Annotated in this window: 118 protein-coding genes, 1 tRNA gene and 2 pseudogenes (2 of these 121 running past the window's edge); 66 read left to right on the forward strand and 55 right to left on the reverse strand. The window is 63.3% G+C overall.

The features are described 5' to 3' along the window. The 4 genes from X265_RS29800 to X265_RS29810 form a co-directional block, all read left to right on the forward strand. Positions 1-3730: the 3' portion of a non-ribosomal peptide synthetase gene (locus tag X265_RS29800; RefSeq protein ID WP_128968073.1), read on the forward strand. 2696 nt of this gene lie to the left of the window's left edge; 3730 of the gene's 6426 nt are visible here — the last part of the coding sequence; its start codon lies off the left edge, out of view; the stop codon is at positions 3728-3730. 139 nt (positions 3731-3869) lie between these two features. Further along, the gene (locus X265_RS40775; RefSeq protein WP_164938853.1) at positions 3870-4037 is read left to right on the forward strand and encodes a hypothetical protein; all 168 of its coding nucleotides are present in this window, start codon (positions 3870-3872) and stop codon (positions 4035-4037) included. Between the two features lie 228 nt (positions 4038-4265). Further along, a complete protein-coding gene (locus X265_RS29805) occupies positions 4266-4997 on the forward strand; it encodes a 4'-phosphopantetheinyl transferase family protein (RefSeq protein WP_128968074.1) in 732 nt (243 codons plus the stop codon). Continuing rightward, on the forward strand, positions 4994-5974 hold the full coding sequence (locus X265_RS29810; protein WP_128968075.1) for an LLM class flavin-dependent oxidoreductase: 981 nt from the start codon (positions 4994-4996) through the stop codon (positions 5972-5974). Before X265_RS29805 ends, X265_RS29810 begins: the two co-directional genes overlap by 4 nt. A 122-nt stretch (positions 5975-6096) precedes the next feature. On the opposite strand, the gene X265_RS29815 is transcribed toward X265_RS29810, so the two are convergent. The 3 genes from X265_RS29815 to X265_RS29825 all read right to left on the reverse strand — a co-directional run bounded on the left by X265_RS29815 (position 6097) and on the right by X265_RS29825 (position 10184). Then, a complete protein-coding gene (locus tag X265_RS29815) occupies positions 6097-7122 on the reverse strand; it encodes a histone deacetylase family protein (RefSeq protein ID WP_128968076.1) in 1026 nt (341 codons plus the stop codon). A gap of 130 nt (positions 7123-7252) precedes the next feature. Then, positions 7253-8194 carry an SMP-30/gluconolactonase/LRE family protein gene (locus X265_RS29820; RefSeq protein WP_164938854.1) on the reverse strand — a complete coding sequence of 314 codons (942 nt, stop codon included), beginning with the start codon at positions 8192-8194 and terminating at the stop codon, positions 7253-7255. Next, positions 8151-10184 (reverse strand): PQQ-dependent sugar dehydrogenase, encoded by a 2034-nt coding sequence (locus X265_RS29825; RefSeq protein ID WP_244659425.1) that lies wholly within the window; start codon positions 10182-10184, stop codon positions 8151-8153. Before X265_RS29825 ends, X265_RS29820 begins: the two co-directional genes overlap by 44 nt. Before the next feature lie 249 nt (positions 10185-10433). Between X265_RS29825 and X265_RS29830 the strand changes: the two genes are divergently transcribed. Together X265_RS29830 and X265_RS40780 are read left to right on the forward strand one after the other, a co-directional pair. Next, positions 10434-10667 (forward strand): DUF6894 family protein, encoded by a 234-nt coding sequence (locus tag X265_RS29830; protein WP_128968079.1) that lies wholly within the window; start codon positions 10434-10436, stop codon positions 10665-10667. Between the two features lie 9 nt (positions 10668-10676). Next, complete coding sequence (locus X265_RS40780; RefSeq protein ID WP_164938855.1) at positions 10677-10853, forward strand: hypothetical protein; 177 nt, start codon at positions 10677-10679, stop codon at positions 10851-10853. Between the two features lie 92 nt (positions 10854-10945). Here the strand turns inward: X265_RS40780 and X265_RS29835 are convergent, their stop codons facing one another. Next, positions 10946-11719 (reverse strand): enoyl-CoA hydratase-related protein, encoded by a 774-nt coding sequence (locus tag X265_RS29835; protein WP_128968080.1) that lies wholly within the window; start codon positions 11717-11719, stop codon positions 10946-10948. A gap of 116 nt (positions 11720-11835) precedes the next feature. On the opposite strand from X265_RS29835, the gene X265_RS29840 reads away from it, so the two are divergent. After that, positions 11836-13425 carry a gamma-glutamyltransferase family protein gene (locus tag X265_RS29840; RefSeq protein WP_128968081.1) on the forward strand — a complete coding sequence of 530 codons (1590 nt, stop codon included), beginning with the start codon at positions 11836-11838 and terminating at the stop codon, positions 13423-13425. 198 nt (positions 13426-13623) lie between these two features. Further along, positions 13624-13857 carry a hypothetical protein gene (locus X265_RS40785; RefSeq protein ID WP_164938343.1) on the forward strand — a complete coding sequence of 78 codons (234 nt, stop codon included), beginning with the start codon at positions 13624-13626 and terminating at the stop codon, positions 13855-13857. Between the two features lie 55 nt (positions 13858-13912). Here X265_RS40785 and X265_RS29850 read toward each other — a convergent pair whose 3' ends face one another. The 4 genes from X265_RS29850 to X265_RS29865 are packed head-to-tail and all read right to left on the reverse strand — an operon-like array spanning position 13913 to position 17383. Then, positions 13913-15196 carry an NAD(P)/FAD-dependent oxidoreductase gene (locus X265_RS29850; protein ID WP_128968082.1) on the reverse strand — a complete coding sequence of 428 codons (1284 nt, stop codon included), beginning with the start codon at positions 15194-15196 and terminating at the stop codon, positions 13913-13915. A 12-nt stretch (positions 15197-15208) separates the two neighbouring features. Then, positions 15209-15940, reverse strand: a complete 732-nt coding sequence (locus X265_RS29855) for an amino acid ABC transporter ATP-binding protein (protein WP_128968083.1) — start codon at positions 15938-15940, stop codon at positions 15209-15211. Continuing rightward, the gene (locus X265_RS29860) at positions 15937-16590 is read right to left on the reverse strand and encodes an amino acid ABC transporter permease (RefSeq protein WP_128968084.1); all 654 of its coding nucleotides are present in this window, start codon (positions 16588-16590) and stop codon (positions 15937-15939) included. The genes X265_RS29855 and X265_RS29860 overlap by 4 nt, the downstream gene beginning before the upstream one ends. A 34-nt stretch (positions 16591-16624) precedes the next feature. Continuing rightward, positions 16625-17383: an ABC transporter substrate-binding protein gene (locus tag X265_RS29865; protein WP_128968085.1), complete on the reverse strand. Its 759-nt coding sequence runs from the start codon at positions 17381-17383 to the stop codon at positions 16625-16627. Between the two features lie 179 nt (positions 17384-17562). Between X265_RS29865 and X265_RS29870 the strand changes: the two genes are divergently transcribed. Next, on the forward strand, positions 17563-18204 hold the full coding sequence (locus tag X265_RS29870; RefSeq protein WP_164938856.1) for a helix-turn-helix domain-containing protein: 642 nt from the start codon (positions 17563-17565) through the stop codon (positions 18202-18204). A gap of 112 nt (positions 18205-18316) precedes the next feature. Here the strand turns inward: X265_RS29870 and X265_RS29875 are convergent, their stop codons facing one another. Further along, positions 18317-19582, reverse strand: a complete 1266-nt coding sequence (locus tag X265_RS29875; protein ID WP_128968087.1) for a D-amino acid dehydrogenase — start codon at positions 19580-19582, stop codon at positions 18317-18319. 71 nt (positions 19583-19653) lie between these two features. Next, positions 19654-20982 (reverse strand): omega-aminotransferase AptA, encoded by a 1329-nt coding sequence (gene aptA, locus X265_RS29880; protein ID WP_092302202.1) that lies wholly within the window; start codon positions 20980-20982, stop codon positions 19654-19656. A gap of 150 nt (positions 20983-21132) precedes the next feature. Between aptA and X265_RS29885 the strand changes: the two genes are divergently transcribed. The 3 genes from X265_RS29885 (at position 21133) to X265_RS29890 (ending at position 23636) form a co-directional block, all read left to right on the forward strand. After that, positions 21133-21681: a cupin domain-containing protein gene (locus X265_RS29885; protein WP_097665749.1), complete on the forward strand. Its 549-nt coding sequence runs from the start codon at positions 21133-21135 to the stop codon at positions 21679-21681. Between the two features lie 184 nt (positions 21682-21865). Next, positions 21866-22018 (forward strand): hypothetical protein, encoded by a 153-nt coding sequence (locus tag X265_RS40790; RefSeq protein WP_164938857.1) that lies wholly within the window; start codon positions 21866-21868, stop codon positions 22016-22018. Between the two features lie 103 nt (positions 22019-22121). Next, on the forward strand, positions 22122-23636 hold the full coding sequence (locus X265_RS29890; protein WP_128968089.1) for a lysozyme inhibitor LprI family protein: 1515 nt from the start codon (positions 22122-22124) through the stop codon (positions 23634-23636). A gap of 45 nt (positions 23637-23681) precedes the next feature. Here X265_RS29890 and X265_RS29895 read toward each other — a convergent pair whose 3' ends face one another. From X265_RS29895 to X265_RS29905, 3 genes are read right to left on the reverse strand one after another with little or no spacing between them, the layout of a single operon-like run. Next, complete coding sequence (locus X265_RS29895) at positions 23682-25943, reverse strand: xanthine dehydrogenase family protein molybdopterin-binding subunit (protein WP_128968090.1); 2262 nt, start codon at positions 25941-25943, stop codon at positions 23682-23684. Next, positions 25936-26991: an FAD binding domain-containing protein gene (locus X265_RS29900; protein ID WP_128968091.1), complete on the reverse strand. Its 1056-nt coding sequence runs from the start codon at positions 26989-26991 to the stop codon at positions 25936-25938. Before X265_RS29900 ends, X265_RS29895 begins: the two co-directional genes overlap by 8 nt. After that, positions 26988-27485: a (2Fe-2S)-binding protein gene (locus X265_RS29905; protein ID WP_128968092.1), complete on the reverse strand. Its 498-nt coding sequence runs from the start codon at positions 27483-27485 to the stop codon at positions 26988-26990. The genes X265_RS29900 and X265_RS29905 overlap by 4 nt, the downstream gene beginning before the upstream one ends. 241 nt (positions 27486-27726) lie before the next feature. Here X265_RS29905 and X265_RS29910 point away from each other — a divergent pair, with 241 nt between their 5' ends. Beyond that, positions 27727-28365 carry a TetR/AcrR family transcriptional regulator gene (locus X265_RS29910; protein WP_128968093.1) on the forward strand — a complete coding sequence of 213 codons (639 nt, stop codon included), beginning with the start codon at positions 27727-27729 and terminating at the stop codon, positions 28363-28365. Between the two features lie 53 nt (positions 28366-28418). Next, the gene (locus tag X265_RS29915; protein ID WP_128968094.1) at positions 28419-28826 is read left to right on the forward strand and encodes a DUF4864 domain-containing protein; all 408 of its coding nucleotides are present in this window, start codon (positions 28419-28421) and stop codon (positions 28824-28826) included. Here the strand turns inward: X265_RS29915 and X265_RS29920 are convergent. After that, positions 28823-30010 carry an MFS transporter gene (locus X265_RS29920; protein ID WP_244659426.1) on the reverse strand — a complete coding sequence of 396 codons (1188 nt, stop codon included), beginning with the start codon at positions 30008-30010 and terminating at the stop codon, positions 28823-28825. The two genes, X265_RS29915 and X265_RS29920, sit on opposite strands and share 4 nt — an antisense overlap. A 248-nt stretch (positions 30011-30258) precedes the next feature. Here X265_RS29920 and X265_RS29925 point away from each other — a divergent pair, with 248 nt between their 5' ends. The 10 genes from X265_RS29925 (at position 30259) to X265_RS29975 (ending at position 39029) form a co-directional block, all read left to right on the forward strand. Then, complete coding sequence (locus X265_RS29925; protein ID WP_244659427.1) at positions 30259-30675, forward strand: hypothetical protein; 417 nt, start codon at positions 30259-30261, stop codon at positions 30673-30675. Between the two features lie 76 nt (positions 30676-30751). Further along, on the forward strand, positions 30752-31033 hold the full coding sequence (locus X265_RS29930) for a hypothetical protein (RefSeq protein WP_128968097.1): 282 nt from the start codon (positions 30752-30754) through the stop codon (positions 31031-31033). A gap of 9 nt (positions 31034-31042) precedes the next feature. Beyond that, on the forward strand, positions 31043-32467 hold the full coding sequence (locus X265_RS29935) for a TolC family protein (RefSeq protein ID WP_128968098.1): 1425 nt from the start codon (positions 31043-31045) through the stop codon (positions 32465-32467). Positions 32468-32480: 13 nt separating this feature from the next. Continuing rightward, complete coding sequence (locus X265_RS29940; protein ID WP_128968099.1) at positions 32481-33812, forward strand: copper oxidase; 1332 nt, start codon at positions 32481-32483, stop codon at positions 33810-33812. Positions 33813-33824: 12 nt separating this feature from the next. Beyond that, entirely contained in the window at positions 33825-34304 is a 480-nt protein-coding gene (locus X265_RS29945) for a cupredoxin domain-containing protein (protein ID WP_373291704.1), read from the forward strand. Between the two features lie 16 nt (positions 34305-34320). Then, complete coding sequence (locus X265_RS29950) at positions 34321-34620, forward strand: copper-binding protein (protein WP_128968101.1); 300 nt, start codon at positions 34321-34323, stop codon at positions 34618-34620. A gap of 344 nt (positions 34621-34964) precedes the next feature. After that, complete coding sequence (gene flhA / locus X265_RS29960) at positions 34965-37106, forward strand: flagellar biosynthesis protein FlhA (protein ID WP_164938859.1); 2142 nt, start codon at positions 34965-34967, stop codon at positions 37104-37106. 294 nt (positions 37107-37400) lie between these two features. Then, on the forward strand, positions 37401-37601 hold the full coding sequence (locus X265_RS29965; RefSeq protein WP_092302175.1) for a hypothetical protein: 201 nt from the start codon (positions 37401-37403) through the stop codon (positions 37599-37601). A gap of 213 nt (positions 37602-37814) precedes the next feature. Then, entirely contained in the window at positions 37815-38549 is a 735-nt protein-coding gene (locus X265_RS29970; protein ID WP_128968103.1) for a helix-turn-helix transcriptional regulator, read from the forward strand. Positions 38550-38588: 39 nt separating this feature from the next. After that, the gene (locus tag X265_RS29975) at positions 38589-39029 is read left to right on the forward strand and encodes a DMT family transporter (protein ID WP_128968104.1); all 441 of its coding nucleotides are present in this window, start codon (positions 38589-38591) and stop codon (positions 39027-39029) included. Positions 39030-39098: 69 nt separating this feature from the next. Here X265_RS29975 and X265_RS29980 read toward each other — a convergent pair whose 3' ends face one another. The 5 genes from X265_RS29980 to fliI all read right to left on the reverse strand — a co-directional run bounded on the left by X265_RS29980 (position 39099) and on the right by fliI (position 44247). After that, positions 39099-40058 carry a helix-turn-helix transcriptional regulator gene (locus X265_RS29980; RefSeq protein ID WP_128968105.1) on the reverse strand — a complete coding sequence of 320 codons (960 nt, stop codon included), beginning with the start codon at positions 40056-40058 and terminating at the stop codon, positions 39099-39101. Between the two features lie 298 nt (positions 40059-40356). Continuing rightward, complete coding sequence (locus X265_RS29985; RefSeq protein WP_128968106.1) at positions 40357-41433, reverse strand: anti-sigma factor; 1077 nt, start codon at positions 41431-41433, stop codon at positions 40357-40359. 75 nt (positions 41434-41508) lie between these two features. Then, the gene (locus tag X265_RS29990) at positions 41509-42054 is read right to left on the reverse strand and encodes a sigma-70 family RNA polymerase sigma factor (protein WP_128968107.1); all 546 of its coding nucleotides are present in this window, start codon (positions 42052-42054) and stop codon (positions 41509-41511) included. 314 nt (positions 42055-42368) lie between these two features. Beyond that, positions 42369-42788 (reverse strand): flagellar export protein FliJ, encoded by a 420-nt coding sequence (gene fliJ / locus X265_RS29995; protein WP_128968108.1) that lies wholly within the window; start codon positions 42786-42788, stop codon positions 42369-42371. A 133-nt stretch (positions 42789-42921) separates the two neighbouring features. Next, entirely contained in the window at positions 42922-44247 is a 1326-nt protein-coding gene (fliI, locus tag X265_RS30000) for a flagellar protein export ATPase FliI (protein ID WP_128968109.1), read from the reverse strand. Positions 44248-44691: 444 nt separating this feature from the next. Between fliI and ctrA the strand changes: the two genes are divergently transcribed. Continuing rightward, positions 44692-45393, forward strand: a complete 702-nt coding sequence (gene ctrA, locus X265_RS30005) for a response regulator transcription factor CtrA (protein ID WP_016848562.1) — start codon at positions 44692-44694, stop codon at positions 45391-45393. 86 nt (positions 45394-45479) lie between these two features. Here ctrA and X265_RS30010 read toward each other — a convergent pair whose 3' ends face one another. Then, on the reverse strand, positions 45480-47063 hold the full coding sequence (locus tag X265_RS30010) for a hypothetical protein (RefSeq protein WP_128968110.1): 1584 nt from the start codon (positions 47061-47063) through the stop codon (positions 45480-45482). A 76-nt stretch (positions 47064-47139) separates the two neighbouring features. After that, positions 47140-48957, reverse strand: a complete 1818-nt coding sequence (locus X265_RS30015; protein WP_128968111.1) for a CHAT domain-containing tetratricopeptide repeat protein — start codon at positions 48955-48957, stop codon at positions 47140-47142. Between the two features lie 272 nt (positions 48958-49229). Here X265_RS30015 and X265_RS30020 point away from each other — a divergent pair, with 272 nt between their 5' ends. Genes X265_RS30020 through X265_RS30030 form a run of 3 tightly spaced genes read left to right on the forward strand, consistent with a single transcriptional unit; the run spans position 49230 to position 51210 of the window. Then, positions 49230-49634, forward strand: coding sequence for a DUF350 domain-containing protein (locus X265_RS30020; RefSeq protein ID WP_128968112.1), 405 nt, complete (start codon positions 49230-49232; stop codon positions 49632-49634). A 1-nt stretch (position 49635) separates the two neighbouring features. After that, entirely contained in the window at positions 49636-50046 is a 411-nt protein-coding gene (locus X265_RS30025) for a hypothetical protein (RefSeq protein WP_128968113.1), read from the forward strand. Between the two features lie 3 nt (positions 50047-50049). Beyond that, the gene (locus X265_RS30030; RefSeq protein ID WP_128968114.1) at positions 50050-51210 is read left to right on the forward strand and encodes a glutathionylspermidine synthase family protein; all 1161 of its coding nucleotides are present in this window, start codon (positions 50050-50052) and stop codon (positions 51208-51210) included. Between the two features lie 53 nt (positions 51211-51263). Here the strand turns inward: X265_RS30030 and X265_RS30035 are convergent, their stop codons facing one another. From X265_RS30035 to chpT, 6 genes are all read right to left on the reverse strand, one after another. Next, positions 51264-52136, reverse strand: coding sequence for a CheR family methyltransferase (locus X265_RS30035; protein WP_128968115.1), 873 nt, complete (start codon positions 52134-52136; stop codon positions 51264-51266). After that, a complete protein-coding gene (locus X265_RS30040; RefSeq protein ID WP_128968116.1) occupies positions 52133-53326 on the reverse strand; it encodes a protein-glutamate methylesterase/protein-glutamine glutaminase in 1194 nt (397 codons plus the stop codon). The genes X265_RS30035 and X265_RS30040 overlap by 4 nt, the downstream gene beginning before the upstream one ends. Before the next feature lie 74 nt (positions 53327-53400). Beyond that, a complete protein-coding gene (locus X265_RS30045; RefSeq protein ID WP_007600538.1) occupies positions 53401-53766 on the reverse strand; it encodes a response regulator in 366 nt (121 codons plus the stop codon). Positions 53767-53838: 72 nt separating this feature from the next. Next, positions 53839-54312: a chemotaxis protein CheW gene (locus X265_RS30050; RefSeq protein WP_128968117.1), complete on the reverse strand. Its 474-nt coding sequence runs from the start codon at positions 54310-54312 to the stop codon at positions 53839-53841. A 13-nt stretch (positions 54313-54325) separates the two neighbouring features. Beyond that, on the reverse strand, positions 54326-57133 hold the full coding sequence (locus X265_RS30055; protein ID WP_128963447.1) for a hybrid sensor histidine kinase/response regulator: 2808 nt from the start codon (positions 57131-57133) through the stop codon (positions 54326-54328). A gap of 197 nt (positions 57134-57330) precedes the next feature. Further along, entirely contained in the window at positions 57331-57984 is a 654-nt protein-coding gene (gene chpT / locus X265_RS30060; protein WP_128968118.1) for a histidine phosphotransferase ChpT, read from the reverse strand. Between the two features lie 185 nt (positions 57985-58169). Between chpT and X265_RS30065 the strand changes: the two genes are divergently transcribed. Then, positions 58170-58997, forward strand: a complete 828-nt coding sequence (locus tag X265_RS30065) for a 3'(2'),5'-bisphosphate nucleotidase CysQ family protein (RefSeq protein WP_128968119.1) — start codon at positions 58170-58172, stop codon at positions 58995-58997. Here the strand turns inward: X265_RS30065 and X265_RS30070 are convergent. Then, on the reverse strand, positions 58991-59476 hold the full coding sequence (locus tag X265_RS30070) for a YHS domain-containing (seleno)protein (RefSeq protein ID WP_128968120.1): 486 nt from the start codon (positions 59474-59476) through the stop codon (positions 58991-58993). The two genes, X265_RS30065 and X265_RS30070, sit on opposite strands and share 7 nt — an antisense overlap. Positions 59477-59616: 140 nt before the next feature. Between X265_RS30070 and X265_RS30075 the strand changes: the two genes are divergently transcribed. From X265_RS30075 to X265_RS30090, 4 genes are all read left to right on the forward strand, one after another. Beyond that, a complete protein-coding gene (locus X265_RS30075) occupies positions 59617-60225 on the forward strand; it encodes a DUF1134 domain-containing protein (RefSeq protein WP_128968121.1) in 609 nt (202 codons plus the stop codon). Between the two features lie 117 nt (positions 60226-60342). Further along, a complete protein-coding gene (locus X265_RS30080) occupies positions 60343-61641 on the forward strand; it encodes a coiled-coil domain-containing protein (protein WP_128968122.1) in 1299 nt (432 codons plus the stop codon). 161 nt (positions 61642-61802) lie between these two features. Then, positions 61803-61877, forward strand: a tRNA-Val gene (locus tag X265_RS30085). Between the two features lie 516 nt (positions 61878-62393). Further along, positions 62394-62957, forward strand: coding sequence for an ATP-dependent DNA ligase (locus X265_RS30090; RefSeq protein ID WP_308421725.1), 564 nt, complete (start codon positions 62394-62396; stop codon positions 62955-62957). On the opposite strand, the gene X265_RS30095 is transcribed toward X265_RS30090, so the two are convergent. Further along, positions 62917-63378, reverse strand: a complete 462-nt coding sequence (locus tag X265_RS30095; RefSeq protein ID WP_128968123.1) for a hypothetical protein — start codon at positions 63376-63378, stop codon at positions 62917-62919. The genes X265_RS30090 and X265_RS30095 overlap by 41 nt on opposite strands. A 286-nt stretch (positions 63379-63664) precedes the next feature. On the opposite strand from X265_RS30095, the gene X265_RS30100 reads away from it, so the two are divergent. The 7 genes from X265_RS30100 (at position 63665) to X265_RS30130 (ending at position 67929) form a co-directional block, all read left to right on the forward strand. After that, entirely contained in the window at positions 63665-64123 is a 459-nt protein-coding gene (locus tag X265_RS30100; protein WP_128968124.1) for a hypothetical protein, read from the forward strand. 113 nt (positions 64124-64236) lie between these two features. After that, positions 64237-64467: a helix-turn-helix transcriptional regulator gene (locus X265_RS30105; protein ID WP_128968125.1), complete on the forward strand. Its 231-nt coding sequence runs from the start codon at positions 64237-64239 to the stop codon at positions 64465-64467. Positions 64468-64578: 111 nt separating this feature from the next. After that, positions 64579-64959, forward strand: a complete 381-nt coding sequence (locus tag X265_RS41555) for a hypothetical protein (protein ID WP_244659460.1) — start codon at positions 64579-64581, stop codon at positions 64957-64959. A gap of 204 nt (positions 64960-65163) precedes the next feature. Further along, the gene (locus X265_RS30115) at positions 65164-65361 is read left to right on the forward strand and encodes a DNA-binding protein (RefSeq protein WP_128968126.1); all 198 of its coding nucleotides are present in this window, start codon (positions 65164-65166) and stop codon (positions 65359-65361) included. A 59-nt stretch (positions 65362-65420) separates the two neighbouring features. Then, the gene (locus X265_RS30120; protein ID WP_128968127.1) at positions 65421-65762 is read left to right on the forward strand and encodes a hypothetical protein; all 342 of its coding nucleotides are present in this window, start codon (positions 65421-65423) and stop codon (positions 65760-65762) included. Continuing rightward, a complete protein-coding gene (locus X265_RS30125; protein WP_128968128.1) occupies positions 65755-66762 on the forward strand; it encodes a bifunctional DNA primase/polymerase in 1008 nt (335 codons plus the stop codon). Before X265_RS30120 ends, X265_RS30125 begins: the two co-directional genes overlap by 8 nt. A 3-nt stretch (positions 66763-66765) precedes the next feature. Further along, complete coding sequence (locus X265_RS30130) at positions 66766-67929, forward strand: AAA family ATPase (RefSeq protein WP_128968129.1); 1164 nt, start codon at positions 66766-66768, stop codon at positions 67927-67929. A gap of 226 nt (positions 67930-68155) precedes the next feature. Here the strand turns inward: X265_RS30130 and X265_RS30135 are convergent, their stop codons facing one another. The 4 genes from X265_RS30135 to X265_RS30150 are packed head-to-tail and all read right to left on the reverse strand — an operon-like array spanning position 68156 to position 69449. Continuing rightward, positions 68156-68527, reverse strand: coding sequence for a hypothetical protein (locus X265_RS30135; RefSeq protein ID WP_128968130.1), 372 nt, complete (start codon positions 68525-68527; stop codon positions 68156-68158). Between the two features lie 6 nt (positions 68528-68533). Further along, a complete protein-coding gene (locus X265_RS41560) occupies positions 68534-68758 on the reverse strand; it encodes a GDCCVxC domain-containing (seleno)protein (RefSeq protein WP_128968131.1) in 225 nt (74 codons plus the stop codon). Positions 68759-68763: 5 nt separating this feature from the next. Beyond that, positions 68764-69048 carry a mercury resistance system periplasmic binding protein MerP gene (gene merP / locus X265_RS30145; protein ID WP_128968132.1) on the reverse strand — a complete coding sequence of 95 codons (285 nt, stop codon included), beginning with the start codon at positions 69046-69048 and terminating at the stop codon, positions 68764-68766. 14 nt (positions 69049-69062) lie between these two features. After that, positions 69063-69449 (reverse strand): mercuric transporter MerT family protein, encoded by a 387-nt coding sequence (locus X265_RS30150; RefSeq protein ID WP_128969467.1) that lies wholly within the window; start codon positions 69447-69449, stop codon positions 69063-69065. Positions 69450-69497: 48 nt separating this feature from the next. Between X265_RS30150 and X265_RS30155 the strand changes: the two genes are divergently transcribed. Then, on the forward strand, positions 69498-69929 hold the full coding sequence (locus X265_RS30155) for a MerR family transcriptional regulator (protein ID WP_128968133.1): 432 nt from the start codon (positions 69498-69500) through the stop codon (positions 69927-69929). Here the strand turns inward: X265_RS30155 and X265_RS30160 are convergent. After that, complete coding sequence (locus X265_RS30160) at positions 69926-71260, reverse strand: dihydrolipoyl dehydrogenase family protein (RefSeq protein WP_128968134.1); 1335 nt, start codon at positions 71258-71260, stop codon at positions 69926-69928. The two genes, X265_RS30155 and X265_RS30160, sit on opposite strands and share 4 nt — an antisense overlap. A gap of 569 nt (positions 71261-71829) precedes the next feature. Here X265_RS30160 and X265_RS30165 point away from each other — a divergent pair. The 5 genes from X265_RS30165 (at position 71830) to X265_RS30185 (ending at position 76448) form a co-directional block, all read left to right on the forward strand. Further along, positions 71830-72252 carry a transposase gene (locus tag X265_RS30165; protein WP_244659459.1) on the forward strand — a complete coding sequence of 141 codons (423 nt, stop codon included), beginning with the start codon at positions 71830-71832 and terminating at the stop codon, positions 72250-72252. A 335-nt stretch (positions 72253-72587) separates the two neighbouring features. After that, a complete protein-coding gene (locus X265_RS30170) occupies positions 72588-72788 on the forward strand; it encodes a hypothetical protein (protein ID WP_128968136.1) in 201 nt (66 codons plus the stop codon). A 4-nt stretch (positions 72789-72792) separates the two neighbouring features. Then, on the forward strand, positions 72793-73635 hold the full coding sequence (locus X265_RS30175) for a hypothetical protein (RefSeq protein WP_128968137.1): 843 nt from the start codon (positions 72793-72795) through the stop codon (positions 73633-73635). A 5-nt stretch (positions 73636-73640) separates the two neighbouring features. Then, a complete protein-coding gene (locus X265_RS30180; protein WP_128968138.1) occupies positions 73641-73895 on the forward strand; it encodes a phage tail assembly protein in 255 nt (84 codons plus the stop codon). Between the two features lie 6 nt (positions 73896-73901). Next, positions 73902-76448, forward strand: coding sequence for a phage tail tape measure protein (locus X265_RS30185; RefSeq protein ID WP_128968139.1), 2547 nt, complete (start codon positions 73902-73904; stop codon positions 76446-76448). Positions 76449-76504: 56 nt separating this feature from the next. On the opposite strand, the gene X265_RS30190 is transcribed toward X265_RS30185, so the two are convergent. Then, on the reverse strand, positions 76505-79342 hold the full coding sequence (locus tag X265_RS30190) for a hypothetical protein (protein WP_128968140.1): 2838 nt from the start codon (positions 79340-79342) through the stop codon (positions 76505-76507). Next, positions 79335-80336, reverse strand: a complete 1002-nt coding sequence (locus tag X265_RS30195) for an SIR2 family protein (RefSeq protein WP_164938860.1) — start codon at positions 80334-80336, stop codon at positions 79335-79337. Before X265_RS30195 ends, X265_RS30190 begins: the two co-directional genes overlap by 8 nt. 144 nt (positions 80337-80480) lie before the next feature. Between X265_RS30195 and X265_RS41110 the strand changes: the two genes are divergently transcribed. From X265_RS41110 to X265_RS30215, 5 genes and pseudogenes are all read left to right on the forward strand, one after another. Further along, positions 80481-80831: a hypothetical protein gene (locus tag X265_RS41110; protein WP_244659458.1), complete on the forward strand. Its 351-nt coding sequence runs from the start codon at positions 80481-80483 to the stop codon at positions 80829-80831. Then, positions 80825-81057: pseudogene (locus X265_RS42345) on the forward strand (hypothetical protein). Before X265_RS41110 ends, X265_RS42345 begins: the two are co-directional and overlap by 7 nt. 84 nt (positions 81058-81141) lie before the next feature. Next, positions 81142-82044, forward strand: coding sequence for a non-homologous end-joining DNA ligase (gene ligD, locus X265_RS30210; RefSeq protein ID WP_244659457.1), 903 nt, complete (start codon positions 81142-81144; stop codon positions 82042-82044). A 225-nt stretch (positions 82045-82269) separates the two neighbouring features. Further along, positions 82270-82539, forward strand: coding sequence for a helix-turn-helix domain-containing protein (locus tag X265_RS42350; RefSeq protein ID WP_430648588.1), 270 nt, complete (start codon positions 82270-82272; stop codon positions 82537-82539). Continuing rightward, entirely contained in the window at positions 82455-83591 is a 1137-nt protein-coding gene (locus X265_RS30215) for a tyrosine-type recombinase/integrase (protein ID WP_430648589.1), read from the forward strand. The genes X265_RS42350 and X265_RS30215 overlap by 85 nt, the downstream gene beginning before the upstream one ends. Before the next feature lie 158 nt (positions 83592-83749). On the opposite strand, the gene X265_RS40795 is transcribed toward X265_RS30215, so the two are convergent. From X265_RS40795 to X265_RS30225, 3 genes are all read right to left on the reverse strand, one after another. Then, a complete protein-coding gene (locus tag X265_RS40795; protein WP_164938861.1) occupies positions 83750-83890 on the reverse strand; it encodes a hypothetical protein in 141 nt (46 codons plus the stop codon). Between the two features lie 205 nt (positions 83891-84095). After that, the gene (locus tag X265_RS30220; RefSeq protein WP_128968143.1) at positions 84096-84644 is read right to left on the reverse strand and encodes a hypothetical protein; all 549 of its coding nucleotides are present in this window, start codon (positions 84642-84644) and stop codon (positions 84096-84098) included. Between the two features lie 795 nt (positions 84645-85439). Next, the gene (locus X265_RS30225; RefSeq protein WP_244659456.1) at positions 85440-86552 is read right to left on the reverse strand and encodes an alpha/beta hydrolase; all 1113 of its coding nucleotides are present in this window, start codon (positions 86550-86552) and stop codon (positions 85440-85442) included. Positions 86553-87160: 608 nt separating this feature from the next. Here X265_RS30225 and X265_RS30235 point away from each other — a divergent pair. Further along, complete coding sequence (locus X265_RS30235; protein ID WP_128968145.1) at positions 87161-87346, forward strand: hypothetical protein; 186 nt, start codon at positions 87161-87163, stop codon at positions 87344-87346. Positions 87347-87438: 92 nt separating this feature from the next. Here X265_RS30235 and X265_RS30240 read toward each other — a convergent pair whose 3' ends face one another. The 3 genes from X265_RS30240 to X265_RS30250 form a co-directional block, all read right to left on the reverse strand. Beyond that, positions 87439-87651, reverse strand: coding sequence for a hypothetical protein (locus X265_RS30240; RefSeq protein WP_373291730.1), 213 nt, complete (start codon positions 87649-87651; stop codon positions 87439-87441). Between the two features lie 58 nt (positions 87652-87709). Next, positions 87710-87964 (reverse strand): transcriptional regulator, encoded by a 255-nt coding sequence (locus X265_RS30245; protein WP_128968147.1) that lies wholly within the window; start codon positions 87962-87964, stop codon positions 87710-87712. Positions 87965-88061: 97 nt separating this feature from the next. After that, positions 88062-88298, reverse strand: coding sequence for a cold-shock protein (locus X265_RS30250; protein ID WP_128968148.1), 237 nt, complete (start codon positions 88296-88298; stop codon positions 88062-88064). Positions 88299-88688: 390 nt separating this feature from the next. On the opposite strand from X265_RS30250, the gene rpsU reads away from it, so the two are divergent. After that, positions 88689-88964 (forward strand): 30S ribosomal protein S21, encoded by a 276-nt coding sequence (gene rpsU / locus X265_RS30255; RefSeq protein ID WP_128969471.1) that lies wholly within the window; start codon positions 88689-88691, stop codon positions 88962-88964. Here the strand turns inward: rpsU and X265_RS30260 are convergent. The 3 genes from X265_RS30260 to X265_RS30270 all read right to left on the reverse strand — a co-directional run bounded on the left by X265_RS30260 (position 88954) and on the right by X265_RS30270 (position 90180). Then, positions 88954-89232, reverse strand: a complete 279-nt coding sequence (locus X265_RS30260) for a DUF1488 family protein (protein WP_128968149.1) — start codon at positions 89230-89232, stop codon at positions 88954-88956. The two genes, rpsU and X265_RS30260, sit on opposite strands and share 11 nt — an antisense overlap. A 59-nt stretch (positions 89233-89291) precedes the next feature. After that, the gene (locus tag X265_RS30265) at positions 89292-89588 is read right to left on the reverse strand and encodes a hypothetical protein (protein WP_128968150.1); all 297 of its coding nucleotides are present in this window, start codon (positions 89586-89588) and stop codon (positions 89292-89294) included. A gap of 214 nt (positions 89589-89802) precedes the next feature. After that, complete coding sequence (locus X265_RS30270) at positions 89803-90180, reverse strand: response regulator (protein ID WP_244659455.1); 378 nt, start codon at positions 90178-90180, stop codon at positions 89803-89805. A gap of 184 nt (positions 90181-90364) precedes the next feature. Here X265_RS30270 and X265_RS30275 point away from each other — a divergent pair, with 184 nt between their 5' ends. Next, the gene (locus X265_RS30275) at positions 90365-90550 is read left to right on the forward strand and encodes a hypothetical protein (RefSeq protein WP_128968152.1); all 186 of its coding nucleotides are present in this window, start codon (positions 90365-90367) and stop codon (positions 90548-90550) included. 52 nt (positions 90551-90602) lie between these two features. Here X265_RS30275 and X265_RS30280 read toward each other — a convergent pair whose 3' ends face one another. The 4 genes and pseudogenes from X265_RS30280 to X265_RS30295 all read right to left on the reverse strand — a co-directional run bounded on the left by X265_RS30280 (position 90603) and on the right by X265_RS30295 (position 93174). After that, on the reverse strand, positions 90603-91589 hold the full coding sequence (locus X265_RS30280; protein WP_128968153.1) for a class I SAM-dependent methyltransferase: 987 nt from the start codon (positions 91587-91589) through the stop codon (positions 90603-90605). Positions 91590-91603: 14 nt separating this feature from the next. Beyond that, entirely contained in the window at positions 91604-92086 is a 483-nt protein-coding gene (greA, locus tag X265_RS30285) for a transcription elongation factor GreA (protein ID WP_128968154.1), read from the reverse strand. Between the two features lie 142 nt (positions 92087-92228). Beyond that, entirely contained in the window at positions 92229-92702 is a 474-nt protein-coding gene (locus tag X265_RS30290) for a hypothetical protein (RefSeq protein ID WP_128968155.1), read from the reverse strand. 150 nt (positions 92703-92852) lie between these two features. Beyond that, a pseudogene (locus X265_RS30295) lies at positions 92853-93174 on the reverse strand (hypothetical protein). Between the two features lie 338 nt (positions 93175-93512). Between X265_RS30295 and X265_RS41985 the strand changes: the two are divergent. From X265_RS41985 to X265_RS30305, 3 genes are all read left to right on the forward strand, one after another. Further along, complete coding sequence (locus X265_RS41985; RefSeq protein ID WP_283815005.1) at positions 93513-93647, forward strand: hypothetical protein; 135 nt, start codon at positions 93513-93515, stop codon at positions 93645-93647. A 75-nt stretch (positions 93648-93722) separates the two neighbouring features. Further along, entirely contained in the window at positions 93723-95264 is a 1542-nt protein-coding gene (locus tag X265_RS30300; RefSeq protein WP_128968156.1) for a peroxidase family protein, read from the forward strand. A 197-nt stretch (positions 95265-95461) separates the two neighbouring features. Continuing rightward, on the forward strand, positions 95462-95689 hold the full coding sequence (locus tag X265_RS30305) for a hypothetical protein (RefSeq protein WP_128968157.1): 228 nt from the start codon (positions 95462-95464) through the stop codon (positions 95687-95689). Positions 95690-95776: 87 nt separating this feature from the next. On the opposite strand, the gene X265_RS30310 is transcribed toward X265_RS30305, so the two are convergent. Together X265_RS30310 and X265_RS30315 are read right to left on the reverse strand one after the other, a co-directional pair. Beyond that, positions 95777-96295, reverse strand: a complete 519-nt coding sequence (locus tag X265_RS30310) for a hypothetical protein (RefSeq protein WP_128968158.1) — start codon at positions 96293-96295, stop codon at positions 95777-95779. Between the two features lie 36 nt (positions 96296-96331). Further along, entirely contained in the window at positions 96332-97879 is a 1548-nt protein-coding gene (locus X265_RS30315; protein WP_128968159.1) for an acetolactate synthase large subunit, read from the reverse strand. 259 nt (positions 97880-98138) lie between these two features. Between X265_RS30315 and X265_RS30320 the strand changes: the two genes are divergently transcribed. Continuing rightward, a complete protein-coding gene (locus X265_RS30320) occupies positions 98139-98717 on the forward strand; it encodes a L,D-transpeptidase (protein ID WP_128968160.1) in 579 nt (192 codons plus the stop codon). 92 nt (positions 98718-98809) lie between these two features. Then, complete coding sequence (locus tag X265_RS30325; RefSeq protein ID WP_164939063.1) at positions 98810-99625, forward strand: DUF2927 domain-containing protein; 816 nt, start codon at positions 98810-98812, stop codon at positions 99623-99625. 78 nt (positions 99626-99703) lie between these two features. Here the strand turns inward: X265_RS30325 and X265_RS30330 are convergent, their stop codons facing one another. Then, entirely contained in the window at positions 99704-100831 is a 1128-nt protein-coding gene (locus X265_RS30330) for a threonine synthase (RefSeq protein ID WP_128968162.1), read from the reverse strand. A gap of 290 nt (positions 100832-101121) precedes the next feature. On the opposite strand from X265_RS30330, the gene X265_RS30335 reads away from it, so the two are divergent. The 4 genes from X265_RS30335 (at position 101122) to X265_RS30350 (ending at position 104586) form a co-directional block, all read left to right on the forward strand. Further along, positions 101122-102378: a GTP cyclohydrolase II gene (locus X265_RS30335; protein WP_128968163.1), complete on the forward strand. Its 1257-nt coding sequence runs from the start codon at positions 101122-101124 to the stop codon at positions 102376-102378. A 7-nt stretch (positions 102379-102385) separates the two neighbouring features. Then, complete coding sequence (locus tag X265_RS30340) at positions 102386-103624, forward strand: URC4/urg3 family protein (RefSeq protein WP_128968164.1); 1239 nt, start codon at positions 102386-102388, stop codon at positions 103622-103624. A gap of 37 nt (positions 103625-103661) precedes the next feature. Beyond that, positions 103662-104291, forward strand: coding sequence for a uracil phosphoribosyltransferase (gene upp, locus X265_RS30345; protein WP_128968165.1), 630 nt, complete (start codon positions 103662-103664; stop codon positions 104289-104291). 82 nt (positions 104292-104373) lie between these two features. Then, positions 104374-104586 (forward strand): hypothetical protein, encoded by a 213-nt coding sequence (locus X265_RS30350; RefSeq protein ID WP_128968166.1) that lies wholly within the window; start codon positions 104374-104376, stop codon positions 104584-104586. A gap of 9 nt (positions 104587-104595) precedes the next feature. Here the strand turns inward: X265_RS30350 and X265_RS30355 are convergent, their stop codons facing one another. Both X265_RS30355 and X265_RS30360 read right to left on the reverse strand, forming a co-directional pair. Continuing rightward, entirely contained in the window at positions 104596-105702 is a 1107-nt protein-coding gene (locus X265_RS30355) for a M48 family metallopeptidase (protein WP_128968167.1), read from the reverse strand. A gap of 3 nt (positions 105703-105705) precedes the next feature. Then, entirely contained in the window at positions 105706-106854 is a 1149-nt protein-coding gene (locus X265_RS30360) for a YjgN family protein (protein ID WP_373291734.1), read from the reverse strand. Positions 106855-107164: 310 nt separating this feature from the next. Here X265_RS30360 and X265_RS30365 point away from each other — a divergent pair, with 310 nt between their 5' ends. Together X265_RS30365 and X265_RS30370 are read left to right on the forward strand one after the other, a co-directional pair. Then, the gene (locus tag X265_RS30365; protein ID WP_128968169.1) at positions 107165-108430 is read left to right on the forward strand and encodes a cytochrome P450; all 1266 of its coding nucleotides are present in this window, start codon (positions 107165-107167) and stop codon (positions 108428-108430) included. A 25-nt stretch (positions 108431-108455) separates the two neighbouring features. After that, the gene (locus X265_RS30370) at positions 108456-109730 is read left to right on the forward strand and encodes a cytochrome P450 (protein WP_128968170.1); all 1275 of its coding nucleotides are present in this window, start codon (positions 108456-108458) and stop codon (positions 109728-109730) included. A gap of 241 nt (positions 109731-109971) precedes the next feature. Here the strand turns inward: X265_RS30370 and X265_RS30375 are convergent, their stop codons facing one another. Then, positions 109972-110892: a LysR substrate-binding domain-containing protein gene (locus X265_RS30375; RefSeq protein ID WP_128968171.1), complete on the reverse strand. Its 921-nt coding sequence runs from the start codon at positions 110890-110892 to the stop codon at positions 109972-109974. Between the two features lie 125 nt (positions 110893-111017). Between X265_RS30375 and X265_RS30380 the strand changes: the two genes are divergently transcribed. Further along, positions 111018-111981, forward strand: partial view of an acyl-CoA dehydrogenase family protein gene (locus X265_RS30380; RefSeq protein WP_128968172.1) — the 5' portion only. Its footprint extends 206 nt past the window's final position; only the first 964 of its 1170 coding nucleotides appear in the window; its start codon is at positions 111018-111020; the stop codon falls past the right edge of the window.

A 111981-nucleotide genomic window follows, 5' to 3' on the forward strand; every position in this document is an offset into this window, starting at 1 on the left:
CCAGATCGAGAGCGAACGCCTGATCGGGTTGTTTGCCAACACGCTGATCCTGCGCAACGATTTCGGCGGCGATCCGACCTTCAGCGAAATGCTGCGACGGGTGCGCCAGGTCACGCTCGATGCCTATCGCAACCAGGACCTTCCGATCGAGGAAGTCTTGCGCGCTTTGCAAATCGCGCGCAGGACGGATGGCAATCCGCTGTTCCGGATCATGTTCATCCTACAGAATGCTTCGATCGAGGCCGCGCGCTTCCCGAGCCTGTCGGCACGCCGGCTGGAGGTCGACCCGAAGGTCGCGCGCTTCGATATCACGCTGGAGCTGGTCGAGGCCGAGGGCCGCTTTACCGGCTTCTTCGAATACGCCACCAACCTGTTCGACGCAGCCACAATCGGGGGCATGGCGGATCAGTTCAAAACTCTGCTCAAGGCCGTCATCGCCAATCCCGAGCAGCGCATCTCGCGCCTGCCGCTGCTGACGGAGGTGGAACGCCGGCGATTGCCGGCGAAAGGCAGGCCGGCCAATTTCGCCACACGCGGCAATCTCTGCGAACGGTTCGAACGGCAGGCGAAGAAGACGCCGGACGCCATCGCTATATCCGATGGGCATCTCGCCCTGAGCTATCGCGAGCTGGCGCGCCGCAGCCAGGCGATCGCACGCTGGCTTAGCCGCGAAGGCGTCGGCGCGGAAAGCGTGGTCGCACTGCTGGCGGACCGGGGGCCGGATCTGCTCGCGGCGATGATCGCGGTGCAGCGCGCAGGCGCGGCGTTCCTGAATCTCGATCCCGAGCAGCCGCCGGCGCGGCTCGCAACCATCCTGGGATCAAGCTGCGCAACCGTGCTGCTCGTGGGGCGCGCAAGGTCGGCTATGGTTGATGCCCTGCTCGAACCGCTGGTTGAGCGCATCCTCGTGGCGGAGCTCGAGGACGCGATCGCGCTCGAACCGACGAAGCCCGCCCGTGCGGCGCAGCGTACAAGCACGAGCCTTGCCTATCTCGTCTACACCTCCGGCTCCTCCGGTGCGCCGAAGGGCGTCATGATCGAGCAGCGCGGGCTGTCCAATCATCTGGCGTCGCTGATTTCCGAGCTTCGCCTCACCCCTAGGGACGTGATCGCCCAGACGGCCCCGCAGAGCTTTGTCATCTCGGTCTGGCAGTTCCTGGCCGGTCCCATGACCGGCGCGCGCGTCCATGTCTGCGGCAATTCGGTCGTGCAGGACCCGATGATGCTGGCGCGGGAGATCGAACGCGAGGGCATCACGGTGCTCGAGATCGTCCCTTCGCTGCTTCGCGTCATCCTGGAACGCCTCGACGAAGCGCCGATGCTGTGCGCCTTCGCCAAGCTGCGGCTGCTGATCTCGACGGGCGAGCCGCTGCCGGTCGAGCTCAGCCGGGCCTGGTTCGCACGCTGCCCGAAGGTGCCGCTGATCAACGCCTACGGGGCTTCGGAATGTTCCGACGACGTCTCGCTGCATCGACTGACCAGGGCGCCGGACACGGCGACGACCAATGTTCCGGTCGGAGCGCCACTACCCAACACCCAGCTCTACGTGCTCGATCCAAATCTGCAGCCGCAGCCGATCGGCGTCGTCGGCGAGCTCTGCATCGGCGGTGCCGCCGTCGGGCGCGGCTACATCAACGATCCCGCACAAAGCCGGGAACGCTTCATCCCCGATCCTTTCGCGCGGGCGAAAGGCAGCCGGCTGTACCGCACCGGCGACCTTGCCCGCCGCCGTGCCGACGGCACCATCGAATGCCTCGGCCGCGCCGACCTGCAGGTCAAGGTCCGTGGCTACCGCCTCGAGCTCAAGGAGATCGAGGCTGCGCTTGCCGACCACGCGAGCGTGCGCGCCGGCATCGTCGAGCCGCGCCGCGATGCCAATGGCGATGTCAGGCTGATCGCCCATGTCGTCCCCAGAGCCGGCACCCAGATCAGCGCCAGTGAGCTGCGCGACTTCCTCAAGAGCCGCCTGCCTGTTCATGCGATCCCCTCCGCGTTCCTGTTTCTGGATCAGGTGCCGTTGAATGCCCACGGCAAGCTCGATCGCTCAGCCCTGTTGACCCCGGTGCAGCAGGAGCCCGCAAGGACCGACGCTTCCGTGCCGGCGCGACGCTTCAGCGAAAAAGTCCTGTCGGACATCTGGATCGACTTGTTGGGGGTCGAGAGTCTCGGCGTCACCGACAATTTCTTCGACCTTGGCGGCCATTCGCTGCTGGCGGGCCAGGCGATGGCGCGCCTGGCCCGCGCGCTCGGGGTCTCCCTGCCGATCAAGACCATCTTCGAGGCGCCGACGATCGAGCAGCTCGCCCGACGCGTCGAAGAGGCTGCTGCCACGAAATCGCAAGGTCCAGTGGCCGCGATCCCACGCCTGGTCGAGAGCGGACCTTCCACGCTGTCGATCGCGCAGGACCAGATGATGCGGATCGAGCGGAACCTGCCCGATCTGCCGCTGTTCAACCTGCCCTTCGCCTTCCACCTCGACGGGCCGGTCGATCCGCGACTACTGACGCAGGCCATCGACGACATCGTGCGCCGCCACGACTCGTTGCGGACGGCGTTCGGCTGGAATGGCGAGGAGCCGGTCGGCCACATCGCCGCGCCCGCTGCGCTCGGCCCGGTGCTGACCATCGAGACCGTCGGTGACGGGCGCCCCCACAACAACAAGCGGCGCAAAGCGCTCGAAGCGAGGAAGATCGAGCTCCTGATCGCGCAGGAGACCTATACCCCGGTCGACGCCGCCCGGGCGCCGCTGCTGCGGATGCGACTGCTGCGGCTGCATGACCTGGAGCACATCCTGCTGCTGACGCTGCATCATGCCATCGCCGATGGCTGGTCGATCGGTGTGCTGTTCGAGGAATTGTCGAGTCGTTATGCCGCGCTGGCGGGCCGTCCATCGGCGCCTTTGCCAAGAGTGCCGCTCGCATTCTCCGACATCGCACGCTGGCAACGCTGGTGGTGCGGCACCGAGGCGGCCCGCCGGCAGGCAGCCGACTGGACCGAGAATTTGCGCGGTACAGCCCCCTTGTTCGACGGCGAAGCGCGGCCGGGCGCATCAACAGGCCATCATCCGCTCAGCCTGGAGCGCGATCTCGTCGCCCGGCTCACGGCCTATGCACGACAGCACAATGCCACGCTGTTCATCTGCCTGCTCACCGGCCTGAAGGCCCTGCTGATGGCGCGGACCGGGCGCACCGACATTTCGGTCGCCACGGCCATGGCCAACCGCGCCCAGCCGGACACCGAGCGAATCGTGGGTCCGTTCGAGAACACGGTGATCGTCCGTAGCCGAATCACGCCGGATCTGTCGTTCACGCAAGCACTGGCCCGGGTGCGCGAAAGCGTGCTCGAGAGCCATGCGCGACAGGAGCTGCCGTTCAATATTCTGGCCGACCATCTGGAGCAGGAGGGCATCGATCCCGCGTCGCTGCTCCAAGTCTACTTCACCCTGCAAAATCCGTTGCGCCAACCGCTCGACCTGCCCGATGTCGCGGTGCGGTCGATTGGAAACGTCGCGCGCGAGGGCCAACCGGTTTTGCCCGTCGACCAGACCTGGCTGTCACTGATGCTGAAGGAGCGCCCGAGCGGGATCACCGGTTCATGCAATTACAAGTGCGAGCTGCTCGACGGCGGCATGGTCGGCACGTGGATGGAGGATCTCGTCGCACTGCTGGCGGGGGCCCTCTCCCAGCCCCATACAGCGCTCCATCGGCTACTCGACCGCCGCGCGGCATGACCAGCCGTTCGTCGGCGCCGAACGGATATCCACTCGCCAAAGCTGTGCATGGTGAAGTTGCATCTTGATTCTTTGGCGCCAGCGCGCAAGATTATTCCCGTGTTTTGATTTGGACGATATTTTAAACCGGGGGAGTGTTATGGGTTTCATCAAATTTACCAAAGGCACCTCGCTGAGCGACAAGGACCGCAAGGCCCTGCAAAAACTGCTGACCGACGAGAAGAAGAAGCTCCAGTCGGCCCTGAAGGAAGTCGATGCCAGCCTTTCGGTGCTGGGTGGCTCGAAGAAGGCCAAGAAGAAGAAGTAGGACTCGGCGGCCGGGACGCCGCACGAATCTTCCGATCTAATTCTTGAATTGGGCCGCTCGCCTGTCGAGTTGGGGTCTCGCACAAGCTTGCGGCTGTAATCCGGCCAGCGATCGACAAGAATTTGCCCGGGTGGACCGCTAGAAGCGATCCGCTCAGTCGCTTCCTGTTCGGTTGATTCTTCAGTCAGGGCCGGATTTGGCCTCCACCTGGCGCTATGGGCCCATTTGATGCCAAACGACGGAATTGAACTGTTTGTCGGACTGATCGAGAGCATCGATACGCCGGGCGCGGTCGATGCGTGCCGGAGGTTGCTCTCCATCGACGAACGGATCCGCGCCGACCGCTTCAAGTTCGAGCGGCATCAGCGGCAATATATCTTCGCGCACGCAATGTTGCGTATGGCGCTCTCGCACGCGGCACCCGATGTCGCCCCCACCGAATGGTCGTTTTCGACCGGCCGCTACGGACGGCCCTTTGTCGCATCGCCCAGGCAGGCGACGGCCCTCCATTACAGCCTGTCGCATGCCGACGGCTGTGTCGCCTGCGTCGTTTCAAAGCACGAGGCCGTCGGCGTCGACGTCGAGACCGTGTCGCGGCGTGTCGCGCCGCTATCGACCGCGCTCCGCTTCTTTGCGCCGGAGGAGGTCGAAACGCTGCGCGGCCTGCCGGAGCCGGCCGCAATCGAGCGTTTCTTCGACTATTGGACCTTGAAGGAGGCCTATCTGAAGGCCAGAGGTTTCGGCCTCAATCTGCCGCTCGATGCCTTCGCGATGCGGGTCTCGCGGGAGGCAATCGGGATCAGCTTCAAACCCGACATCGCCGACGATCCCGCAGGCTGGCGCTTCTCGCTGTGCTCGCCCTCGCCCTCGCACCGCTTGGCGATCGCCGACGGCTCCCGTGCGGCCGGCGGCCTTCGTATCATCCGCAACGCCTGGCCGCTCCAGGAAGCGGCGGAATGATGCCGGCGCGGCTGCGCATCTTTCCCGCAATCTCGCGCAACCGCGATCCGAAGAAATATGTCGGCGAGCTGATGCGCGTGGCGGAGTTCGCCGACCACAACGGCTTCGAGGGCATTCTGCTGTTCGAAGGCAACGACGTGTTTGTCGAGCCTTGGGCGATGGCCCAGCACATCATGGCCGCAACGAAGCGATCTTCGCCGCTGATCGCGGTCAATCCGGTCTACATGCACCCGTTCACGGCGGCGAAGTTCGTGTCGTCCCTGGCGCAGCTCTACGGCCGCAAGGTCTATCTCAACATGATCACGGGCACCGCGATCAGCGACCTGCAGGGACTCGGCGACCAGCAGTCGCATGCCGACCGCTATATCAGGCTCGGCGAGTTCGTCACCCTGGTGCGCCAGCTGCTCGCGAACCCCCGCCCGGTGAATGTCAGCGGCCGGTTCTACCGCGCCAGCAATCTGCAACTGCGGCCACGACTGCCGCCCGAACTGATGCCTGAATTTCTCGTCGCGGGGCAATCGGATGCGGCGCAGCGCGTCGCAGAGGAGACCGGCTGCATCAAGATGCAGATGCTGCCGCCCGATCTCGATCGCGGCCTCGGCGCATCAGGCATGAATTTTGGTATCTTCGCGCGCGAAAGTAGCGAGGAGGCGCGACGGGGCGCCAAGGCCCGCTTCCGCGACGACCCCGACGACCGCGAGCTGCTCGCACTCACGGTGGAGAACTCGGATTCCGTCTGGAAGCGGCGGCTGTATGAAGGGCAAAGCGGCGAACTCGCCGCCAATGGCTATTGGCTGCTGCCCTATCTCACTTTCCAGGCCGACTGTCCTTATCTCGTCGGCAGCTATGCCGAAATCGGCGCGAGGCTGAAGGAATTTGCCGCGAAAGGCCTGACCACCGTCATGCTCGACATGGTCGCCGACGGGAGCGAGATGCGGCACGTCTGCAAGGCGCTGAAAGCAAGTGGCATATTTTAGATATCCCTCGCGTCATGGCCGGGCTTGTCCCGGCCATCCACGCCTTGCCACACAGCACGAAGAACCTGGATGCCCGGGACAAGCCCGGGCATGACGACCTCCTACGCGGTGAAGAGCCTGCCTCACCGCACCTCTTCAAACCCTGCCAGCACCGAGGTCAGGTTGGCACCGAGAATATCCGAGAGATATCCGCCCTCCTGCACGAACACGGTCGGCAGGCCCATCTTCGCGATGGCCTGGCCGATGCGGCGAAAGCCCGGCGTGGTGACGGCAAGTCCCTTCAGGGGATCGTGCTCGGAGGCATCCAGGCCGAGCGCGATCACGAGCGCGCCGGGCGCAAAGGATTCGATCGCCTTGCGCGCGACATCCAGGGCTTGAATATAGCCGTCATCGCCGGTGCCGATCGCCAAGGGAATGTTGAGATTGGTGCCGAGGCCCGGACCTTCACCGCGCTCATGCGCGTAGCCCCACACGAACGGATAGTAGGCGGTCGGATCGGCGTGGATCGAGATCGTGTAGACATCCGGGCGTGCGTAGAAGATGCCTTGCGTGCCGTTTCCGTGATGGACGTCGACATCGAGGATGACCACGCGCTCGTGCTTCTGCCGCAGATGCGCCGCCGCGATCGCGCTGTTGTTGAGGAAGCAGAAGCCGCCGGCCATGTCGCGATAGGCGTGATGGCCGGGCGGGCGGCAGAGCGCGTAAGTCGCATCCTCGCCGTCCATCACCATCTGCGCTGCGGTGACCGCAACATCCGTCGCGGCACAGGCCGCCGCCCAGGTGCCCGGACCAATTGGGGCTGCGGTGTCGGCGGTATGCCAGCCGAGCTTGCCGACGATGTGGGTGGGATAGGTTGCGGCATGGCGCACCGGATGGATGTTGCCGATCATCTCCGGGCCGGAATCGCCGAGCGCCGTCCAGGCGTCCCAGGCTTCGCTCAGGAACGACAGATATTCCGGGCTGTGAATGCGCGCGCGCGGGCCCTGGCCGAATGTGGTCGGCTCGACCAGTTGATGCTTGCCATCCTTCAAGCCCTTGAGCAGACGATCAGCGCGCTCGGGCTGCTCGGTGGTGCGCTTGACGAGCCCGCGAACCAGGAAGAATTGCGGATCGTGGCTGCGGTGCAGTTCGGTATGGACGGCTTTCACTCAAACACTCCGTGATCGCGCTCTTTGACAGGGCCACAGATGTCTTGATCGCTGCGGCGGCCAGATGCAAGCAAGAAGAATGCCGCACCTGCCGCGCCGCTCTGCGTCGGAAGCAGATCGCCCGAGAAGTTCAGCAGCGCCCACGCTGGAGACAGTTCTCGCGGCCCTGCCTGTCGGTGCGGAAGGACTCGATGAAACCGCCCTGACGCTGGGTGACGAAGACGGTCTTGCCGTCGCTGCCGCCGAAGGCGAGATTGGTCGGCTCCTTGGCCTTCAGCGCGATCTCGCGCTCGACCGCACCGTTGGGCTTCATCAGCGATATCGTGCCCTTGAGGATGCGCGCGATGTAGAGGCGGCCGGCGACATCGGTACGGAGGCCGTCGATGGTGTCGGGCTGGAATGCCTTGACGAGCTTTGGGTCGGTGAGCGCGTTGCCGTTGATGGTGTAGGACCAGACCTGGCCATTGCTGGATTCGCCGACATAGAGCGTCTTGCCGTCGGGGCTGAGGTCGATGCCGTTGGTGGTGCCCATCGCGCGCGGCGCCGGCATGATCTGTCCCTGCACCACACCGTCCGCGGCTTTGGCGATACGCCAGATGTGGCCTTCCCGGCCCTTCCAGTTCGGATCGCTCGCATAAATCGTACCGTCGCGGGCGATCGTGATGTCGTTGGGCTGGTTCATCTCGTCGGAGTGAAACCAGACGACCGGCTCGGTCGTGCCCTTCGTGATCGCAAAGATGTTGTGCTTCTTGTAGTCGGCGATGAACATCGTACCATGGGAATCGAAGCGGATCGCATTGCCGATGCTTCCCTCGGGGAGCGTCGTGAAGGCTTCCGACGCTGCGCCGCCCGCAGGCAATCGACCGATCGTGCCTGATTTGCCGAAATTGACGACAAAGAGGTTGCCGTCGAGATCGGCGGCCGGCCCCTCGATGCCGTGCGTGTATTCGTCTGAAGGCGTTACCTGCACGCTTTCGAACAGCATGGTCTCGGCGGCGACGAGCGGTGTTGCGACAACAAGCAGAAGGCTACTGCACAGGCACCAGAAATTCCTGCCGGATGTAATAGCCATCGCCGTCGCCGCACTCGCCATTCAAATAAGGATCGGCCGGCCGGAAGAATCGGCTGAAGCCCGGTTTGTCTACAGCGTTCCTTTGTGTCACGACAACGACCTTGGCGGCCGGTATTTCGCCGCATTCCTTGTTCGTCTTGCTGAAGAACTTGCGCTGCGGCAGGCCGAGCCTGATGCGCATCGGCGTTCCCGGAACCATCTTGGCAACGAAGAGATCAGCGGTGTTGAGCAGAGCCTGGTAACCGGGCTCGGTCTTCGGCAGGCCCTCCCCGCCCGGCGGCATCAGCTTCTCCGCACCGATGCCGCGCAGCCGCGTGCGCAGCCTGCCCGAAGCGGGATCACCCGGATAGATCCAGCCATCCTGCGACAGCATGAAGCGAAGCACGGCTACGTCCCTGTCTGCATCAGACTGGCCCGCCTTCAAGCCGAAATCGGAATGGCAGCCGATACAGTGCTTTTCGACGAGGTTCTTGCGCAGCGTGGTGAGCCGCGCCTTGTTCTGCGCATCCTTGGCGACGAAGGCGGCAAGCTGGTCGATCAGCGCCTGACTGCGCGTGTCGCAGGGCAGCGGGGGCGGTGCATCGCCGGCAGTGCGGTCGATGCGGATGATCGTCTGGTTCTTGTCCTCGACCAGCCAGATCGCACCGTCCTCCGCGACTGTCATGCCAGCCGGCGCGCCTTGCGGCCGCGCGCCATTGACGCGGTGCCAGCCGGCGATCAATTCCTCGAATGGCGCAGCGGCAACATCGCCGGCGTCGGTTTGAAAATTGTGAGTTGGATCTGCCGCGCAACTGACGTGGTAACGCACCGGCGCCGGCGCTGGCTTGGGAAAACCGTGGTCGTCAACGTCGTAGATCAGCATGCGGCTGCCGGTCGGGCGATAGCCGTGCAGGCCCACCAAGAGCTTGCCTTCGAGTTCAGGAAATTTTGTGCCGTGATAATACAGCATCGCAAGCGGCGCGCCGTGCGGCGGCAGCAGCGAAAGCGGCGCCTTGTACAGCGCATTGCCGGTGCAAAGCGATTTGTAGACGCCCGATTGCAGCACGAGCTTGAACTCGGGGCTCGGCGTCGACAGGTCGTAGCAATAGGGCCAGCCATAGTGCCGGCCCTGTTCGATCGCATTGATCTCCTCGTTCGGCTTGAAAATATCGGGCAGGTCGCGGCCATTCTCGCCTTGCAGGAAAGCGTAGCCGGCGTCCGGAAAATTCGGGTGCAGTGCCAGCGCCATCGAGTTGCGCAAGCCCCGCGCGTAGATCGTGTGCGGCGGATCGGAATCGTTCGGCTTCAACGCCGGAAAGATGCCGCCTGACGGCGGTGTGAACAGCCAGATCGCGGCCATCGCGGAGGCGCCTTCGGCTGCCGCGCAAGGCTTCGTGATCGGTGCCGGCGTGATGCAATCGTCGTTGTGGGCCCCGATGTTGACGAACAGCCGCCCGATGCGATCGAACACGAACTGCTTCAGCGGATGCGCCGCCTCGTCGAGCTTCGTCCCATCAGGTAGCGTGATGCGCCGGCCCGGCATGTGACGGACGATGGTCTCCACCGTGCCGCGCGGATTGTCCGCAAGAGGATCGAAACGGAAGATGGTCTCTGCGGTCGACGCATAGAGTTTCTTGTCCGGCCCGACCACGAGGCCGAACGGATATTCGACGCCGGTCAGGAGTTCCTTGAACCGCTGGCCACTGGGCGCATGGGGGTCGAGCAGCAGCAGCCGTCCGTCGGCGTGACCCCAGCCCCCCATGTCGGCAACCACGAACATGTCGCGACCGGGCAGCTGGATGATCGAGCGCGGAAATTTCAGATGGTCCTCCTCGCTCGCGACAAGGCCAGCGCAGAAGCCCGCCTTCATGTCGATCTGGAGCCTGGGAAAGGCGAGATCGCCGCTGCCGCAAGTCTCCGTTCCCAGCGCATAGCCGCTTTTTCTGACCGGTTCGGACGCGGCGGGCGAAGCGACGCCGAGAATGATCGCGGCCAGGGCGGCAACACCCACGCGCAAGCTTCGGCGTCTATCCTGCAATGTGACCTGATTCACAGCGGCCTCCGCGACTTTCGGTCGAAGCTTGTTCCATGCCGTGCGGGCCTCGTCCAGTTGAACATCACCGGCCTGTGATCAAACCCGCCAGGCGCGTGGTGCCGACCAACTTCCGTAGATTCCCTTACCGGGGTTGGCCCGAATGTTTTTCGCTTCGTTGGGGTGGTACCGATGTGCCGTCCAGTTCGCTTTCCAGAGGAGGCGTCTATGGTTCAGATGTATTTCCACTGCTCGAATGCTGAAGGCACGTTGATCGATCGCTACGGCACCGCAGTCGCCAACCTCACCGAGGCGCGCGATCGCGCCGCCCAGATCATGCGCTCGATGATCCTGACGCCCGGCGCCGAAGACTGGCGCGATTGGGTGATTCACATCAGCGACGACGACGGCGAAGAGATTCTGGACCTTCCCTTCACGGCCATGCTCGGCAAGCCGCATTGAGGTGATGCCGTGCTGTTCGCTTCCCTAACCCTGCTCCGCCAGCCCCTCACCTTCGTCGCCAGTAAATGGCAGACGCTGATCCGGGTCGCCGGCGACCCCTATCGCCCCGAGCTGCATTATATGCGCGGGCCTGGCCCGAAATGGCGCGCCAAGTACCAGGCCAGCCGCCTGAACCGCGGGCTCTGAGCGTAGCTTCGCCTCATTTCTGTTTTTTTCATCATGGCCGGGCTTGTCCCGGCCATCGACGTTTTTAAGGCTGAGGAGAGGCAGCGCCCGCTTCACCCGCCGGTAAACTTTGCCTTGCGCTTCTCGACGAAGGCTTTCCGGCCCTCGATCGCGTCGGCGCTTTGGCGGATGGTGGCCTGAAGCTCGATCTCGCGACGGAACTGCGCCTCGTAGCTGGCGTGCTCGCTTTCCTCGACAAGCGCGCGGGTCGCGACCAAAGCACGCGTCGGCCCCTCAGCCAGACGGCGCGCGAGTGTCAGCGCCTCGTCCATCAGTCTCGTATCCTCGACGACCTGCCGCACGAGGCCGATCTCCCGGGCGCGCTCCGCCGTCAGAGGCTCGTTGAGCAGCATCAGCTCGAGCGCGCGCTGCCGGCCGATCAGCCGCGGCAACAGCCAGGTCGAGCCGAGGTCGGGCACCAGCGCAATCCGGCTGAAGACTTGAATAAAACTTGCCGAACGCGCTGCAACGATCACATCGCCGGCCATCGCGAGGCTAAAACCGCCGCCGGCCGCGACGCCGTTGACCGCAACGACGACGGGCACACGGCATTCACGCAGCGCCCTGAAGGCCGGCCAGTAGAAGCGCATCACGCCGGCGGCGAGGTCCTCACCGAGCGCTCCGGCTGCCTTCAAATTCTGCCCCGAGCAAAATCCGCGCCCGGCCCCGGTGAGGATGAGGGCGCGAACCTCCTCATCTCCAGTCATCTCGGCGACTGCGGCTGCGAGCGCACCGAGCAGGTCCGGCGTCATCGCGTTCAGGCTGGCCGGCTCGTCGAGCGTCAAAATCCCGACCGCGCCGTCCCGCGCCTGTTTCACACCAGCCATGTCGTCATCTCCCTTTCGATGTTCTCGTGGGCGCCAATGTGCCATTCTTCCCGCGCTCCGCCAATTACGGAGCTTCGACGTCCGCGCAACGAAGCCAAACCAGAGTTCAAGACGACATGCCTCATCAGTTCAGCCTCAACCAGACCGTCCGCAAACCCGCCGTCACATCCAAGGGCGGCATTGTCGCTTCGCAATCGCGACGGGCAGCCGAGGTGGGAGCGCAGGTGCTGGCATCGGGTGGTGACTGCGTCGATGCGATCGTGGCAACCACCTTTGCGCTGAACGTGCTGGAGCCCTGGAACAGCGGCATCGGCGGCGGCGGTGCGATGGTGCTCTACCGCGCCAAGGACAATCGCTACGAGGTGATCGACTACGGCATGTCCGCGCCGCAGAGCCTGCGCGCCGCCGATTATCCGCTCAGTGGCGAAGGCGCGGCCTCCGATCTCTTCCCCTGGTCGCGGGTGAAGGACGACCGCAACATCCACGGCCCCGGCGCAATCGCGGTACCCGGTGTCGTCGCCGGCATGGAAGAGGCGCATCGCCGCTACGCCAAGATGCCATGGAAGGATCTGGTCGCGCCGGCTGCCGCGCTCGCCGGCGAAGGCCTGCTGGTCGATTGGTGGACCGCACTGACGATCACGGCGTCGGCGGCCGATCTGCGGCGTTATCCGGCAAGCGCAGCCGCCTTCTTGAAGGACGGCCTGCCGCCGAGCCCGCCATGGGGGATCAAATCTGAGGTGCGATTGCCGCAGGATGCACTCAAGGGGACGCTGTCGCACCTCGCCGAAGCCGGTCCGCGCGACTTCTATCAGGGCGATCTCGCCGACAGTATCGCATCCGACATCAGGGGTGACGGCGGCTCGCTCTCGGTCGAGGACCTTGCCGCATTCCGCGCGCATCTGCGCGAGCCGCTGGCGATTCCCTATCGCGGCGGCAAGGTCTATGCGACGCCGGAGCTCACGGCCGGCCCGACCATGGCGCATGCGTTGCGCCTGTTGCAGCAGAGTCTGAAACCGGCGGGCGCACCGGATGCGGACACTTACGTCGAATATGCGCTCGCCTTGCAGGCGGCTTTCCGCGAGCGGCTCAAGGACATGGGCGATGCCGACGGCAAGCGCTCGCTCGGCGCCGAATATCTCGCGCCGGCCTGCACCACGCATTTCTCGGTGGTCGACCGCCACGGCAACATCGCCGCGGTGACGCAGACGCTGCTCTCCTCGTTCGGCTCCAAATATGTGACCCCGCACAGCGGCATCGCCATGAACAACGGCATCATGTGGTTCGATCCAACGCCGGGCACCACCAACTCGCTCGCACCCGGCAAGCACTGCCTCTGCAACTATACGCCCGTCATCGCGGAGACGAAGGACGCCAAGCGCCTTGCGGTCGGCGCTTCTGGCGGGCGACGTATCCTGCCGTCAGTGATGCAGCTCGTCTCCTTTACGATGGATTTCGGCATGGATCTCGACGCCGCCATTCACCAGCCGCGCATCGACGCCAGCGAAGGCGCGATCGTCATCGGCGACATCAGGCTGCCGGAGGAAACACGCAAAGCCCTGGCCGCGCGCTTCGACTACGAGGAGAGCCGCGTGCAGGCCTTGCCGCAGAAATTCGCCTGCCCGAGCGTCGTGATGCGCGAGGGCGAGGTCAATTCCGGCGCGGTCGAAATCTTCCAGCCCTGGGCCGACGCGGTGGCGGAAGGCTGAGCATCCGAGGGATACGCATGCGCCGACAACGATCCGCAGATCGATGCGACACGGCCACCAGTGCGCGTTGAGGGATCACCCTGTTGCGCATCTGCGCGAGAGCCACGACTTCCCCACATTTGCGAGGAACTTACCTGCTCGCATCTCGTTCCTTGAGCGGACAAATGCGCTCGCCCCGAACGGGCTCACCTGGAGGACATGATGAAAAAACTTGCGCTCGCCGCTTCGCTGCTCGTTGCTGCCGGCCTCACGCTGACCAGCCCTGCGCTCGCCAAGGGCGGACACGGAGGCGGCCATGGAGGCGGACACGGTCACGGCCACGGAATGGGCCACCATCACCACGGCACGCCGCCCGGCTGGTATCACGGCCGAAAGGTCGGCTGGCACGGTCACGGGTGTCCGCCGGGCCTGTGGAAGCAGGGCCGCTGCTGATATCCAAGCTGCCAATCATGCGAGGCGTCGCTCCTCCGGTGGAGCGGCGCCTTCTTCAAATGCCGAGCCGGTCGCGCACGCGTCCTGCGATCACCGCCGTGGTCACACCGACCGGCCAGAACGCGTGCATCGGGATCGGCTTGATGCCGGTGATCGGCATGTCGATCTCGGCCTTGGCGCCGCCGATCAGCCGGCGCGCGAGCTGCGCGCCCATCGCCGTTGCAAGCGCAACACCCCGACCGTTGCAGCCGAGCGAGATCAGGATGTCTTCCGCGGGCTCGTGCACGTGCGGATAATGGTCCTTGGTGATCGCGAGCCGGCTGTTCCAGCCATGGGTCCACCGCACACCCTTGAGCTGCGGCCATAGGCGCTCGGCATAACGGATGAGATAGGCGACATCATCGGGCGAGCTGATCCAGCGCATCGGGCCGCGGCCGCCCATGAGAAGACGGTTCTGCTGATCGATGCGGTAATAGACGGTGATGTGGCCGCTCTCGTAGAGCACGGGCCGCGTCGGCATGATCGACCGCGCGACGTCGTCCGACACCGGCGCGGTGGCAGCGATCGAGGAAAACACCGGCACGATGGTGCGGCGGAGCGCGGGCCAGAGATCGTCGGTGAAGCCGTTGGTGGCAAGCAGGACCTTGTCGGCGTGCACGATCGCCCGTGGCGTCTCGATGCGCCAGCGCGAGCCCTCACGGCGCAGCGACAGCGCAGGCGTCTCGCCATACACCTTCGCACCCGCCGACATCGCCGCGCGGGCGAGGCCCCGCGCGTAGCTGAGCGGATGCAGATCACCGCCGCGCGTATCCAGCATCGCACCGATGTAGCGATCGGTGCCCGTCATCTCGCGCAATTGCTCGCGGTTCAGATATGTCACCGGCATGCCGCGACGGATGCATTGCTGCGCCGTCTTTTCGATCGCGGCGGCGCTGGCCTCGTTATAGGCTGCGCGCAGCGTGCCGTTCTGCCTTGCCTCGCACGGGATCTGGTAGCGGCGGATCAGGTCGTGGGTGAAGTTCGTCGTGCCGTAAGAAAATTCGATCATCCGGCGGCCGAGCTCAGAACCGAAATCAGCCTCGATCTGATCGGGATCGTGCTTCAGGCCGGGATTGGTGTGACCGCCATTGTTGCCCGACGCGCCCCAGCCTGGCTCCTGTGCCTCCAGTACCAACGCCTCCACGCCCTGCTCCGCCAGATGCAACGCCGCGGACAGGCCAGTGTAGCCGCCGCCGACGATCGCGACGGAAACTGTCTTATCCACATCGAGCGGCGGCGTCGCGGCGGGCGCGACGGCAGTATCGGCATAGAGCGAGGGCGGCAGCGGCAGGCGCGTCATGGCGAGAACCGGTCAGAGCGGATGCAGCACGCGGCGCAAGAAGTCCTGCGTGCGCGGATGCTGGGGATGGTTGAGTAGTGTTTTCGCCGGCCCCTGCTCGACGATGATGCCGCCATCGATGAACAGCACACGGTCGGCGACATCGCGGGCAAAGCCCATCTCGTGGGTGACGACGACCATGGTCATGCCGTCATCGGCGAGCTTGCGCATCACGCCGAGCACCTCGCCGACCAGTTCAGGGTCGAGCGCCGAGGTCGGCTCATCGAACAGGATCGCCTTGGGCTGCATGGCAAGTGCACGCGCGATCGCGACGCGCTGCTGCTGGCCGCCGGAGAGTTGCGGCGGGTGCGCATCGGCCTTCTCGGCGAGCCCAACCTGCGCGAGCAGCGCACGGCCTCGCTCGAGCACTTGTGCACGCGGCTCCTTCTTCACGAAGAGCGGCCCTTCGACGACATTCTCCAGCACCGTCCGATGCGGGAACAGATTGAAGCGCTGGAACACCATCGACACCCGGGTGCGGATGTTCACGATCGAGGCGGCATCGCGGTCGACCTTGAGGCCTTCGACGCTGATCTCGCCCCGATCGTAGCTTTCCAGGCCGTTGATGCAGCGCAGGATGGTCGACTTGCCCGAGCCCGAGGGCCCGATGATGCAGACCACCTCGCCCTTCTGCACGGAGGCCGTGATGCCCTTCAGCACCTCGTTCTGGCCAAAGCTCTTGTGGACGTCGATGAGCTCGATCATTTCTTGCCCGCCCGCTTCTCGAAATGGCGAACGAGCAAAATCAGCGGGATGCTCATGGTGAGATACATCAGCGCCACCAGCGTGAACACGTTGGTGTTCTTGAAGGTCGAGGAGGCGATCAGCTTGCCTTGCAGCGCGAGCTCGGCGACGGTGATGGTCGAGGCTTGCGACGAATCCTTCAGCATCATGATCATGACGTTGCCGTAGGGCGGCAGCACGATGCGGACGGCCTGCGGCAGGATCACGCGGCGCATCGTGAGCCACCAGCCCATGCCGATCGACTGCGCTGCCTCGATCTGGCCCTTGTCGATCGCCTCGATGCCGGCGCGGAAGTTTTCCGCCTGATAGGCCGAGTAGGCGATGCCGAGCCCGAGGATCGCGGCCTGCAAGGCTGACAGCGTGACGCCGAGATCGGGCATCACGAAGTACAGGTAGAACAACAGCACGATGATCGGGATACCACGGATCACGTTGATCAGGCTGGCGCTGAGCAGCGACAGCGCCTTGATACCCGATACCCGCATCATCCCCCAGATCAGGCCAAGTACGGTCGAGAGCAGCAGCGAGCCGATGGTAACGATGATCGTCAGCGCGACGCCGTTCATCAGGATCGGAAAGAACTCGACGGCGTCGTGCCAGAAGCCTTTCATCAGGAAGCCTTCGATGGACCGCTATCAGCCTTGATCAACCCTGGGCCTTGAGACCCCACTTGCCGAGGATCTTGTCGATGGTGCCGTTGGCCTTCAGCTTTGCCAGCGAGGCGTTGATCTTGGCGAGCAACGCCGTCTCGCCCTTGCGGACTCCGATGCCGACCGAGCCGACGGTGACAGGCTTGTAGCCGTCGACGAGACGCACTTCGGGGAAGCCACCCTGCTTCAGATTGTAGGCCAGGATCGGATAGTCGGCGTAGCCGGCCTTGAGGCGGCCGGTGTTCACGTCGCGCAGGATGTCCGGAATGGTGTCGTAGGCCTTCACGTCAGCGAACAGGCCGGTCTTCTTCAGCGCATCGACGAAGGCGGTGCCGACCTGGGCGCCGACCGTTTCGCCCTTGAGATCGTCCTGCGTGGCATAGGCCTTGGTGTCGCTCTTGGGCACGACAAGGCCTTCGCCATAGGTGTAGATCGGGTCGGAGAAGTCGACGACTTCCTTGCGCGGCGCGGTGATGAACATTGCGGCCGCGATGATGTCGATCTTGCTCGAGGTCAACGACGGGATCAGCGCCGAGAACTGCATCGGCTCGATCTGCACGTTGAAGCCGGCATCCTTGCCGATCTCGGTGACGAGATCGACCATGATGCCCTGGATGGTGTTGGTCTTGGTGTCGAGGAAGGTGAAGGGAATGCCCGTCGGCGTGGAGCCGACCTTGAGCACCTGCTGCGCGGAAGCCGGCATCACTGCGGCCATTGCAAGCGCCGCGATCGCGGCGAGACCAAAACGCTTCATCGCATCCCCCTTTGGGTCCGACCGATGGTGGCTCTCGCACGTCGTGATCGCAGACGTTGCGGGCCGAGCCGTTTCGGCCTATTTTCACCAATATGAAAATTTGGCCACAGTTTCCCGGACGATGCAAGTGATTTTCATGCACATGAAGGAAGCGGTTTGACGTGAGCGGTGGCAAGAGAATGCGCAAACCGGCCGCGGCAAGGCCGGCGAAGCGGGCCAAGAAGGCTACCGCGAAGCCGGCGGAGCCTGCAATGGACGTCACGGTGGGCCGCCGCATCCGCGATCTTCGGCGCGTCAGGCAATTCTCGCTGGAAACGGTCGCGGCGCGCACCGATCTGTCGATCGGCTTCCTCAGCCAGATCGAGCGCGGCCTATCGTCGCCCTCGCTGCGCGTGCTGGCGACGCTCGCGGACGTGCTCGGCGTCGGCATTGCCGCGCTGTTCGGTCCAAGCCCGAGCGCTGACGGCGCATCCGATCAGGTGGTCACGCGCGGACTGCAGCGACCGGAGCTCAAGCTGTGGCGCACCGGCGTCTCCAAGCAATTGCTGAGCCCGGCCAGTGCCGACAACAAGCTGAACCTGTTCCTGGTGCATCTCGAGCCGGGCGGCTCAACGGGCGACGAGCTCTACACCCATGACGGCGAGGAAGCCGGTCTCGTGCTGGAGGGCGAGATGATGCTGACGGTGGACAGGGAGACATGGTCGCTGAAGACCGGCGACAGCTTTCGGTTCGCGAGCCGCAGGCCGCACCGGTTTTCCAATCCGGCGCGGGATGCAAAGGCCGTCGTGCTGTGGGTGAATTGCGTGACGGGGGCTGGCTGAATTCTCGCCTTTCGACATTGCTAGCGAAGCGAAGCAATCCAGACTCTCACCACGGAAACGGTCTGGATTGCTTCGTCGCGAGAGCTCCTCGCAATGACGAGGAGATAGAGTCTTACCCAAACCGGTGCTGATACCGCGCCACCGACAGCGCACTCACATCGATGTCCGGTTTCCTGCCCGACAGCATGTCGGCGAGCACGCGCGCCGAACCGCAGGACATGGTCCAGCCGAGCGTGCCATGCCCGGTGTTGAGGTGGAGGTTGGCGTATTGCGTCGGGCCGATCACGGGGGGACCATCCGGCGTCATCGGGCGCAGGCCGCTCCAGAACGTGGCCTTGGAAAGATCGCCGCCACGCGGGAACAGATCGGTCAACGAATGATCGAGCGTGGCGCGGCGCGCATCGTAGAGCTTATCCGAATAGCCGGAGATCTCGGCGGTGCCGCCGACGCGGATGCGATTGCCGAGGCGGGTGATCGCGACCTTGTAGCTCTCGTCCATCACGGTCGATTCCGGCGCGCCGGAAGCGTCCTTGATCGGCACCGTGATCGAATAACCTTTCACCGGATAGACCGGCAGCGAGATGCCGAGCGGCGCGGCGAGGCGCGACGACCAGCTGCCGAGTGCGAGGACATAGTTGTCGGCCTGCAGCAGGCCGGCACTGGTCGCGACGCCGCTGACGCGTCCACCTTCCGTGATGACGCGGTCGATGCCGGTGTTGAACAGGAAGCGCACGCCGAGCGCCTGGGCATGCTTGGCCAGCGCCTGCGTGAACATGTGACAGTCGCCGGTCTCGTCCTGCGGCAGGCGAAGGCCACCGACGAATTTGTCCTTTACGCCCGCGAGCGCCGGTTCGACCGCGATGCAGCCTTCGCGGCTCAGCGTCTCGTAAGGCACGCCATATTGCTTGAGCACCGCGATGTCTTCGTCAGTCCCGTCGAGCTGGGCCTGATAGCGGAACAGCTGCAGCGTTCCTTGCGAGCGCTCGTCATATTGAATGCCGATGTCGCGGCGCAGATCGCGCAAGGAATCGCGGCTGTATTCCGCGATCGGGATCATCCGGCTCTTGTTCACCGCATAGCGCGCGCTGGTGCAGTTGCGCAGCATCTTGAGCAGCCAGACCCACATCACGGGATCGAGCTTCGGCCGGATCACCAGCGGGCCGTGCTTCATCAGGAGCCATTTGACCGCCTTCACCGGCACGCCGGGGCCGGCCCATGGCGAGGAATAGCCGGGCGACACTTCGCCGGCATTGGCAAAGGAGGTCTCCAGCGCCGGCTCGGGCTGACGGTCGACGACCGTCACCTCGTGGCCGGCACGGGCGAGGTAGTAGGCAGAGGTGACGCCGATGACACCGCTGCCGAGGATCAGAACTTTCACGCTTGGTCAAACTCCCGCGGCATCACGCTCACCGCTGCAAGATAAAACTCACCAGCGGCGAGAGCAAATTATCAGGCCACCTTCTTGATGGCATCGCCGAGGATCGAGACCATCTGGTCGATGTGGCTCTTCTCGACGATGAGCGGAGGCGACATCGCGAAGCTGTCGCCGCTCATGCGCAGGTAAAGGCCGGTGTTGAAGCAGTCGACCATGACGTCATAGCCCCGCGCACCAACGACGCCGTCACGCGGCGCCAGCTCGACCGCGCCCATCAGGCCGCAATTTCTGATGTCGACGACGTTGGGCAGCCCCTTGAGCGAATGCAGCGCATCGCGCCAGTATTCGGCCATCGTGGCACCGCGCGTCAGCAGGCCTTCGTCCTTGTAGATGTCGAGCGTCGCGATGCCGGCCGCGCAGGCGGTCGGATGCGCCGAATAGGTGTAGCCGTGGAACAGTTCCATCATGTTCTCGGGACCGACCATCATGCCGTCGTGAACCTTGCGGCTGGCGAACACTGCACCGCACGGAATGGTGCCGTTGGTGATGCCCTTCGCCGTCGTCATCAGGTCCGGCGTGACGCCGAAGAAATTGGCGGCGAACGGCGTGCCGAGGCGGCCGAAGCCGGTGATGACCTCGTCAAAAATCAGGAGGATGCCGTGCTTGTCGCAGATCTCGCGCAGGCGCTGCAGATAGCCCTTGGGCGGCGGCAGCACGGCTGTCGAGCCCGGCACCGGCTCGACGATCACGGCGGCGATCGTCTCGGCGCCATGCAAGCCGACCAGGCGCTCGAGATCGTCAGCAAGCTCGGCGCCGTGCTCGGGCTGATCCTTGGCGAATGCGTTGCGGGAGAGATCATGGGTGTGGCGGATGTGGTCGACGCCCGGCAGCAACGTGGTGAAGGCGCGACGGTTGGCGACCATGCCGCCGACCGAGGTCCCGCCGAAACCGACGCCATGATAGCCGCGCTCACGGCCGATCAAGCGGGTGCGGCTCGCCTGGCCGGTGGCGCGGTGATAGGCTAGCGCGATCTTCAGCGCGGTGTCGACCGATTCAGAGCCGGAGTTGGTGAAGAAGACGCGATCGAGGCCCTTCGGTGCGATCTCGGCGAGGCGCTCGGCGAAATCGAAAGCCAGCGGATGGCCCATCTGGAACGACGGCGCGAAGTCCAGCGTCATCAACTGCCGTTCGACGGCGGCGGCAATCTGCTTGCGGCCGTGGCCGGCATTGACGCACCAGAGGCCAGCGGAGCCGTCGATCACCTTGCGGCCGTCGACCGTGGTGTAGTGCATGCCCTCGGCCGAGGAAAACAGGCGCGGCGCCTTCTTGAACTGCCGGTTGGCCGTGAACGGCATCCAGAACGAGTCGGTCTTGATAGTGTTCGGAATCTGATGAAGGGTCACGGCCGCGCTCCTTTGCTGACCGCCTAGCAGAGCCACGGCTTCGATAGCGCAACAAGTCCTTTTCTGATGAGCTACAAGCCATTGATTTTACTGAGGCTGCCGGTCCATATTTGCGCGATCCGCAACACCTGCAACACAGGACCTGGCCCCATGAGCGTCGATATCGGTGGACGGCTGCGATTCATCCGGGCGCGCCAGAAATTGTCGCAGCGCGAGCTGGCGAAGCGCGCCGGCGTCACAAATTCGACCATCTCGCTGATTGAATCGAACCAGATGAACCCCTCCGTCGGCGCGCTCAAACGCATCCTCGACGGCATTCCGATGGGGCTCGCCGAGTTCTTCGCGCTGGAGCCGGAGTCCCGCCGCAAGATCTTCTACCGCGCCGAAGAACTCACCGAGGTCGGCAAGAAGCCGATTTCCTATCGGCAAGTCGGCGACAATCTGTTCGGCCGCAGTCTGCAAATTCTGAAAGAGCGCTACGAACCCGGCAGCGACACCGGACGCGTGCATCTCGTTCATGAAGGCGAGGAAGGCGGCATCGTGATCTCGGGGAAGCTCGAAGTCACCGTCGAAGACGAGCGGCGCATCCTCAATCCCGGGGACGCCTATTACTTCGAAAGCCGACGGCCACACCGATTCCGCTGCGTCGGCGGCAAGCCCTGCGAAGTGATCTCGGCCTGTACCCCGCCGACATTCTGAAGCGCGACCGTCTCCTCCGGAATCGTACGGAGCACCGGCATCGGCAGTGGTTGAGCCAGCTCAATTTCTGCAGGCCCGACCGCCTTATAGTACGAGTCGTAGCCGAGCAGCCTCGCGCAAAGGTGTTGAGGTTATGGCCCCGGACTCCTAGGCACTCCGGGGCCGCTTCGTCGGAGGTTCGCAGATGAAGATCACGCTCCCCAACGCAGAAGCAGCGCTCGATCAGCTCCAGCGCGATGCCGACAAGCTCCACACGCAAGAGCTGCGCAAGGCGATCGAGAAATACCTCGAGGATCAGAAAGAGCAGCTCAAGGCGCTGCGGCGGTTGATGAACTGACGCAGGTCCACGGCGTGAGCGACGTTGTGCGTTCGCCTGAACCGGGAAGAGATGCGCGACGACCAAGCAGCAGGCACTATCTGCTTTGATCGAAGAGCCGCTCATGCCCACGTCGTTCCGCCTCGCGCTACTTGCAGCCGCGCTGTTCGCTCCCGCTTCCGCCCAAGCCATGGACGATTTCCTGCGCGCCAGCAGCAACGCATCAATGACGATGACGTTCTGCGCGGCAAGCTCCGACGGCAGCAAGACCGAGGGCCCAAGCAAATTCTGCCGGGAAGCCGGCTACGACAAACTCGTCGCCGCGGTCGATAGATCGTTTGCGGCAGCTCTTACCAAGGCCCCGGTCAACATCCGACCGCTGTTCAAGCGCGATCAGGCCTGGTTCAACGACATGATCCAGGAGGCCGCCTATACGGTAGAGGAGGCCGACGAGGCCGAGCTGCGCGAGAACCTGGCCAACGCGCTCCGCCGGCGCGCGGCCACGCTCGACGACCTCGCCCGCGGCTTCGGACGCGGTGGCCTGAGCGGCGCATGGGCCAACGCGCTGGGCGGCGTTTCGCTGACCGGGACCGAGGCAGGCGCCTATCGCCTCGAGGCGGAGTTGAACTCCAACTACGGCAGCGACAGGCATTGGCATTGCAAGCTCACCGCGATGGTGAAGCCCGGCGACGATGGCTGGCACGTCGGCATCACGATGCCGGCGCAACCGTCCGAGCCCGAAGCGAAGCCCGCCGTTTCAGTCCCGATCAAATTGCGACGGCAGGGCGATACGCTCCGCATCGTGCTGCTGGCAAACGAAGAGCAGTGGTTCTCCTCCAACGATCCGGACTGCGATCGGCTCGGCCAGGTGACCGGCAGCTATTTCGCGAGCGGAAAGCAGGATGGGGCCGACAAGACCGACACAAGCTTCGTGATGCCGACCTTCGACTGCACGAGGCCGGACACGGCGACGGACGAGGAAATCTGCGCCGACCCGGACCTGGCCGCGAACGACCAGCGGCTGAACCGAGCATGGCGAGCGCTGCTGCCGCGTCTCGACGAGGCAACGCGCCGCGCACTCACGGAGGACCAGCGCCACTGGGTGAGCGCCCAGACTTTGCAATATCCGGAATTCCTGCATCCGGCGTGGGAGAAGCGCACCTCGGCGATGCATTACACCGTGTTCGGGCGAGAACGTCTCAACGGCCTGCAACGCGAACGCATCGCGCTGCTCGAAGGTTTCGACGACAAGCGCATCGGTCTTGCCGGCACCTGGCTCGCCTACAACGCCATCATCAAGGTCACCGTCGACAAGGACGGCGCGGTCGAGGCCCAGGGCTGGAAGTGGTCACAGGCCGACTGGAAGGGCGGCTGCGACTACGAGATCAGCGGCGATCTCAAGGGTAGCACTTTCCGCTCGAGCGAGCAGCGCAAGAACCCGGACACGCTGGAGCGCGACCACGCCATGCTCGTCGTCAACAGGCTCGACGATGTCTTTGCCAGACGACGCGAAGGCAAGAACGACAACGCCGACGACGAGCCGAAATGCAAGCGCAACACCACGATCTCCTCGACCGCGCGGCTGTTTCCAGTCAGACCGTCCCAGGACATCGACAATCCGCCCGGCGCGATACGCTAAAGCGCGACGCGATTCTGATGAATCGTCATCGCGCTTTGCGGGGGATCAGAGCTGCGTCAGCAGCTCCTCGATTCGGATCGGGAAGCGGCGCACGCGCACACCGGTCGCATGCCAGACCGCGTTGGCAACCGCGCCCGCACTGCCCGTGATGCCGATCTCGCCAACGCCCTTGATGCCGAGCGCATTCACATGCGGATCGTGCTCCTCGACCGTGATCACGTCGAGCGGGGGCACGTCGGCATTCACGGGGATATGGTACTCGCCGAGATTGGCGTTCATGATCCTGCCGCTGCGGCGGTCGGTGATGGCCTCCTCGTGCAGCGCAAATGACATGCCCCAGATCATGCCGCCGAACAGCTGGCTCTTCACCAGATGCGGATTGACGATGCGCCCCGCCGCGAAGGCCCCGACCATGCGGGTGACGCGGACCTGGGCGAGTTCGGGATCGACCTTCACCTCGGCGAACACCGCGCCATGGGCATGCATCGCGTACTCTTCCATCGCTGCAGGGTTCGCCGCGCCGGTGCCGCGCGCCTCGACCTCGGCGACATCGGCGCGCGCCAGGATCTCGGCGTAGCTCTCGCTGCGGCTCTCGTCGTCGCGGCGGATCAACCGGCCATCGCGCGCGATCACGCCGGCATTGCCGGCGCCGAACAGGGGCGAGCGCTCGTCATTAGTGGCAAGGTCGGCGAGTTTTGCGACCACAGCGGCGCCGGCGCTGTGGATCGCAGCACCTGCAGTCGCCGTATGCGCCGAGCCACCGGCGATGCCGGCATCGGGCAGGTCGGATGTACCCGCCTTGAACGTGACGCGGTCAATATCCAGGCCGACGGCATCGGCTGCGATCTGGGCCAGCGCCGTCCAGGCGCCCTGCCCCATGTCGTGGGCGCCGATCTCCATCGCGCCGGTGCCGTCACGACGGATTGCCGCGCGCGCTTCGGCCTGGAACATCAGCGCAGGAAACGTCGCCGTGCCCATGCCCCAGCCGACCAGATGGCCGGCATCGTCCCGCATCTGCCGCGGCTGGAGCGGCCGCTTCCCCCAGCCAAAACGCGCCGCACCCTGATCGTAACAGGCCCGCAACGCTTTCGACGAAAACGGCTTGCCAGTGATCGGCTCGACCTCGGCATAGTTCTTCAGGCGGAAGGCGAGCGGATCCATGCCGCAGGCCCAGGCCATCTCGTCGATGGCGCTTTCCAATGCAATCGATCCTGTCGCCTCGCCCGGCGCACGCATGAACAATGGCGTACCGGTGTTGACGCGCACCGCCTCATGCGAGGTGCGGATCGCAGGCGATGCATAAAGCGTGTGCGAAGCATCGGCGGCCGGTTCATAGAAATCGTCGAACGTGCTCGACACGGTACGCGCGTGGTGATCGAGCGCGGTCAGGCGCCCCTCGGCATCGGCGCCGATGCGCAAGCGCTGACGCGTCGGCGCCCGATGGCCCACCGGGCCATACATCTGCTCCCGACGCAGCACCAGCTTCACCGGCCTGCCGACCAGCTTTGCGGCCATGATGCCGAGCACCGGCGGACCTGCCATGAGTCCTTTGGAGCCAAAGCCGCCGCCGAGGAAAGGGCTGCGGATGTAGATCTTGTCGTGCGGGATGCCGAACAATTCGGCGACGCGCGCCAGCGACAGCATCAGACCCTGGGTCGGCATGTCGATCTGAAGACTATCGCCTTCCCAGCTAGCCACGATCGCATGCGGCTCCATCGCATTGTGATATTGCGGAGGCGTGTCGTAGGTCGCGTCGATTCTCTTGTCGGCCGAGGCAAGGCCCGCCTCGACGTCCCCGCGATGATGTTCCGCTGGGTTACCGACACCGACGACGGGCGGCACGTAACGATCGCCGGCATCGAGGCCGACGAGAGCGGGCAACGTCTCGTAGCGCGGCGCCAGCAGCACCGCGCCTTCGGTCGCGGCCTCGAGCGTCTCGGCAATCACGACGGCGATGGGCTGGTTGGCGTAGCGAACCTCGTTGCTCTGCAACACCTCCATCCGGAACACGAACGGGTTGGTCTTGATCTCCGGATCGATCGCGAGTTGCGGCTTGTGGTCCGGCGTCATGACATCGATGACACCGGGATGGCGCTTTGCGGCAGCGACGTCGAGCGAGGTCACGCGGCCATGCGCGATGCTGGATACCGCCATCACCGCAAACAGCATCCCGGGCGGATGATTGTCGGCGGCATAGGTCGCCTGCCCCTTCACCTTGAGCACGCCGTCGCGGCGGGTCAGCGGCTGGCCGATGTTCGAGCCATGACGGAGATGAGCGGGAGCGCTGGTGAGATTGAGCTCAGGCATGAATGGCTCCAGACGTCGAAGCAAAGGGAGAGGCCGGCAGCGCGGGGATCCGCGCGGGCGTGCCGGCTGCGGCAAGGGTCAGCGCGCGCACCACGATGCGTCGCGCGAGTTCGATCTTGTAGGCGTTGTCGCCCGACGGTTTTGCGTCGGTGAGCGCACGCCATGCAGCTTCCTGGAAGGCATCCGCCGTTGGCGCGACTCCCTTCAGGACCTCCTCCGCAGGCCGGGCTCGCCAGGGCTTTGCGGCAACGCCGCCAAGCGCAAGCCGCGCCTCCACGATTCTGCCGTTCTCGATCCGCAGCGCCGCCGCGGCGGAGACGATGGCGAATGCGTAGGATGTCCGCTCGCGAACCTTGAGATAGCGTGCATGCGCGGCAAAGCCGCGCGCGGCAGGCGGCAGACGCACGGCGACGATGAGATCGCCGGGCTCTAGTACGGATTCGTGCTCGGGTGTATCGCCGGGTAGCCGATGCAACTCGTCGAGCGCGATCTCGCGGCGGCCGTTTTTGCCTTCGATCTCCACGATGGCGTCGAGCGCCACCAGCGGCACGCAGAAGTCCGAGGGGTGCGTGGCGATGCAGCTCGCGGTCCAGCCGAGCACGGCATGTGACCGGTTCACGCCATCGCGGGCGTCGCACCCGCTGCCGGGCTCGCGCTTGTTGCAATGGCTGGCGGTGTCGTAGAAATAGGCGCAGCGCGTCCGCTGCAACAGATTGCCGCCCACGGTCGCGGCGTTGCGCAGCTGCGCCGATGCGCCGGAGAGCAGCGCTTCCGCAACGGCGGGATAGGCCTTGGCAAACTCCGCATCATGCGCGAGACCGGCATTGCTCACGAGCGAGCCGATCCGCAACGACCCATCACCGAGGCGCTCGATCCGATCGAGCCCGTCGAGATGCGTGACGTCGACCAGCCGATCCGGCCGGCTGACATTGCCCTTCATCAGATCCAGCAGATTGGTGCCGGCGGCAAGATACGCAGTGCCCGGCTGGGCGGCGGCGGCAACGGCTTCGGCGACCGTCGCAGGCCTGATGTAGTCGAATTGTTTCATGCGGAGCGCCTCTGGTGGGATTGATCGGCACCCGCCTGCGCTTCGAGCACGGCATCGACGATGCCGGCATAGGCTCCGCAGCGGCAGAGATTGCCGCTCATGCACTCACGAATGCGTTCAGGATCATTGCCGGCCTGGGCTTCCTGCATCATGCCGATCGCGCTCATGATCTGGCCGGGCGTGCAGAAGCCGCACTGGAAGCCGTCATGGGCGATGAAAGCGGCCTGGACGGGGTGAAGCTGGTCGCCGCGTGCGATACCTTCGATGGTCAGAATCTCGGCGCCGTCATGGCTGATGGCGAGTGCGAGGCAGGAATTGATGCGTTTGCCGTCGACGAGAATGGTGCAGGCGCCGCACTGGCCGCGGTCGCATCCCTTCTTGGTTCCGGTGAGATGGAGGCGCTCACGCAGGAGATCGAGCAGCGTGACGCGGGGATCGTCGAGGACGAAGTCGCGCCGTGCACCGTTCACGGTGAGGCTGATGGAGTGGTTCATACAAGGCTCCGATCAGAAATGGACATGGCTCATCGCTCGGCGCGCCACCGCCGTGGCCGCCGTCGATATCGCACCGGTCCGGACATGATCCGGGCCGGCACTCGCGAAGATACGGAGGCACCCTCCGCTTAACAAGGGTCGGCGAAAAATATCTGGAATCCGTCAAAATCCCACGCACCGACAACGCGATACGCCGCGCTTGGGGTTCAATCTAACCAATTCGTGATCTACATTGCCTGCCATGGACGACCACACCGACCAGACCCGCAAGCCGCGCGCCGATGCCGTGCGCAATCGCGAGCGTGTGCTTGAAGCGGCCAAGGCGGTGTTCAGCGCGGGCGGCCCGGAGGCGAGCCTGGAGGCCGTGGCCAAACGCGCCGGGGTCGGCATCGGCACGCTGTATCGGCATTTTCCGACCCGCGAGGATTTGTTCGAGGCGGTGTACCGGCGTGAGGTCGAGCAGCTCAGCGAGCTCGCCGAACAATTGAAAAGTGCGAAGGACCCAGTCGATGCATTGAGGCGCTGGCTGCGCTCAGGCGTCGAATTCGTCGCCACCAAGAAGGGCATGGTGGCAGCCTTGGCGCTCGCGGTGCAGAGCGGGTCCGAACTGCACGCCTTCTCCTTCGATCGGCTGACGAGGGCGACCGGCTCGCTGCTCGAGCGCGCGGTAGCGGCCGGCGAGATGCGCGCCGACATCAGTCCCGAGGACTTCCTGCGCGCGTTCTTCGGCATGTGCTACATCCACGACCAGCCCGGCTGGCAGTCCACTGCGCTACGTCTCCTCGACGTGTTCGTCGACGGCCTGCGCGTGCAGGCAGCATCCAAGACGAAGGCGCGAGCCGCCAGGCCCGCGAAATCGGCGGCGAAGCGGAGGCGGTAGGCGCCGGGATGTGCTAGGGTCGGCGTTGCCACGATATCAACGCGGAGCCTGTCATGCGCATTGCAGCCTTGGTCGCCGCCATCGCTATTGCCTTCAGCCCCCTTGCCGCTCGCGCAGACGATGTTTCGGCGGCGCAAGGCGTGATCCGCGCCCAGGAACAGGCCTTCGTTCATGACGATGCGGCGACCGCCTATTCCTACGCCGCACCGGCGATCAAGCAGATATTCCCCACACCCGAGATCTTCATGGCGATGGTGCAGAACGGCTATGCGCCGGTCTACCGCCACAAGAGCTTCGAGTTCGGCGACGGCAAGACCGAGGGCAGCTCGGTTGCCCAGCGCGTTCACATCATCGATGCCAATGGCGAGGCTTGGGAAGCGCTCTACACGCTCGAACAGCAGGCCGACGGCAGCTATGAGATCACCGGCTGCTCGCTGCTGAAAGCGGGACAGGCAGTCTAGGTTGCGAAATTCGGTCCGGTCTTGACCGAATTGATGCGCGAGCGGATCAACAGCGTCAAGACGATGCCGACATTGAGCGCGTTCCAGGCCACGCCGTTCGCAAACGCCGCGGCATAGGACCCGGTGGCATCGAAGATGATGCCGGACACCCAGCCGCCAAAGGACATGCCGAACACGGAAGCGAAGATCACGATGCCGACGCGCGTTGCAGCTTCGCTCGCCGGCATCGCCTCGCGCACGATGATGGCGTAGCTCGGCACGATGCCGCCCTGGAACAGGCCGAACATCGCGGAGATCAGATAGAGCGAGGTGAGTCCGTCGAAGAACAGGTAGAACACCAGCGCAAAGCCCTGCGCCAGCGATCCGAGCAGCAGCGTGCGGATGCCGCCGATCTTGTCGGCGAGATAGCCCGAGCCGATGCGGCTGATGATGCCGCAGCCCATCATCAGCGACAGCATCTCGGCGCCGCGGGCGACCCCATAACCGAGATCGCCGCAATAAGCGACGATATGCACCTGCGGCATCGCCATGGCCACGCAGCAGGCGATGCTGGCGATCGAGAGCAGCACCGTCAGCGTGTTGGTCGACAGGTTCAGATCGACCCGCGGCGGCGGCGCGTTGGCGTGATTGCGAATCTGGTCGTTACCCATCTGGGCGCGCAGGACGAGGACCAGAAGCGCCATCGTGCTCGCACAGACGATGCCGATGCCGATATGGGTGGTGCGCCAACCGGCGGTCTGGGTGCCCCAATTCACGATCGGCGGCCACATCGTGCCGGCGACGTAATTGCCGCTCGCGACGATGGTCACGGCGAGGCCGCGATAGCGCTCGAACCAGTGCGAGGCCTCCGCCATCAGCGGCGCGAAGGTCGCGGACGTGCCAAGCCCGATCAGGAAATAAGCTGCCACGAACTGCCAGAGCTGGGTCGACAGCCCGGCCAGCACATTTGCGATGCCGAGAAAGACGATACTGATCGCCATCGCCGGCACGATGCCGAACCGGTCGGTGATCTTGCCGGCGATCACACCGCCGAGCCCGAAGCCGAACATCATCAGCGTGAAGGCCAGCGACACCGCACCGCGCGTGGCGGCGAATTCGACCTGCACGACGGGAATCACCACGACCACCGCCCACATGCCGACGGCTCCGATCGAGCCGATGACAAGCGCGATCGCGAGCCTCACCCAAGCCTGACGCGAGTCAGGGGCGAAAGAACCCGGCTTCTGTCCTGGGTGATTTGGTGCGTGCACGGCCGGACCATGTTCGCTGATCGCTTGGTGGTCAAGCATTGTGCCGCGATATTGGGCATGCGCGGTGCACTGCGGTAAGAAGAGCTTGGCGGAACCATACTTTGCGACTAGGTTGCGATTTGCGTGCAAATTTGTCGCGTAACGAGCATGACGACGGGATGTTGTTGCATTTGACGAGATCGATGCGGATCAGGGTGGGGCAGCTCGTTGCCGTCGCCTATCTGTTCTGCGTGCTCGCGCCTGCCGCAGCGCTGGCCTGGGGCCATGGTCCGGCGCCATGTCTGGATGAGGCGGTGCTGGCGGATGTCGCTCCGCATCACCAAGCGATGCCGGCCGACCATGTCCACGGCGCTTCGTCGCATGATCATGGCGGCATGCACGCGCATCATCAGGCCGCGCAGGACGCGCCGCTTCAGCACCATCACGACGGCAAGGGCAAAGCGGGCCCCTGCTGCGGAATGATGTGCGTAAGCGCGCTGCCGGCCGAGTTGCCCAGCGTCGCCAAGCCGCTCCAGCCGATCTCGGCCTGTACAGTCGAGATCACCGCGAGCCTGCACAGCGAGGCGCCGCCCCTGCTCTACCGTCCACCCATCGCCTGATCCGACGCGACGACGTCAGGCCGCGCGCGCGTCTGCGCGCGTGAGCCTTTGTCATCTGACAGATCAGGGATGAATCATGCTTGCGCTTTCCAGGGCGAAGTTCGCCGCCGCATCCGCGGTGCGTGGACGAGATGTGCTGTTTTACTGGCTTCTGGTTTCAGCCGCGCTGGCGTTGTCCGGCTGCATGCCGGCTACGACCTCCGTGGCCACCGCGGATCCTGCCGATCCTGCGGCAAAGGTAGCGCGCGCCGGCTATCGGTCGACCATCGCGCCCTATACGAGCCTCCGGCCCGCGCCGCCCTCCCCCTGGCGCGAGCGCAACGATGCGGTGACGCCGCAGCCCAGGCAGAATCAGTAGGAGCGCGCCATGGCACACCATTTTGCGCGCAGTCTGTTCGTGCTTGCTGCACTCAGCCTCTCCGGCTGCGCAGCGTTTTCGCCTGACAGCGGCATGACAGCCGTCTCGGACCTGACCGGCCAAGCCATCAACAAGGATGTCGCCTTCGTGAGGACGGCCGAGGGAGCCGGTGGGGTCGATGCGCGCGTTCGCCTGTTGTTGTCGCGAACACTCAACGCAGATGCTGCCGTACAAGTCGCGCTGCTCAACAACAAAGGGCTGCAAGCCGCCTACAACGAGTTGGCGCTGGCCGAGACCGACCTCGTCGAGCAGAGTCTGCCGCCCAATCCGGTGTTCTCGATCTCCCGCATCAGCGGCAATGGCGCCAGCGAGATCGAGCGCCAAGTGGTCGGCGACATCCTGGCACTGGCAACGCTGCCGTTCCGCTCCGACATCGCGCGCGAACGTTTCCGCCAGGCGCAACTCCGCGCTGCGCTGGCAACGCTGCGGCTCGCGGCCGATGTCCGGCGCGTTTATGTCCGCGCGGTCGCCGGAAACGAGATGGTGGCGCTGCTCACCGATGCGAAATCGACGGCGGAATCCACCGCACAACTCGCCGTCAAGCTCGGCGAGACCGGCGCAGTGAACAAGCTCGACCAGGCCCGCGAGCAGGTGTTTTATGCCGAGACCACCGCCGATCTCGCCACCGCGCGGCAGGCAGCGACCAGCGCGCGGGAAAAACTCGCCCGGCTAATGGGGCTTTGGGACGCCGGCCTCGATTTCCGCCTGCCCAATGCGTTGCCGGCATTGCCACGGCGGCCGCAGGCATTGCCGTCGATCGAAGCCGACGCGGTCGCGCATCGCCTCGATCTGCAGATCGCGCGGCTGGAGCTGACGGCGCTGGCGAAGTCCTTGAACCTCACGGAAGCGACACGCTTCGTGACGCTGCTCGACCTCGCCGGCATCTCCCGCCGTACCCAGGACCCGGAAGGCGCGCCGTTCCGCGAACGCGGCTTCGACGTGCAATTCCAGATCCCGATCTTCGACGGCGGCGAGGTGCGGGTGCGGCAGGCGGCGGAGACCTACAGCCTCGCCTTCAACCGCTTGACCGAACGTGCCGTCAACGTCCGCTCCGAAGCGCGCGATGCTTATCGCGTCTATCGCTCGACCTACGACATCGCGAGCCACTATCAGCGCGAGATCCTGCCCTTGCGAAAAATTATCTCCGAGGAGATGCAATTGCGCTTCTCCAGCATGCAGGTCGACATCTTTGCGCTCCTGACCGAGGCGCGGCAGCGCCTCGCATCGCTGCGCGGTGCGATCGATGCGAAGCAGAATTTCTTCCTCGCCCAATCCGAATTGCAGACCGCCATCAACGGCGGCGGCGCGCCTGCGGACCGCGGCGACACTCCAACCACCATCGCCACGGCAGCACCTGCCGACGGCGGCCACTGACATGGAGACCAGCATGTTTTCCCGTCGAGGATTTTTGGGAACCGCCGCACTCGTCGGCGCCGGCGCCATTCAAGGCCGAGTGCAAGCAGCATCGATTCCGGAGGCGCCGCACATGGACAAGGCGGTGATGCAGCCGCCGCTGCACCCCACTAGCGGTCCCGACTATCGCCCCGTTGTCACGCTCAATGGCTGGACACTGCCGTTCCGCATGAATGGCGACTGGAAGGAATTCCATCTCGTCGCCGAGCCCGTGGTGCGCGAATTCGCCGAAGGCATGAAGGTGAATTTGTGGGGCTACAACGGCCAATCGCCGGGCCCGACCATCGAGGCGGTCGAAGGCGACAAGGTCCGCATCTTCGTCACCAACCGCCTGCCCGAATACACCACCGTCCACTGGCACGGCATGATCATCCCGAGTGGCATGGACGGCGTCGGCGGACTGACCCAGCCGCACATTCAGCCCGGCAAGACCTTCGTCTACGAGTTCGAGATGAAGAAGAGCGGGACCTTCATGTACCACCCGCATTCCGACGAGATGGTGCAGATGGCGATGGGCATGATGGGCATGGTCGTCGTGCATCCGCGCGAGGCGACCTTCCGTCCCGTCGATCGTGACTTTGTCTTCGTGATGAGCACCTATCGCGTCGATCCCGGCACGTCTTTGCCGCACGTCAACGAGATGACCGATTTCAACATGTGGACCTGGAATGCGCGGGTGTTCCCCGGCATCGATCCGCTGCCGGTCCGACTCGGCGACAAGGTCCGCGTGCGCATCGGCAATCTCAGCATGACCAACCATCCGATCCATCTGCACGGCCACAGCTTTGCGGTGACCTGTACCGATGGCGGCTGGATTCCCGAGAGCGCGCAATATCCGGAGACGACCACCGACGTCCCGGTCGGCGCTGTCCGGGTGTTCGACGTCTTCGCCGACAATCCTGGCGACTGGGCGTTCCACTGTCACAAGTCGCATCACACCATGAATGCGATGGGGCACGATGTGCGCAACCTGATCGGCGTCTCGCGCAAGGATCTCGCCAGGGCGGTCGGCAAGCTCGCGCCCGATGCCATGGCGATGGGCTCGACCGGCATGGCGATGGGCAACATGGAGATGCCCACCCCCGACAACACGCTGCCGATGATGTCAGGCGCCGGCCAGTTCGGCCCGATCGAGATGGGCGGCATGTTCACGGTGATGAAGATCCGCGAGGACATGGCGCGCAACGATTACCGCGATCCCGGCCCCTATCGATTCCCGCAAGGCACCGTCGCCTACGAAGTCGCCTCACCGGGAACGGAGCCGGCGCGGCAACCCGCCGCGCCGATACAGAAGATGAAGATGTAAGTGAGCGTTTCGATGAACCCCCAACCGGAGACTTCAATGACAAGAACAATCGGCATCTTGCTGGCGCTGGCCGCGCTCGCGGTCGCACCCGCGCTCGCCCATGAGGGACATGGCCATCACGGCTTCTCGGCCGGCGAGCCCGGCGATGCCAGCAAGCCGGCCCGCACCGTCGAGATTGCGATGAGCGAGATGTCCTACGAACCGTCGAAGATCGAGGTGAAGCGCGGCGAGCAAATCCGCTTCGTGCTGCGCAATGTCGGCAGGGAGGATCACGAATTCCTGCTCGCCACACCCAGGGAGAATCTCGCGCATGCCGAGGTGATGAAGAAGCATCCGCACATGGAGCACGACGATCCGAACGGGGTGCGGCTCGCGCCGAACAAGACAGCCGAGATCGTCTGGAAGTTCACCAAATCAGGCACCTTCGAATTTTCCTGCCTGATCCCCGACCACCGCGACTACGGCATGGTCGGCCACGTCACCGTGAAATGAAGCAGTGGAGACCAATATGAACCCGATCATCCGCATCACCGCAGTGCTCGCGCTGACGCTGGGCCTGACCGCGGGCGCGCTCGCGCAAGCCGCTTCCATCAATGGCGAGGTCAAGAAGATCGACGAGAGCGCCGGCAAGATCACGCTCAAGCATGGCGCGGCCAAAAGCCTCGGCATGGATGACCCCATGACCATGGTCTACCGCGTCAAGGACCCCGCCATGCTCAAGCAGGTGAAGGTCGGCGATAAGGTGACCTTCGAAGCCGAGGAAGCGGCCTCGGGCTACACCGTGACCAAGATACAAAAGGCGAAATAAGGTCCTTCGGTCATTCCGGGGCGCGCGTAGCGCGAGCCCGGAATCCATTCATCCACCAACTCAGCCGCCCGATGGATTCCGGGCTCGCCCTCCGGGCGCGCCGGAATGACGGTCCAAAGCCCCGAAATACCCCCGGGCCTGACCGCCTTCCACCCCCTCCGTTAACCCTTTGCTAACCATACACCCGGCAAGAATTGCCGGGTGAAGTCGAGTGTCGTCAGCCGCGTAAAACGGGAGCTCCCGTGGACGCCAGTGCGGTGCCTCACTTTCGGAACGGCGGCCCATCGGCCGCCGCGCAGACGTTTGGGGCGCGCGGACGGCAGTCGCGCGGGGAGGCAGCTACCATGGTCGACGTCACCGCGGGACAGGGCGTAGGCGCAGGGAAACCCGGCATCCCCTCCGTCTCCGAGATCGTCACGATCCTCAAGCGCGGCGATATCGCGCTGGCGCTCGGCATCCTCACCATCCTGGTGGTGCTGATCCTGCCGCTGCCCGCGATCGTGCTCGACCTGTTCCTGGCGATCTCGATCACGCTCTCGATCCTGATCCTGATGACCTCGCTGTTCATCCAGGCGCCGCTGGAATTCTCCGCCTTCCCGACCATCCTCCTGATCTCGACCATGCTGCGCCTGTCGCTCAACATGGCTTCGACCCGCCTGATCCTGTCGCACGGGCACGAGGGCACGGATGCCGCCGGTCACGTCATCGAGGCCTTCGGCAGCTTCGTGATGGGCGGCAATTTCGTCATCGGCATCATCGTCTTCGCGATCCTGATCATCGTCAATTTCGTCGTCATCACCAAGGGTTCGGGCCGTATCGCAGAAGTCGCCGCCCGCTTCCACCTGGACGCCATGCCCGGCAAGCAGATGGCGATCGACGCCGACCTGTCCGCCGGACTGATCGACGAAAAGGTCGCCAAGGAGCGCCGCAAGGCCCTGGAGGACGAAAGCGGCTTCTTCGGCGCCATGGACGGTGCCTCGAAGTTCGTACGCGGCGATGCCATCGCGGGCCTCCTCATCGTTTTCATCAACGTCGTCGGCGGCATGATCATTGGCGTCGCGCAGCAGGGCCTGTCCTTTGCCGACGCGGGCCGGAGCTATACGCTGCTGACCGTCGGTGACGGCCTCGTCACCCAGGTGCCGGCGCTGATCGTCTCGACCGCGGCCGGCCTGCTCGTCTCCAAGGCCGGTGTCTCCGGCGCGGCCGACAAGGCGCTGATGAAGCAGTTCTCGGGCTATCCGCAGGCGCTGGCGATGTCCTCGGCGGTGATGCTGGTACTGGCGGCGCTGCCCGGCATTCCGACCATCCCCTTCCTCGCGCTCGGCGCCGGCGCCGGCGCGCTGGCCTGGACCGCGCGCAACCACAAGCGCACCGCCGTCAAGGCCGAGGAAGCCGCCAAGGCCGCGCCCGCCCCGGGTCAACCCGGCGCGCCGGGCGCTGCGGCCGCGGACGAGCCGATCTCCGCGGCGTTGAAGATCGACGACCTCAAGATCGAGCTCGGCTATGCGCTGCTGCCACTGGTCAATGGCCCCGACGGCACCGACCGGCTCACCGAGCAGATCAAGGCGCTGCGCCGTTCGCTGGCGATCGAGATGGGCTTCGTCATGCCGGCGGTGCGCATCCTCGACAACGTCCAGCTCGAGGCCAACACCTACATCATCAAGATCAAGGAAGTCGACGCCGGTACCGGCAAGATCTGGCCCAACCAGTTCATGGTCATGGACCCCGGCGGCAGCCAGGTGCAGGTGCCCGGCATCCACACCACCGAGCCGACCTTCGGCCTGCCCGCAACCTGGGTCGACGCCAGCCTCAAGGAGGAGGCCTCGCTCAAAGGCTACACCGTCGTCGATGCCGCGACGGTGCTCTCGACCCACCTCACCGAGCTGCTCAAGGCCAACATGTCGGATCTGCTCTCTTATGGCGAGGTGCAGAAGCTGCTCAAGGAGCTGCCGAAGGAGCAGAGCGAGCTGGTCAAGGACATCGTGCCGGCGCAGGTTACGGTTTCCGGCATCCAGCGCGTGCTGCAGCTGCTGCTTGCCGAGCGCATCTCGATCCGCGACCTCTCGACCATCCTCGAAGGCATCGCCGACTCGCTCGCCTTCTCGCGCAACCCCGCGAGCATGGTCGAGCATGTCCGCGCCCGGCTGGCGCGGCAGATCTGCGCCCAAAACACCTCCTATGCCGGCTATCTGCCGCTGATCGCGCTGTCGGCGAAATGGGAGCAGGCCTTTGCCGAATCCATCATCGGCCAGGGCGAGGAGCGCAGCCTCGCGATGCAGCCCTCGAAGCTCTCGGAATTCATGACCGCCGTACGCGAGGCTTTCGAGCGCGCCGCCCGCGAAGGCGAGGCGCCGGTGCTGGTCACCTCTGCGGCAATTCGTCCCTTCGTCCGGTCGCTGGTCGAACGGTTCCGCGCTCAGACGACCGTGCTGTCGCAGGCCGAAATCCATCCCAGGGCGAGGCTGAAAACGGTCGGAAGCGTCTGATTTGCCTTAATAAGCCGTGTGTTTTTCGGCCACAGGCAAATGGTTTTTGAGTTCCTGGCGCCTGATCGACCAAACGTTGACAAGGCGCCTTACGAGCAGATTACATCATTGAAACAATTGCATAATTAGGCGATCGCGACAGGATTTTGATCGCGATCTTTCACGTCATATCACGCTCTTGTGATGGCCACTTGGGAACGAATCCCCCCAATACTAGGTTGTTGGGCACCGGAAGCATGAACCTGTCTGAACGGGCTGGCGACTACTTCGGGTAGATGGCGGCAGGAGGCTTCCATGAACCACTCGATCTACAGCGCAGATCGCTCGACCCACCTGAAGATTGTGGTCGTGGCCCTCGTCGCAGGGATCGCAGTCGCTGGCTTCGGCATCACGGCACGCACGGGTTCGGATGACGGCCTGACCCAGACTGCCCGCGTCATCAAGGCCGGCAAGCCGGTTGTGATCACCAGCTCGAACGCAACGCTCGTTCGCTGAGGAGATTTTGAGTTTTAAGGAATTCACGCGGCTCTTTACCAGCCCCCCAAAGTCGCCACGTGGATATGTAGACGACCCCAACCCCAAGTCGACTACAGAAAGCGCCCGCCCCCCACGGGCGCTTTCTCATGTCCGGGGTATGCTATTCATCGGTGAGCACGACGAATCCACACCGTCTTGGCCACCGAGACAAAATCATCTTATGAACCACCGATGTCTGACACGTGGACCTATCGCCCGTGGGCAACTGATCCGCTGATTGAAGTCGGCCGGCTTGCGGCGGCGAAGCCGATCGCGCTCGCCTGCCACGTTCACCCTGACGTTCAGATCTCTGCCGTCAGAACAGGATGGCGGGTCTATGCTACCTCGTTCGGAGAATTCCGCGCGACTGCTGGCGACATCGTGGTCATCCCGGGAGGCGTCCCCCATTCCTCGCATGGAGGCGAGGGATCCATCGTGACTCATCTGTATGTATCGAGCGCTCATAGGGCCGTGCGTGGCGTTGCAAGGCCGCAGCGCCTACGCCATCCACGCGCGATTTCGCCGGCGGATTTGCTCGATGCGGTTGGCGGGGCTGATTTGAGAGATGAGGAGCGATTTTCGACGACTTCAGACCTGGCGAAGTTGGTCCTGTCCAACGATCTCGAAATCCGCGCGATGGCTGAACGGTCGGGCTATTCGAGCGACGGGTTCATTCGGGCTTTCAAGCGTCAGATAGGAATGACACCTGGCGCCTACCGCTTGGCGATGCGTTTGGCAGCGTCCCGGGCGCGGCTTAAGCAAGGCGACACCGTCGCGGACGTTGCCTATGCCGGGCTCTTCGCCGACCAGAGCCATTTCGGAAGGCATTTTCGGCGCGCTTACGGGGTGACGCCAGCCGCTTACCGCATCGGTTTCGCAGTCGGGCGGTCGATTTCGTTCCAGACGCAGCGTGGCGGAGACGCTTAAGGTATTCGCTCCTCGCTCTTACGAGCCTGAAGGAGCCGCATGAATTACCTCACACCTCTCTTTGTCCTGGCCGCAGGCTTCAGCCTCGCTCTTCAACAAGTGCTGAATGCAAGCCTCGGCAGCGCCTTGCAATCGGCGCGGTGGAGCGCATTGGTCAGCTATTGTGGAGGGACCATCGCCCTGCTGCTGCTGCTCGTTACCGTCCGCGAACCGATTCCCGATGCAGCGCTCGCCGGACGCGCTCATTGGATGGCATGGACGGGCGGTGTCTTCGGCGCGACGTTCATTGCCACCAGCATCTACATGGTGCCACGACTTGGGGTGACGACGGTGGCAACGCTCATCATCGTCGGCCAATTGCTGAGCTCACTGGCCTTCGACCAGTTCGGCTTCTTCGGCTTGCCGCGGCAACCAATCACGATGCTTCGCGGGATCGGCGTTTTGTGCCTCATCACCGGCGTTACGCTTGTGCGCGGGTAGTTCGTGCGCCACCGATCGAAGCAAGGCCGCGTGTCAACGATGGCTATCGCGCGTAACAGAAATCGGGATTCAGGCCTCGCGCAGTTCCGACGGTGTCGCACCGAAGCGCTTGCGGAAGGCGCGGTTGAAATAGGACAGATCGGAGAAGCCCGAAGAATGCGCGATGTCGCTGATCTTGCGCGCCCGCGCGCGGGGATCGCCGAGCAGTTTTCGCGCCAGAAGCAGACGCTGCTCCAGCACGAATTCGGTGAAGGTGGTACCGGCCTGCTCGAACAGCCGTTGCGCCTGGCGCGGGCTGAGGCCTGAGCGGGTTGCGACCTCCGACAGACAGAGGTCGTTGCGGCCGAGGGCGGCCATGACGTCGGCGCGCATGAGATCGAGCCGGGCCGCCGCATGGCCCCGACCGCGTGCGAGCGCAGCGTGCTCTGCGTCCGTGCCGAGCAGGAGACCGACGAGATCGACCATGTGCTGCGCGGTGAGGCGCTGGCCGACGGCGTCGAGATGCGGAGCGTGATGCGCGGCAAGCGCGTGATAGCGGAAGATCGTTTCGGCGACCGCGCCGTCCGACAGCACCTGCGACAGCTTCTCCTCGGCGCGCGGATTGATGTCGAGCAGCGCGCGGCGTGGCATGCGGATGGTGGTGAAGCGGTTCTCGTCGGTGTGGCCGACGCTGCCGGTGATGCCCATGTCGGCCAGCACCATCTGCTCCGGCGCGAGTTCGACGGTATGACCGTTCTGCCGGACGCTGACCAGGCCGGCATGCGCGGCGATCAGCACGAGATCGTCGCTGCCGTCGGCAAGGCCGCTCTGCGTGCGGGAATATTGCGCTGAGGCCCCTTCGGGAAGGCCGAGCGCGATGTTGCCGACCACGCTGACCTGCAACCGGCAATCGATGCTGTCGCCGTGGCTCGGCCCGATCTCGAGGCCGCAGGAGCCCAGGGCTCTATCGCGCCAATGTTCGAACGCCGGCCCGTGCGGCAGGCCTGCATATTGGTGGATAAAGATGCCCGGCGGCTTGGCTGCATCCATCTGATTTCTAGCCCCTCTGCGGCACCGTGATCGGCCGTGCCGACTGCAAATTCCGGGCATTTGACGCCGCGAAACGGACGGAGGTTCAAATCGGGGCTGGATTTGGCGGGACTTGTCGGATTGCGACGGCAAAATGGACCGTGGCGACGTTGCTGAGATTCGTGCAGAGCCATTGCGGTCATACCCGCGCAGGCGGGGTATCCAGTACGCCGCGGCTCATCGACTTCATCACAGCCGTCTCGGAGTACTGGATCGCCCGGTCAAGCCGGGCGATGACAGCCCGCCCTTACACGCGGCTCTACCTCTTCACGGGCGCCTGCGGCTGGGACGGCGGTACGGTCTCGATCAGCTTGCCGGAAAACACCGGCGCCGAACTCGGCTGGCCGTTGGGCGAGCCGCCCGAGGGCTCGACCGTGACCGCATAGGTCGCGCCGTTGACGAGGTCGGCATCATAGCCGGCGAGCACCGGACGCGCCGTGAAGTCGCCATTGCCGATCACGCCCAGCGAGCGCGGGCGCGGCAGCCTGTCGGAGATCAGCCAGAGCTCATAGCTCTTGCCCGGCTCTGGCATCGCGCCGACCTTGCGCACGGTGAAATTCCTGGTCGCCCCGTCGATGGTGAGGATGAAGGCGGGACCGCCGCCCTGGGCCTGCAACAGGGCAACGTATTGCGCCGTCGAGGACAGCGGCGCGGCGGGTGTCTTGACCTCGACCGTCTGGATGCGCGGTGCCGGCCGTAGGACGCCGGGCAGCGCATCGGGCAGGAAGACCTGAAGCGACAGCGTCACCAGCAGCGCGGCCGCGAGCGCGCCCACCGCCGAGGCGATCGTGCGCCAGCGCTTCACGCGGCTCTCGAGCAGGACAACGTTTCCGTCGTCGACACCAGTCGCCTGCAATACGGGTGCGACGCTCGGATCTGGCGCATGGGTCTGCGGCACGAATTGCGGCGGGAAGATCGGAATGGCGTCGGAGCTTGATGGCGACGGCTCCGATGGCTGCGCATCCGGGGACGAAGCGTCCGGCGCAGGGGCCTCCGGCGTTGAAGGCTTGGGCGATGAAGCTTCCGACACTGACGGCGGCGCATCCGACAGCGCCGGCGGATGTTGGGACGATTGAGGGGACGCGACTTCCGACGATTCTTGCGTCGATGCGCTCAGCGCGATCTCCCGCTTGATGTTCTCCCACACGATCGGCCGCGGCTCGATCGTGCCGACCATCTGGTTGAGAACGCCGAGCCGGAATTCCCAAGCGCGCACGATTGCGGAAAACTCCTCATCCACCGCCATCATGGTCGCGACCTGCCCGCGTTCGTCGGCATCGAGGGTACCGAGCGCATATTCCGCGGCCAGCGCGATATGGTCCTCGCTGTAGGCCATTCAGCTGCTTTCACCTCTCCCTATGGGAGCGGTGAAGAAAGAACACTGCGCTAACACGTGCACCCTCATCATCTTCTAAAGTCCGAGGCACTGCCGGATATCGAGCATGCTGCGCCGGAGCCACGTCTTCACCGTGTTGACGGGCGCTGCGAATTTCTGCGCCAATTGCTCGCGGCTCCAGCCGTTATAGTACGCGAGAAGCACCAGCCGCTGCCGGTCCGGCTCGAGCCGGCCGATACATTCCAACAGCCGCTTCAGCTCCTCGGTCATCTCCCGGCGCGCCAGCGGATCGGCGCTTTCGGCGGCGACCTCCATCGCCTGCGGCTCTTCCTCCAGGGAGGCTTCCGTCTTCTTGCGCACGATATCGATGGCGCGGTTGCGCGCGATCGACGCCATCCACGTGATTGGCGATGACATCGTCGGATTGAACTGGCCGGCACTGTTCCAGATCTTGACGTAGGTCTCCTGAATGACCTCCTCTGCGAGATCCTGTCGGCGCAAGATACGGAGCACGACGCCATAGAGTTTCGCACGCGTGGCGGCGTAGAGGCGCTCGAACGCGGCAGAATCGCGCTTCGCCACCGCCTCAATCAGCCCGACCAGCTCTGCTGGCGTCAGCATTCAGCCCCCCAACGCGCGACGCGTCGTCTCTCTTCACCTCTCCCCGACGGGCAGAGGTCGATTTGCGCAGCAAATCGGGTGAGGGGGCGAAGGGCTAACGGGAGACCGTCCCCCCTCACCCGGCGCTCCGCGCCGACCTCTCCCAAAGGGAGAGGTGGACACCGCCGTCGCTGACACAGCTCCCACCACCATAGCGCGCGGCCAAGCCCGCCACCAAGGGGCCGGGCGCCACACTGTGGACAGCGCATGCAAAAACCCGGACCTTGCAGGTCCGGGCTGGCAAATTCGCAAGGATTTTTGAAGCGGGCGGCCGCTTACGCGACGGCGCCGATGCGGGAGCGCATCAAGCCGATGCTGTCCATGTCGGCCTGCTCGCGGGCGTTTTCTTCGGCGCGCTCGCGGGCCTGGTCTCGCTCGTCCAGGAGCTCGACCTTCTTCAGCTCCTCGAAAGCTTCGCCGAGCGCGGCCTTGGCTTCCTCGAGCTGGCCCTTCAGCTCGTCGGCCGAGCGGGTCAGGTTCTCGCGGCGCTGGATGGCAGCCTTGGCGTAGGTCGGATAGGCGAAATGCGAGGGATCGTTGATCCCGGCGCGGTCCTGCTCGGTCTGGATCTCGCGTTCGAGATCGACCGACATCCGCTGGAAGTCGGCGATCATGGACTCGATCTGGGCGACCCGGCGGCGCTTCTCGTCGACCTGAAACTTCTTCAGGCGGATGAGGGTATCACGTGACTTCATCGACTCGTACTCCCCAGAAGTCCCTTGGCTGCAAGACATACACACATTGGGACGGCACCGGTCTCCCCACAGGCCCTGATAGGACCCAGACCGGCTCTGCTACTCTGTGGGAACGGATGATGACGCGACAAAGTTAGCGTTCCGTTTCCAAATTCCCGAGGATTTGCGCCAATTGGCGGTAGCCGTCGGCCAGCGAGGCGTTTTCGTCCTTGCGCTGCCGCAAGAAGGCCTCCAGCGGCTCGTGCAGGCGGATCGCCTCGTCGACCTCGGGGCTGGAGCCGGCCCGGTAGGCGCCGAGGCGGATCAGCTCTTCCATGTCGGCATAGGTCGCCATCACCGTCCGCGCCTTCTGGATGACCGGCCAGAACTGCGGATCCGCCGATTTCGGCATGGTGCGCGACACTGATTTGAGGATGTTGATGGCGGGGTAGCGGCCGCGCTCGGCGATCGCGCGCTCCATCACGATGTGACCATCGAGGATGCCGCGAACCGCGTCCGCGATCGGCTCGTTATGATCGTCGCCGTCGACCAGCACCGTGAAGATCGCGGTGATAGCGCCCTCTCCGAGGCCGGGTCCGGCGCGCTCGAGCAGCTTCGGCAGCTCGGTGAAGACCGTCGGCGTGTAGCCCTTGGCGGTCGGCGGCTCGCCGGCGGACAGGCCGATCTCGCGCTGGGCCATGGCAAAGCGCGTCACCGAATCCATCAGGCAGAGAACGTCCTGACCCTCGTCGCGAAAATATTCGGCGATCGCGAGCGTCAGATACGCGGCCTGCCGACGCATCAGGGCCGGCTCGTCGGAGGTCGCGACCACTACGACGGAGCGCGCGAGGCCTTCCTCGCCGAGATCGTCCTGCAGGAATTCCTGCACCTCGCGGCCGCGTTCGCCGATCAGTCCGATGACGCTGATGGCGGCATCGACGTTGCGCGCGAGCATCGAGAGCAGCACCGATTTGCCGACGCCGGAGCCTGCGAAGATGCCCATGCGCTGGCCGCGGCAACAGGTGAGAAAGGTGTTCATCGCACGCACGCCGAGATCGAGCGGGCTGCCTACGCGCTTGCGCGAATGCGCCGGCGGCGGCGTATTGCGGAACGGCATCGGCGAAGCGCCTTGCGGCAACGGCCCCTTGCCGTCGATCGGCTCGCCCAGCGCGTTGACGACACGCCCGAGCCAGGCCGGCGACGGACGCACCAGATTGGCGGCATTGGCGATGACGGCCTTGCAGCCGCGACGCACGCCCTCGAGTCCGGCGAACGGCATCACGACAGCGTTGCTGCCGGAGAAGCCGATCACCTCGCAGGGGATCGAACGGTTGGCGCCGGTCTCGATCACGAGCCGCGCGCCGACCGACATCGCGTGGATCGGTCCGGCGACCTCGACCATCAAGCCGCGCACGCCGACCACACGGCCATAGATGTTGACGCCGTCGATATCGCCGATCTGTTCGGCAAGAGCTTTCATTGACCGGCCTTCATCGAACAGCCTTCATAAGGGGGCCTTCACAGCAGCGCACGCCTTCATGATTCGGCGTTGACCGCGAAACTCTTAAGTTTCGCCATATTTCTGAACGGCGCTTAACTCCGTGTTTACCCGCATCGTTAATCATTGCGTCACTGTCTTTGTGACTGAGCGTGGCTCCCCTTCAGAAGAAGGCTGAGTCGCGGGAGTCGGTTAGGCCCGTCTCTTAAAGTGGAACTTGAACGGAAACGGATAACGAAAGCTGCTTCGCGCACAAGACCTTAGGGCGATTCGACAAAAATTGCACCCGGGGGGACTTGCGTTCCAGAATCAGGATTTGTTAACCATCTGTTGTCAGGATCCGAATCAGTTGTTCAAAGGCGTTTTGTTGAGTGCCGCGAATGCGGCCGACCTGACGCCCAGGAGCGGCGACTATGGGGAACTGGCATGCGCGTTTTGCTGATTGAAGATGACAGCGCCGTCGCGCAGTCGATCGAGCTGATGCTGAAGTCTGAGAGCTTCAACGTCTACACGACCGATTTGGGGGAAGAAGGCGTCGATCTCGGTAAATTATACGATTACGACATTATCCTTCTCGACCTCAATCTGCCCGACATGTCCGGTTACGACGTGCTCAAGCAGCTTCGGGTCTCCAAGATCAAGACACCGATCCTGATCCTCTCCGGCCTCGCCGGCATCGAGGACAAGGTTAAGGGTCTCGGCGTCGGCGCCGACGACTACATGACCAAACCCTTCCACAAGGACGAGCTGGTTGCCCGCATCCACGCGATCGTGCGCCGCTCCAAGGGTCACGCCCAGTCGGTCATCCAGACCGGCGACCTCGTCGTCAACCTCGACACCAAGACTGTCGAAGTCGGCGGCCAGCGCGTGCACCTGACCGGCAAGGAGTACCAGATGCTGGAGCTGCTCTCGCTCCGCAAGGGTACGACCCTGACCAAGGAAATGTTCCTCAACCACCTCTATGGCGGCATGGACGAGCCCGAGCTGAAGATCATCGACGTCTTCATCTGCAAGCTCCGCAAGAAGCTGGCCAACGCTTCCGAGGGACGCAACTTCATCGAGACCGTGTGGGGCCGCGGCTACGTGCTGCGCGAGCCGCATGAGGCCGACGAGCGTATTCCCGCCTGATCCGTTTACGTCGCGAGCCGCCTCGGTTTCGCTCCTCCCAGCCTGGACCCCGCCGCAAATGGCGGGGTTTTGTTTTTGGGGCCGCCTCAGATGCCGGCGAGCGACGGCGTCGCGAAGTCCGGCTTCCACACCGGGCTGCGCGCGGCCGCCTCGCGCAGCCGGCCGATCATCGCGTAGCCGATGATGAAGCCGAACGCGAAGGTCGGCAGCACGAAGGACAGCAGGAACGCGCCCCCGGAGACCCGGTCGACGATCTCCATCACCGGCATCGAGATGAACTGGTGGATCGCGAGCAGCAGCCACAACATCACCGTCATGCCGGCACCAAACACGAGACCGTCGCGCATCCGCCGCGTCTTGCGCGACCGCCTGCCCCAGGTCGAATCCTGCACCAGCAGCGCGGTCATCGCGCCGATGCCCCAGGGAAAGATCAGCAGCGGCAGATCGCGCAGCACGACGTCGGGATAGGATCGATCGGGAAACTGATAGACATCGAACGTCGCCTGGATCGGAAAGAAAATAAGGGCGCTGCAGAGCCCTATCGACAGGATGAATCCGACCGGAAGGCGGCCGAAGATGGTCTCGTTGGCGAAGCCGTAATAGCGCTTGAAATAGTAGACCAGCCAGAAATTCAGGATGAACTGCAGGGGAGTCGTTACCAGCGTCCGCAGCATGCCGGCGGCCTGATCTCCGGGCACGTGAATGATCTTGCCAGATCCAAGCAGCCACAGAAGGCACCAGCCGAAGGTGAAGGCCGCAACGGTCATCACGAACTTCCCGATTCCGGCCGGGGGCGGCTCCAGCGTGAAGCCGATCGCGCCCAGCCTGCGCTGGCTTCGCGCCAGCGTCCATTCGCCGGCGAGCGCGGCGCGTGCGGCAAACAGCAGGAGATTGTTGAGCAGGGAATCCATGTCCTTGCGCAGATCCTCCAGCATGCATCCCGCCGCGGTCTGGGCGGCCAGCTGCAGCTGGCTGACCACGGTGTGACGGGTCGAGAGCTTGTCGAGCGCCTGCCAGTCGTCAGGCTCGACATGGCTGTCCTCCATGATCGCACCATAGATCTCGGCGCTGCTCTTGAGCACGCGGACGGTACGGAAGCAGAGCTGGTCATAGACCGCGAGCAGCTCCGCATGGAGATCGGAATTGCGCTCCATGAAGGCCTGATGCTCGCCGGCCCAGCGCTCGAAATGCAGCATCAGCGCCGAGATCTTGAGGAAGCGCGACTGAATCGCGGTCGATTGCGTGGCGCGGAAATCGTCGATCTGGTAGCCGACCCTGGACAGCTTGCGCTGCAGGCTCGGCATGTCGTCCGGATCGACCTGGAACGGCGCTGCAGCCAGCGTCTCGCGCAGCGCGAGTGCGCGGGCGGGAATGCCGGCCAGCTCCTGGCAGAATTTCCGCCACGCCTTCGGCGCGACCGGAACGAGCCAGGCGAACATCAAGAGCCATACCGCGGCGAGAGGCGACAGCTTCTCGGGGAGAATGGTGTAGAGCAGCAGGAACGGCGTGACGAACACGGCGAGGCCGAACAGGAACAGCGGCCGCGTCGTGAACGAGCGGGTGCCCTTCAGCGTATGAAACCTGAACCAATAGAACAGCACGACCAGCAGCGGTCCGCCGAAGGACTCGAAGATCGCATTCAAGGGTTCGACGACATGAGCAAGCGGCACGATGAACTCCTATTGCTAGGGTTCTCTGTTGAAAGGCGCGCCGGATATCGCGACACCCGGCGACCCGCGTGAAGCGTCACGCAGCCTGAGCGACCATCCTGGCCTTCTGGACCAGGAGATCGATGTTGTCCGGAGCCAGCGCGATCGCGCTGTCCATATCGTTCTGGGCCTTCGCCACGTCCTTGATCTGGGCATAGGCATTGGCCCGCGACACCAGATATTTCGGCTCGTTCTCGTTGGTCGAGATCGCCGTGCCGAAGGCCTTGATCGCCTCCTCGACATAGCCGCGCTTGTCGTCGGTGCCGGCGGCGGTCATGCTGACGATGCCCTTGATCCAGTAGAACTCCGCGCTCCCCGGCTTGAGCTTGATCGCCTCGGTGATGTCGCTGAGCGCATTCTCGTAGAGGCCGACCGTCACGTTGAAATTGGCGCGGCGCACGAAATATTCCGGCCTCGTCGGGTCGAGCTTGAGCATGTAGGCGAAGCTCGCCGCCGCCTTCGGAATCTGCTTCTGCTTGTGCTGAAGCGTGCCGAGATCGAAATAAACTCTTGCGAGCCGGGCCGAGAGCTCGGCATCGTCGGCCAGGAGGCCGTGAAGCTCCTGTCCGCGCCGGGTCAGGTCCTCGAGCGCCTCGATGGTCGTCGGGGCAACCAGCAGCGCCTCCATGAAGTCGTCGCGGCGCTGTTGCAGAAGCTCCTTCGAAGGGCGCGCCGCCTCGGGCGGAGGCGCCAGCGGCTGCGGCGCTTCGACGTCGAAGATCCGGCCGTCCGGCGAGCGCATATAGAGGACCGGAATGCCCCACTCGACCCGCGACTTCTCCTGGATGAATTTGCGCGCCAACGTCACCGCGTCGTCGATCGGGCGGTTGCCGGCGAGAGCGGCGTAAAAGCCTTCCGACATCGAGATCGCGGCATTGTCGGTAATCGGAAACTGCATCGCGACCACGGCGGGCAGCCATCCCGTCTTCATCAGTCCGATCGCCGGATTGCCGAAGCGGTCGCCGACATTGATCCTCGCGCTCTCGCAGCAATTGAGCACGATCAGCCGCAGGCTGCGCCGCGCGCCCGTGAGCATCATCGCAAGGTCCGAGGCGAACTTCTTCACCGGCTTGCCGTCCTCGTCGACCATCACAACGAAGCCGCTGGCACCGGCGCCGGGCGAGGCTTCCTCGACCCCGCCATGCCCGATGAAGTGGAAGATGTGCCATTCGCCTTCGAGCAGCTTCTTCATCAGGTCCTTTCCGGTGCCGCCGGTGACCCACTGGAAGTCGACCTTGCCCTCGTGCTGGAGCGCATCGATGCCCTTGTTGATGCGGTCGCGCTCCTTGACGACGTTGAGCTTCGGCCATTCGCTGGTCGAGGGATCGGCGATCATGCCGAGAATGCGCAACGGTCCCTTGACGCCCATCCGGCTGACGCCGCCCGCCGTCTCGAGATAACGCACGATCGGGCGCGTGAGGCTGACGAAGCCCGGCATGTCGTCTTCGTCGTAGAGATATTCCCAGGGCAGCCCGGCGAGGTCGGCGGCCTCGATGCGCAGCTTGATTCGCAGATCCTGCGCCGCGCCCTTGCTGCGCTCGTAGATCCGCTGGATCGACGGCACGTCGGTGAAGACGCTGCGGAACACGCCGCGGCCGAAATCCCGCAGCACCTGCTCGCCGCGCGTGGTCGGGCCCTCGCGATTCTTCTCGTCGATTTCGAGGACGGCGCTTTCCAGCTCACCGCGCAGCTTGGCCAGTTCGCCGGGCGCTGAGAACCAGAACTTGACCTGGCTCTTCGGCGCCTCGCCGGCCGGCGATCTGACGACGCGGCCGTAATATTGCTGAGGACCTCCGCCCACCGGCAGATCGGAGCCGATCTCGAGCTCGAAATCTTCGTATTCGGCAACAGGCATTTTGAGCCTCACTCAACAAGATCTTGATCGGAAGAAGCATCTCTCGAATGAGCGCGGCGGTCGAAACCGGGGCGGCCGCAAAAACAATGTCCCATACTATCACACACAACCTCGAGACGCATTTGTGAAGCACGTCTCATGCGACCCGAAAATTTGTGCGCCGCCCGGCGCGCACAGGACCAGACTCGTTTCTGGGGATCGAACCAGAAGGCCCGGTGCGGCGACTAAGCCATCGTGCCAGAATTCGCCGGCGCCAATTTCGGACCACTCCCATGATCCTGCAATCGCTCGCCGGCCTGCCAGCCTTCCTGGTCTATTTCTGCACCGGGCTGATCGCGATAGTGGCATATCTGTTCGTCTACACGCGGATCACACCGCATAACGAGTTCCAGCTCATTCGTGACAACGATCCTGCCGCAGCGATCGCGCTCGGCCTCAGCCTGCTCGGCTTCGTGGCCCCGCTGTTCAGCGCGATTGCACATTCGGCCAATGTGCTGGATTGCCTGATCTGGGCCGCAATCGCGCTGATCGTGCAGGTCGCCGTGTTCTACATCGTGAAGATCCCGGTGCCGAACCTGTCAGGGCGGATCGCCGCCGGCGAACTCGCGCCGGCGATCTGGCTCGGCCTGTCCTCGCTCGCCGCGGGCCTCCTCAACGCCGCCTGCATGATTTACTGATATGGCCAACAATCCTCCCAGCAAGGAGTTCGGCAAGCGCCGGCCGCGCATGCCGGCGGACCTGCCCCTGCCGCCGCAGGAGCCGGTGAAGCGCTCGGGCCATGTCGCGCTGCTGGTGATGGGCACGATCGCGGTCGGCACCACCGCCTTCACCCTGATGCCGCGGCGAAACTGCGATCCCACACCCGCCGGGACGACAATCCCCGGCGCGGTGGCGCCTGCGCAGACGAACACCAATTGCAGCAGGAGCTCGTCCGGTGGCAGCGGCTCGCACTGGTCGTCCCGGTCCAGCTTTTACAGCAGCGACTCCTCCAATCATTCCTCGTCGGGCGGCTCGTCCGACGCAGGCTCCGGCGGCGTCAGCCGCGGCGGCTTCGGCTCGTTTGCGCATGCGTTCTCGGGCGGCGGCTGACACATGCAACGCATCCCTTGTCCCGAGCGCGACGACTGGCAACAGACCGCCGAGCAATGCGGCTTCGCCTTCCACACCATCGATGGCGAACGCTATTGGGACGAGCGCGCCTATTACGCCTTCAGTCTCGACGAGATCGAGCGCGGAATCGAGACACCGACAGGCGAGATCGACGCAATGTGCCTGGAGCTTGCCGGCCGCGTGATCGGCGAGGAGCGCTACTTGCGGCGCTTGAAGATTCCGGAAGCGTTTTGGAGCTTCATTTCCGAGAGTTGGGAGCGCGACGACCGCAGCCTCTACGGCCGGTTCGACCTGAAATACGACGGCGAGGGTCCGGCAAAGCTGCTCGAATACAACGCGGACACGCCGACCTCGATCTTCGAGGCCGCGGTGTTTCAATGGACCTGGCTCGAGCAGGCCATCGAGCGGCGCATCATCCCCGCGCGCGCCGACCAGTTCAACTCCATGCACGAACGACTCATCGAGGCGTGGAAAGAGGTTGCCGCGGGCCATCATCTGCACCTCACCGGCACGACCGGCAATGAGGAAGATGCTGGCACCCTCGCCTATCTCGAGGACACCGCGCGCCAGGCGGGCCTCTCGACCACGCTGCTGGATATCGAGGAGATCGGTTGGCGCGACGAGGCCGGCGGCTTCGTCGATCTCGATAACAACGACATGGCGCTCGTCTTCAAGCTCTATCCCTGGGAATGGATGTTCAATGACGCTTTCGGCGCCAAGCTGATGGAGGCACCGACCCGCTGGATCGAGCCGCCATGGAAGGCGGTGCTCTCCAACAAGGGCATCCTGCCGTTGCTCTGGGAGATGTTCCCGAACCATCCCAATCTGCTGCCGGCCTTCTTCGAGGACGATCCGCGCGCCGCCGAGCTCGGCAGCTCCTATGTCCGCAAGCCGCTCCTGTCGCGCGAAGGCGCCAATGTCACCATAATGTCGGGCGGGTTGTCGCTCGACGCCCACGAAGGTCCCTACGGTGCCGAGGGCTTTGTGCGCCAGGCGCTGTCACCGCTGCCGAACTTCTCCGGCGCCTATCCCGTGGTGGGAAGCTGGCTGGTGAACCACAAGCCATGCGGGTTGTCGATCCGCGAGGACGAGAGTCCGATCACGGGAAACAGCTCGCGCTTCTTGCCGCATGCGGTTTTGTGATTTGTCATTCCGGGGCGCGACAAAGTCGCGAGCCCGGAGTGACGAGGAGAAGTTCACCTCGCCGCGGCGACCTTCAGCGGTTGCGGCATCAATCCCCCCATGGGGCGGCCGGAGCGCGCCGGATTGAGCTGGTAGAGGCCGCGACGATCAGAAATCGGACGGAACGCATCGGTGATGCCGACGACGGATTCGGCGGCGCCCAGCAGCAGCGTGCCATCGGCTTCAAGAGCCTTCGCCATGCGCTCGAAGATCACCGCCTTGGTGTCCTGATCGAAATAGATCAGCACGTTGCGGCAGAAGATCACGTCGAAGGTGCCGAGATGGGAGAAGTCCTGCAACAGATTGAGCTGGCGGAACTGCACCATCGCGCGGACATCGGCATTGAGCTGCCAGACCTCGCCCGCTTGCGTGAAGTATTTCATCAGCAACTGGATCGGCAGCCCGCGCTGCACCTCGAACTGGCTGTAGACGCCGGCCTTGGATTTCTCCAGCACCTCCTGCGACAGATCGGTGGCGATGATCTCGATGCGCCAGCCGGCGAGCGCCGCGCCCATCTCCTTCAGGCACATCGCGATCGAGTAGGGCTCCTGCCCCGTCGACGAAGCCGCCGACCAGATGCGCAAGCTCTTGCGCGCGGCGCGCGCCTGGATCAGGCCTGGTACGATGCTGTCGCGCAGATGATCGAACGGAATCTTGTCGCGGAAGAAGAACGTCTCGTTGGTGGTCATGGCCTCGACCACGTCGGTCGCAAGCCGGCCATCGCCGTTCCTGATCTTGAGAACGAGATCGGGGATGCCTGGCAGGCTCGCCTTGCGGGCCAGTGGCAACAGCCGGCTCTCGACGAGATATTGCTTGTCGGGCGACAGATCGAGACCGGAGCGCTCCTTCAGAAACTTGCGCAGGTAGTCGTAGTCCGCGGGCGTCACGAACGATCTCCCGCGAACAGGCGGTTGACCTTGGCGCCGATCTGGTTGAGCGGCAGGATCGCCGCACAGATACCGGCGTTGGCAGCAGCTCCCGGCATGCCCCATACCACGCTGGACGCTTCATCCTGCGCGATCACGCTGCCGCCGGCGGCGACGATGTCCTTGCCGCCGCGCATGCCGTCCGAGCCCATGCCCGTCAGGATCACGGAGAGGATGCTGCCGTGCCAGATGTCGATCGCCGAGGTGAAGAGCGGATCGACCGCGGGCTTGCAGAAATTGACGGCGGGGCCGTCATCGAGCGCGATGACCGTGTCCGCGCCGCTGCGCGCGACACGCATGTGCTTGCCGCCGGGCGCAAGATAGATGCGCCCCGGCTTCACCGGCTCGCCGTCGACCGCTTCGGCTGCCGGCCGGCGGCTCGAGCGCGCCAGATGCTCGGCGAGAATGGTCGTGAAGGTCGGCGGCATGTGCTGGGTGATCAGCACCGGGAAGCGGTCGATGACAGGACCGAGCTCGGTGACGAGCGCCATCAGCGCCTGCGGGCCACCGGTCGAGGAGCCGATCAGCAGCACTTTCGGCGCCTGGGTCGAGAACGCACGCGTGGTCAGCGGGCCCGACGACAAGGTCGGCGCGGCGGCAGCTGGTGCGGGCCGCGCCACGGCCGGCGCACGCGCAGCCGGTGCAGCGGGGCTGGCGGGCGCGAGCGGCGGGGACGCCACAGCCGGCTTCCGGCGCAGCCTTGCACCGAGATGGCGGATCTTCTGGATCAGATCGTGATGGAAGATGTCCGCGGCGGACGTCTCGCGCGTCGATTCCGGCTTCGGAATGTAGTCGGCCGCGCCGAGCGACAGCGCCTTGAAGCTGATCTCCGCGTTGCGGCGGGTCAGCGTCGACGCCATGATGATGACGAGATCGCGCTTCTTCGCCAGCAGCTGCGGCAGCGCGGAGATGCCGTCGAGCTCGGGCATTTCGATGTCGAGCACGGCGACGTCGGGGTTGATTCGATCGAGCTGGTTGACCGCCTCGAGCCCGGTACGCAGCGACGCCGCCACCTCCATGTCGTGCTCGGCTCCGACCCAGCGCGAGATCAGACCGCGTATGACGACGGAGTCGTCGACGATCATCACCCGCAGCGGCCCGGCCTCACGCGACGGGCTCATGGTCGAATTGCCTGCGAACGCCACACTCATTACTCACCAACTCAGACTGAAACGGTTTAGTTGAAAAACGAACACCGAAGGAGCCGTCCAGCCTCCGGTGTTGCTTAGATCAAGCCGACTTCCTGGAACTTCGCTGTCACGATGTCCTTGTCGAACGGCTTCATGATGTATTCGTTGGCGCCGGCGTGCAGTGCGCGCGCGATGTGCGCGACGTCGTTCTCTGTGGTGCAGAACACCACCTTCGGCTGGTCGCCACCGGGCATGCGGCGCAGATGACCGAGGAACTCGTAGCCATCCATGACCGGCATGTTCCAGTCGAGCAGAACGGCGTCGGGTAGCCCGCGCTTGCAGGCCTCCAGCGCCTTCTCACCGTCCTCGGCTTCGAGGATCTGGAAGTCGAGGCCTTCCAGGATCCGGCGGGCAACCTTGCGGATGACACTGGAATCATCAACGACGAGACAAGTTCGCATATGAACCTCTGCTTCCTATCCCCTGTGCGGGGCACTTCCAACTGCGAGTCCCTCGGCGGCAATGCCGCCGTATCAGGCCGCCATCATCTCCGGCGCGAGCTCGAGGACGCGATCGACGTCGAGGACGACCATGAGCTGTCCGTCGAGGCGGTGGACGCCGCCGGCGAGCTTTGCCATGCGGGGGTCGAGGTTGACGGGGTTGTCCTCCTTGCTGTCCTCGGGCAGGCGCAGCACCTCGCCGATCTGGTCGATCAGGAGGCCGTAGGATTCGCCGCGCAGGTCGACGCCGACCGCCATCGGGGTCTTGCCATCCTCGTCCCTGGGCAGGCCGAGACGGGCGCGCATGTCGACCACGGTGACGATGCGGCCGCGCAGGTTCAGGACGCCCGAGATCTCGCGCGAGGCCAGGGGAACGCGGGTGACGCGCTCGGGCATGAACACGTCCTGGACGCGGGAGATCGGCAGGCCGAACAGCTGGCCGCCGATCATCGCGGTGACGTATTCGACCATGGCGCCTTCGGTGGATTGGGTCTTCTTGTTGCTCATCTCAGGTCTCTCCTCAGGCTGCCGCGCGGCTCAGCTCGGAGGCGCCGGCGGCGCCCGCGGTCTGCTCCTTCAGGGCCGCGATCAGACCGGGACGGTCGAACTTGGCGACGTAGTCGTGGAAGCCGGCCTGACGGCCGCGCTCGATCGCCGCCGGCGACACCAGCGCCGAGAGGCCGATGATCGGCATCGAGCCCAGATTGCTGTCCGAGCGGATGGTTTCGGCGAACTCGAACCCGTTCATGTCGGGCATCTCGATGTCGGTCAGCACCACGTCGAAGTTCTGCGCGCGCAGGGCGGCGAGGCCCTCCTGCGCGGTCGGCGCGGTGCGGACGCGATAGCCGGCCGCTTTCAGCACCGGGGCCAGCATGTTGCGGAAGAAGGCCGAGTCGTCGACCAGCAGCACCGACTGCGAGTGCATCGACGGCTTCATCTCCTTGCGGGTGAACCAGTCGGCGAACGCCATCGGCAGGAAGTGGCCGACGTCGATCACTTCGGTGGCCTGGCCCTTGATCACGGCCGAGCCGAGGATGCCGGAAGCCGAGCCGCCGACCTCGATGTTGAGGCGCTCCTCGACGATGTCGATGATCTCGTCGACGACGAGGCCCATGGAGCGGCCGTCGTCGGCGAACACCAGGATCGGCTGGGCGCCCTGGCTGGCGATGGTGACGCCTTCCATGGCGACCAGCGGCATCAGCTGCTCGCGGTACTGCACCATGTAGCGGCCGTTCGAGAACTCGATCTTGTCGGCCGGGAGCTCTTCCAGGCGCGTGACGAGGCCGAGCGGGACTGCCTTGGGCTGGGCCGAGCCGGCGCGGAACACCAAGAGCGAGGTGGTCTGCTCGCCCGAGCCGATGTGGTGCGCGGCATTGTCGTCGGCCATGTCATGGGCCGAGGAGCCGGCGGCGCCGAGCGCTTTGGCAATGCCGTTGGGGTCGATGATCATGATCACGGCGCCGTCGCCCAGGATGGTGTTGCCGGAGAACATGTCGATGTGACGGAGCTTGGTCGACATCGGCTTGACCACGATTTCCTCGGTGTGGAACACGCCGTCGACGACGATGCCGAAGGTCTGGCTGCCGACCTGCGTCACCACGATGAAGCCGTTCTCGGGATCGGATGCCGCGCCGTCGTCGATCTTGAGCAGCTTCTTCAGATGGATCAACGGCAGCAGCTTGTTGCGCAACCGAAGCACCGCGGTATCCTTGATGCGCTCGATGCGGTGCTCGGAGTTGGCACGGGCACGGACCAGCTCGATCACCGAGAGCTGGGGAATCGCGAAGCGGTCACCGGCAGCTTCCACGATCAGCGCCGAGACGATCGCCAGCGTCAGCGGGATCTTGATGGTGACGGAGGAGCCCTCGCCGGCCACTGACTTGATGTCGATGGTGCCGCCGATCTGGTCGATATTGGTGCGGACCACGTCCATGCCGACGCCGCGGCCGGAGACCGAGGTGATGGCAGCCGCGGTCGAGAAGCCCGGCGCGAAGATGAACTTGTGGATCTGGGCTTCGCTCATCTTCTCGAGCTCGGCCTCGGTGACGAGACCGCTCGAGATCGCCTTGGCCTTGATCTTCTCGGTGTTGAGGCCTCTGCCGTTGTCGGCGATGCAGATGATGATGTGGCCGCCCTCGTGATAGGCGGACAGGCGGATGGTGCCCTGCTCGCCCTTGCCGCTAGCTAAGCGCTCGGCGGGGGTCTCCAGGCCGTGATCGGCGGAGTTGCGCACCATGTGGGTGAGCGGGTCCTTGATCAGGTCGAGCACCTGGCGGTCGAGCTCGGTGTCGGCGCCGTGCATCTCCAGTTCGATCTGCTTGCCGAGTTCGCTCGACAGATCGCGGACGATGCGGGGCAGCTTCTGCCAGGCATTGCCGATCGGCTGCATGCGCGTCTTCATGACGCCTTCCTGCAGCTCGGCGGTGACGTTGGAGAGGCGCTGCAGCGGCACCTTGAACTCGGTGTCCTCGTTGCGCCTCGAGATCTCCAGCAGCTGGTTGCGGGTCAGCACCAGCTCGGAGACCATGGTCATCAGGTGCTCCAGCGTATCCACGTTGACGCGGATCGACTGGTTGGCGATGCTGGCGCCTTCACCGGCCCCTTCGTCGGCCATCGACTTCTTCGGCGCGGCCTTCTCCTTGGGCGCCTTTGTCGATTCCTTGGCGACTTCCTTGCTGGCTTCCTTCGGCGCTTCAGCCGCCGGCGCGGGCTCGGCCTTCACTTCGGCTTGGGCGACGGGCGCGGGCGCCTCGATCGCGGTCTCGCGGAAGGCGCGCTCGAGCTCGTCGAGCGAGACTTCGCCCGGACGCAACGGACGCTCCAGCGTCTGCTCGATCAGCGTCCCCGTGGTCATCTCCTTGGCGGGAGCTGCAGGTGCGGCAACAGGCGCTTCCGGCACCAGCGGCGGCGCTTCGGCAATGGGAGCAGCACTCCCTGCGGCCATGGCCGCCATGCCCTGCTCGACCATCGCTTCCAGCTTGTCGATGAGATCGCGGTCGTTGCCCTCCGGCTCGGCTTCGGTCGCCTCGAGCCCAGCCAATATCTCCTTGATGCGGTCGATCGAGGACAGGATCACCGTCACGGCCTGGCCGGTCACCGGCATGCCGTCGCGGAATTTGCCCATCAACGTCTCGCCGGCATGCGCCAGCGCTTCGAGCCGCGGCAACCCGAGGAAGCCGCACGTCCCCTTGATGGTGTGGACCAGGCGGAAGATGTTATCCAGGATCTTGGCGTTGTTCGGCTCCTGCTCGAACTTCACCAGCTGATTGTCAACGGTGTCCAGGCTCTCGCTGGTCTCCGTCAGAAACTCCCGCAACAGATCATCCATGAAAACAGGCCTTCATACAGGGAGGGGCACGCACGAGATGTGATGCGCCACTTCAGAATTGGGCCAGCTTCACCGCAAAGCGTTTAATATTGGTTGAGTATGTGCAAAAGAACGGAACCAACAAAGAGATAAGGCGCTCCGGACAAGCCGAAGCGCCTCGTAAAGATTGCATTAACCCCTGAGCGCGACGCGCGCGTTTACGAAGCGGTAACGATGATCGCTTCGCCTTCAGGCTTGAGCGTCACGGTGAGACCGCAGGCCTGCGCCAACAGCCGCGTATAATAGGGCTGGATCGCATGCGCATCCGCGGCCGGCCCGCGCGCGCCGCTCAGAAGCTCGGAGATGTTCTGCGGCAGGCGAGCGTTATGTCCGGTCGCAGTGATGCGGAAGCTCATCGTCTCGCCCTCTCCGATCGGATCGACCGTGAGCATACCGCCGCGCGGAATCGTGTGCTGGGAGACAACCAGCATGTTGAGCAGCAGCTTGACGCGATTTTTCGGCAGCAGCAGCCGCGGCAGATTCCACGTGATCGTGCACTTGCCGTCCTCGATGTGACCCTTTGCCATCGTCTGGGCATCGCCGAGGTCGATCTGCGCACCGGAGGAGCCGGCGGCGCCGAAGGCCAAGCGGCAGAACTGCAGGCGGGCGGAGGCCGTCTTCGCGCTTTTGCGAATCAGGTCGAGCGCGAATTCGCGGTCCTCGGGCTTGGGATCGTCGTCGAGGACTTCAAGCCCATTGACGATGGCGCCGACCGGGCTGATGAGATCATGGCAGACCCGCGAGCACAGGAGCGCCGCGAGTTCGAGCATATCGGGAGCGGAAGCGGTACCGGAAGACGGAGCGTCGGACATAAAGGGTTCCTGGAATTGCACGGCGCGGACGCGGCGAATCACGCATGCTTGACGGATGCTGTGGGTTCTAACATTCGCCAGCCGGTGGCAGCTAGCTTGCGATAGGTGCGAAGCGGCCATAAAGCCGCTCGAACCAATCGGGGCGAATCACGTGAGGAAGGGCGAGGCTTGCCGATGAATGAGGCATGCAGGTGAGGGTCATCGACGGCGAAGCCGCTGACCGGCTGATGGAGCCCCTGACCGCACTGGTGGTGCAGGCCGGCGAGGCGATCCTTGGCGTCAACCGCGCGGCAATGCGGATCGACGGCAAGCAGGACGGCTCGCCGGTGACCGAAGCGGACCTTGCCGCCGACCGGATCATTGCGGAGGGGCTGGCGAGGCTTGCTGGCGACGTGCCGACACTCTCGGAGGAGCGGACCCACCTCGCCTCGCCGCCGTTTCGCGGCAGTTTCTTCCTGATCGATCCGCTCGACGGCACCAAGGAGTTCGTCGCCGGCCGCGACGAATTCACCGTCAACCTCGCTCTCGTGACGGACGGCGTGCCGCGGCTCGGCATCGTCAGCGCACCCGCGCTCGGGCTGCTCTGGCGCGGGATTGTCGGCCGTGGCGCCGAGCGCGTAAGGTTTGACGGCGCGACCATCAAAGCCGCCGAACCGATCCGGACGCGCAAACTGCCCGGGCACGGCGAGCCCTGGGTCGCGGCGGTGAGCCGCTCGCATGGCGATCCCAAAAGCGAAGCATTCATCGATCACAGGCCCAACGCGGTCAGAAAGACCTGCGGCTCGGCCGTGAAGTTCGGCCGGATCGCGGAGGGCAGCGCCGATATCTATCCCCGCTTCGGGCCGACTTGCGAATGGGACGTTGGGGCGGGTTGCGCGGTGGTGACCGCCGCCGGCGGCAAGGTCACCGACGACAAGGGCGGCGAGCTTCGCTTCGGCGAGCGCGGCGACACCGGCTTCATCATCCCCGCGTTCATCGCCTGGGGCGATGCCGAAGCGGTAGCGACCTACTGACTGAGCTTGTCCTGCAGCGCCGGCCATCGCTTGCCGACCTCATACAGGAAGCGTTCCGGATTGGCGGCGAAGGCGTCGCGGTTGTCCTCGCGGCTGAACAGATAGAGGCGCTGCGCCGAGATCGCGAAGAAGCGGGGATTGCCGGCAATTGTCACGCCGCGCGCGATGTCGACGGGGTCGTAACCGCCGAACTGCGGCCCGTAGATTTCGGGATGGGCGAGGAATTCCGCCCGGTTGCCGTCGTTGCGGAAGCGCCAGACCGCGCCCCAGAGGTTGGCCTCGAACTCCGCCGTTCCCAGCTCCGCCCCGCCATCGACGAAATAGGCCACGGGGTCGAAACCTTCGATGGCGACGCCCGAGAAGCGATTGACCACGATCCGTTCGGTGGTCGCGGCCTGCGCCGTCAACCCGGAGCAGCCGAGCCAAATGCCCGCCAGCATGCAGACCAGGGCGCCGATCAAGGCAATTCCGGGGCGCAAAGGGCTATCTTCCTGCCGTTGTGCCGTCATAGTTGCTGCGGATAACATCCGAGTCGAGGGGACATCCGGCGCAACCTAGAGCCGTGCCTGTTGGCGTCAGGTTAAGGGAAGCGGACGGAATCGATATCAGGGGTTCTTTTATGACTTTCGCATCACGCCTTGCCGCAGTGGCGCTCATCGCGCTGGCTGGCTGGATCGTGCCGGCCTCGGCCCAGACGGCCGCGCCCCCGCCCGACCTGCCGCCGCCGCAGCGGACCCCGACGCCCAACACCTATGGGCCGGACGAGCTCGTCACCGCCGGCCACCGCTTCTTCGGCAACGTCTCACGCGGGCTGGCCTCGATCATCGAGAAGGCGGTCAGCCAATGGGGCCTGCCGAACGGCTACATCCTGGGCGAGGAAGGCTCCGGCGCCTTCGTTGCCGGCCTCCGCTATGGGGAGGGCACGCTCTACACCAAGAACGCCGGCGACCTCCGTGTCTACTGGCAGGGTCCCTCGCTCGGCTTCGACTGGGGCGGCGACGGCGCGCGCACCATGACGCTGGTCTATAACCTGCCCGCCACGAACGCGATCTACCAGCGCTTCGCCGGCATCGACGGCTCGGCCTATATCATCGGCGGCTTCGGCATGACGGCGCTCACCGCCAACAACATCGTGCTGGTGCCGATCCGCTCCGGCCTCGGGCTTCGCCTCGGCGCCAATATCGGCTATCTCAAATACACACCGCGCGCGACCTGGAACCCGTTCTAGGCAAACGCGTCCGTACCACTACGGATCAAGGTTAACGACAGGCGGGGGCTGGCTTTTTGCCGGCCCCGCATGCATTGTCGTTGGTAAATTTTTCCTTAGCTTTCGGAGTTCTGGCCCATGATCGAACCGATCATGTACCTGGCGATCGGTTTCCTGCTGTCGATGCTGTGCGGGCTTGCGATCGTGCCGCTGGTGCATAACCGCGCGGTGCGCCTGACCACGCGCCGGCTCGAGGCGGCGACGCCACTCTCGATGGCGGAGATCCAGGCCGACAAGGACCAGCTGCGCGCCGAGTTCGCGATGTCGGCGCGGCGGCTGGAGATGAGCGTCGAGCAGCTCAAGAACAAGACCACGAGCCAGCTCGCCGAGCTCGGCAAGAAGAGCGATGCCATCAACCGCATGAAGATCGAGCTCGGCGAGAAGAACGCCACGATCTTCGCGCTGGAGGCGCGCGAGAAGGCGGTGAAGGAGCAGCTCCGCGCCACCGAGGAGGAATTCAACGCCAAGACCGAAGCCTTGCGCGAGGCCGGGATCGCGCTGGCCGACAAGCAGGCCGAGCTCGCAAAGATCAATGCCGAACTGTCCGACCGCTCGATGATGGCGGAGACCCGTCAGGTCGAGCTGGTCGCGGTGCGCGCGCAGATCGACGAATTGAAGAACCGCGTCGGCGACGCCGAGAAGGAGTTTGCGGCGACGCAGGCGCGCCTGGCGCAGGAGCGGACCGAATCCGAGACCGCCTCGCGCGAGCTCGCCGAGGCGCGCGGCCGCGTCGAGAATCTGAGCCAGCGGGTCACCGAGCTCGATCGCGAGCTGATCGTGCAGGTGAAGGAGGCCGAGATGCTCTCGGGCCGCGTCGCCGATCTCGAAGGCCGCCTCTCCACGCAAGGCAAGCTGCTCGCCGAGCGCGACTACGAGAACAACCAGCTCCGCCAGGCGAACGAGGCCGCCGAGCGCACCATCAAGGAGCTGCGCGTCGAGATGGCGGCCTTGAGCGGCGGCAAGTCGTCAGCCGCGATGGAGCAGCTCCGCGCCGAGAAGGCCGCGCTGGAAGAGCAGCTGCGCATCGCCCGCGACGAGCGCGCCAAGGTCCAGCGCGACATCAATGCGATCCAGCAGCAGGCGGAAAGCTCGTGGGCCACCGAGCGGATGGAGAACGCGCTGTTGCGCGAGCGGATCAACGACATCGCCGCCGAAGTGGCCAAGCTCGCGATGCAGCTCGAGGGTCCGAACTCGCCGATCGAGGCGCTGCTCGCGGCCGAGGCCGGCCAGCCGCCGAAACCGGCGCCGCGCCCGGCGGGGGGCGTCGCGAGCAACGGCGCGGCCGCAAGCCCCCTGCCCGAGGGCGGCGGAACGCTGGCCGAGCGCATCCGCGCGCTCCAGGCCCACGCCTCCCGCGCCCGCCAGCAGGGCGCGTAAATCGTCCGAAACCCGGCCTCGCCCGGCGATTTGAGCGATCGAGACGAGGTTTTCCGGCGTCAAGCCGCCTGAAAACTTGACACTTCTACCCCGCACTTCTAAATCGCGGGCTCCAAATGCGCCGGCCGGCCGAAAAGTCCGGCCGTCTGCATGATGGTCCCGGGCGCATAGCTCAGCGGGAGAGCGTTCCCTTCACACGGGAGAGGTCCAAGGTTCGATCCCTTGTGCGCCCACCACGCAAGACCCTCAAATCACTCACTAATATCGTCTGACGCTGGGATGCCAGAGAGCGCTAAAGCGCCTCTGAGAGTAGGACAGAGTAAGAACATCCGTGCATTCCCGTGCATTATCCGTGCAAAATCCGCGCAGCTTGTTCCCAGCCTGTTCGGGCCGCGCGGAGGTTGAAATGTCATCGGCCTCGCGCTCTTGTAGGGTCGGGGTTCGCGAAGAGGGGCGGGATATGTGGCAGGCGTTTCTTTATCTGGCGGGAGCCGCCGCGATGGTTTTCTTCGGAACCGTAATTTACCCCGCCGTCTCCACTGGCCGATGTATGGCGCGATGGAACGAGAGCGGCTTTACGGCCAAATATGACGAATGGACGGGGTGCAAAATCCAGATAGATGGCCGGTGGATTCCAGAGGCAAACGTTCAAATTCGTCCGCAAAATTCGAACTGAGGCACAACTCGCTCGGACTCCACTTGCGCCTGCCTGTGACTACATCCGGCACATGCAAAAGCGTTTTGAGTATTGCGTGCCGAAGGTCGCCCAGGTCGTCCCGACCGGTCGCGATTGGCTCCACGAAATCAAGTACGATGGGTATCGAGGTCGCATCGAGCGCGACGGCGACCGGGTCCGGCTGTTATCCAAGTCGGGTCTCGATTGGGCGTGGCGCTACCCGCTGATCGTCGAGACCGCCCTGAAGCTCCGCTCCAAACACTTCACCATCGACGGCGAGATCGTCGTGCTCGATGAGAGCGGCGTTTCGGATTTCGACGCCCTTCACGCCAACCGGAACAACGCGGCGGCGCGGTTCTACGCCTTTGATTGCATGGCGCTCGCCGGTGACGACTTGCGGGAACTGCCACTGTTCGAGCGCAAGGATAGGCTCGCCCGGCTGATGCGGAACGAGGCCGCTGGCATCTTCGTCGCCACGTATGAGAGCGGCGAGATCGGCCCCGACCTGTTCAAGGCGGCCTGCAAGATGGGTCTCGAAGGCATCGTATCGAAGCACCGCGAGCGGTGGTATCGGCCGCGAACCTGCGATTGGCGCAAGGTCAAGAACCGCACGCACCCTGCTTTCTCGCGGGAGTTTTAGGCGGCTCCGTCTGAGTGCCGGGCACGCAGAGGCAGATCAGGTTCGGCCGCCGCGTTGCACCGCTCCCGACACGACACTCTTGGCAGAACAGCACCTTCGCAAGCGTGTGGATCGGTTTCTCGCGCGGCCAGACCAGATCGGGCAGCGGCACGCGCTCGAAGTGGCGGCAGACTTTGCACTTCACTTCGAGCAGCTTGAAACCCGCCTGGATCGCGGCGGCGATGGTCGGGGATGGATCAGCCTCGCCGCCCAGGAAGCGCCGGGCATTCCATTCTTCGCAGGCCAGCCGGTGCGCGACATCATAGGCCGCGACCATCTTCTTCTCTAACTCGGCGTGCAGCTGCTCAGTGCGCGCAAGCTCACGCGCGTAGTGCTTACAATCGCCGCCAGAGAGCGGCATCATGTGGATGATGCGAGCCATGTGTCGATCGTACCGCCGGAGCAACGCGAGTCCCAGCCGCTAGGGTTCGTGGTTAAGGCACCGTCCAAACACAATGAGACCCGCGCGGGTCTCTCACGGCTTCCCATTCGTTCTTATGGCTTCGTTGCGAATCGCGGTGGTCGGAACGGTTGCGACACTTTGCCGATCCTTGCCGCGATATTTACGGCTATGCACGTTCTCTCCGACATTGCTAAGCGCGTTTGTCGCACGCCGAATCGACGAGCAGATTCGCTGCTCTCAAACCGGTGCGCCGGAACATGATCGGATGACGAAGATTGGCATCGATCTCATTGGCAATGAGATTGCCGATTTAACTACCTTTTTCGAAGAGACGGGCAACGTCGCAGCAGCGTGGCGGGCTTACAGTCTCGCACGTCAGCACTCGCGCACCGTTCCGGATGCAATCCAGACGGAGATTGATCGTTTCGCAGCAGGCCTTGCGGTTGTTGCCGAACAAGCCATGCGGGCCGGAGTTGACGTGGCGCACCCCGTGACATTTCGGCCCGAAGAGCTTGGTGCAATCTGGCGAGGCGACGGGAAAGCCGACCCGATCGGCGCGCTTCAACGGGATTGGCGGAATGTGTCCATCGGCGCAGCGGTTGCCCGCCAAATCGAAAACGGAAAGAAGGTCGGCGCCGCTATCGAAGCTGTCGCGGAATCGGTGCCCTATCTCAACAGCGAGACGGTGCGGAAGGCTTGGCAAAAGTTTCAGCGCAACGGATAGCGACGGATCATCCGCCGATTTTGGGGTATAGTCCGTCGGCTTCCTTTTACCTCGCAATCGCGTGGTAGTTCTCGGTACCTCTTGAGCCACCATCAAATCTCAAGAGGCGTAGAGTGAGACAACTGATCAAATCCGAAACGGTACGGGAACGGCTGGACATCCCGAAGGCCACTTTCGAGCGGCACGTCAAGCAACGAACGCAGGGCATGCCTGCGCCCATATATATTGGCCGCGCCCGCTTCTTCGATGCGGCAGAGATCGAGGCGTGGGTTACGAACCGGGCGGCGGCCAGCTCCAAAGAATCGCGCGGCGAAGCGCTCGGCGTGAAGCCGATCTCGGCTTAGCAGACCAACCACCACCGACACAGCCTCGATCCGAGGCACCGAACCCGCTGGCGGTCCCGCCAGCGGATGGGCTGACGCACGCCTTTTACATCTATTGAAAGAAGCATCACCGTGAATATCGAAGATATCAAGATCGGCTCCCCTGAACATGCTCTCGCGCTCGCAGATTACCTTGAAGGCGTGGACGAAGCGTCGCTTGGCCCGAGCGACATTGAGCTTTGTGTAAAGGCGTTACGCGGTCACGCCCTCGACCGTCGCACCCGCCCCATCGGCAAGATCTCCGCCGATGGCCAGATCACGATCGAACTGCTCGAACGCTGCCTGGACCGGCTTGCCATCGCGATGGAAAAAGCCCCCCAGGGCGGAAAGGTCTACCTTCCGCTATGGGAGAGACTCGAAGCCGAGATCGAGGCACGAAAGGCGAGCGAGTCCACGATGGCTCGCGCGCGGCGGCGCTATCAGACCATTGACCTGTCGGACCGCCCCGCCTAGAGGACGCGGCCCCACCGGGCCGGACGTAACTGCTTTCCCCTCACAATTCACGCCTGCTGACACGCGGTCATGCCGCGTGGTCGGCATGTTTTTGCCTAGCGCAAGAGGATTCTCGGCAAGGGATACTCGAATGGTCTCCTAACAACCCCCACACGCGCCTAGCCTCGTCCCCGACTAACCCGACCCTCTACATGGAGAACCAAAATGCGGATTGAATTGAACGGTAAGACCTACATCGACCAGAAGGCTTGCGCAGGAATCTTGTCTCGGACTGAAAAGTGCCTGGCTGCATGGCGCGTGCGCGGTTACGGGCCCGCATATCACCGAATTGGCGGCCGGGTGATGTTCTGCCTCGACGACGTGGTTTCGTTCATCAACGGCACGAAGGTCGATGCCACGTAACCCAAAAGCAAAAACCCGCCCTGTTTGGCAGAACAGGACGGGCCAGAAGGAAAGCTACGATGACGAACAAGACCACTAATAGCGAAGCCAACGGGCCTTCGAAGGAGCATTTCAATCCTCGATATCTCCGCCCGTGCGCCGACTATTTCGCGAAGAACCCCGAAGCTAGCGTCAGAATCGTCGCGCGCCGTCGCATCGGGCGCGATTGGGTGAATTTGACTTTCTATGGCCGCGACGGCGGCGTTTTTGAGTTGCTTGGTGAGCAGGTAGCCAACCTGATTGCCGGGCCTCTTGGCTGCGGGACGGCCCTTGAACGCCTGACCGGCATTTATGAGTTGGTACGTTCGCAAGATTGCCGCCCCTCGCCGTCGCCCGCAACTCGGCGATACGCTCATGGGTGACTCTGCCTTCGCGACGACGGCCCCGGCGCTGCTTGCTACTGGCTTTTCGCCGATCCCGATCATGCCGAACAGCAAGTTACCGGGCACCGATTCACCCATGAAAAACTGGCACGGTTGGTGTCGCAAAGTTGCACCGCCGAACGCTATTGCCGGCTGGTCCCGTTATCCCGATTGCGGAATTGGTGTATGCCTTGGGCGCGGGCTGATCTGCATCGACATCGACTTCGAACCCGCGATGGACGCGCTGCTCGAAATGCTGCCGCCGTCCACCGTGCAGAAGAAGGGCCGGAAAGGCATCTCGCTCTTCTATCGCGGCAACACCGACTCGATCCGCTCGCGCAACTTCCGCACCCCTGAACGGGGCGGCCTTGTCGATCTGCTCGCCGAAGGTAAGCAGACCGTGTTGCCGCCCTCGATCCATCCCGACACCGGCGAGCCTTACTATTGGTGGACCGATGACACGCTGCTCGATGTGCGTCTCGACCAACTGACCGAGTTGCCCGATGACATCGCCGAGCGCATCGGCGAAGTCCTGAAGGCGTATGGTTATGATCCCCAGGCCGAACGGTTTGCACAGTCTCTCGACGCGCCTACCACGCGCTGCGTTGCGGACCCCGGAAGACTTGACGCGGCGTCGGTGTTCCGCAAAGTAAATGACTTTGCGTTAGCGAATCTGACCGCTTGGGTGCCGCATCTCGGTTTGCAGCGATGTTATCGCTCCGGTGTTGGCTTTAAGGCCGTCGCCGAATGGCGCTCGTCCGGCACCGGCCGGGCGCTCCAAGCGCGTGCTCTAAACCTGTCGTTCAAAGCGGACGGCATTCGCGACTTCGGAGATGGGCGCGGATACACGCCCGTTGATGTCGTCATAGAAGCTCGCCGCGAATCTGCGCCCGAAGCACTGGAATGGCTAGCCCTCCGTCTCGGAGTGACGCTCGGCGACCCTGAGGCGTCCGCGCTGGCGGATCGCATCATTGCAGCTGCGATGAAAAAGAAAACCTGACAAATGGCAAAGATCACTATCTTCCCCCGACCTAAGCCCAGCCCGGTCAACACCGTATCGCTGCGGGCCATTGGAGCGACCTCGCCGGAACCGCCGCAATGGCTGGTGAAAGGCATTCTCCCCCGCACCGGAGTTGCGCTGCTCTCCGGACAATATGCGGCGGGCAAGACCTTCGTTGGCATCGATCTGTGTTTGTCGCTGGTGTTCAATCGAGAGTTTCTCGGGCGCCGTGTGCGCTCGGGCGGCGTCCTCTGGATTGCCGCTGAGGGTGGCGGCGAGATCGACTCGCGAGTTGAGGCGGCCCGTGCAGGGAAGTTTCAGGACGGTCACGCCGGTGAGATTCCGTTCATTGTCGCCGAGCCCCCGGCCGGGTTGCTGCAGAACCACATCATCACCTGGCTTGAACACGCCGTTGCTGAAGCATCGTGGGAGATTGCCGAAAAATTCGGTGCGGATCTCCGTTTGGTTGTAATCGACACCCTTGCGGCGTGTTTCAACATCGCCGACGAAAACGACAACGCTGAAGCCGCGCGCCTGATGAAAGAATTAGCCCGAGTTGGCAACGCCAGCGACGTGCTGATCATGCCGATTGCCCACCACGGGAAGAACGCCGAGACCGGCGTTCGCGGCGCTTCGGCATATGGGGCTGGGGCCGATGCAATCCTTTCGGTGCTTGGAGTCACTGATCCCTTGTCTGGCAGGACCTCCAAACGATCTTTGGCGCTCACTAAGTCTCGGCGCGGCGGCACCGGTTCGCTGGAATCATTTGAAGTGCGGAACCATGTGCTCGGTCTCGACGAAGACGGCGACCCGATGACCGCCGGTTATATCGAGTTCTTGGAAAGTGCCGGAGAAGCCGCCCCGCAGGTAGTGGCGGCCAAGGTGAAGAGTAAGATTCCGCGCGACTTCACCGAGGCGTTCAATGAGGCGCTGGCAGGCCACGGGAAGGATTATAGAATCCCTGAAGGTCCGACCGTTACAGCGGTGAATGTCACCGAGGTTCGGAACCTCTTCTTGCGTCGATACATCACCGGCAACCCGGAAACTAAACCCTCGGCAAAATACAAGGCCTTTGCCCGAGCGATTGAGGCCGCAAAGAACGAGACCATGATTGCGGGCACCTCCCTTTCCTCAAATGTCGAATTGATTTGGGCACTGCGCGATTGAGTGGACAAAGTGGACAGGTTGGACATTTGTCCAGTTTGTCCAACGGTCCAACGTCTACCCCCACACCACCCCCAAAGGGGTGTGGGGAGTGGACAAAGTAGACAAGTGGACAAGACCCTTAGGGAGAATGTCCACTTTGTCCACTTTCGTTGAGGGTATTGTTAGAGATGTTGCAGACCGCGAGGTCGAAGCAGAGGTCGAGCTGAGAGCTATGTCCGCTCTCAGCCTAAGAGAACTTCCCCCAAGTCCGTTCTGTGGCCCACCATATGAGCCCGCTCCCGCCGACAATGATCACGCCCAAGCAAAACCATCCAAGTATGCCGACGGTGACCAGCCCCGCACCGAGCGCCATTACAGGCAGGATCATGGCGAGATAGTAAGGTCCGGTGTAGCGGCAATGCGTGCGATTGCACCGCTTCGCGTTCAATATGCACGCGATGCCCATCCAGATGAGCGCGACGATCCAGATCACTGCGCGAACAGTTACAGGAACAAATAAGCCCGCAAAAATAGCTGTTTTAGGCATCCACCACGCCAGCGCGCTGGTGTGGACACTGCCAAGCCAGTCGCGAGACGTCTGGATCGGCGCGTTGGTCATCGCCTGTTACGCACAGCAGGAGCCTGCACCCGGTTCGCCGGCGCGCTCCGCCTGAATGGGCGGGCACGGCACCGAGCCATAGGAGCAGAACACGCAACAATCGCCCGACTTCGGCTTCAACTTCGTGCCACAACCGCTGCATTCATAAAAGAACTGACAGGCATCGGTCGGCATGGTCTCCGTTTTCGCCACAGAGCAGTGCGGACAGGTGATGGTAGATTCAAGAAGCATCGGATTTAGCTCTTGGGTGCGGACGGATACCCGGCCTTGGTGGTGGCCGAAGTCAGTTGACTTACATCGGCCTTAGCATCGTCATAGACGATCGTTGCCGACTTGTCCTTATAGGATACTGCAACCTTGGAAACACCGGGAACCGCTTCCAGGCTTCCTTTCACGATGGACGGGCATGCCGCGCAGTACATGTTGTTCACCGCCAAGGTGATCGTTCTATCTGCGGCCATCGCTGCCGGCGAGGCGACGACGCCGAAGGCAAAAGCCGCGAGGGCGAGAAGCTTGTTCATAGGAAACTCTCCGATCACGAGTTGAGAAAGAGGGGTGCGATAAAGTCGAAGCCGAGCGCGGCGACGACGAGGATCGTTGCAAGGATGAGGCTGGTTTTGACGATACGATTCGGCAGAGGACGTGCGCAGGCCTCGCCATCGGCGCAGGCGCGCGTTGAGGATCGGTAAACCAGCCAATAGCCGTACCCAAGGAACCCGAGCGTCGCCGCTATGAAGCATGGTTGATAGGGGGCAAGCCGGGTGAAATTGCCGATCCATGCTCCGCTGACCCCGAGGCCAAACAGAGCGAGCGGCAAGATGCAACAAGACGACGCCGCCAGCGCGCCGAACAGGCCACCTACTGCGATCAGACCCTGTCGCCGCCGGTCGTCGCCAATGCGATCAGCTTGATTGACTATCATGAGCAAAACCCTACATCCTGTAGCGACTACAGGATCAAGGGCTATTTCATGCGGACCATCACGACTTCGGGAGCCGAAAATATCTCAATCGGTGAGCTGTCCAGGCATACCGGGGTGAACATCGAGACCATCCGCTATTACGAGCGCATCAAAATGCTGCCGCCGCCGCCACGCACGGCGAACGGGCGCCGGGTCTACGGGTCAGCCGAAAAACGGACATTGGCTTTCATCCGGCGTTCTCGTGAACTCGGCTTCGCGCTTGAAGAAATTAGAGCCCTGCTGAACTTGGGAGGGCCAGAACGTGCATCGTGCGCCGACGTGCATAAGATAGCGAGCGTCCATCTGGCGAACGTTCGTAGTAAGCTCGCCGACCTCGTCAAGCTCGAAACGATCTTGGCGGAAACGGTTGCTCGATGCTCTGATGGAGCTACCCCCGACTGCCCGGTGCTCGATATTCTGGATGCCGGTCGGCAAGGCTAGACCATAGATCCGATGTCTGACGCGCCGGTTGGATAAGCAAGCATGCTCGTCTGCAAATCCCTCGCGGTCAGATTGTGCCGGATGGCGAGTCCAAACAGGTTGATTACCTCGTCGGCGTGGGGACCGACGATGTGCGCTCCGAGAATCCGATCCGTTCCCTCCTCGACTAGCGTTTTGTAGCCGTACACTCGTTCTGCGAGACGGCGCGCCGTATACCAATTGGGCGTGTTCTCCGACTTCATTTTGAACTTCAACCCTTGCGCCCGTGCCTGACTCTCCGTCAACCCTACGGAGGCTATTGGCGGGATTGTGAAAGCCACGCTCGGCACTCCTCGATAGTCGGGCTTACGAGAGTTGCCCTCCAGAATATTGGTAGCGACGACCCTACCATCGTGGGCCGATACGGGCGTCAGGGGCGGACCCATACTCGCAGCATCGCCGGCAGCGTAGACTAGAGGGTTGGATACGCTCTGGAGATATTCGTTCAATTCGAGACGCTTCTTGCTTACTGTGACTTGAGCTGCGGTTAAGTCCAACGCATCCAGGTCAGGCTCGCGACCCGCCGCATGCACCACCAGATCGGCAGCCACGCTTTGCTGCCCATCAGCATGCACTAGCAGACCGTTCGCCGTTTGCTCGATTCGGTTGACCGTCGATCGCGGCCGCACATCGATTCCGAGTTCCGCAAACTTCACCATCAACCAACCGACAAGGTCCGGGTCGAAGCGCGGCAGCATACGGTCAGCGCGTTGGAACACGGTTACTTGCGCTCCCGCGCGAGCGGCAATGTGGGAAAACTCCGCCGCGATGTAACCGCCGCCAATCAGTACGATCCTCGCCGGCAGGCTCTCTAGCTTCAGAAATCGGTCACTCGTGATGATGTGTTCTGCACCGAGAAACTGCAGAGGCACGGGACGTGCGCCCGTAGCGATGACGATGTGACGCGCCTTCAATTCCTGTCCTTCGACAGAAACGGCGTCGGGGCCAGTGAACCGCGCAATGCCGTGAAAAGCATCAATGCCTTGTGCGGCGTAATGGGCCTCCTGCTTCTGAGGCACCGGATCGGTGAAGGTGCGTTTGAAGGCGATAAGTTCAGGCCAACTGATCCGAAGTTCGCCCGTAACTCCGTGCCCCTGCATCCGGTGTGCAGCATCAATGGTCTCGGCACCACTGACGAGCATTTTCTTGGGATCACATCCACGCAGTGCACAAGTTCCGCCGAACGGACGATGGTCCATGACAGCCACCGTCCGGCCCGCCTTTCGGACCCGCGCGCTCACGACCTGAGCGGCGGTGCCCGATCCAATCACCACCAAATCGTACGTTCTCATCGCGACCTCCTGTGGTGCAAAAGGGGATAGTAGCCCCTGTAGCAACTAAAGGAGCAATGCCTAGAATTGCCGTCGTTTGCTCGTAACTGCTCAATAGCCACAGAATAAAGGCAAAGGTCCGATGTTGCCCCATCTACGACTTCGGGCGACCATTGCGCCGCTGCGAGACTCATAGGCGGACATCGACGGGCCTAGCGCCCCGATCTATTCACGTAGCCTAGTTCTTTGCGCACCTGGCTCTAGTTCCGGCCATCTCGCAAACTTGCAACACTTTGGGTCCTCCCGCGCGCCCCCCCATTTGAGGGTGACGCGCGACCGCCCGATCTCGCTAGATACAAAATTTCAAAAGTCGCTTTCTGTTCTCGGGGAGGCGCGCGGCGATGCCATGGGGCGGGGCGCAAGGGCGACTGCAATGGGCTGTAGCGGAATGGCCCTTCACCTGATCTTGGAGACTGTTCAAAAGCTCTCAAGGATTACCAATGCAGCCCCCTCTTTATCCCGCTACCTTCCGCACTGCGCTAGCTGCACCGTCAAATCGGAAGCGTCGTAAAAACCCGCGCACTGTCACGATGCCCGACCGCGTCGGCCCTCATGTGAAGCTCGTCTTCGCAGAGATGGCGCGGCAAAAACTGCGATACATTGACGTCGCCGAGCGTAGCGGGGTGCAACATGCTACGTTGAAGGCTTGGAGAAAAAAGAATAAGGCCGGTCTTGAGAGCTTGGAGGCGGTGCTGGCAACGCTTGGGTTCGGCCTCGTCCCCGTCGCAGCGCTCGAAGCGCTTGACCCCGAACTCGCGGGCGAACTCGCCGCGCTCGCCCTTAAGATGCGAATGAATGTCCCGCAAACCTGGGCTGCCCTGATCGACATTGGGGTCGAGCAAAAGCTGCTCCGCACGCGGGCGGACGAACGCGCCGCCATTCTGGCCGATCACGACAGGCGCATGGCTGGCCACGCCAACGACAACATGAAGCGCGCTGAGCCCGCCGCTTAAGGGCGACCGTAATGGGCTGTTGCGGATTGAGCGGGTTGAGCATTGTGCGCATGTCACCGCCGCTCTGACAAAGCAGAAACGACAAGAGCGGCGAGCGTTCTCTTAGCCAGTTTTCTCTTCCGCTCGCCGCTGTTTTCCTGAGGTCCAAAAATGTCCGAGGTCTTCCTCTCTCGTCGCCAGATAGCCGCACGCGGCGGCTTCTCGGCGAACACTCTCGCAAACTACGCACGTCGCGGAATCGGTCCCGCATTCATCCAGGTCGGTTCAGGCGTGTGCCGCTATAGCGTCACGGCGTTCGACGCGTGGCTTGCGCAGCACATGACTGGGGGCTCGAAATGAGCCGCCGCGAGGAACTTATGTGCGCCGCGCAAGATGCCACCGCGACCTACGCCGCCGCAAAAGAGCGTCATACTTACGCACGCAAGATGGCCGCGCTCGGCATGGGCGCCGATGTCGCCAGCACCTGCAATCTTGAGGCGCGCGCCTATTCGGAATGGCTGCGCGCGACCGATGCTCTTCAGAATTATCGAGGCTAATCCAATGAATATGATCTCCAAGCTCTTCGCCCCCAAGACGGCTATCACTTCCGCAACGATCCGGGCCGAGATCGAACAAGCCGAATCTGAAATCACTGCACACAACGCCCAACTTGAGGGCGTGCTTGCCGGCATTGCCGTCATGAATGATAGCCAGCACGCTCAAGCTGAGACCGACGCCGCAGCGATCAAGCGTGCAATCATGCGACTTGAAGCGCGCGCCAACCATCTGACCGCCGAGCTTCCGAACGTGATCGCGGCTGAGGAAGCCGCCGCAAAGGTCGCCGCCGACGAGGCGTTGCGCCAGCGTGCAGAAGCCGCGCGGAAGGCGAACACCAAGGAAGCCGCCAAGCTGCTCGCGGAATACTTCCTCCATGCTGCGCGGGTTTCGGAAGTGATCGCGAAGCTCGAAGCACTCGACATCGAAACGACGACTGTGAACGCCGCACTGCGATCCAACCCCGTCGCCGATGCCGTCGCGGGATACGACGCAATTCACCGGCGAAGTCCCGACCGTGTGGCCGGCGAGCGACGCGCGGTGCGGAAGTGCTGGGTCTATCGTTACCCCGGCTCTCCGCGCGATACGGACAAGGCCAAGTTTCAGTACGAAGCCCCGCACGAAGTAGTTCGGCAGGCGGACATCGGCCATGACGGCAAGGCAATCCCGGTTTCAGCAGTCCAGCACGATTACTATAGTCGTGTGCTCACCATCATCCCCACCCTTGAAGATCGCGAGGTCGTTATCGAGCGCGTGTCCTTCCGTCCCGGCCAGAGCGAAGCACCGCTGTCATCGGTACGGCTGCCGCCCGCGTTTTCAGGTGAAGACCACATTTGGCCGCGAGGGTGACTCACATGCCCGCGCCCGCAGAGATCACTCTGAACGTCCCCGTCGAAATCGACGGGGAGCGCTGCGACAGGCTTGCGGTGGCTTCGTTCGAAGCCATTGCCAACTTCCGAACTAACTCACCCGAGCAAGTCATCCGCTCCTTGGCCAAGGTGTACGCGGTCCCGCGAAAAGTCATTCGCCACCTTGCACCTTCCGACGCGCAGCGCGCTGGCGATCTGGTTGCTGCGCTGCTCGACGACACCACGCGCTCATTTAGGTAAGAAATCGTGGCCCAAGCTTTTTCTGTATTCGTCAACATCGGCGGCAAGGTCAATCCGAGCCTTGGCGCCGCCGTCAACGCCACGAAGGCGCAAGTCAACGGCCTGGCTGCGACGGTCGCGAAGATCGGGCAAAGCGTCTCGGCGCCGTTCGTCGCAGCGCAAAAGCATATCGATGCGACGGCGAGAAAGTTGGAGCGGGTCCAGAGCAAAGGCCGCAACCTCACCATTGGCGTCACCACGCCGACGGGGTTCGCAGCCATTGGCATGATCCGCAGCGCTCTTGAGCGCGACAGGGCGGGCAATTTCACCGAAGCTCTTGGCGGCGTCTCGCGTTCCGAACGTCTGGAAATCGAGAAGTTTGCCGACACGATCGCCGCCAAGTACGGGAGCGCGACGAACACCCTAAAAGCCTTCAATGAGATGCTGAAGGCCGGCTTCTCAGTGCCGGGCGCCAAGGGCTCGATTGCTTCAATCCTCGAAGGCTCGATTGTCGGCGACATGCCGGCCGCTGAAGTTGCCGGCGCTGTGAGCAAGGTCGTGACGCAATACGGGCTGAGCATGAGGACCGTCGAGGATGCATCGGCTAGTAGCCGCCGCATCGCGGATAATCTGGCCTATGGCGCGAACGCAACCAGCGCTTCCATGAAAGACATGATGGAAGCTTATAAATTCGTCGGTAGCGCCGCATCGGCCGCAGGCGAGTCAATTGAGTCTACCAACGCGCTGATCATCGCCTTGAACAAGGCCGGACAACTTGGCCCGGAAGCTGGCGTTGCTCTTCGCTCGGCATATGTGCGCCTGCTCAAGCCGACGAAGGAAGGCCGGGCAGCGATGGCACGCCTTGGTCTCGACTACAGCGACTATGTATCTGGGGGCAAGCGAACCGGCGCCGGTGTCACGGCCGGACTGAGCGCTAACGGCTTCGACATGGCCGGTAGTGAGACGGATATCGACGCAGCGCTGGCCAACAACGAAGGCAACACCGAGAAGCAGCGCAAGGCAATCTATGACGCGGTTGTTGCCAAGTTCGGATCGGAAGCGGCGAAGGACCGCGAGTCCGTGCTGCAAGCGGTGGATGCTGCATTCACCATGGCGGGCAGCAAGGTGGACCTCACGAAACTCCTGATCGACCTGAAAAAGAAAGGCGCGACGCAAGGCGACCTCGCCCGCATCTTCGAAGGGCGGCAGTCGGTTCGCATGCTCTCCCTTCTGAAGGCTGACCTCGAAGGTATCCTCAAAGACATCAACACGAACGCGCCCGGTTATAGCGCGAAAACCTTTGACATCGCCAATCAAGGACTTTCGAAGGCAGTCCGCGAGCTTGATGCGGCGTGGCAAACGCTCAGCAACACTCTGGTCCGAGCGGTGCTGCCCGAGATCACGACCGTCTTTAAGAGCCTGTCCGACGGGCTCAAGGCCCTCGCGCAAACGAACCCCGTTGTGCTGCGGCTCGGCATCGGCCTTGCGGCGGTTGCCGCAGCGGCCGGTCCGCTGGCATTCGCGTTCGGTGCCATCGGCCGCGTGGGCGCGTTCGCGCTAACCGCGTTGCTCACTCCCATCGGTCTGGTCGCGCGTGGTCTCGTCTTGCTCGCCGGTGTGATCGCTGGCGTTGGGGTCGCCGCTGTAGGCCGCCTGGCGGCGATGGCGGTGGGCTTCCGAATGCTGACCGCCCTCGGGGCAGCGGCGACGCTGTCGGCTCTCGGCGGCTCTCTGCTCGCCCTGGGACGCTCTATCCTGCTCTTCCCGCTAACCGCGCTGCGCGCCATCGGCGTCGCCATGTGGGCGTTGGTCGCCAACCCGGTCGGTCTGATCATCACGGCGCTTGTCGTCGCGCTGACGGCGCTGAGCGTGTGGGTCTACAACAATTGGGACGGCATCAAGTCGTTCTTCGCCGGGTTCGGCGAGGGCTTCATGCAGGGCCTTGGCCCGGCAGGTCCGGCCGTGAAGGCGCTCGCCGATGGCCTGGGCAGCGTCTACAATTGGATGACGCAGTTGCTCGGCCCGCTCGACGCGACCAATACGAAGTGGCGTGAGTGGGGCGCGACCGTTGGCGGCGCTGCGGCGCAGGGCGTGCAGACGGTCATCTCCGCGATCCAAAGCCTCATTGGGTTCATGGGCACCGCCATCGGCAAGGCGATGCAGTTGGGCAGCGCGATCAAGGGCATCTTCACGGGCGCACCGAGCACGAAGAGCTTTCTCAACTCGGGCAACCCCTCGAACCCGATTGAGGGCGCTCGCGCGCTGGGCGGCCCCGTGAGCTACGGCAAGCCGTACCTTGTCGGCGAGCAAGGCCCCGAGCTTTTCGTGCCCGGCATGTCCGGCCGTATCGAGCCGAACGACAAGCTGCGCAGCCTGACCTCAGACGGAGCGGCGGCGGTTGCTGCTACGCCCAGCGACCACGGGAGCCCGGCCGCCGGTCCGATCGCGATCACTAACCATTGGACCATTAATGGGGCCGACGATCCCCGCGCAGTGGCCAATCAGATCGACAATCGGTTCGCCACGCTCATGCGACAGCTTGAAAGCGAGCAACGCGGCCTCTTGAGTGATTGAGTGCTGAGGATTGCATATATCTCGGAATGCTGGCCTCACCCGCCGCTGCTTGTCGGCTAATTTTGACTCTGGAGCGTGAGCTTCTTGTACAGATCTACCATTCCCGGGAGAGTCTTACGAAGTCTACTGACGCAACGGATTGCTGCATCTCTTTGCCCGCGCGCCGCAAGCTCTTCAATAAGCTTCTTCAACTTGTCGTCCATGTCGTAATTCGGCGCGCTAGCCTGAAGCATCTTCTCTAATATTTCTGCAGTGGCTGGCACACTCGTGTCGACTAAGCGGGCAAGCTCCTCCACCATCGCGTCAGTCGCGTAATCGTTATGCACATAGGGAACGGTAGCTAAAAGTCGTGCTCTAGCACTCTCGTCTAAAGTCTCAACGTACTCGGCGAGGCGACCTAGCCGTGCCAACAACTGTAGAGGCACCTTTGTCTGCGACGCACTCCACGAAAGACACCGATCCCAGAACGCGAGCACTTTGTCCTTCTGCTTAGTCGTCAACCTGTCTCCACGCACCTTCCAAAAGAAATTTGTCATAGTTTCGAGGTCGTCTGCGCCGCCCTCGATCACCTGCTGCATGATGGGCGAGTCTAGTTCCTCGTCGTCCCACAGATACGCAAGCGAAACCCATTCAACAATTCGCTCGCGCCCATGCCGATCTTCGAGCTTTACAGCCAATCCGTCGGCAATCACGTTTGCAGACGCGAGCAATTGGTAAAGCGGCCTTGTCGGCTTTCCATATGCTAAGCCACCAATCGCTACCTTGAAATTGTTAGGATAAGCGGCGGCGGGAAATAGCGCACGAACATTGTTGGCGAGCCAGCCGCGACTCATAAAGTCCAAGTTAGCGATATACGAAGCTGACAGCGTGGAAAAATCATAATTCGCGTTGCGGCACTTTCCGATCTCCGCGTCAAACGCGTCCTGGAGCGAGGCCCATGCCTTTTCTGTAGATTTCGACGCCAGACTCTCAAGCCTACAGACGCGGAGCGCGTGATTGTACATGGCGCCAATCGCGCGTCCTTTTTCAGTGTTAAGAGCATGCGTCATCGGGTCATTTAGGCTTAGCTCGCTTTCAGGCGCTTGGTCGAGCAACGTTCTTATGATTGCCCATCCTTGAGGAAGCAGATTAGGAGGATATGCCGTCTTGTCATCGCGTGTCCCGGCTTCCAAGAAACTGGCAATAAGCGATCGCATCCAAGCGCTCGTCGGCACCAAATCCAGTTTTTGGTGTTCGTCCGACGGTTTCCAAAGATCCGGCGCCGCCACGCACTTAGCAAAGAACGCGATCAACTTGGGCCACGCATCGTTCCAATCAAAATTTGGCTTCGGTTCATTTGACGGATCAAAAACTCGCTTGAAGCCCTGGATAATTGCATGCTGATAGGCGACCTTCGCTTCGTGAAAGGTCTCCAAGAGCGGCAGGAAGACGTTGGGCTTAGCCGCGACTGCCCCTTCGAGCGCTGCTACGAGGCCTCCCGTAGTCGGCCCTTTCCATGAGCCTGTCTCGATGAATCCGTTGAGCCGATCGACAAGCGACCCGTCTTCGGCAAAAGCGAGTAATAGATCCTCATCGAATGGAGCTGGCCCGGGTCCCCACCAAGACTCGCGATAGGCTAGGAAATCGGGATGCTCGCTTGACGGACCGAGCTCTGGGTCGCTTGAGAGTTGGGAGAACCAATCGGCCACTTCGCCATGGTTCTTGATCGATGAAAGCCACTCTCTCTGCGTGAACTTGAGTCGTCGATTAGGTTCCTCGCCGGTTGACGGCGGCGGCAACTTACGAATCGATTCAAGCACTGCGTTCTTGCCTGCTGGAGTAAGCTCTCCAAACCGAAGATTGAGCAGACGATACAGTTCATGCCGCTGTCCAGACGAAAACAGATCGGGTGTGACGACGGCTTCAAACGCATCGCGCAGCAAGTCGAAGTTCTCCGTTACGGCGTGCAAACCAATACGCCGAATTATTTCCGATTGATCCTTCAAAGCGTGAGCTACAAATATGGTAGCTGCCTGCGGCTCAGACTCCAGCCAACCGTCTAGGGAGTCTCGCATACCCTCCACGAATCGATTTTCGGCTCCGTGCCAATCGAGATTTTGTTCACTCGATTCAATTGCAGGACGCCAAAGCGAGCTACCATAGCCTCTTCGCTTGTCGGAAAAGATCGCTCTTAGGCCTTTCTCAAAGATCGACACTGCATCGCGCCCCGCCTTTTGACCGAGCTCTCGCGCGTGGTTGTTCAGCATCTCCTTGAGCCAGTAATCATCAACTAGAGTGACCAACTCTTTTGATCGACCACGACGATCTTCGGAAGACCATTCGAAAGCCATGCACTCTTCGATAATCAGACAAGCCTTCTTGATGTCCTCCGTCGCGCCGCTAGCAAAAAGATTCTTAAGCAAACCTTTGCCCAGCGAATATCCAATCATTTTGCTGTCGTACTTAGAAGTGATCCACGTCCGGATGAGCTTGAGGTCATCTAGCTTGATGCAACGGACCGGGAGTTCGCCCAAGATATCCGCGAACCGAAAGTATGTTTGGTAGTTATCCGTCGGCTGGCCACTTTCTGAATCGCGAAAATTGGTTACATCTCTAATCACACTGAGAATTTTTTCACTCAGTGCGTCATCGTTCGTGTCGCTCGCGCGTTTGGCAACGGCCTGCAGATAAGTGACCGCATGCCATATGGGAATGTGCACGAAGCCCGGGTTCGTGGAGGGCTCTGGACCTCTGTTCTTTACAGGGTCAAAAAAGCCGCGTGCTCGCACAGCATCAAAATATTTCTCAGGCTCTCCACGCTTAACGAGAAGGTCGAAGCCGTGCTGGGCAAATTCTTCGCCCTGGCTCATCATGTCGAAGAAGGACTCTAGTTTGGCTGAAAGACCGTTAGTCAAGGAGGTCCTCCATATCTGTTTGCTTTTGGAGAGCGAGCGCTGACTTCGCAGGCATTATACTGCCGAAGTGGTCAAGCACCTCGATGAGCTGAGCCCAATCGCGCTGATCACGACGAAATGGAAGCAGTTCGATATCGCACTGAGCGTAGTACTGCGCCATGCTTCGCATAAGGTCATATTGGTGCGCGAAGAAACCCTGCAACATGAAGTGTCTCGCTTGAGGCGGCCCCGAACCGGATTGTTGTCTAGCTTTTTGGACGACGTATTCGAGGATTTCGAGATCCTCCAGTCCATATCCAACGAATAGAACGGTCCGTCGCTGAAAGAGGAACTCCAAGAACGTCAGTGTGCGATTTTCTCGCGTCGGATCGTCCGACCGTCGATCGTTTGCATATCGCTGGATGTAATCTCGCGTGGTCATGATCATTCCAGGCGAGTCGTAAACGGAGCCATGGAGATGAAATACGCAGTTATCTTGGGCCAGATTGGCAGGAGTAAAATCATTGACGTCAATGATCCGACGCCTGGCTCTCGGTGTGGCGGTAGTGGAATCGGCAACGGGAGGCGCGTCCTGAACAGATACTTCGGTATCTACGATTTCAGTATCAAGCCAAGAGTCATAGTTTGTCGTGACAAAAGTCTTCCCGAGTTTGCCAAGGCTCCGATAGACTCGGCGGCCAACCACGTTACTCGAATAGTCGTCCGACTGAATTAACTTCGCATAGTCAATCGTCAGTCCGTGTTCGGCTTCAATTGCGCGGGCAATCGAAAGCTTCATGCGCGGCGTCAGGTGGCGAATTTGCTCATGTTGGCCATGGTTGAACTTTTCTGCCTTGATGCAGGCGCCTAACGCATCGTCCGCGAGCTTGCCCCATGATGGACAACCGCCGAGGATCGAGACGCCGGCCCCTACGAAAGGGACAAGCGTTCCGCGCTGCGCAGCATCTCTCAATCCCGGCGGGATAGTTGGAACCAGTGGGATTTCATCGCTCATTTTGCGTTCGGTGATTGAATCAGCGTTGCCCATTATAGGACGTCTATAGTTTAGCCTGCTAGGCGCTCCCCAATTGATCAGTGTCCACACTTTTCTCACGAGCCTTTTTTTGAAGTTCAAATTTGCTCGTCGCGGACGGTAACGGTGACCGCATTGCGGTTCATGGGCCGGGGCGAATCAGATTTTGCGCTCGGTCAGCTGCCTATCACCTTGACTCTTTGTTCTTGTTTCGTTCTATTGGGTAAAATCCCAGGTTTGGTCATGCCCACACTCGAATACGTCCGCTCCGAGATCGATCGTATGCGCGCGCAGGTTGGCCGGCAGCGTAAGGAAATCCTCCAACTTCAGCGGGCCGGGATAGGAACGGCATCGGCTGAAGCACTTCTGGCTCGCATGCAGGCGAAGGTGGACCATCTCGTCGCTCAGCGCGACGAGATGAAGAAGGCTGCCCCGCCTGAGACCAGAAAACGAGTACTAGGAGGACGGAAATGGTAGCTGAGCGGCCCAAGTATTTTTCAGACATGCAGGACCCACCAGACTTCCTGAAGTCACTCGACCAAACTCGCCGGCTATCCACTCGGGAAGGTTGGTGCCGGGCGCATGTTGAGGCCATCCAAGTCGCAATTGACCAGTATGCGGAGGCCGCCATGGGCAAACGGGGTTTTTTCTGAACAAGCCCTACGGCATCGGTCAGACCCGCAGGAGCGGCGACATTCCCTAAGCATTGTCTTGCGTGGGTAAGTTGAGTTAACTGCTCGCCGTCCGGCCCCAACCCGGCGGCGGGTGTTTTTGTGAGTAGCGTAGCGTGGCGAGGCGTACCAAACCGGCGATGCCGGGGTTCATTGAACCCCAGCTCGCGACCCTCAAGAGCAAAGCTCCCTCGGGCGAGCAATGGCTCCATGAGATCAAATACGACGGCTACCGCACGCAATTCCACATCGACGGTGACGACCGCAGCGCCTTCACCCGCAACGGGCTGAACTGGATCAACCGGTTCTCCGTTATTGCCGGCGCCCTCGACGTTCCAGGCCAAGCCATAATCGACGGCGAGGTGGTCGTGGTCCACGAAGGCCGGACCAACTTCTCCGAACTACAGGCCGAGCTAGCAAGAGGCCGTCAGGATCGCTTGTTGTTCTACGCCTTCGATCTCTTGTGGCTCGACGGCAAAGACTTGCGCAGAGCGCCGCAGATTGAGCGTAAGGAGGTCTTGAAGGAGCTGTTCGAGGAGCAAGGCATCGAAGCTCCGGCGCTCTACAGCGAGCACCTTACCGGTGACGGCAATGAGCTCTTCGAGGCGGCAAGCAAGCTCAACTACGAAGGCATCATTTCCAAGAAGGCCGACGCGCCGTATCGATCGGAGCGGACTGAAGCTTGGCTTAAGGTCAAGACGGTCCAGCGCGAGAAATTTCCCGTAGTTGGCTTCGTCAAGGACCCCTCCGGTGTCGCCGCTCTCTACCTCGGCAAGAGGGATGGCAAAGAGCTGCGCTATATGGGGAAAGTCGGGACGGGCTGGAGTCGGACGAAGTCGGCTGAAATCCGCAAGGCGCTAGATACCGTTGTGAGCCCTAAGCAAAAGCTCACAAAGCCCATCAGGAAGCCCAAGGCAACGTGGGTCGAGCCGAAGTTCTACGCTGAGGTCGAGTACCGGGACATCACTTCTGAAGGGTTGTTGCGGGCCAGCTCGTTCAAAGGCCTCACGCGCAAATAAGAACGAATCGGGCGTCGCCTGCTTTGAACAGTTAGGTCGGAGGCTCAATAGCGCTGCTTCAGAATGCCTCCCCTAGAGAGACCAAAACGCCTTGAGTTCTAGGTATGCCGGGCTAGGGTATTCCCCATGAACCAAGCCACTGCAATCGCTTTTAGAGCTGACCGGTCTTCCAAGGCCGCCAACGATAACGTGCAGCTTGGCACCATCTCGACCTCCGCCGAGGTCATGGTGCGCCTGCGGGTGTCGCGTAAGACGCTTTACGGTTTGGTGGCGACACATCTTCCCGACGCGGCTCGCGTCGGTCGCGATTATCGCTTCGAGGAAGCGGACATCATGACTATCTGGCGTGGAATGAAATCATCATGCGACTCTATCTCTGGCAACGAACCCCCGGCAAATCGAACTGGATCATCCGGGGGACGGACGACAAAGGGCAAGAGGTCCACGAGTCTACAAAAACGACTGACAAGAAAACGGCCGAAGCTCTCCGCATAAAACGCGAAGGCAGGCTGCTCACGGAGATCGTCCACGGCAAGCAGGCCGTGGTGACATTCCATGAGGCCGTCGAGTCGTATCTCGATAACGGCGGCTCGCCTCGCTTCTTAGGGACGTTCGACGAAGACACACGCCAGTGGTCTGGCCTCATGAAAGAATTGGACGGCGTCCTTCTGAAGGACATCACCCAGGACCGGATGAACAAGATCGCGGCGACGCTCTATCCCAACTGCCAATATGACACGATCAACCGGCAGCTATGGACACCGTTCATTGCGATCTGGCGCAACGCCTGCCGCGCCGAGTGGGCTACACCGAAGTTATGGGTGCGCGCGAAGAAGCCGAAGGGGACGAACGTCGTCTCGATCAAGGCGAAGCGCGTTGGCTCCTATCCGGTCGATTACACCACGGGCTGGCGCTTCGTGCAGGGGCTCGGCGTCGCCAATCAGATCATCATGACGATCCTATTTTACACCGGACTGCGCCCCATCGAACTATTCGTTATGGAGACCTCCCAGGTCAACGTCCCCGGCCGTTGGATCACGATCCCGAAGTCCAAGATCGGCGAGCCGCGCGGCGTCCCGATCCATGAGGCCATCGTTCCCTTGCTGACCGACATGGTCGAGAACCGGCCCGGAAAGTTGGTCCGCACATGGGAAGGCGCTCCCTTCACCGTCTATGACGACAACGGCGGCCAGATGAAGAAGGCTATCGCCGCCGCCCGGCTACGGACCCATGTCTTCGACGTGGCCCCGTACACCGCCCGGCACTCGGTCTCGACGCAGCTAGTCGTCAACGGGGTGCATCCGCACATCAAGGATCAGATCATGGGGCACGCAGCCGACGACATGAGCCGCCTTTATACCAGCGTGCCGCAACCGAAGTTGATCGAGGCCATCAACACGCTGCCAACTTTCCCCGATTGGCTCGACGCCGATTGGATGAAGTCGCCGGTCGCACTGACCCGCCGGCGGGCGAAGACGCTGAAGAAGGCGGAGCGCGACGCTGGCAACGCGGCGCTCTCCGAGTGGCAGGCGCGCCGGGTGGCGTAAGGCAAGCGGAGCCGTTTACAACGCTCCAATGGTGATCACACCGCCAGAAGGTCAATGTCATGATCGCCGCCGGCATCAAGTAGAAGATAGAAAGTTCATAGCAGCAAAAAGGGCGGCACATCGGCCGCCCTTTAGCGTTGTTGGTGATGATGTCGGCGCTAGCGCTGGCCTTTCTTCTCGTCCTGCGAGAGGACAGACGCAGCCAACTTCTTGGAGTCGGCGAGGGACGGCTTCTTATCGCCACTGAGGACTTTTGAAGCCAAGGTCGAGATTTTGCTCGAAGACTGCTTCTTCGGCATTGTGTAGTGCTCCTATAGACAGATTGGGTTGAGTCGCCTACATATCCCGACAGCACCGGGCGAAAACGCCCGGCACTGGCGGGCCGGCTATATTCTGACGGCTTGCCACATGGGATACTCCTAAGCACTCCCTCGTGAGGGTCTAGGGGTTGAACGGAGCCGGCGGGTTCACTTTTCCAGGGCGACACCCAGCCAGCGGTGACTCTTAAGCCTCGGCCGCCGGTTCGGCGGTCGAGGTATTCTCCTCCTCTTCCTCTTCCTCTTCCTCTTCCACTTCCTCTTCCATGACGGCGCTGGCCCCGCTGGCGACAGCGTTCGCCTTCGTCGGCTTGGCGTTCGGGTACCAGCTCGGGAGACCGAAGCGGCCGTTGGGTAGCTTGTGGAAGGTGACGGTGTTCTTCGACAGCGAGTTGCGGAGCGATGCGATCGCCACCTCGTCGTTCTTGGTGTTGAACTGGTAGCCGCCGCCAGTGAGAGTCTCGAAAATCTCTTTGACCGTCGCTGCACCGAGGTTCTGCTGCTTGCGGGCCTCCAGGATGGTGCGCACCGCCGTCGCGAGCGCCTGGCCGTAGAACTGATCGGGCCGGAACTGCGTCGGCAGCGTAGTCTCCGCGGCGTCGAGCACGAACATCGCCCCCCTGCCGGCGACGGCACAGAGGGTGTTGACGGTCTTCTTCTTGTCGCGGATTTCCGACTCTAGCCTGCCGATCTCGGCGACAATCTCATCGATGGCTTGGTCTAATGTCTTGGTCATGGCGAATCTGGCGCTCCAGAAGGTGCAAGGGATATACGGGTCGAGGGCGAGTTCCGCAAGGACAGCGATGTACAGCGAGTAAACAGTGGGTTTACTCTCGTTGCATGACCTATAATAACGCTATGAATTACCTATATTTTTTATGCAGAGGAACAAATATCACGTTCTCGTGATGATATCCGGGGATATACGGTGGCCCTGACTTATCCCCGTTAGTAACAGGGCTCCGGCGAGCAGGATTCGGAGACTCATCTCCTATATTCCGGCGTATGCGATGGAGTTCTGCAACTAAAATCCGCCCGGCCTGCGGGTGGTTCGGGAGGCAGGCACCCGCGCGGGTCTCGATGGATGATCTTCGAACTGCAAGGCGGCTGCCGTGCAAAATCCGTGCGTGTAAATGCACATTCGATGTAAGTTATTGACCCTGAAGCAAAAGTAAAATCAGCCCGCAGCCTTCACACGGGAGAGGTCCAAGGTTCGATCCCTTGTGCGCCCACCATTCTTCGCCAAGAGGCTTGGCGTGGCGCAGCCACGCCCAATGATGGCGAAGCGTTTCCGGCATAGCTCGAAGAGTGTCGACGGACTCGGCCGTCTTGCTCCCGCGCGATCAAAATGTCGAAAACAACCCCATGCACAGTAGCCGACCTCCATCGGGTCAATGCTTGCGATTTTTCCGAAATTGACTTGCTCCGTCGGGCAAAACAGGGGCATGATGGCATTGTCCGAGGAAAGAAAATTGCTCCTCGGGCGCTCAAACGCGCTTCCACGGGCGAGCCCTGGTCTCTCCCACCAGGATCAATCCTTCCGCCCCTCGTCCAAGAAAGCCTGGACGGCCTCGAACAGCTTGAGGCGATTCTTTTCCATGATGATGGTGTGTGTTCCCTCGGCGAGCTGGACGTAGCGTTTGCCGGGCGAGTTCGTCAGGAGCGGGAAGAGCGCTTGCGCCATATAGGGCGGAGTGTCCTTGTCCCATTCGGCATGGACCAACAGCGTCGGCACGGTGATCTTCGCGGGATCGTAGTAGGGTTTGCCGGCGCCAGAATATTGCTGGCCGTCCTGAACGACGCCGTTCGGCGCACGCAGGACCGGCGGCGTCATCGCGGCGCCGACCGGATCGGTCGCGAACGTCGCATCCGCCCATGCATCGAACCAACCTACCGGAATGAGGTCTCCCTTCTTGTCTTCGGGAACGCCCGTGTACCACCTCTCCCTGGCCTGCTCTCTCGTCACGGTACGGTAGGCGCCGAGCCTGCCTGGCCCCGCCTGCACCAGCGATGCGGTTTGCCGTATCCAGGAAGGCGCGTACAGCACCAGACGTTCCACCTTGGAGGCGTTTTGCGTCGTGTACGTGGCCATTAGCGTGGTGCCCCACGACCAGCCCAGCAGGTTGACGCGCGGAATGTTGCGACGCTGGAGCACGAAATCCACCACCGATCCGATGTCCTTGACCGCGGTCTCGCCCGTCACAATAGGCGCATTGGCGTCAGGCTTGTCCGCCATCTCCGCGGGACGCGTCGACCTGCCGTAGCCGCGGAGATCCAGCAGCCAGACGTCATAGCCGCGCGATGCGATGTACTCCATCCAGGACAGACCATCGAGCTTGAGATCGAAGGCCGTCTCGGAGGGATAGGTCGCCCCGTGGACATAGATGATCGTCTGCTCGGGCCTGAAGCTCGTCATGTCGGCGGGCCGCTTGTTACGGACGTAGATCTCGATGCCGGGATCGCTCGACTTGACCATCGCCTCTTCGGTCACAAGCGCCTTCGATTGAGCGAGAGCGGAACTGCCGAAGATCACGGCAGCCAGAACACCAAACAGCGCCGAGGCCTGCATGTCGTAACCCTCCCTGGCGCCGGCACCCTCCGGCGCGGTCGGGCGGAAGCTTAGCCGGGAGCAGGCGCGGTTCAAGCGCCTTGTCGCCCTTCGGCCTGAAATCGAAGCGAAGGACCATGAATCGCCCCTCCCCAAGAAGAAGCGCTTAAACCGTCGCTCCCGTTACGCCGCTGCTCTCTCGCCTTTATTGAGGAACGCATCGGGGGATCGGCGGTTGACCTTACGGCCGGTGGCAAGCGCCAGGTCAGGCCAAATCCTGCAACGCTGGGCTCGATGAAAACACCGAAACACAGCGGTCGTCCTGCTCACACTGTCGGCTTTCGCCCCTCGCAATCGCTGTCGAGAGCCATCACGGCTTGGATGGCTCGTCAGAACGACGTCTCGACCCTGACTGAAGCGATCTGTCGCCTGGTGGAGCTGGGACTCGCAGCGGACACCAACCAGGATCGGCAGAAGCGGCGCGCGAGGAAAATAGCTGGCGATACGCTCGACCGGATCGGCGATGTAACGACAACGGCAGATAAGCGCGCGCTCCGCAAGCGGGATTTGCTCGACGGCCCCGAAGAGTTCGGCCGCGTACGAATTGACCGGCCGAGACGCAACAAATCGGTCAGGGACTGAGCTGATCAATCAGGAAGTCCCGACCGAGGAATTTCGATCATGAGAGACACAGAGGACAAGAGATGAGACAGCAGTTTCGATCGCCTGCCGCAAAGGCGGCAAACAATTATTTCAAGCAGCCCCCGGAAAAAGTCGCGACCGATTACGAGAAGGCGCAACAGGCTTTCCACGCGAACAGGGAACGGCTGAAAGCTGAGCGCCTGGCGCGGGAGGTGGAGCAGCGGAGCCCGCGCGACAGGAGGGCTTAGCCGTCGAGATCATATTTGGCATCCGGGAGCGCGAAAGAGCTCACCGGATCGCGAACCTCGCAGAACCGCCGGTCTAGGCGAGGCCGAATTGATCAAAGCATCGAAAGCACGACGACGCCGTCCTCGAGCTCTCCCGAAGCAAGGCGCGTGCGCGCCATCTGCTCGAACTCCGTTCGATGCTTCTGAAGATAACTGAACGCCTGCTTCTGGGTGTCGAAGGTGGTCGCAAGCCGGCACATCTGCCTGACCGCGCCGAACGCGACGAAGAAAGTGATAGTTTCGTGGTCCGATTTGACTCTGCGCACGGCCTGCACTCTCCGGAATGGGATCGGCCTTCAATGACTGCGACGATTCTGAGGACGGCTATCGCGCCGTTTTGCTCTTACGCTTCTTAGTCGTGGGTGAAGGCAGCGTGGCTTGAAGAGCGGCGTCGGCCGCCTGCTTCTCGCGTTCCTTGGCCTCGCAGATGGCTCGAAGCCGCGCCATGTTTTGGCGCACTTCGATGGCCTGCTTTTCGACGTCTGCCAATGCGCGCAGGCCCTCTTCAGCGGCGAGGCGCTTACGATCGGAACGCGCGAGGCCCTCGGGTGACAGCTCGGCCGCTTTCCTGGCGCTCATGCTTCACTCCGTTTTGGACGCGACGAAACCCGCTCAATCCTGGGATCGAGCGGGCCAAGTGGCCGTTTCAGTACATCCGTGAAACGGCGCCACGATATCAAGCCAGCGAGAGATTCTCAGCGCTGACCTTGCCTCGCATCTTGTCGGTCTTGGTCTCGAAATTGATCTTCTGGCCTTCTGCAAGACCCGCAAGACCGGCGCGCTCGACGGCGCTGATGTGAACGAACACATCATTGCTGCCGTCGTTCGGCTGAATGAATCCAAAGCCCTTTTGGCCGTTGAACCACTTCACGGTACCTGTCGTCGTTCTCTTCTCCAAAGCGCACGAGCGCATCCATGCCGCGCGACAATCACGCGGACATTTTCAACTTCGTCGATGTCTTTGGAAAAGGAGCCCGCGGGCGCATTCAACAAGGCACAGCGGCTGATCGAACAAATTCAATATACACCTCTCGCGTTCTTTTACAAGGGCGGAAGCCGATTTAGTTTTCGGCCACTCGTTGCTGCGGAGTCTGCCGAGATGCGGCAGGCCTTAGCGATTGACTTGTCGGCGCGAGAGTGTTCACGTGACGGCCGAGGCTGCATCGCGCGTGAAAGAGCGTCGACCGATGCGAATCTCGCGACAAATGTCGCGTCTACCATCCTGAAAAATCGCAATGAAGCTCCTGCGCAATTGGCTGCTTGCAGGACGCGTGGCATTTGCAGCCTCAAGCGAGGGACATCAATGCAGGTCGTCGTCAGAGACAACAACGTTGAACAGGCGCTTCGCGTTCTCAAGAAGAAGATGCAGCGCGAAGGCGTCTTCCGGGAGATGAAGCAGCGGCGCTCCTACGAGAAGCCGTCGGAAAGAAAGACGCGCGAGAAATCCGAAGCCATTCGCCGCGCGCGCAAGCTCGCGCGTAAGCAGGCGATCCGGGAAGGGCTGTTGCCCGCACCACCGAAAAAGAAGCCGTTCGAGCGCAAGCCCCCCTTGCCGGAGATCAAGGCTCCTACGGCCTGAAATCGATTCCGCGCAGCACGATCCCGGGCGGAGTGCCTTCGAACTCGGTCGCGCTGTATTTACTCGCCGCCCGTGCTTCGATGCGGTCCCGCAGGCGGGTGAACTGTGCTTCCCGCTGCTCGGGCCTGACTCGCGGGCCAGGCTCGAGATCATCCATCGCGGAGGTCGAGATCGCGCAGAGAACCTCCCTGGCACCGTCCTGCATCGAAAACCGGACGATCATCCGATCATATTCGTGGCTGATAAAGCGGCCGCGGGTCAGTGTCATGGCTTACTCCGTTACGTCGCCGGGCACGCGCCGAGAACGCGGGATGACGGACGCCCGCCTTAAGCTTCCTCCGACAGCCGAGCGAAATCGTCGAACAGCGCAGCAACCAGCGCACGATGGCGGGTGTCCTCGACGGGCAGGCTCGCAGCATAGAGATTGAGCAGATAGCGGGCCTTGGTCGCGGCCTCGGCCCAGGACGCGGCCGGCACCGCCATCATGCGATTCTCAAGGTCGGCCTCGCGCTCCCGCAGCTCCCTGACGTTCGCTTCGACTTCGGCCAGCGCGCGGCGCAGCTCGGTCGCCTTTTGCGCAGCCATGCCGCGGTGCTTATCGAGATCGACGGTGTGCTCAGTCATTCGCTATGCCCGCGGATGCGGAATGGATGCCTGAACGTCACGGCTTCTTGCCGCCAGCGGATGGTCATGCACGCCTGCCTTTCGCAAGTGAAGCCCGACCGGTGCCGCGGCTGGCACGACCATGCGCCCTTCCCGCAGCGATAGCCAGCACTATCCTGCCACGCGTTCAAGGGAATCCGCCGGCGACCAAACCATCGTCTCGGAGACGCGGAGCCTATTCGTGCGGAGGCGGAATCTGATTCAGCAGCTGCGAGATCGCAGTCACGATCTGCGCCGGCGCGAAGGGCTTTTGCAGCAGCACGCTCTTGGGCACGCCATGCGACGGCCACTCCTCCGCGGCAGCGCCGGTCATGTACACGACCGGGATATCCGGGCCGAGCTCCCTGGCCCGTTTGGCAACGTCCCACCCAGTAAGCTTGCCTTGTAAATTGATGTCCGTCACGAGCGCCCGGTATTCAGAATGCTTGTCTTCCAACAGCGGAATAGCTTGCTCGCCCGAGGTCACCACCTCCGATTGGAAGCCACCCTCGGCCAAGGCGGTGCGGACCATTTCGGTGATGAAGAAATCGTCCTCGACGATCAGGATCGGCAACAATGGATTTCTCAAAACCCTGCCTCCAGCCGCGGCCTGCGGTCGGGGCTAAGTTCCCAACTGGAATTAGGTTCCATGACAGCGAGTCCAGCAACAGGACCTGGCCGGCAAAAACATATCTCGGTTAAGTTTCCGACCGGGGAATATCGGCTAGAAGTTGCCCCGTTCGTGACAGGGGATCGCGATGCCACATCGCAAGTACCGCGCGCTGGAAAGCGACTGCCGTGTTCAGGCGGCCATCACCGGCCACAAGAAGACCAAAGCCGAGCTCCAGAAAATGGCTCGCGAATACAAGGTCCTGGCTGATTGGCTGGAAGCGCACCCGCAAGAGCACGAGGGATCGCCTGCCACGGACCAGCCCACTGACTAACGGCGCCTTTGACAGGCGCCGTCGTCCCTCCGGGCTCTGTGCCTGCCCGGCCTCACGCCGACGGAAACGGGTTCGCCGCCCTGGTGTATTTCAGCGCGCCGATGCCAAAGCCTTCCTGGCTGCGGTTCTGGATGAATTCCCTGTGCTCGTAGTGCGGCGACAATTCGCGCCATAGCTGCGGGACACCACCAGCCCAGGCGCTGGTGTTGCCGCTGGATTCGCAGATGTCGTGAAACAGGATGATACCGCCTTCGCGAACGAACGGCCGGTAGCACAGGAAGTCCTGCTTGACGCCTTCATAGCGATGATCGCCATCGATGAACAATGTGTCGATCTGCCGGCCAGCCAGAAATCTCTCGACGCGCCTGACGCTGTCGTCCGCGTAGGACGGCATGTCGAAGAACGTCCAGTGCTGCTTCGGTGTGGCCAGCAGCTTCAGCATTTCCTTGTTCTTCACATGCAGATCGATGCAGATCATCGTCTCCATGGTGGGAAGAAATCGTCCGAACAGGAGCGACGTTCCGCCGTTCAACGTGCCGATTTCAACGACGGTCTTGGGAGCGGATGCGGCGATGTAGTCGAGCGCCGACGAGATCTCCGTCTCGATCTGGCACGAGCCGGTGCCCATATGATGCTTGGTGAAGTCGATGATATCCTGCACGCTCGATCCGCGCTTGTACTCGCCGATGATCTCGTCGCGCTTCTGGGTATTGAACTTGAGGCGCAGTGCAGGTCCGCTATCGGCCAGACGCTTCTTGATCTGTCTGACCGCGAGAACGGCAGGATGAAACTTCAGTTCCGTCAATCGCTCATTGAAGGCCTTGCTCAACGACATATCAACCTCGCTCCAAGCAAAGTTTTGCCGACCGCCCCGAAGGCGAGGATCATCTCCAATTTTGATCAACTTACGGTTTTTGCTTGACGGAGCGATGACCGCGCCGATGCGGAGCGCTAAAGCATGATCCGGAAAAGTGCACAGCGGTTTTAGGAAAAGATCATGCTCAAACAACAACCTAAAGCGCGATGACGATTCATCCAAATCTCATCGCGCTGTTAGGCGATCGCGACGATCTCGAGTTCCTGTGCCCCTGAAACGGCGACGTCGCCGACGGCTTTTCCCATCAGGCATCTTGCAACCGGCGAGACGAACGAGATCGAGCCGGCCTTCGGGTCGGCTTCGTCCTCGCCGACGATGCGGTAGGTCTGCACGCGGCCGTCGGCGCGGCTGAAGGTCACGGTGCTGCCGAAGGCGACCGTCTCGCTGGAGGACGGGGCGGCAACGAGCTGCGCGGTGCGCAGGCGTTCGGCGAGATATCTGATATCGCGCAAGGGTGCCGCCGATTGCCGGCGCTTCTCGTTGACGTCGTCGATCGCTTGCGCGGCTTCATAGGCTTCACGCGCGGCCTGCAGCTGGCCCTGCAATGCCTGCAAGCCCGTCTCCGTCACGAGGTTCGGATGCGGCGAGATCGGACGATCCGGCAGCAACGTTTCGGAGGCGGTCTCGGCGCTCTCTTCTTTGGTAAAGGCGACGCTCAATTCGAAAATCCTGTCGAAAGATTTTAGGCGAGGCCGAAACCCCTCACCCGGATCGCACCTTCGATGCGATCCGACCCTCTCCCTCCGGGAGAGGTGGACGAGTTCTCGGCTCGCGCCGATTCAACTGACTGCCGTCGAAACCTTATATCTCAAGTTCGACGAAACGGCGGAGCTTGAGGACGAGGTCGGGCAAGGCCTGGCGGAACCGGGTGGCGTTCTGGAAGCTGGTCGAGAACGGCGCGAAGGTGAGCATCGCGTTCCAGTTCCGGTAGCCATAGACCGTTACCGAGACGCCCGACGCCGGAAAGTCTTCGAGCTTGCGCAGCTCGCCCAGCACGAGCTCGGCGATCGCCTCCGCCGGCAGCAGTCGCTTGCCGTCCGGCGTCAGGGATTGAGCGGCAGGCGCGACCGCCTTCGGGGCCGATACGGCATCACCGGATGCATCCTGGAGCTTCGGAGACTCCGCCTCCGGGATTTGCGCGACGTCCGGCACGGGTGCGGCCGCTGGCGCGACGTCGGCAAGCGGCGGCGGGCTGGCAGGCTCCGCGCGCTTGTTGCCTCCCAGGATGCTGCTGATCATGGCCACAAGGCCAGCATCCTTTGCGTCGTCACTCATCACGGCTCCCCCCGGCTGGCACCAGTCTAGCACCGGCACCGTGGGCTGCCACAGGGTCCGCCGGTCAGATCGAGCCCTCTCTGCTGCATGGCTCCCGACCGGGTTCGTCGCGGCGCAAGGCGGGCGCGCCTCGCGCCGCGGCGCGACCGGTCACTGCTTCTCGAACGGAATATATTGCTGATATTGTTTCGGCACGGAGCTGCGATAGCGCGCAGGGACGGTCCCGGTGTCGATCGAATGATCAATCTCCTGGCGCCGCGTCATCTTCTTCTTCGGCTTCTTCTGGGCGCTCTTCTTCGACTCCGCTGGCGGAGCCGGATTGTCGGTGGACGCGGCCGGCGCGGTGGTCGCGGCCGGCGTCGTGGTGCTTGCCGCCGCCGGCGTGCCGCCCGCAGCTGGCGCCGTCTGCGCCAGCGCCAGCGGTGACAAGCGGCAGTGCCGTGGCCGCAGCCAGCAAATATGATTGTCGCATCCGAACCTCCAATACCTGATCCCCGATGACGGAGGCGTCAGCCCGGGGAATCATGCGTCCAAGTCCACCGACGGTAGGCGGGACCAGGGCTGCAAACTGTGGCCGAGATCACGTTGTCACGACGGCTTGCCGCATCATAGGCGCAAGCCCGACGCAGCGCACGCTCCGCGACCAGGACGCGCACGACAACCGTGTCGGGTGAGTCCCGGAACACGTAAAGGCCTCGCGGGGAGAACGCTGCAATTTTGACGCGAGCACGATATTCGGCACCGGAATCGTTTCGCCTGACGGGCTGGCGAAGCTGGCCTTGCTTGGCGTCCGAACTTCCGATGACGAGAATGTTATTCGGCATCGGCGCGCCAAGAATTCGCAAAGCGCATCCGCAGCTTGATCGCAACGCTCGCGGATGGAACCGGATCGACATCGCGCAATGTGTGAAGCAGCGCATAGCGACGGCGGATTCCGCCATCTAGCCTCACATGCATCTCTTATGACGAACAACTTCAGCTCTCATTGCCTGCCGTCGTCAGTTTTCATGGAGGATCTTTATGAGCAGTCGTCACGCCATTGCGCCCCGCGGTCTCAACGCCACCCGCTCGCCGCTGTCACAAGGCCGCTTCGGCCGCATGTTCCGCACCCTGACGCCGGCGAAATTCGGCCCGAACGATGCCGACAACATCGCAAATCTTGCGGCGCTCGCCGACAACATGGTCGGCGATTTCGATGGACCGAAGGACAGCCCCGACGCCGAGGAGAGCGGAATTCCCGCGCTCTACACCTATTTCGGCCAGTTCATCGATCACGACATCACCTTCGATCCCGTGAGCTCGCTGACCAAGCAGCAGGACCCGGACGGCCTCGTCGATTTCCGCACGCCGTCGTTCGACCTGGACAATCTCTACGGACGCGGACCAGGCGACCAGCCCTATATGTACGACAGCAACGGCAAGTTCCTGCTCGGCGAGACCTTGACCGGCACCGGCGTATCCAACGCCTTCGATCTGCCGCGCTTCAAGGGCCGCGCGCTCATCGGCGATCCCCGCAACGACGAGAACAGCATCGTCTCGCAGCTGCAGGGGCTGATGCTGCGCTTCCACAACCGCATGGTCGACGACAATGACACGCTCTCTTTCCAGGACGTGCAGCAGCGCGTGCGCTTCCATTATCAATACGTCGTGCTGAACGACTTCCTGCCGCGCATCGTCAATGCCGGCGTGCTGAACGATCTCAAGACCGGCGGGCGCTACGACCGCAGCAAGCTCGCCTATTATCACTGGAAGACGTATCCCTACATGCCGGTCGAGTTTTCGGTCGCGGCCTATCGGCTCGGACACTCGATGATCCGGCCCGGCTACCGGCTCAACGACGCCGACAACATGCTGCTGCAGATATTCCCCGATCCCAACAACCCCGACAACAACGCGCTGACCGGTTTCCGCAGCATGGGACCGGGGCGCGCCATCGATTGGGGACGTTTCATCGACATCGACAGGCGCGCCTACGGCGTCGAGGACGACGGCACCAATCCCGACAACAAGCGGCGGCTCCAGCTCGCCTATCGCATCGACACCTCGCTGGTCGATCCCTTGCGCAAGCTGCCGCCGGAGGTCGCCTCCAATCCGTCGTCACTGGCGTTGCGCAATCTCGAACGCGGCTGGCGGCTCGGCCTGCCGTCGGGCCAGGCGGTCGCCAGGGCGATGCACGTGACGCCGCTGACCGACGAGCAGATCATCATCGGCCGTGCCGTCGACGTCCCCGGGGCGGCCGATCCGCAAGTCCCGATCGCCTCGATTGCCAACGGCGTGTTCAAAGGCAATTGTCCGCTCTGGACCTACATCCTCGCCGAAGCGCGTCAGTTCCAGACCGCGGTCGCGGTCCCGGCCACCGGTGCGCCAGCGGGCGGCATCAACACGCCGCAGCTCGGTCCGGTCGGCGGCCGCATCGTCGCCGAGGTCTTCCTCGGCATGATGTTCGGCGACGCCTCCTCCGTGCTGTCGCTCGACCCGAACTGGGCGCCGGTGACCGGTCCCGATTTCAAGCTGAAGGATCTGGTGACCTACGCGCTGGGCCAGGGAGCCGCGCTGCATTGACGTCGCGACGGTCGAGAATGCAGGGGCCGCTCGTGTGATGCGAGCGGCCTCGTGATTCACGTCTCGCCAGGGGGATGGGATGAACAGCGTCCCGAGCGCAAACCGAACGTGCCTGAAGTCACAGTCGGGCGTCCTCGCATGGTCCATGCTGCGAGGGTCGATAATGACATCGACCAACCATCAGAGAGGAACGATCCATGTTGCGCAAATTCTCGCTTCTTGCAGCTGCCGCGGCCTTATTGGGCACGGCCGCTTTGGCCCCAACCTCCGCCTCCGCATTTGAGTTCGGCGGCTCGCACCATCGGGGTGGTATCACCATCGTGCTCGGCTACCCCGGCTACTATGGTCATGGTTACGGTTACGACGACTGCGATCACGACTACGATTATTACCGGCACCATCCGCGTCGCTGGCGGCCGCTCTGAACGGTTGTTCAGCCGAGGCCCGTGAAGTGCCCTTGAGGCGCGCGAGTTGTGCAGATCCGCGCGCCTCTGACGCGGTAAGTGGACGCCCTATTTCATCGCCCCAAGACCGCTCTCCTCGAGCCGCGCCGCGAACCATCGCGACTGCTGCTCATCGGAGACGCCGCTGAGATAGACCTCCGACATGGTCACGCCGGGCTTGTCCAGCACCAGCAGCACGCCGATCCAATAGGCGAACCAGACATGCGGATCGGTCATCGCCTTCAGTTTGTGCTGGTCGTGTTCAAGCGGGGTGTGATTGCTCGCCTTGCGGATCTCGACGGAGAGCAAATTGTTCGGAATCTCGCGCTGGTGCACGACGACGTCAGGGTAAATCGACTTGCCCAGATGATCGTCGGTCGAGATGATCGCGCCGTGCGGCAGATGCAGCGTGCGCTCGCCGAGCCGGTCGTAGTTGCAATCGACCGCCCAGCCTGGAAACTGCCGCTCGAGATAGACGGCGAAGCGATGCGTGATCGCCCGCTCGCCGACATCCTTCTCGAACAGGAATCCTTCGTGGGCGTAGAAGTCCCGGAGTGCCGTGATCACCTTGTTCAGCTCGGTCTGCATCCAGCCTCCGGGCTCTCGGCGCTCTGTGACGCGCCCCTACATCTGCACTTCGATCAGCCGCGGCCCCGGCTCGGCGACGGCTTCCGCCAGCGCGTTGTTGAACTCGTCGGCATTGGTGACGGCGCGGCCGGGTACGCCCATGCCCTTGGCCAGCGCGACGAAGTCGAGCGTCGGGCGATCGAGCCGCAGCATGTCGTTGGCGCGCTGGCCGGGCTCGCCCGCGCCGACATTGTCGAACTCGCCGCGCAGGATCTGGTAGATGCGGTTGGCGAAAACGATGGTGACGATATCGAGGTTCTCGCGGGCCTGCGTCCACAGCGACTGGATCGTGTACATCGCGCTGCCGTCGCCGACCATGGTGATGACCTTGCGGTCGGGGCAGGCGATCGCGGCGCCGATCGACAGCGGCGTCGAGAAGCCGATCGAGCCGCCCATGTTCTGCAGCCAGTCGTGCGGCGCGGCCGCCGCCGTCGGCGGGAAGAAGCCGCGGCCGGTGGTCAGGGACTCGTCGACCATGATCGCGTTCTCGGGGATCGCGCACGCGATCGCCTGCGCGATCGATGCAAAGGTGAGCGCGCCGGTCGGCTTGACCAACTCCTGCAAAACCTGCGGCTTGACGTCCTTGGCGCTGGCCTTGACGGCGCCGGCGAGCGCTTCGAGCGCCGCGACCGAATTCTCGCCCCAGGCGGTCATGCGATGGACGTCGCAGCCCTCGGGCTTGAGCATGCTCGGCTTGTTCGGATAGGCGAAGAACGCGACGGGATCGTCCGACTCGACCAGCACGATGTGACGGAACCTGACCAGCATCGGCAGCGCGTTCTCGATCACGTAGTGGATGCGGTCGATCGAGAAGCGGCCGCGGCCGCGCGCCATGCGGGGACGGAAGGTCGGGCCCATCACCGTGCAGCCGGTCTTGCCCGCGATGCGCTCGGCCAGCGCCAGGCCCTGTTCGCTCAGCGCACTGCCGGTCATCAGCAGCAGCGTGCCCTCGCCGTCGCCGTGCAGGATCTTGGCGGCCTGCTCGACCGCTTGCGGAGAGTAGCTGGCGCGCTGCTGCTCGGCCGGCACCTCGGCGATGCCGTCGGCTTCGTTCCAGGCGGTATCGGCGGGCAGGATCAGGGTCGCGATCTGCGGCGGGGCGCTTTTGGCGGCGGCGATCGCGGCGGCGCCGTCAGCGGCGACCGATTTGGAATTCGGCGAGGTGCGGACCCAGGACGACATCGGCCGGGCCAGACCCTCGATGTCGGAGGTCAGCGGCGCGTTGTAGTCGATGTGGTAGACGGCATGCTGGCCGACGATGTTGACGATCCCGGAATTGGCTTTCTTGGCGTTGTGCAGATTGGCAAGGCCGTTGGCGAGGCCCGGACCGAGATGCAGCAGGGTCGAGGCGGGCGTGCCCTTCATGCGGAAATAGCCGTCGGCGGCGCCCGTCACCACGCCTTCGAACAGGCCGAGCACGCAGCGCATGCCCGGCACGCGGTCGAGCGCTGCGACAAAATGCATCTCGGAGGTGCCGGGGTTGGTGAAGCAGACGTCCACCCCGCCCTTGACCATTGTCCGCACCAGGCTTTCCGCACCGTTCATTCTGTCTGCTCCCGCAACCGGCGATTTCCAGTGATCCCAATCATTGTTCGCTCGTGCCGTCAAAGCAAGAGTGGCCATTGCGGCCCTGCCCCGCGCGGCAAGGCGCGGGCTTGGCTAACGCTTTCAAGCAAATTGGCCGGGTTGCCGATTTGGTAACGCCAATCGTTAAGCATCACCGCCTCACGGGGCCGTGGCTTGCGGAATGCCCGTAAATATGGCCTCTGGCCTGTGTTGAATCGATTTTTTGCTGGGAGAAACCATGATCCGGATTTTTGCCGCGCCGATTGCCGCCATCGCATTGCTGGCCGTCACGGCCGGCGGCGCCTTCGCCGAAGAGTACGACTCCCGCGACATCATGGGCGGCGGCCCGAACTTCTTCCGCGGCGGCGCCAACCCGATCCCCCGCACCACCGTGATGTACAACGGCAACTACGCCCCCGGCACGATCGTGGTGAACACCGCCGAGCGCCGGCTTTACCTGGTGCTGCAGAACGGCCAGGCGCTGCGCTACGGCATCGGCGTCGGCCGCGACGGTTTCCGCTGGGGCGGCGTGCACAAGATCACCGCCAAGAAGGAGTGGCCGGACTGGACGCCGCCGTCGCAGATGATCGCGCGCCGGCCCGATTTGCCGCGTCACATGAAGGGCGGCATCGAGAACCCGCTCGGAGCGCGCGCGATGTATCTGGGCTCGACGCTCTACCGCATCCACGGCTCCAACGAGCCGGAGACGATCGGCCAGGCCGTCTCCTCGGGCTGCTTCCGCATGACCAATGACGACGTCACCGACCTCTACGGCCGCGTCTCGGTCGGCACCACGGTGGTGGTGCTGAACAACTAGCCGAGCGGAGGCTGCCGAAGGGTGGGGAACCCACGGACTGCGTGAATTGCGGGCTTGTGCGCAGCCGGCGAATGCGGCAGCGTTGCGCGACGATGCGCGCCTTCAACCCGCCCTCGGCTGCCCTTCGCTTCGCCCTGCTGGCGTTTGCAGCGCTCACATCTGTGCCTGACACCGCGACCAGTGCGATCGCCGGCGAGCTGCCCGCGATCGCCTCGCGCCAGCGCACCGAAAAGAAGAGCTTTACCGACGCCGAGATCGTCGACGGTTTCTTCAAGACCGCCTTCGGCGCCGAGTATCATCTCGCCGGCCGCGTCGATCGCATCCGCAAGTTCGACGCCCCGGTGCGTGTGTTCGCCGAGACCGACCGCGCCGACCGCAAGGCGCAGCTCGCAAAGGTGGTGGCCGACATCGGCAAGCACGTGCAGCATCTCGACATCGCCATGACCACGACCGCCGAGGCGGCGAATGTGCGGGTGAAGCTGGTGCGCGACCGCGACCTCTATCGCACCATCACCAGCTTCTACGGCGCGGAGAAGGCGCGCGAGATCCGCACCTCGCTCGATCCGCAATGCCTGTCCGGCTTCCGCAAGAACGAGCAATTCGAGATCGAGCATTCCGACGTCATCCTCACCGTCGACGTCAGCGACTTCACCTTCCTCGACTGCGCCTATGAGGAGGTGCTGCAATCGCTCGGGCCGATCAACGACACATCGAGCGTGCCGTGGACGATGTTCAACGACAATGTGTCGATGGGCTATTTCGACGTCTACGACCAGTACATCCTCAACGTGCTGTACGATCCCCGCATCAAGGCCGGCATGACCGTGCCGGAGGTGAGAGAAGTGCTGCCCGACGTGCTCGCGGACGTGCGCGCCTGGGTGAAGCGGGTGAATGAGCTGAAGGAGTGATCCCGCTGTCATTGCGAGGAGCTCTTGCGACGAAGCAATCCAGACTGCTTCCGCGGGAAAAGTTCTGGAAGCCCTGCCCTACCCCACCAAATCAGCCACCGTGGTCGCCGCCTTCAGCCCCGTGCCGGTCAGCACGACGACCGTGGTCTCGCTCGCCTTGATGGCCCCGCACCCAGCGAGCTTCTCCAGCGCGGCGGCCGCGCTGGCGCTGGTGGGCTCGGTGAACAGGCCCTGCCGCGCCAGACGCCGCAGCGCGGCGACGATCTCGTCCTCGGTGAGCGCGATCGTGCCGCCGCCGCTTTCTCGCAAGGCGGCGATGATCTCGCGCAGCCGCAGCGGCGACTTGATCGCGGTGCCTTCGGCGATGGTCTTGCTCACCTCGCGCGCGACAGGCGTATCGACGCCGGCCTTGAAGCTGGCATCGATCGGCGAGCAGTTGAGCGGCTGGGCCGCGAACAGCCGCGGCAGCTTTGCGATCTGCCCGGCCTTCAGGAGCTCGCGGAAGCCGAAGGCGCAGCCCAGAAGACTGCTGCCGGCGCCGACGGGAACGATGACGTTGTCCGGCGCGCGAAAGCCGAGGTCTTCCCAGATTTCATAGGCGAAGGATTTGGTCCCCTCGAGAAAGAACGGCTGCCAGTTGTGGCTGGCATAGAAGGTCTGGCTCGACTGCCTGATAGCTTCCGCCTCCGACTCCTCGCGCGGACCCTCGACGAGCTGCACCTCGGCGCCGTAGGCGCGCACCTGCGCGATCTTGGCCGGCGAGGTCGAGGCCGGCGCCAAAATCTTCACGCGCATGCCGCCGGCGGCACCAAGCCCTGCCATCGACGAGCCGCCATTGCCGGAGGAATCCTCCAGAATGGCGTTGACCCCGATCTGCCGCAGGAACGACAGCATGACCGCAGAGCCGCGGTCCTTGAAGCTGCCGGTCGGATTGAACCATTCGAGCTTGAAGAACGGCCGCAGATCGCCCCATCCCTGCTGCACCAGCGGCGTGCATCCCGTGCCGAGCGAGATCGGATCCCTGATCTCGACCGGCAGCGCCGCGCGGTAGCGCCACAGCGACCGCGTGCTGCCGTCGATGTCCGCCCGCGAAATCCCCGCGCCCGGTGTCACCAGCAGCGGCGTGCGCTCGTCCGAGCACCAGCGCGGCTCATGGAGGGAATAGAGCTTTCCATTGCGGGGATCGATGTAGCTGGCGGCAGACATGGCGTGCTCCGGGGCAGGGCCGATCCGGTCGATATGTCCGAATATGCGGGTTTTATCCAGACGCCTGACGGCTCCCTTCAAAAATTCGAACAATTACATAGATATAGGCTCTATTCCGGTGCCCTTCGCCGATCCGGACCAGCGGCGGGGGCTGGCCGCCCGCACGATTAACTTGTCTGTCGTGGCTGGCCGCTACAATATGTTGGATTGCGTCGCCGGGCTCTGTCCCGGCACGCGGTGGAGCCAGGCCCGTCCGAGCGGCGGGCCGTTGGCTTTTTGGGAGTTTGGCCATGAGCCGCGCGAACCGTACCGACCACATCCGCCTCACCTCGCACCCCGAGCCCGGCCGCAAGGCGGCCTTTCCGATTCACTGGGGCGCCGCCGACGCGCGTGCCCGCGGGCCGATCATCGGCACGGTGTCGCGGGCAGGCGATCGCAACGTGATCGGCAGCCATGGCGGCTCCTACGCGATGTACCGCGCACTCGCCGTCTCCGCCGGCGCGCTCGATCCCATCCGGCGCCCGGATCTCACCAACACCTTCCCGGCCGCGACCATCGGGCCGTTCGAGCAATGGCGCGATCCCGCCAAGATCGTCGCACTCGATCCCTGGGGCCATCTGGTCGCCGAGAATTTTCGCCAGGAGATCGCCGAAGGCGTCGACATCCGCCCAAGCATCGCGATCACGCGCGCGCGGCTCGACCTGCCGGAGATTCGCGAGGCGCTCGCCGCAAAACGGCTGCGCGCCGACGGCGAGGTCGTGCACGCCAATGGCAGCGTGTCCGTGGTGAAGATCGCGATCGATCCGGTCTGGTATCTGCCCGGCCTTGCCGAGCGCTTCGGCACCAACGAGACCGAGCTGCGCCGCACGCTGTTCGAGCAGACCGCCGGCATGTTCCCGGAGCTCGTGACGCGGCCGGACCTGAAGGTGTTCCTGCCCCCGATCGGCGGCACCACCGTTTACATGTTCGGCGATGTGACAAAGCTGCCTGATCATCGCACCAGGATCACCTGCCGCGTGCATGACGAGTGCAACGGCTCGGACGTGTTCGGCTCCGACATCTGCACCTGCCGTCCCTACCTGATCCACGGCATCGAGGAATCCGCGCGCGGCGCGCAGGAGGGCGGGCTCGGGCTCGTCGTCTACAATCGCAAGGAAGGCCGCGCGCTCGGCGAGGTCACCAAATTCCTGGTCTACAATGCGCGCAAGCGCCAGGAGGACGGCGACGCAGCCGCCGCCTATTTCGAGCGCACCGAATGCGTCGCCGGCGTCCAGGACGCACGCTTCCAGCAATTGATGCCGGACACCATTCACTGGCTCGGCCTGAAGCGGATCGACCGCTTCCTCTCGATGAGCGACATGAAATACGACGCGCTGACCTCGCAAGGAATCGACATCGTCGAGCGCGTGCCGATCCCGCCGGAGCTGATCCCGGCCGATGCCTATGTCGAGATCGCCGCGAAGAAGGCCGCCGGCTATTACTCGACCGACATCGCGCCCGAGAAGGACGTCGACGGCGTGGTCGGACGTTCGCTGGAAAAATACTGATCTGGCGATGGCGGATGCTCTGGAACAACAGGCACGCGCGCTGCTCACCGCAAAGGCGGTTCGCGCGCGCGCCGGGCAAATGCTCGAGATCGGCCTCGCCGGCGGACTCACGCATTTCACTGTCGATCTCGATCGCATGGATGGCGTTGCAGATGCCGTGCTCGATGTGACGCGCAAGGCCTATCCGACGCTCGAGATTCCTTTCCATGCCCGGTGGCGGCATTTTGTGTTCGGCGGCCTCGATCGCTGGGCACAATTGGCCGACGCAACACCGTGGCCCGACCGTGCCGCACGGGCGCGCGCGGAGTTCGACCTTGCCATCGTCAGCGTGCTGCTCGACGCCGGCGCCGGCGCGGCGTGGCGATACCGTGATGCGGTGACGGGACAAGGCATCGGACGCTCCGAGGGGCTGGCGCTCGCAAGCCTCGACATGTTTGCCCGCGGACTGTTTTCCCGCGATGCACGTGCGCCGTTCAGGGTCGATGCGGATGTGCTCGCAAAATTACCGCTCTCGGCACTGACGTCGGCCTTCCAGGCCAGTGATGCCAATCCGCTGCTCGGCCTGGAGGGACGTACGAATCTGCTGCATCGCCTTGGCAAGCAGGTCGCCGCGCGCGCCGACATTTTCGGCATGCAGGACACGCCGCGGCCGGGCGGCCTGTTCGATCACATCGCCGCGCAGGCAAAGGACGGCGCTATCCCCGCACCCGCGATCCTGTCTGCGGTGCTGAACCAGCTCGGACCGATCTGGCCGTCGCGGCTGGAACTCGCGGGCGTCCCGCTCGGCGATTGCTGGCGTCATCCGGCGATCAAGGCCGATGATGCGACCGCCGGCCTCGTCCCGCTGCACAAGTTGTCGCAATGGCTGAGCTATTCGCTGATCGAGCCGCTCCAGCGGGCCGGCTTCGACGTCACCGATATCGACGGCCTGACCGGGCTTGCCGAATACCGCAATGGCGGCCTGTTCGTCGATCACGAGGTGCTGCGCCTGCGCGATGCGGCCGACGCCGATCGTGCGCATGCAGTGGATTCGCTGCTCGTCGTCGAGTGGCGCGCGCTCACGGTCGCGCTGCTGGATGGTCTCGCCGAACGCATCCGCACCAAGCTCGGCCGCACGCCGCGATCGCTTCCGCTCGCCAGCATTCTGGAGGGCGGCAGCTGGGCCGCCGGCCGCGCCGTCGCGTTTGCGCGCCGCCCCGATGGATCGCCGCCGCTCAAGGTGATCAGCGACGGCACGGTGTTTTAGCGCATTGCGCATCGATGAATTTCAGGAGCATCCCGCCATGGAAGGCGTCACGATCGTCGATCATCCGCTGGTGCAGCACAAGCTGACGCTGGTGCGCGATAAATCGATCTCGACCAAGTCGTTCCGCGAGCTGATCAAGGAGATCGGCATGCTGCTGTGCTACGAGGTGACGCGCGACTTGCCGCTCGCCGACACCATGATCGAGACGCCGCTGGCGACGATGCATTCGGCCAAGATCGCCGGCAAGAAGCTGGTGTTCGTGCCGATGCTGCGCGCGGGCACGACCTTCGTCGACGGCATGATGGACCTGGTGCCGACCGCGCGCGTCGCCCATATCGGCCTCTATCGCGAGCCCGAGAGCTTTGCCGCGGTGGAGTATTTCTTCAAATCGCCGTCCGATCTCAGCGAGCGCCTCGCCATCGTGGTGACGCCTGTGGTCGCCACCGCGAATACGGCGGTCGCCGCCATCGACCGGCTGAAGGAGCGCGGCGCCAGGGACATTCGCCTGGCCTGCCTGATCGCCGCGCCCGAAGGACTCGAGCGGCTGCGCGGCCTGCATCCGGACGTGCATGTCTGGACCGCGGCGGTGGACGAGGGCCTCGACGACAACGGTTTCATCCTGCCGGGGCTCGGCGATGCCGGGGACCGCGCCTACGGAACGCGGTGAGCCTGCCTGCCTCGACAGCCGCATCGCTTTAGGAACGGCTTCCGTCGCGCGAGGTTCTTCAGCTCTCAGCATGGAGAGCACGATGACCTATCAGGATGACGAGCGCAGGGCCGACAGAATACGCCGCAACAGCCCAATCGGCTGGGCGATCGGTGCGATCTTCGTGATCGCAGTGGTCGCGGCGGTCTTCTTCTACAACGGGCGCGACGTCGGTCCACAGGCGACGAGCAACACAGCGAACAACGCGCCGAGCGTCACCACGGGATCCAACACGCCGGCTGCACCGGCGAAGTGAGGCGCGCGTTCACACGCCGCCGCAGATGCCCTTCAGCGCCTGCCATTCCTTGTCCGTCAGCAGCGGCGGCCCGCTGGCGGGGCGGTCTTCCTTCGTCATGCGGGCGAGGCGGTCCTCAGTGAGCGGATGGCTTGCGAGGATCGTCGCGAAGCTCGAGCCGCCCTCCTTGCCGGTGATGCGGAACATCAATTCGGCCGCCGGCTTGGGCGAGCGGCCGAGCGCATGCATGATCTCGATCGCGAACGTATCGGCAGCTGTCTCGGCCTCGCGCGAATAGGAGGCTTCGACCACGCTGCGCGAGGCGAAGATCACCGCGGACGAGCCGGTGACGTCGCCGAACAACAGGCCGATCAGGAACGAGGTGCCGCCGTTGTAGATCAGGCCGCGCATGTTGTCGTGGTGCTTGAGATGGCCGAGTTCGTGGGCGAGGATGCCGGCGAGCTCGTCGGGATTTTCGGCCTTGTCGAGCAGGCCGCTCAGCACGTAGACCTTGCCACCCGGCAGCGCGAACGCATTCGGCACCGGGGTTCGCAGCACACCTGCCGTCATGGAGTCGTCGTCGAGCCCGGCCGCATCGCGCAGGCGGTTGACCAGCTTGCTGAACGCCGCCTGACCGGCCGCGCCATTGCAGGCGCCGCCACGGAAGATCGTCTTCACCTGCACCTCGGATGCGTCGCCAATGCGCCGCTCGATCGGCTTCGGCACCAGCGGCGCGAGGCGGTCCGCCGCGAGCGGCACGCCGAACAGCACGACGCAAACGATGGAGACGGCCGCCGCCACAGACCAGCCCACGATCTTTGCGACACCGCGACCGGTGGTCTGGTGCTCGTCAAGCCGCATGCAGCGGGCGGTCACATCAGCGGCAAGCACCGCATCGCGGATTTCGAGCCGCGCCAATGGCGGCGCGGACGTGGAGGCGAGCCTCAGGACCCCGGCCGGACTGTCGGCGCGGCGGATGTCCGCCCAGACCCAGCGAACCGGCGTCCCGCCCTCCTCGATGATCTCGAGCGCTTCGCCGAGCGTTAGCGTCACCTGCCGCCTGCGGCTCGACACGCCGTCGAAGAAGACCGTGGGCTTGACGGACTGCGCCGGTGCTTCGGTGGATAAGTCGCTCACGGCTCAGAATCCCGCGACATCGAGCCCATCAGCAAAGCCTTCGCCAAGTGCATTGGCAAGCTCGCCGCTGGCGCGGACGTCGGCCGCCGCTCCGATATTATGCACGTCGACGGTTTCCAGCACCTTGGCCCAGAGATCGCGCTGCAGATAGACGCGCATGATGATGTTCACGGCGAGGGCCAGCGCGAAATAGCCGATCACCATCAGCACCAGCATCGGAATGCTCTTGGCTGTGTGGCCTGGCGCGAACAGCTCATCGGCCGGCACGCCGCTCAGCTTGACGGCGAGCAGGGTGGCGCCGCCGAGGTAGAAGCCGAACAGGGTCGAGAGCAGCACCCACCAGCCGACCACCTTCCAGTAGAGGCCATAGAAAGCATTGTGCGGCAGATCCGACGACAGGCTGACGCCGCCGACGCGAATGCCATTCAGCCACCAGCGCCATTCCCGCGCCTTGAACTCGGCATAGAAGAACGGCGCGAGCGGGAAGATCACGATCGAGATCGGGCTGAGCAACCATAGCCACCAGCCGCGCTTGAAGAACTCCCAGCCGCGACCTTCGAAATCGCCCTGCAGATCGCCGAAATAAGTGTGCCGCATCTTGTAGCGCTCCAGCGACGCCTCGCGCCATGGCAGCGCCAGGCCGAACGTCAGGAACACCAGGAGGCCCCAGAGCATCGCGCGGAACGAATAGGCCCAGCCGGAGCCGTCCATCCAGAAGCGCACGCCACGCCAGACCGTGCGCGTCAGCCGGTAACGACGCGCGCGAAAGATCGCGAACTGACCGAAGGCATAGAACGAGATGAACAGCGGCGTCGAGGCAAAGCCCTGCCAGCGCTCGAACTCGATACCGACCAGGAAATAGGCGAGATAGATCGGCACCAGAATCGCGAGCGCGAACAGGAAGCCGACCAGCAGCTCCTTGGCCCGGCCGGTGTATTCGGCGGCGTCGCCGTCGACCAGGGTGTTCGACCACAAATGACGGCGGATGTCGGTGGCGAGCCAGAACCGGTAGAAGCCGAAGGTGACCAACTCCAGCAGGGCACCTTTGGTGACCATTTTGCGGAACATTGAGCGATTGCCGGTGAAATCGACCCGCGTGGGCGGCAGCGGCGGCGGGACCGGTTCGGAGGGACCTAGCGGGGCCCATTGCATATCATTCACGGCGGCAACCTCCGGATGCGGATCTGATCCGCTCAAACTATAGATCAGAGATTTGTCGATCCCCAACATGGATGGGTTCGATTTGGCTCGATTCCCGGCGATTTCTCGCACCGATCGGCGGGCTCAAGCGTGCCGGACATCACGTTGCCGAATATCGGGTAGCGAAGCGCATCCGGGCTACGCAGCTGAATTGCGACAAAACTGTCGCTTGCTCCGACGCACGTAACGCGTTGTAATTGCGATTCAAATACCGCAGAGCAGAATTCAAGAAAACGTGCGGTCCACGCCAGGGAGAACGGTCATGCATGGGACCATTGAAAGCGCGGCCAAGATCGACGCATTGCGCGCGCGCGCTTCGTCATTGCCGCTGGAGCAATATGATCCCGGTGACCCCGAGCTGTTCAGGACCGATACGTTCTGGCCCTATTTCGACCGGCTGCGCCGCGAAGATCCCGTGCACTATTGCAAGGACTCGATGTTCGGGCCGTACTGGTCGGTGACGCGCTACAACGACATCATGGAGATCGAGACCAACCATTCGGTGTTCTCCTCGGCCTCCTCGCTCGGCGGCATCACCATCCGCGACATCGATCCGGACCTGCGCCGTGAAAGCTTCATCTCGATGGACCCGCCGCGCCATGCCGCGCAACGCAAGACCGTGGCGCCGATGTTCACGCCGACGCATCTGGACAATCTCGCCATCAACATCCGCAAGCGCTCGGCCGAGTGCCTGGACAATCTGCCCCGCGGCGAGGTGTTCGACTGGGTCGACCAGGTCTCGATCGAACTCACCACGCAGATGCTCGCGGTGCTGTTCGATTTCCCCTGGGAAGATCGACGCAAGCTGACGCGCTGGTCAGATATTGCCACCACCCTTCCCGGTCCCGACGGCCTCGTGGCCACCGAGGACGAACGGCAGGCCGAGCTGACCGAATGCGCGCAATATTTCGCGCGTCTGTGGAAGGAGCGCATCGCGCAGCCGCCGAAAAGCGATCTGCTCTCGATGATGGCGCATGGCGCCGCCACCCGCGACATGGACGCGAAGAACTTCCTCGGCAATCTCGTGCTTTTGATCGTCGGCGGCAACGACACGACGCGCAACACCATGTCCGGCTCGCTTCTGGCGCTGAGCCAGCATCCGGAACAATACCGCAAGCTGCGCGAAAATCCTGACCTGCTCGACAGCTTCGTGCCCGAGGTGATCCGCTGGCAGACACCGCTGGCGCATATGCGCCGCACCGCGCTTGCCGATTTCGAGTTTCGCGGCAAGCAGATCAAGAAAGGTGACAAGGTCGTGATGTGGTACGTCTCGGGCAATCGCGACGAAGAGGCGATCGAGAAGCCCTACGAATTCATCATCGATCGGGCCCGCCCGCGCACGCACCTGTCCTTCGGCTTCGGCATTCACCGCTGCGTCGGCCTGCGGCTTGCCGAACTCCAGCTCAAGATTATCTGGGAGGAGATCCTGAAGCGGTTCGACCATATCGACGTGGTCGGCGAGCCGAAGCGGGTGTATTCGAGTTTCGTAAAGGGTCTTGAAACCTTGCCGGTTAAGATTGCGGCGTGAGTGAGAACCAACTGGAGCCTCGACCATGAACATCCAAACGCCGGTGAAAGTGGACAAGGCCGAACGCATGCGCCGGGCCCGCGAAGAGGCCTATGCGACGCCGCTTTCGCAATTCCACCCCGGCGCGCCCCGGCTGTTCCAGGACGACACCCTGTGGCCGTGGTTCGAGCGGTTGCGCAAAGAAGAGCCGGTGCATTACTGCACCAACGCGCCGATCGAGCCCTACTGGTCGGTGGTGAAATACAACGACATCATGCATGTCGACACCAACCACGGCATCTTCTCCTCGGACTCCACCCTCGGCGGCATCTCCATCCGCGACGTGCCTGAGGGCTATGACTGGCCGAGCTTCATCGCGATGGACCAACCCAAGCATTCGGCGCAGCGCAAGACTGTCTCGCCGATGTTCACCCCGACTCATCTGGACGAGCTGGCAAAATTGATCCGCCAGCGCTCGCAGACCGTGCTCGATAATTTGCCGCGCAACGAGACCTTCAATTTCGTCGAGCGCGTCTCGATCGAGCTGACGACGCAGATGCTGGCGACCCTGTTCGACTTTCCCTGGGAAGAGCGGCGCAAGCTGACGCGCTGGTCCGACGTGTCGACCGCGCTGCCCAAGAGCGGGATCGTCGCATCCGCCGAAGAGCGCCGCCGCGAGATGGACGAATGCTACGCCTACATGTCGAAGCTGTGGAACGAGCGCGTCAACTCCGAACCGCGGAACGACCTGCTGTCGCTGATGGCGCACAACCCGGCGACGCGTCACATGGATCCCGACAATCTCATGGGCAACATCATCCTGCTCATCGTCGGCGGCAACGATACCACGCGGAACACCATGACCGGGTCGGTGCTGGCGCTGAACGAGAACCCCGAGCAGTACGACAAGCTGCGCGCCAACCCTGCCCTGATCGATTCCATGGTGCCGGAGGTGATCCGCTGGCAGACGCCGCTGGCGCATATGCGGCGCACCGCGTTGCAGGACACCGAGATCGGCGGCAAGCATATCAAGAAAGGCGACCGCGTCGTGATGTGGTACGTCTCGGGCAATCGCGACGACGAGATGTTCGAGAAGCCGAACGACTTCATCATCGACCGCCCGCGCCCGCGCACCCACCTCTCCTTCGGCTTCGGCATCCACCGCTGCGTCGGCATGCGGCTCGCCGAACTGCAGCTGCGCATCATCTGGGAGGAGATGCTGAAGCGGTTCGACCGGATCGAGGTGGTCGGCGAGCCCAAGCGGATCTATTCCAGCTTCATCAAGGGATATGAATCGCTGCCGGTGCGGATTGCGGGGTAGACTTTTCATCGCCGTCATTCGGACGAACTGAGGCAATCCACTTCCGCAATCTCCACTGTCATGGCCCGGCTTGACCGGGCCATCCAGTACGCCGCGGCTTCTCGGCTCTAGCACTGCCGCCTCTGGAAGACTGGATTGCCCGCTTTCGCGGGCAATGACAGCGGAGTATGAGGTCGCCAGCTATAAAATTCCGGCATGACAGCTCGCGCCAGATGCGAAGGCACGACGGCACGCAGCTGTTCTAACTCAGCCTGATGTCCCACACGCCGTCCTTGCGGCAGGCCGCGACTTCCTCGCGCAGCAGCGCGGTGACGGCGAGCGAGGCCGTGGAGGCGGGACGGTCGATCGGAGAGGCGAAAATGAGCTCGCGGGTCATCGGCTTGGAGACAACAGCGGTTTCCAGCCGGCCGTCAGCGACCTCGCCGCGGACCGACGAGGGCGGCAGCAGCGCAAAGCCGAGGCCTTCCTCGACAAGGCTCGTCAGGACGCGGAAGGAATCCGCTTCCAGCTGGACGTTGAGCTTGATCTTGCGCTGGGCGGCAGCGTGCTCGATCAAGGCGCGGAGGCCGTGGGAATGACTGGGCAGCACCAGGCGCTGGCGCAGCAGCCAACCGAGATCGATGCTCTTCTTGCGCGCAAGACCGCAGCCGTGCGGCCCGACCGCGACGATATTGTCGCGGCCGAGGCTCTCCACGTTGAGATGCAGATCGGCGGAACGGCCGTAGAGGATGGCGAGATCCATCTCCCCGCGATGCAGCCATTCCACCAGATGGCCGCTGTAGCTCTCGACGATGCGCAGCGAGATGCCGGGAAATCTCTCGACGCAGCGCCGCGCAAAGCGCGCCGACAGCACGCAGCTCACGGTCGGAACGAGGCCAAGCACGACCTGGCCGGACGGCGGCCCCTTGGACGACTGGATGTCGTCGCGGATCTGATCGATCTGCCGCACGATGCCCGAGGTGCGCGCCAGCAGCAGGCGCCCCGCCTCGGTCAGCACCATGCCGCGGCCGTTTCGCGTGAACAGCTCGGTGCGCAACTCGTGTTCCAGAAGCTTGATCTGCCGGGACAGCGCCGGCTGCGCCACGCGCAGCGTATCGGAGGCCTTAGAGAGGCTGCCGAGCTCCGCCACGCAACTGAAGGTCCTGAGCTGCCGGAAATCCATGCTTGCCAATCCTGGAAGGCTACTCCATACGCTATAGCAAATGAGCATAGGGGGCTGGCGTTGTTTTCACAACGTCGGAGGATCGGCCGGCGTTATCTTAACCGCCGCTAGAAACGGGAAACGCCATGAGTGAAGACCACCACAGCGAAGATCACGCCGACATCCGCGAGGCCGTCGCAAAGCTCTGCGCGCAGTTTCCCGGCGAATATTGGCGCAAGCTCGATCGCGAGATGGCCTATCCCAAGGCGTTCGTCGATGCGCTGACCGAGGCCGGCTATCTCTCGGTGCTGATCCCCGAGGAATATGGCGGCGCCGGCCTGAAGCTGTCGGCCGCCGCGGCGATCCTGGAGGAGATCCAGCGCGCGGGCTGCAACGGCGGCGGCTGTCACGCCCAGATGTACACGATGGGCACCGTGCTGCGGCACGGCAGCGCCGAGCAGAAGGCCAAATACCTGCCGAAGATCGCCAGCGGCGAGTTGCGGCTGCAGGCCTTCGGCGTCACCGAGCCGACCAGCGGCACCGATACGTCCTCGCTGAAGACCTTTGCGCGCAAGGAAGGCAACGACAGCTATATCGTCAACGGCCAGAAGATCTGGACCAGCCGCGCCGAACATTCCGATCTGATGGTGCTGCTGGCGCGCACCACGCCGAAAGAGCAGGTCAAGAAGCGCACCGATGGTCTTTCCGTGTTCATCGTCGACATGCGCGAGGCCAGGAACAACGGCCTCGAGATCCGCCCGATCCGCACCATGATGAACCACGCCACGACGGAAGTGTTCTTTACCGACATGAAAGTGCCGGCGGAGAACCTGATCGGCGAGGAGGGCAAGGGCTTTCGCTACATCCTCTCCGGCATGAATGCCGAGCGCATCCTGATCGCGGCCGAATGCATCGGCGACGCAAAGTGGTTCATCGCAAAGGCCACCAATTACGCCAAGGAGCGCGCCGTGTTCGGTCGGCCGATCGGCCAGAATCAAGGCATCCAGTTCCCGATCGCCAAAGCCTATGCCTCCATGCGCGCGGCCGAACTGATGGTGAAGGAAGCGACGCGCAAATACGAGGCCGGGCTCGATTGCGGCGCGGAGGCCA

Source organism: Bradyrhizobium guangdongense (assembly GCF_004114975.1).
GTDB classification, from domain to species: Bacteria; Pseudomonadota; Alphaproteobacteria; order Rhizobiales; family Xanthobacteraceae; genus Bradyrhizobium; species Bradyrhizobium guangdongense.

Excerpts from the sequence above, each read along its gene's own strand:
- X265_RS40775 (WP_164938853.1), top strand. The coding sequence starts at position 3,870 with ATGGGTTTCATCAAATTTACCAAAGGCACCTCGCTGAGCGACAAGGAC.
- X265_RS29805 (WP_128968074.1), top strand. The coding sequence starts at position 4,266 with ATGCCAAACGACGGAATTGAACTGTTTGTCGGACTGATCGAGAGCATC.
- X265_RS29810 (WP_128968075.1), top strand. The coding sequence starts at position 4,994 with ATGATGCCGGCGCGGCTGCGCATCTTTCCCGCAATCTCGCGCAACCGC.
- X265_RS29820 (WP_164938854.1), bottom strand. The coding sequence starts at position 8,194 with ATGGCTATTACATCCGGCAGGAATTTCTGGTGCCTGTGCAGTAGCCTT.
- X265_RS29830 (WP_128968079.1), top strand. The coding sequence starts at position 10,434 with ATGGTTCAGATGTATTTCCACTGCTCGAATGCTGAAGGCACGTTGATC.
- X265_RS29835 (WP_128968080.1), bottom strand. The coding sequence starts at position 11,719 with ATGGCTGGTGTGAAACAGGCGCGGGACGGCGCGGTCGGGATTTTGACG.
- X265_RS29840 (WP_128968081.1), top strand. The coding sequence starts at position 11,836 with ATGCCTCATCAGTTCAGCCTCAACCAGACCGTCCGCAAACCCGCCGTC.
- X265_RS40785 (WP_164938343.1), top strand. The coding sequence starts at position 13,624 with ATGATGAAAAAACTTGCGCTCGCCGCTTCGCTGCTCGTTGCTGCCGGC.
- X265_RS29850 (WP_128968082.1), bottom strand. The coding sequence starts at position 15,196 with ATGACGCGCCTGCCGCTGCCGCCCTCGCTCTATGCCGATACTGCCGTC.
- X265_RS29855 (WP_128968083.1), bottom strand. The coding sequence starts at position 15,940 with ATGATCGAGCTCATCGACGTCCACAAGAGCTTTGGCCAGAACGAGGTG.
- X265_RS29860 (WP_128968084.1), bottom strand. The coding sequence starts at position 16,590 with ATGAAAGGCTTCTGGCACGACGCCGTCGAGTTCTTTCCGATCCTGATG.
- X265_RS29865 (WP_128968085.1), bottom strand. The coding sequence starts at position 17,383 with ATGAAGCGTTTTGGTCTCGCCGCGATCGCGGCGCTTGCAATGGCCGCA.
- X265_RS29870 (WP_164938856.1), top strand. The coding sequence starts at position 17,563 with ATGCGCAAACCGGCCGCGGCAAGGCCGGCGAAGCGGGCCAAGAAGGCT.
- X265_RS29885 (WP_097665749.1), top strand. The coding sequence starts at position 21,133 with ATGAGCGTCGATATCGGTGGACGGCTGCGATTCATCCGGGCGCGCCAG.
- X265_RS40790 (WP_164938857.1), top strand. The coding sequence starts at position 21,866 with ATGAAGATCACGCTCCCCAACGCAGAAGCAGCGCTCGATCAGCTCCAG.
- X265_RS29890 (WP_128968089.1), top strand. The coding sequence starts at position 22,122 with ATGCCCACGTCGTTCCGCCTCGCGCTACTTGCAGCCGCGCTGTTCGCT.
- X265_RS29895 (WP_128968090.1), bottom strand. The coding sequence starts at position 25,943 with ATGCCTGAGCTCAATCTCACCAGCGCTCCCGCTCATCTCCGTCATGGC.
- X265_RS29900 (WP_128968091.1), bottom strand. The coding sequence starts at position 26,991 with ATGAAACAATTCGACTACATCAGGCCTGCGACGGTCGCCGAAGCCGTT.
- X265_RS29905 (WP_128968092.1), bottom strand. The coding sequence starts at position 27,485 with ATGAACCACTCCATCAGCCTCACCGTGAACGGTGCACGGCGCGACTTC.
- X265_RS29910 (WP_128968093.1), top strand. The coding sequence starts at position 27,727 with ATGGACGACCACACCGACCAGACCCGCAAGCCGCGCGCCGATGCCGTG.
- X265_RS29915 (WP_128968094.1), top strand. The coding sequence starts at position 28,419 with ATGCGCATTGCAGCCTTGGTCGCCGCCATCGCTATTGCCTTCAGCCCC.
- X265_RS29925 (WP_244659427.1), top strand. The coding sequence starts at position 30,259 with ATGCGGATCAGGGTGGGGCAGCTCGTTGCCGTCGCCTATCTGTTCTGC.
- X265_RS29930 (WP_128968097.1), top strand. The coding sequence starts at position 30,752 with ATGCTTGCGCTTTCCAGGGCGAAGTTCGCCGCCGCATCCGCGGTGCGT.
- X265_RS29935 (WP_128968098.1), top strand. The coding sequence starts at position 31,043 with ATGGCACACCATTTTGCGCGCAGTCTGTTCGTGCTTGCTGCACTCAGC.
- X265_RS29940 (WP_128968099.1), top strand. The coding sequence starts at position 32,481 with ATGTTTTCCCGTCGAGGATTTTTGGGAACCGCCGCACTCGTCGGCGCC.
- X265_RS29945 (WP_373291704.1), top strand. The coding sequence starts at position 33,825 with ATGAACCCCCAACCGGAGACTTCAATGACAAGAACAATCGGCATCTTG.
- X265_RS29950 (WP_128968101.1), top strand. The coding sequence starts at position 34,321 with ATGAACCCGATCATCCGCATCACCGCAGTGCTCGCGCTGACGCTGGGC.
- flhA (WP_164938859.1), top strand. The coding sequence starts at position 34,965 with ATGGTCGACGTCACCGCGGGACAGGGCGTAGGCGCAGGGAAACCCGGC.
- X265_RS29965 (WP_092302175.1), top strand. The coding sequence starts at position 37,401 with ATGAACCACTCGATCTACAGCGCAGATCGCTCGACCCACCTGAAGATT.
- X265_RS29970 (WP_128968103.1), top strand. The coding sequence starts at position 37,815 with ATGTCTGACACGTGGACCTATCGCCCGTGGGCAACTGATCCGCTGATT.
- X265_RS29975 (WP_128968104.1), top strand. The coding sequence starts at position 38,589 with ATGAATTACCTCACACCTCTCTTTGTCCTGGCCGCAGGCTTCAGCCTC.
- X265_RS29980 (WP_128968105.1), bottom strand. The coding sequence starts at position 40,058 with ATGGATGCAGCCAAGCCGCCGGGCATCTTTATCCACCAATATGCAGGC.
- X265_RS29985 (WP_128968106.1), bottom strand. The coding sequence starts at position 41,433 with ATGGCCTACAGCGAGGACCATATCGCGCTGGCCGCGGAATATGCGCTC.
- X265_RS29990 (WP_128968107.1), bottom strand. The coding sequence starts at position 42,054 with ATGCTGACGCCAGCAGAGCTGGTCGGGCTGATTGAGGCGGTGGCGAAG.
- fliJ (WP_128968108.1), bottom strand. The coding sequence starts at position 42,788 with ATGAAGTCACGTGATACCCTCATCCGCCTGAAGAAGTTTCAGGTCGAC.
- fliI (WP_128968109.1), bottom strand. The coding sequence starts at position 44,247 with ATGAAAGCTCTTGCCGAACAGATCGGCGATATCGACGGCGTCAACATC.
- ctrA (WP_016848562.1), top strand. The coding sequence starts at position 44,692 with ATGCGCGTTTTGCTGATTGAAGATGACAGCGCCGTCGCGCAGTCGATC.
- X265_RS30015 (WP_128968111.1), bottom strand. The coding sequence starts at position 48,957 with ATGCCTGTTGCCGAATACGAAGATTTCGAGCTCGAGATCGGCTCCGAT.
- X265_RS30020 (WP_128968112.1), top strand. The coding sequence starts at position 49,230 with ATGATCCTGCAATCGCTCGCCGGCCTGCCAGCCTTCCTGGTCTATTTC.
- X265_RS30025 (WP_128968113.1), top strand. The coding sequence starts at position 49,636 with ATGGCCAACAATCCTCCCAGCAAGGAGTTCGGCAAGCGCCGGCCGCGC.
- X265_RS30030 (WP_128968114.1), top strand. The coding sequence starts at position 50,050 with ATGCAACGCATCCCTTGTCCCGAGCGCGACGACTGGCAACAGACCGCC.
- X265_RS30040 (WP_128968116.1), bottom strand. The coding sequence starts at position 53,326 with ATGAGTGTGGCGTTCGCAGGCAATTCGACCATGAGCCCGTCGCGTGAG.
- X265_RS30045 (WP_007600538.1), bottom strand. The coding sequence starts at position 53,766 with ATGCGAACTTGTCTCGTCGTTGATGATTCCAGTGTCATCCGCAAGGTT.
- X265_RS30050 (WP_128968117.1), bottom strand. The coding sequence starts at position 54,312 with ATGAGCAACAAGAAGACCCAATCCACCGAAGGCGCCATGGTCGAATAC.
- X265_RS30055 (WP_128963447.1), bottom strand. The coding sequence starts at position 57,133 with ATGGATGATCTGTTGCGGGAGTTTCTGACGGAGACCAGCGAGAGCCTG.
- chpT (WP_128968118.1), bottom strand. The coding sequence starts at position 57,984 with ATGTCCGACGCTCCGTCTTCCGGTACCGCTTCCGCTCCCGATATGCTC.
- X265_RS30065 (WP_128968119.1), top strand. The coding sequence starts at position 58,170 with ATGCAGGTGAGGGTCATCGACGGCGAAGCCGCTGACCGGCTGATGGAG.
- X265_RS30075 (WP_128968121.1), top strand. The coding sequence starts at position 59,617 with ATGACTTTCGCATCACGCCTTGCCGCAGTGGCGCTCATCGCGCTGGCT.
- X265_RS30080 (WP_128968122.1), top strand. The coding sequence starts at position 60,343 with ATGATCGAACCGATCATGTACCTGGCGATCGGTTTCCTGCTGTCGATG.
- X265_RS30095 (WP_128968123.1), bottom strand. The coding sequence starts at position 63,378 with ATGGCTCGCATCATCCACATGATGCCGCTCTCTGGCGGCGATTGTAAG.
- X265_RS30100 (WP_128968124.1), top strand. The coding sequence starts at position 63,665 with ATGACGAAGATTGGCATCGATCTCATTGGCAATGAGATTGCCGATTTA.
- X265_RS30115 (WP_128968126.1), top strand. The coding sequence starts at position 65,164 with ATGCGGATTGAATTGAACGGTAAGACCTACATCGACCAGAAGGCTTGC.
- X265_RS30120 (WP_128968127.1), top strand. The coding sequence starts at position 65,421 with ATGACGAACAAGACCACTAATAGCGAAGCCAACGGGCCTTCGAAGGAG.
- X265_RS30125 (WP_128968128.1), top strand. The coding sequence starts at position 65,755 with ATGGGTGACTCTGCCTTCGCGACGACGGCCCCGGCGCTGCTTGCTACT.
- X265_RS30130 (WP_128968129.1), top strand. The coding sequence starts at position 66,766 with ATGGCAAAGATCACTATCTTCCCCCGACCTAAGCCCAGCCCGGTCAAC.
- X265_RS30135 (WP_128968130.1), bottom strand. The coding sequence starts at position 68,527 with ATGACCAACGCGCCGATCCAGACGTCTCGCGACTGGCTTGGCAGTGTC.
- X265_RS41560 (WP_128968131.1), bottom strand. The coding sequence starts at position 68,758 with ATGCTTCTTGAATCTACCATCACCTGTCCGCACTGCTCTGTGGCGAAA.
- merP (WP_128968132.1), bottom strand. The coding sequence starts at position 69,048 with ATGAACAAGCTTCTCGCCCTCGCGGCTTTTGCCTTCGGCGTCGTCGCC.
- X265_RS30150 (WP_128969467.1), bottom strand. The coding sequence starts at position 69,449 with ATGATAGTCAATCAAGCTGATCGCATTGGCGACGACCGGCGGCGACAG.
- X265_RS30155 (WP_128968133.1), top strand. The coding sequence starts at position 69,498 with ATGCGGACCATCACGACTTCGGGAGCCGAAAATATCTCAATCGGTGAG.
- X265_RS30160 (WP_128968134.1), bottom strand. The coding sequence starts at position 71,260 with ATGAGAACGTACGATTTGGTGGTGATTGGATCGGGCACCGCCGCTCAG.
- X265_RS30165 (WP_244659459.1), top strand. The coding sequence starts at position 71,830 with ATGCCCGACCGCGTCGGCCCTCATGTGAAGCTCGTCTTCGCAGAGATG.
- X265_RS30170 (WP_128968136.1), top strand. The coding sequence starts at position 72,588 with ATGAGCCGCCGCGAGGAACTTATGTGCGCCGCGCAAGATGCCACCGCG.
- X265_RS30175 (WP_128968137.1), top strand. The coding sequence starts at position 72,793 with ATGAATATGATCTCCAAGCTCTTCGCCCCCAAGACGGCTATCACTTCC.
- X265_RS30180 (WP_128968138.1), top strand. The coding sequence starts at position 73,641 with ATGCCCGCGCCCGCAGAGATCACTCTGAACGTCCCCGTCGAAATCGAC.
- X265_RS30195 (WP_164938860.1), bottom strand. The coding sequence starts at position 80,336 with ATGAGCGATGAAATCCCACTGGTTCCAACTATCCCGCCGGGATTGAGA.
- X265_RS42350 (WP_430648588.1), top strand. The coding sequence starts at position 82,270 with ATGGTGCGCCTGCGGGTGTCGCGTAAGACGCTTTACGGTTTGGTGGCG.
- X265_RS40795 (WP_164938861.1), bottom strand. The coding sequence starts at position 83,890 with ATGCCGAAGAAGCAGTCTTCGAGCAAAATCTCGACCTTGGCTTCAAAA.
- X265_RS30220 (WP_128968143.1), bottom strand. The coding sequence starts at position 84,644 with ATGACCAAGACATTAGACCAAGCCATCGATGAGATTGTCGCCGAGATC.
- X265_RS30235 (WP_128968145.1), top strand. The coding sequence starts at position 87,161 with ATGAGACAGCAGTTTCGATCGCCTGCCGCAAAGGCGGCAAACAATTAT.
- X265_RS30245 (WP_128968147.1), bottom strand. The coding sequence starts at position 87,964 with ATGAGCGCCAGGAAAGCGGCCGAGCTGTCACCCGAGGGCCTCGCGCGT.
- X265_RS30250 (WP_128968148.1), bottom strand. The coding sequence starts at position 88,298 with ATGCGCTCGTGCGCTTTGGAGAAGAGAACGACGACAGGTACCGTGAAG.
- rpsU (WP_128969471.1), top strand. The coding sequence starts at position 88,689 with ATGCAGGTCGTCGTCAGAGACAACAACGTTGAACAGGCGCTTCGCGTT.
- X265_RS30260 (WP_128968149.1), bottom strand. The coding sequence starts at position 89,232 with ATGACACTGACCCGCGGCCGCTTTATCAGCCACGAATATGATCGGATG.
- X265_RS30265 (WP_128968150.1), bottom strand. The coding sequence starts at position 89,588 with ATGACTGAGCACACCGTCGATCTCGATAAGCACCGCGGCATGGCTGCG.
- X265_RS30275 (WP_128968152.1), top strand. The coding sequence starts at position 90,365 with ATGCCACATCGCAAGTACCGCGCGCTGGAAAGCGACTGCCGTGTTCAG.
- X265_RS30290 (WP_128968155.1), bottom strand. The coding sequence starts at position 92,702 with ATGAGTGACGACGCAAAGGATGCTGGCCTTGTGGCCATGATCAGCAGC.
- X265_RS41985 (WP_283815005.1), top strand. The coding sequence starts at position 93,513 with ATGTTATTCGGCATCGGCGCGCCAAGAATTCGCAAAGCGCATCCGCAG.
- X265_RS30300 (WP_128968156.1), top strand. The coding sequence starts at position 93,723 with ATGAGCAGTCGTCACGCCATTGCGCCCCGCGGTCTCAACGCCACCCGC.
- X265_RS30305 (WP_128968157.1), top strand. The coding sequence starts at position 95,462 with ATGTTGCGCAAATTCTCGCTTCTTGCAGCTGCCGCGGCCTTATTGGGC.
- X265_RS30310 (WP_128968158.1), bottom strand. The coding sequence starts at position 96,295 with ATGCAGACCGAGCTGAACAAGGTGATCACGGCACTCCGGGACTTCTAC.
- X265_RS30315 (WP_128968159.1), bottom strand. The coding sequence starts at position 97,879 with ATGAACGGTGCGGAAAGCCTGGTGCGGACAATGGTCAAGGGCGGGGTG.
- X265_RS30320 (WP_128968160.1), top strand. The coding sequence starts at position 98,139 with ATGATCCGGATTTTTGCCGCGCCGATTGCCGCCATCGCATTGCTGGCC.
- X265_RS30325 (WP_164939063.1), top strand. The coding sequence starts at position 98,810 with ATGCGCGCCTTCAACCCGCCCTCGGCTGCCCTTCGCTTCGCCCTGCTG.
- X265_RS30330 (WP_128968162.1), bottom strand. The coding sequence starts at position 100,831 with ATGTCTGCCGCCAGCTACATCGATCCCCGCAATGGAAAGCTCTATTCC.
- X265_RS30335 (WP_128968163.1), top strand. The coding sequence starts at position 101,122 with ATGAGCCGCGCGAACCGTACCGACCACATCCGCCTCACCTCGCACCCC.
- X265_RS30340 (WP_128968164.1), top strand. The coding sequence starts at position 102,386 with ATGGCGGATGCTCTGGAACAACAGGCACGCGCGCTGCTCACCGCAAAG.
- upp (WP_128968165.1), top strand. The coding sequence starts at position 103,662 with ATGGAAGGCGTCACGATCGTCGATCATCCGCTGGTGCAGCACAAGCTG.
- X265_RS30350 (WP_128968166.1), top strand. The coding sequence starts at position 104,374 with ATGACCTATCAGGATGACGAGCGCAGGGCCGACAGAATACGCCGCAAC.
- X265_RS30360 (WP_373291734.1), bottom strand. The coding sequence starts at position 106,854 with ATGCAATGGGCCCCGCTAGGTCCCTCCGAACCGGTCCCGCCGCCGCTG.
- X265_RS30365 (WP_128968169.1), top strand. The coding sequence starts at position 107,165 with ATGCATGGGACCATTGAAAGCGCGGCCAAGATCGACGCATTGCGCGCG.
- X265_RS30370 (WP_128968170.1), top strand. The coding sequence starts at position 108,456 with ATGAACATCCAAACGCCGGTGAAAGTGGACAAGGCCGAACGCATGCGC.
- X265_RS30375 (WP_128968171.1), bottom strand. The coding sequence starts at position 110,892 with ATGGATTTCCGGCAGCTCAGGACCTTCAGTTGCGTGGCGGAGCTCGGC.